This window comes from Paenibacillus sp. FSL P2-0173 (assembly GCF_038008045.1).
GTDB lineage: Bacteria > Bacillota > Bacilli > Paenibacillales > Paenibacillaceae > Paenibacillus > Paenibacillus polymyxa_B.
Genome location: NZ_JBBOYK010000001.1, coordinates 1,553,555 through 1,668,897, shown reverse-complemented (window position 1 = coordinate 1,668,897; position 115,343 = coordinate 1,553,555). Strand labels below are relative to the sequence as shown.

Below are 115,343 nucleotides of genomic sequence, written 5' to 3'. Positions count from 1 at the left end.
ACCAAGGACGAAATCCGGGTGCTGACAGATATGGCTATACAACTGGGGAAAGAGCTCATTGGAGAACTCAAGCAAGCACGCTAGTAGCATACCTTTTTAAGTGAACTCCCGAAAGAGCAGATTGCGATATGGGTACTTACTAAAGGGATACTTAAATAGCAATGCAAAGCCATCATCCTCAATTTGTACGGATTTCAGCGCAGAGGATGGAATCAAACTACGGATCATGACATGAACTGCACGCTGGTCTTGTCTGTTGATCGCTTTGGCAAAGGCAGAAGCAAAACATGGATTGCGTGCCAATTCGCGATACAGCGGAAAAACGGCTTTTGCAATGGCGCGATGAACTCTCGGCTCAAACGTAAACTGCACAGTCCCCGGTGGAATCGTCGTTCCATTCGTATAATAGAGCATCGGTGGATGAGCTAAAAAGGAAATAAAGTAGCCGATGCCATTCGTGCCTAAGCCTTGTTTGGCGGCAAATGGCGCTACTGAGCAGAGAAGGGATTTCATCCGATCCAAGTTGCCCTGAACGACAGCTCGTGACCATTGAACTGCAAACGCACGGCGAGTTGCAATAGCTTTGTAAAATGGCAGCATGGCAGTGGAAATTATCCTAAGTGTGTTTGCATTTAAACGTTTGTGAGGCGAGCCCTTTCTGCGGGATGTTGCACGATATAGCATAGCTCCGACCTCCTTGGTAGGATGCTCTCATGGAGCGCAATTGATCTGTAACAGGTACAATACTGTATGCCCGGTTACCTCAAAAAGTGCTAATATCGCTAGGTTTCTTCTTTTTAACGTTCTAATTTAAAAATTCGAAATAAGTACTGTCCTGATTTGTAAGATTGTGGTACCCTAGAACTTATATAATTGCTATTTTTCGTATTGGAGTTGAATTTAACAGATGAGTGATTTGTACAAGGAGCCTCGATCTTCCGATCCTTTTCAGGAGGAGACGAACGATTATAACGCCCCATTTAACCCGCCCCCAGTAGTTCCACCTACGAATAGTAAAGCTGTTGCCTCGATGGTGCTCGGGATTTTATCTGTTGTCATTCCCTATATCGGGTTGATTATCGGAATTGTGGGTATTATTTTGTCCAGTCTTTCCTTGAAGGAAATTAACCGTCATGGCGAGCAAGGCAGAGGTATGGCCATTGCTGGATTGGTATGTAGTATTATCGGTACACTGATTTATACACTGATCATCATTTTTATAGTTATTGTTTTTATTGTAGCGGCCTCCAGTGGCGATCCGGATATTTTTTCAGACATTTAATCAATTGAAGAATGCTTGAGTCAGACAAACCATTCACGACTTGACGATTGGATGCTATGATAAAAGGAGTCCAATGAAGGAGAGTGAAGCCATATGGCACGTACTCAAACACAAAAAGCGTTGAGCAAGGCAAAACGCGCTGGAATCTATTGCGCGGCACAAAGCCGCAAAACGAATGACCATTATGGCGAGATTTCACAGCACATACGAATGAAGCCGACCAAGCAAGAACAATTACAGAAGATCAAGCACAAGAAGCGAATCGTTCAGAGCGACGCTTCTTTTTTTTGTCTTTATCGAGAACAGCAGTGTCCTTTTAGGCTTGGATTTATAAAGTAGCAGAGAAATGATTGTATACAAGCGAATAGCGTTTTTCTGTACTGAAAAAGGACTTGATAATAATTATCATTCTTGTTAGAATATCATAAGAAAGAAGGAACCCGGGCATGGGCTCCTTCATTATAAAACTAGGCTTGAAATCAAAGATTTACTTGGCTTCGAAGGTTTTGCAGTCTGTTTCTTCGGATTTGTGAGTGTCTTCAGGTCTGTTGCTTACGATGTAAATGGAGCTAGCACTACATTTATTCTCTTGGGCCCAGTGCGTACATGAATTGACTTCACACAGAACGTCTTTTGCCATGTTGTACACCTCCTTATATGGATGTGGTGGGCTGAGCAAATAGTATCACGGTCAGTCAAGGTAGGACTTGTCCAACTGTGTTTACCCTCTTGTTAGGAAGAGGGACTTTGCTATGCCTACTTGTACAATATCAAATGAATTTTAAAATTGCAATGTTTGCTTCTTTTTGCAGTTCGAAGCGGACACAAGTGTCCCTTTTAATTAAAAAACAAAAGCTGTCCTCCATGCAGAACGAAATGTTTCTCTGCTGGAGAACAGCTTTTTTTGTTTTTCTGACATAATGACGATATGAAAAGACTTAGCGCACGTTAGGAATATTTACGATGGGATCGATGTCAGCATCATAGTCTACGCCCTCAAACTCAAAGCCGAACAGTTGGAAAAATTCGTGACGATATCCTTCAAGATCTGACAATTCGTAGATATTGTTGGTCGTCAGCGCCTCCCATATCTTCTCAACCTCTGCCTGTACGTCTTCGCGCAGTTCCCAATCATCAATACGAATACGTCCTTCTTCATCTACAGGAGTTTCTGGTGCGTACAGACGCTCAGCAAACAGGCGGTAGCTCTGTTCTACGCACCCTTCATGCAGCCCTTTTTCCTTCATTATCTTATATAAAACAGAAATATACAGAGGAACGACAGGGATAGCGGAGCTAGATTGGGTAACGAGTCCTTTGGTGACTGCGACGAAGGCGCGTCCGCCTGTAACTTTCAGCTGATCGTTCAGCTGACGTGCTGTCTCCTCCAGATGATCTTTTGCACTTCCGATACTGCCCTCTCTGTAGATGGCTTGTGTAATATCTGAACCGATGTACGAAAAAGAGAAGGTCGTTGCAGTATCAGCCAATACACCGCCTTCACGCAAGGCGTTAATCCACAATTTCCAGTCCTCACCACCCATAACCTCTACAGTTGCTTGTACTTCTTCTTCTGTTGCGGGTTCAAGCGTCACGCTGCTGACTTCCCCGGTGTGGAAGTTAACGGTCTTGTTTGTGTAAGGCTTACCAATAGGTTTGAGCACGGAATTAAACGTTTCGCCTGTGCGGGGATTTGTACGACGACCTGAAGCGACACTGTAAATCACCAGATCGACTTGTCCCAGTTCTTCGCGAATGGCTTCCACCGTTTTGGATTTGACCTCATCCGAGAAGGCATCGCCTGTTACGCTTAAGGATTTAAGCCCAGCTTCCTGAGCAGCTTTTTCAAATGCAGCAGAATTGTACCAGCCTGCCGATGCTGTACGTGTGGCGGTAGCATTACTAGGGCGATATACACCAATTGTATTGGCACGCGCACCGAAGGCGGCAGTAATGCGAGAGGCCAACCCATATCCGGCAGATGCCCCGATCACAAGTACATTACGGGGTCCTTGGATAGCAGGACGGGCCTGTACATAGTCAATTTGCTCCTGAACATGTTGGGCACAGCCCACCGGATGAGCAGTGGTGCAGATAAAGCCACGTGTTCTTGGTTTGATAATCATGTTATTGTAATTCCTCTCTTCTTGTAGCGATCTTCACCCTTACTATTTTAACTTTTAACTATTTTTTTTCAAACGTGGATTTTAGTAAGTATCCTTTTTACCCAAAAGTGTATCCTTGCACGGGGTGGCAAGTGCCTAAGTGCCTGCATATGATGCTGTAACGATAAATATGAGAAGGGAGAGAGTTGCTTGAAGAATAAGAGCCGCAAAACCATAAGAAACAAAAAGCCGCTCTATAGTGTAATTGACCCGGATATGAATGAATTAAGTATGATACATCGCGTGAAGCCACAGCCTGCGGAGAGGGAGACAGAAGCAAGACTTCATCAAGTTGCTTCTCCGCCTCCCCCAACCAAAGAGGAGCCGGAGTTACAGACTGTTGTCGAACCTGAAGTCGAGGCTTCGCATGAGACGGAGGTTGAATTTGCGGATGCAGAGGAGACTCAAGTGTCGATGGAGGAACCCCCAGAGCTAGAAGCAGAGCCGGAGCCAGAGCCAGAGCCAGAGCCAGAACCTGATCCAATTGATGTGGAGGAAATTCTGAGCAATAAGAAGGCTCCGCATATAAACAACGCTTTCATTTATACAGACGATTTGAGCGATCTCGCTGTAACGGGTGAGAAGATCGCTCCCGCTTCCATAGATTCCAGCAAGCTGAAGCAAGAGAGTATCCACACGGAATCTCTGGCGGATTATGCCGTTCAAACGATTAAGATAGCCGACGGTGCTGTGACTTCTTCGAAGATTGCCCCGGACTCCATTACGGTGGAACATCTGTCGGACGCATCGGTGGCAGGCAGTAAATTGCAGGATCGCTCCATCGGTGGTGAAAAACTGCGAGATGGCAGCATCACTCCAGAAAAGCTGGCTGATAAGATTATCAGCGGCGATCATATTGCGAATGGCTCCATTGAGAGCCGTCACTTCAAGCAATGGATCGTGTCTTCAGATATGCTTCAAGATCAGGCGGTTACATCTGATAAAATTCGCAGTGGTACGATTCAATCGAACAATTTGGCTAATGAAGCTGTCGATAGCTCCAAGCTGGGCGATCAATCTGTGACCACTTCCAAACTGCGGGATGGGGCTGTGGATGCGGCTAAAATCCAAGCTGGCAGCATTGAGAGTGCACACCTGACCGAGCATGCCGTTCATGCAAGGCATCTGGCCCCCGGTTCGATTAATCGCAAGCAGCTATCCAATGGAATTGTGGGCAAGGAACAATTGGAGGAAGGTGTTGTCAGCGGGCGTCATCTGGAGTCGGAGGCAGTTACCAGTTCGCATATTCAGGCTGGAGCGATTGAAAGAAAGCATCTGAGTCCTGGCTCCATTGGGGAAGAGCAGCTTGGAACGGGCCAAGTAACAGCCCGTCACCTGGCGGATCGGAGTATTCAGTCCAATAAACTGGCAGATCAGTCTGTAGGCTCATTGCAAATTGTCGATCAATCCGTCACTTCATCCAAGATATCGGATCAGAGCATATTACCACACAAAATTGCCGACGAGGCGGTACTTACCAGACATATTGCTACAGCAGCCATACAAGGTCCCCAAATTTCTCCGGAGGCAGTCTCTTCCGTACACCTCCAGTCCGAAATCATTCGAAAGAATCATATTGCATCGGAGGCGGTTACGGAGCAACATTTGCATTCCGGGGCTGTGACGAGCGAGAAATTAGGGAAGGGAGCAGTTCTGGAACACCATGTGGCGAATCAGGCTGTCAAGGAAAATCACATTGCTTCGAGCGCGATTAAGTCTGACAAAATCGCTGACGAAGCAGTGACAGAACCTAAAATTGGCAAAGGGGCGGTAACCGGAAATAAGATTGCCTCTCAAGCCATTACACACGTACACATTGCAACGGGGGGAATTCGTGAAAACCACCTTGCCGACAACAGTGTGGGTGGAAAGGCATTGCAGGCTCAATCCGTCGATTCGGCCCATCTGGCCCAGAGTTCTGTTTTGAGCAAACATCTTGGGGAAGACAGTGTTGGAACCTCGGCTTTGCAAGAACAGTCCGTTACCGCGGACATACTAGGTGAAGGCGCTGTTCAAACCGCGCATTTGGCCAGCGGAGCGGTGTACTCCCATCATTTGCAGGATCATGCTGTTACTTCGCTGAAACTATCGCCGGAAAGTGTGGCCACGGATAAAATCAATGATTTGGCGATTACGGCTCCTAAGTTAGCTGAGGGTAGTGTCACTTCCTCTAAGTTGTCTGCTCGCTCCGTGCAGCCGTGGCATATTACGGATAAAGCAGTGCAGAGTAACCATCTGGCTGTTGAAGCGGTGGAGGCGAATCATCTCGCTCCGGAATCCGTCACCTCTAATCATTTGCAATCTGCATCGGTCCAAACCAAACACCTCGCCCCCGATAGTGTATCCGGTCATGCGCTTCAGTCGGAAAGTGTCACCTCTGAGAAGCTAGCAGCCCGTGCTGTGCAGGCTCCCAATCTGGCGGAAAATAGCGTGGGTCCCGGACATTTGGCTGCGCAAGCCGTACACACTCGGCATTTGGCAGCAGGAGCAGTACAGGAGACGGAATTAGCCCAGAATGCTGTGAAGTCTGCACATCTTGCGCCCGAATCCATCCAATCGGAGCACTTGCAAAGCGGGGTCATTCAGGGAGAGCATATCGCATTGCAGGCTATAGCGACTCCGGCCTTACAGGATGAATCGGTCACCTCTGCCAAACTGTCGGAGGGAAGCGTAACTCCCACGAAACTGTCTGCCCATGCCGTGCAGTCCGGACATATTATGGACGAAGCTGTACAAAGCAACCATTTGGCTGTGGCGGCCGTGGATTCGGCACATCTGGCTGCAGGAGCGGTCACCTCGGTGCATCTACAGGCTTCCTCGGTGCTCACGAGACATTTGGCCCCGGATAGTGTGTCAGGTCGTGCGCTTCAAGCGGAAAGCGTCACCTCGGAAAAGCTGGCAGCGCGCTCGGTACAAGGAATGAACCTCGCGGAAGGCAGCATCGGCCCTTCACATCTTTCTGCGCAAACGGTGCACACTCGGCATCTGGCAGCTGGAGCAGTACAGGATAGAGCACTGGCAGAGGGTGCAGTGAAGTCCGTGCACATCGCACCGGAATCCATCCAGCCACATCATCTGCAAATTGGAACCATTCAGGGAGAGCACATCGCATCACAGTCCATATCGACCGATGCTTTGCAGGATGAGTCCGTTACGTCCGACAAACTGGCGGATAAGGGCGTGACTGCCGCCAAGCTGTCTGCCCACTCGGTCCAGCCGTGGCACATTACAGACGAAGCGGTGCAAGCCAAACATTTGGCAGAAGAAGCCGTTCAGTCCAATCATCTGGCCCAGGAATCGGTCACCTCTGCCCATTTGCAGGCTTCAGCGGTGCTTGCGAGCCATCTGGCCCCGGATAGCGTATCCAGTAGTGCGCTTCAAGCAGAAAGCATCACCTCAGAAAAGCTGGCGGCACACTCGGTGCAAGCGACGCATCTCGCGGAAGGCAGCGTTGGCCCTCCACATCTGTCCACGCAAGCGATACACACCCGGCACTTGGCAACGGGTGCAGTACAGGACAGAGCGCTGGCAGAAGGGGCAGTGAAATCCGTGCATATCGCACCGGAGTCCATCCAGTCGCATCATCTGCAAACGGGAACCATTCAGGATGTGCATATCTCCTCACAGGCGATATCGACTGATGCTTTGCAGAATGAGTCCGTTACGTCCGACAAATTGGCGGATGAAGGCGTGACTGCCGCCAAACTGTCTGCCCACTCAGTCCAGTCGTGGCACATCACAGACGAAGCGGTGCAAGCCAATCATTTGGCAGAAGAGGCTGTCCAGTCCAACCATTTGGCCCTGGAATCCGTCAGCTCTGCCCATTTGCAGGCTTCGGCGGTGCTTGCGAGCCATCTGGCCTCGGATAGCGTATCCAGTAGTGCGCTTCAAACAGAAAGCGTCACCTCGGAAAAGCTGGCGGCACACTCGGTGCGAGCGTTAAATCTCGCGGAAGGAAGCGTCGGCCCTTCACATCTGTCCACGCAGGCGATACACCCCCGGCATTTGGCACCCGGCGCAGTACAGGACAGAGCGCTGGCAGAAGGGGCAGTAAAGTCTGTGCATATCGCACCGGAGTCCATCCAGTCGCATCATCTGCAAACGGGGACCATTCAGGGTGTGCATATCGCCTCACAGGCGATATCGACCGATGCTTTGCAGGATGAGTCCGTTACGTCCGACAAATTGGCGGATGAGGGCGTGACTGCCGCCAAGCTGTCTGCCCACTCAGTCCAGCCGTGGCACATTACAGACGAAGCGGTGCAAGCCAATCATTTGGCAGAAGAGGCCGTCCAGTCGAACCATTTGGCCTCGGAATCCGTCACCTCTGATCATTTACAGGCTTCCTCGGTGTTTGCGAGACATCTGGCCGTTGACAGTGTGTCAGGTCGTGCGCTTCAAGCAGAAAGCATCACCTCGGAAAAGCTGGCGGCACGCTCGGTGCAAGCGACGAATCTCGCGGAAGGAAGCGTCGGTCCTTCACAGTTGTCTGAGCATGCCGTACACCCCCGGCATTTGGCACCTGGCGCAGTACAGGACAGAGCGCTAGCAGAAGGGGTAGTAAAGTCCGTGCATATCGCACCGGAGTCCATCCAGTCGCATCATCTGCAAATGGGAACCATTCAGGGTGTGCATATCGCCTCACAGGCGATATCGACCGATGCTTTGCAGAATGAATCTGTTACGTCCGACAAATTGGCGGATGAGAGCGTGACTGCCGCCAAGCTGTCTGCCCACTCGGTCCAGCCGTGGCACATTACAGACGAAGCGGTGCAAGCCAATCATTTGGCAGAAGAGGCCATCCAGTCGAACCATTTGGCTCCGGAATCCGTCACCTCTGATCATTTACAGGCTTCCTCGGTGTTTGCGAGACATCTGGCCGTTGACAGTGTGTCAGGTCGTGCGCTTCAAGCAGAAAGCATCACCTCGGAAAAGCTGGCGGCACGCTCGGTGCAAGCGACGAATCTCGCGGAAGGAAGCGTCGGTCCTTCACAGTTGTCTGAGCATGCCGTATACCCCCGACATTTGGCACCTGGCGCAGTACAGGACAGAGCGCTGGCAGAGGGGGCAGTGAAGTCCGTGCATATCGCACCGGAGTCCATTCAGCCGCACCATCTACACCTTGGAACCATTCAGGGTGTGCATATCGCATCCCAAGCAATATCAACTGATGCTTTGCAGGATGAGTCGGTTACGTCCGGCAAACTGGCGGATGATGGCGTGACTGCTGCCAAAATATCTCCTCATTCGGTCCAGCCGTGGCATATTACGGACGAAGCGGTGCAAGCCAATCATTTGGCAGAAGAGGCCGTCCAGTCGAGCCATCTGGCTCCTGAATCCGTCACCTCTGCCCATTTGCAGGCTTCGGCAGTGATGACTCGGCATATTGCGCCAGGGAGTATATCGGTTCACGCGCTCCAGGCAGGCAGCGTGAACGCTGAGAAGCTTGCGCTTCGGGCAGTGCGTGCTTCGAATCTGGCAGAAGCCAGCATAAACTCCGTGCATTTAACGGAGCATGCCGTACACGCTCAGCATTTGGCCGAGGGGGCGATCCAAGGGTCCGCACTGGCAGAAGGCGTGGTGCAGTCCAGGCATATCGCGCTGGATTCAGTCCAGTCGGAGCATCTGCAGGCAGGGGCTATTCAGCCACAGCATGTAGGCTGGCAGGCAGTGGCTGAGGATGCTATACAGGAAGGAGCGGTGACGTCCAGCAAGCTGGCAGATGGAACGGTACAGTCCCGCCATGTGGCTGAGGAGGCTATTGCAAGCCACCACATTGGAGAGGAAGTTATTGATTCGCATCACCTAAAGCCGGGCTCGGTGACACTGGCTCAGCTGTCCACAGATATACATCTCTCGGGACTTTTGCCAGAGGAAGGCGTCAGTGGTGACAGACTTCAGGCAAACAGTGTATCTCGCAGCCATCTGAAAGCTCAGGCCGTCGACAGCGAGGTGCTGAGCCCAGAAGCCGTGGGACCAGAGCATCTGCAAGCGGCTGCGGTACAAAGCCATCATGTGGCAGAGCAGAGCATTGAAGGTCATCATCTGGTGGAAGGCTCGGTAGGCTCACGTGAGCTGGAGCTGAACGCAGTGAAGCCGGAGCATTTGAGCATCACTCCGGTCCGTACTTGTGCGAATCAGCCAGCATTGCAGCAGTTTGGCAGAGCGCCGTTTCTTTTGAAAGGCAGTGAAGGAGAGACGGAAGTGACCATTGTATTCGGGGAGCCTTTTGTAAACCCGGACTACACGTTGGTAGCGATGACGAACCACCCTCTCTTTCATGCGACGCTGAAATCTCAGACGCCGAATGGAGCAGTGATCGTCGTAACCAAGTGGAACGAAACCGCGCATAACTACGGTATTATTTCCTGGATCGCCATTGGTTAGTGAAGATGGTTATTGTAAAACTCATAGCGTGCAGACTCATGTATTTTCTAAATACAGGGCTGCACGCTTTTTCATATACTTTTCACACATTTGCTCCACAATTATCCCGAATTCTCCTGATAAGCTAAAGATACTTTAAAGGAGAGGTGATTCAATCATGAAAAAATGGACTAAAAATGCAGCAGCCGTATTAACCGTAGTAAGTGTATTGGGAGGAGCAAGCAGCGCATTCGCCGCTACAGCAACAACGACTCCAGCGAGCACTGCACCAGCAATCAAAGCTCCTGCGGTTACGACTCCGGCTACCAAAACACCGGCAAAATCACCTGTGACGAAAACACCTGTGGTGAAAGCACCCGTTAAAAAAGCTACAACAGCTCATAAAACAACAACCAAAGCGAAGAAAGCCCCTGCCAAAAAATCCGTTGCGAAAAAAGTGGCAAGCCACAAAACAAAAGCAGTGAAAGTGCAGCATCGTACAGTTAAACATCATGCAAAAAAACATAATGTTGTTAAACACAAAGCAACAACTCATAAAACTCGTGCACATCATGTCGTAGCTAAAAAAGTGACCCACAAAGCTCCAGTTAAAAAAGCAGTTCCAGCCAAAGCAGCTCCAAAAACAGTCAAAACAGCTCCAAAAACAGTAACAACCAAGAAATAAGACTGATATGTAGTTAGCATTCAGCTCGCCTGGCATATACAGCAGCGATTCATGATAAGAAAGACGGGACCGGGAACGGTATACCCGTCTTTTGTCTATTCTGCTGGGCTTCTGTTAAGCTTAAAGAGAGGATGGAAGCATCCAGAACAACGGCAAGGGGTTAAGGTCATGACAAAAATAGTAGTAGTGGATGACGATGTGTTCATTCTGCAATTAATATCTGAATATTTGAAAAAAGAATCCTACGAGGTCACTTCCTTTTCCAGTGGTAAAACACTGGTAGAGCATATCCGTACGAACCGTCCGGATTGTCTCGTTCTTGATATTATGATGCCTGGCATTGATGGGCTTTCTCTACTGACTCAGCTTCGCGAGTTTACGGAAATGCCGATCATTATGATCTCTGCCCGTGGAGAAGAAAACGACCGTATTCACGGGCTGGAGCTGGGATGCAGCGATTTTTTGACCAAACCCTTTAATCCAAGGGAGTTGGTAGGAAGGGTCAAAGCGATGCTGAGACTGAGCAAGGCCGGAATGTCTGCATCAGACGATAGGCAAGCGGCAGAAAGCGCAGATATATGCCATGCGGGCAATCTGTGTATTTTTGCTGACTTTCGTAAAGTCACAGTGGACGGACAAGAGCTAAATTTGACCTCACGTGAATTCGACCTGCTGTTGTTTCTTGCGAATCATCTGGAAAGACCTTTCGGCAGGGAACATCTGATTCAGCAGGTGTGGAGCTATGATTTTATAGGTGATGTGAGAGTCGTGGATGATTTGGTCAAGCGGATTCGTAAAAAGTTAGCTGAATATCACTCTACGCTCGTCATTAACACCGTATGGGGTTTCGGATATAAAGCAACGGTTCAGGAGTTGTAACCATGCGTACGATGAGAGCTAAAATACTGCTTTCCCTGACCATCGCCATGCTTATTACCGTCTGTATTACGGTGGTCTTATTCATCAGGCTTATCGACGACATTCTGGTGAATCAGGCCAAATCCAAGCTTCATGAGCAGGCGCGCAAAGCCGTCCATATTATGAGCGACGGAGGCTTTGATCGACTGGATAATGCTGAATTTAACTATGTTATCAAGGGCGTGCTTTTATCTGCTGATTACTTTATTTTAAGCACGGATAACCGCATCATCGACTCAAGCGTCTCTGGAATGGAAGGCAAAAAGATAGAGCATTTGCTTTTGATCCGCCAAGGATTTTTTGCATCGGTTCATCCGTCTGCCCAGGATCTGACCGCTACACATGAAGGGGTGGCTGTGCTTCAAGGTAAAAAGGTACTGTTTACGAATGAAGAATTGCCCGGACAACCTTTTCGTATTTTTGTATACTCACCCTTATCTTCTTTACGAGCACTGTATGTACCGTTAATGAGAACCACATTACTGTCTATCATCGCGGGTTTTTTGGTGATTCTCGTCATTGGTCTGATGGTTGTCTCACGTCTGGTGCGTCCGCTCAAACGATTGAAGGAGGCGGTAGGCAACTACGAACCGAATCAGCCGCAGGATAGTGATTTTCCGCAGGCGGATAAAAGTGAGATTGGCGAGCTGATCGGTACCTTTCATTCCATGTCCGCCCGTATTCAGCACCATCACCACGGTCAAATTGAATTCCTGCAAAATGTATCTCACGAGCTAAGGACACCGTTAATGTCGATTCAAGGCTATGTATATGCCATTCAGGATCAAGTGGTATCCCAGGACGAGGGGCTAAGTATCATCAAAGTGCAGTCCCAGCGGTTAATTGATATGGTGGAAAAGCTGCTGCAGCTATCGAGGTTGGAGGCGCTGAATGAAGAATGGCCTGTCTCTCTGGTTGATCTTAGAAGCATGGCGGAGGATGCTGTTCATCTATTGATGCCGGTGGCTGCTGAACGTTCTATCTCGCTTCGAGTGGAGGGAGAGGGCCTGCATGTGGCCGTTCCGGCCGAGCAATTGTTCCGTATGATATTGAATTTGTTGCAAAATGCAGTTCGGCACACCTCTACGGAGGTTGTCATTCATTTGGAGACAGGGACAACACCGGAGGTTGTATGGGTTATGCATGTGGATGATGATGGGGAAGGGCTGACTGAACAAGAGGCAGCCGAGGTATTTGGAAGATTCTATGCGGGCTCGAATGGTGCCACAGGTCTTGGATTGGCTATTTGTCGTCAAATTGCTACCCGATTGAACGGAGAACTACTCTGCACACGTTCGCCATGGGGTGGAGCACGCTTCAGCTATATCCAGCGCATGTTATAAATGAGTACAGAAATGGTTAAAAATGATCGTTTTTTCGGACAAACATTCCATTTATATAACATGGTGTGAAAGGTTTTTGATGATATTTTAGATATTGCTTGACTGGTAGGTACTAAACTGAGTAAAATTAATCGTATATACCTTGACTCATGGACGTCGTTTTTTTAGATAGTGGTCAATAATAGTGATGAATAATAAATGAAAGAGTGATGAGATGAACCGCCTTTTGGAAGTGAAGGACTTAACGATATCTTTCAAGACCCGTCAGGGACTAGTGCAGGCCATTCGTGGCGTAAACTTTCATGTCAATAAAGGAGAGACGCTGGCGATTGTGGGCGAATCCGGCTCAGGCAAAAGCGTAACCTCACAAGCTGTTATGAAGTTGATTCCGACCCCTCCGGGCATTTATCAAAAGGGTCAAATTATGTTTGACGGACAAGAGCTGATTAATAAAACAGAGAAGCAGATGCAAAAAATTCGTGGTAAGGAAATTGGCCTGATTTCTCAGGACCCAATGACTTCGCTTAACCCGACGATGAAAGTGGGTAAGCAGATCACGGAAGTGCTTTTCAAGCATGAAAAAATATCCAAGGATGCTGCTCGCAAGCGGGGTATTGAGTTGCTGAATCTGGTAGGTATTCCACATCCTGAACAGCGTTTTAACCAATATCCGCATGAATTTAGTGGCGGTATGCGTCAACGTGTCGTCATTGCGATGGCATTGGCTGCTAATCCGAAACTTCTGATTGCCGATGAGCCGACGACTGCGTTGGACGTAACGATTCAAGCTCAAATTTTGGAGTTAATGAAGGATCTTCAGAAAAAGATCGATACTTCCATCATCTTTATTACTCATGACCTCGGTGTTGTGGCGAAGATGGCTGATCGCGTTGCCGTTATGTACGCAGGACAAATCGTGGAAACAGGTACGGTTAATGAAATTTTCTATAACCCGAAACATCCATATACATGGGGCCTTCTCGCTTCTATGCCAAGTTTGGACAGCCATGGTCAGAAGCTGGCAGCTATTCCGGGAACACCTCCGGATCTGCTTCACCCACCTGTAGGGGATGCTTTTGCAGCCCGCAGTTCTTATGCTATGAAAATTGACTTTGAGAAAGAGCCTCCACTCTTTCAATTATCCGATACGCACTTTGTGAAATCATGGTTGCTGCATCCAGATGCGCCTGCGGTTGAGCCACCAGAAGCTGTAAAGGCTAAACTTCGCAAGCTGGATAACGCATTTGAAAAGCCGGTTTTGGTAGAACAATACGGCAGTTAAGGCGTGTTATAATTTGTAATTAAACAAATGAAAAATAAAAAAAGGGCTGTTCTCTCCGTGTGGAATCATTCTACGGAGGAAACAGCCTTTTTGGTGTAAAATCGCAGGTTGTAGGCGCCTGTGGTTATTTGTGTTAGCAGGCAGTGCTTACAGCTTACCGGAACCGGCTTGGGAAGTGACTTCTGCCTTCACACTGGCGGATGGGGAGATTTTATCGTTCAGCGATGGTTTCCAGCCTACAGAGGAGCTAAGACCCGCGCTGGAGCCTGCGTTAACAGCTTGTCCATTCAGGATTGTGCCCGTATCTGACAGGGCAGTTCCTCCAAAGACAGTCACGATTTTAGCTGCAGTTAAACCGGCAACGTCAATGACATTGTTTTCGGCGAAGATTTTGGAGGATTTACCTGCGCCCCATATATACAGTGAAGGATATTCGGAGCGTTTTACATCACCAGTATAGTAATTGTTGTACAGATGGACTTGTCCATACCGCACGCGTGGTGTGCGTTGTACCGTGTTTTCATAATAGTTGTGATGCAGAGTTACACGTAAAGCCCCTTCATCTGCTGTTTTACTGTCGCTGTTGCCAATAATCGATGATTTATCATGATCGTAAAAATGATTGTAAGAAACAGTAACCAGATCGCCTTGGTTAATCACATCGAGAAGTCCATCATGATGCTGGTATTCTTGGCCGTAAAAGGTGCCATTTTGGCTATCGGGGTGAGACCCATCATTGAAGGTATTGTGGTCTACCCATACATGTGTGGCGCCGTTAACTGTAATGCTGTCATATTCCGAATTCCAATTGCCTGTACTGCCGTCCGTTGGGTCCCATTGAGGAAAATAATCGTAGGCATCCTGGAATTCGATATTACGGATAATAACGTTGTCTGTCCCTTTTTTTAGTTGGAAGTTTGCGCCATTAATGACCGCATCGCTTCCCAGACCGACAATCGTAGTATTGGACGGAATTTCAATGACGACACGACTGGCCTGATTTTTTTGTGAAGCCTCACGTGCCTTTTCCAATGTGCCAGACGGGGCCTTTTTACCCCATGTGGACGGGTCATACGCTTTGAGGTAGGCGTCAAACTCATATTTAGAGTCCTTGTAGTCGTTCAATCCTAACGGTTTATTATTGTCATCGACGTTGGCGTTGATCGTGCCTTTGACATAAATGATTTTAGGCGTACTATTGCTGTTTTTGCCCAAAGCATCGACAAGTTGCTTGCGATTCGTTACGGTGAAAATATTGGAGGTAGTCGCCGTAGCTCCACCTGTTGTGCCTGTAGAAAAGGATGCCCATCCGTTTTTGCTGCCGAGCGTCTCCTTGCCAATATCGCTGGCTGCATGAGCAGGTGCACCTATAGGAGCCAGAGTAGTGAACAGTAGAGCCGCTGCGATTCCGAGTGAAAATCTCTTTTTCATAAAATACCTCCGTATATTGGATTAATGGAGTAGATGAACGAAGGGAGTCCCGGGTGCTCCTGTGGTTTCTACATTTTCTATCATACTTTCTGTTCCAGTATTTGTTAATATAATAAAAGTTACATACTAAAATTTTTGTCGAATTTTTTATATAATTCAATAGACCCCTTCTTTTTCCAATCAAGACGTATATGCAATAATGAAAACGTTAACAATCACACGGAATAGGAAATGTATATATGAATATATGGAATTGTTTTTGTATTTTTCTCAGAATGTTAACGATTTCAATTCTTGATCGTATCTTGATGGCACGACCAGCTTCTGTATAATAACTGGGAGATCAAACACTGCGTGATGTGTTTGAACAGGTGATTATTTCGGAAGAAGTAGGTTACCAAAAGCCACAAGCTGCTATTTTTGATTATGTATTTACAAAGCGGGTCATTTCGGATAAAAGGAAGGCTCTCATGATCGGTGATTCACTGACTTAGGATATTCAGGGAGGGAACAATAACGGAATTGATAGCTGTTGGTTCAACCCTACCGGGAAAATAAACACATCTGCAATTCAACCAACCTTTGAAATAAAAACCCTGATGGAGCTAGCGAATATTGTACTTTCAGAAAGTATGTGTTGAATCTTACAACGCCCGAAGCGGAATGTTAAAAACATTGGATAACACATAACCGTACAATCGTACACTGAAAAAGTTAGAAGCAGGATTTTTTTTCATAATATTCACAGATGAAGGCAAATGCAATGATAAATTTGCCCATTTTGACAATACTAGTATTGTTGGACACTGGCATAAATGATAAGCCTGGATTAACTGAAAATTGCAAAATAATAGCCTACAGTGAAGCTTGTCCGAGGCAGATTATAGAGAATACGGGAAGCTTGTCTACGGTTTTCAATGCCATATGGAGTTTAAACATGAATTGGTAGAGCTTCTAATCGAGAATTCGGAAGCCGGACTATCTGAACGTAGTAGCCACAGATTCATTCAGCAGCCAGAACTACTGAGAAATAGTGACTACAAAGTGATGAATGAAAATCTGTTTTTATTTTTAGACAAATTCGTAATCGAGTATTTAAAAAACAGCAATTACACTCCAAGCAGGTTTTAGTCATATAGGAAGTCGCCATATTGGCGGCTTTTTTTTGTTTTAACGTATCAGTTTCTCAAAAAAAGATTTGACCTGTAATGCGTTACACTAATTACGGTGTAAATGTAGTACATAACAACAATCATGTCATTTGTGTTTATCGACATTGACGGTACACTTGTCGGTGATGATAGCATGGTGCCAAAATTTAAGACCTCATCTGGAGAGACGGATCTATGGAGATGTTGAGAACGACCCTGTGGCCAGAGAAAAAATGGAGTGTTCCCCTCACCCATTTATCGCGGGGTTTGCCATATGGAGAGGCTGATTTGTTCGTGAGAAACTAGATATAGCCTTGCATAAAAGATTCATCTTAAAGAGATACTAATCAGCACATTAAAAATAGTTTAAATAAAGGATAGCTAAGAGGTGGGAACGGTGATGATATCGAAATGCTTGGCCGAAAATTTAAAACAAATTCAGGACAGCTTTTCCGATTGTACCGATCTTGTTCTCATACCTTGGAGTTATGGTTCGAGTTTTGAACATAATGCTCTTTCTGTTTACTTTGAGACAATGATTCAAAATGAACATTTAAAATACATGAAATCTGCTATGGAGGATCTAATCACTTATGAAGCTGGCTCGGCGGAGGCGGTCACTCCCAAAGCTGTGATGCGTTTCTTCAAAAAACATGGAATAACTGGCCATTCTCCCAAGCTGTTGAAAGACATTGATCAAGTTAATGAACAGATATTAAGTGGAGCCATAGTTATATTCTTTGATCATTGGGAGGAAGCAATTAGCTATGCTGCTAGTGGGCTTCCCTTTAGACAAGTTAGTGAGCCGATCACAGAACCGGTCGTTCAAGGGCCTCATATAAGTACAATTGAAGAACTGAATGTGAATATAGGCATCATTCGTGGCTTGCTCAAATCAGCCAAACTTAAATTTGAGTATTTCACGGTAGGAGAAATAAGTCAGAGAAAAATTGCTTACGGATATTTGGATGGGGCCGTCAATCCTGAATCGCTATTAGAGTTTAAACAAAAAATTGCAGACATCGACACGGAAGAGATTCTTGAAACATCTTATTTGGAAGAATGGATCAGCGACTCTGTCTATTCTCCTTTTCCTCAGGTGCGCTACACGGAACGGCCAGATACCGTTGTGTCTGCCCTGTTGGATGGAAAGATTATCGTAATGGTGAATGGAACTCCAACAATATTGATATGTCCGGGAATTTTTTTTGAGTTCCTCGCCTCCAGTGAGGATTACTATCAGCAAACCATCTTCGCTTCGCTGATACGTATACTAAGATTTGGTGCATTCGTGATGGCACTCCTGCTTCCAAGCATATATATTGCCTTATCAACCTTCCATTCTGAGATGATTCCGACCGTTCTGCTTCTAGCCATTCTGGATACGAGAGAAGGGATTCCGTTTCCCGCTTTCGTGGAAGCACTGATTATGGAGGTTTTTTTCGAGCTTCTTAGGGAAGCTGGAATCAGGTTGCCCCGTCCGATAGGCTCTGCTGTAAGCATTGTCGGAGCGCTTGTCATCGGTCAAGCTGCGATTCAAGCCAAGATTGCTTCGCCGGTAATGGTCATAGTCGTCGCTCTGACCGGTATCGCATCGTTTACACTGCCTCAATACAGTATGGCTATATCGATCCGCATGCTGCGATTCCCTTTAATGATCCTTGCTAGCACTTTGGGAGGACTTGGAATTATGTTCGGACTTCTCCTCATATTTTTGCATTTAGTTTGCTTGCGCTCTTTGGGTCAACCCTATTTTGCACCACTGGGGCCGCTTAGAATCAATCAATTGCGCGATGTATTCATTGTTGCCCCGCGAAAAATACTGCTTCACCAACCGCGAAACCGCCATTTGCATAAAAGAAAAGGGGGGAAAACATGAGAACGCGAATATCCATTGGTTTCTGTATATTGGCTGTCATCCTGCTCGCGGGCTGCTGGGACAAGGCGGAGCTGGTGGAATTCGGGTATGCACAAGCGATAGCGGTTGACCTGGACCAAAGTGAAGAAATATATCTCACTACCCATTTTTACAATCCCTCGGGTTCGCAGGAGATGGGAGGAGCCCCCAAGCAGTCCTCAAAAGCATTTAATATCCTAACAAAAGGAGATAACATGAATGAAGCGATAAAAGACATTCCCATCCACCTTGGTAGAAGGGCAAAATTGGATCACATGCGCATTCTTATCATCGGGGAAGAAATGTCCCGACAACGAGGTTTAGAAGACGTTCTTGATTTTTTCATGAGAGATCCTGAAACTAGAAAAACCATACTTGTCCTGATTGCTCGGGGGAAAGCAAGCGACTATTTAGAAACCAAGCCGTATATTGAGAACACCATAGGTCAGCAATTACGGAAAATTGAAGAAACGACAGCACGGTTTTCTGCCAAAACTTCCAGAGTTCCGTTACTTGATCTGGCGATTCAACTAAAAAACGAAACCGGAGTCACAACGCTTCCTAATGTGTTCAAAGACAAGCCCCTCGATGAGATTTCCATTGCCGGAGTTGCGCTGCTTAAAGAAGGAAAGCTGGTAAAAAGTGTTATCAGCCCGACAAATACCCAACCATTATTGATGCTGCTTGGAAAATTAAAAAGCGGAGTTATCGATATTGCGGATAAGGATGCAGAGTCTGAAAAAAAGAAAACCAAAGAAAGCCTCCAGGTTATCTCCTTAAAAACGAAGATAGTACCTTTTATCGAAGGAGAGGATGTCGTTGCTCGTGTACATATCAAAATCATAGGGGCAATCGGCGAGCTGCATAGTTCTTCCGTGATGACCAGAGAGGAGCAAAATAAATTTAAAGGCAGACTCGAAGCCGAGATTAAGGAGAAATTGAGGGAAACGATTTCCCTTCTTCAGAAGGAACGATTAGATGCAATAGGAATCGGCAATCAGATTTTTCAAAAAAATTCGGCATTATGGAAACGCTGGAAGCCAACCTGGAACGAGCGGTTTGCCAAGGCTGAGTTTAATGTAGCCGTTGAAGTTAATATTGTGAGTACGGGAATGGGGATAGGAGTACCATTTTAGAAAAGGAGATAGCCATGTTTGCTAAATTTTTGTTTTTTATGATTTGTAATGCTGCAATGCTGATCACTGATATTCCAAAGTGGAAACGGACAAATCGCAGAGCACGTATCCTGTATCTATCGCTTATGCTGCCTATAGCCTATCTTGGCTTACTCTATATTACGAATCTCCCGTGGCCAAATCTTGACGAGCTTATTGATTTCTTTCTTCTCGCTCCGGCCAAACGCATCGTCGCATGGTTCAGGCTCCCGACCTGAACTCACTTCATATCAGCGGAGGAATCTCATGAAAAATCAAGAGAGTATCAGTGCGCTCCAGACAGCGGTGTTGTTTCTTGCCGGAATGACGGGATCGGCCATCGTTCTGATCCCTGCTTCAGTAATCAGCGCTGCTAAAAACGGAGCATGGATTTCCTTATTAATAGCTTGGGTAATGGGGATGTGTCTATTGGCCTGCGTCCTTTATTTGCACAGCCAATATCCCGGATTGCTCTTCGTCGAATACAGCCGTAAAGCGCTGGGAAAATGGTTGACCCTCTTAATGATCATTCCTTTTACTTGTGCCCTGTTCTGGCAGAACGCCGCCATAATTATTGAAGTTGGCGGTTTTTTCAATAGTACTATAATGACAAAAACGCCTGTAACTGTTGTCCATACCTTGTTTTTTGTGACGGCTGCACTGACAGCCCGGGCTGGAATTGAAGTTATGGCCCGAATGTTTTTCATTTTATTGATTATGATGTATGGGTTTATTTTATTGGTTTTGGTCTTGGCTTCTGCCAACTACCATCCAGAATTTTTACTGCCGATCATGCCGGACGGAATGAAACCGATTCTTCATGGAGCCTATATCACCTATGGGTTTCCATTCGCAGAAGTCGTATTGTACTCTTCACTTCTTCCGTTTGCACGTAAAGGCGAAGAGCGAATGCTCGGAAAATATATGTACTTTGCTATTATAATGAACGGAGTCACATTAATTGCATCTATTATTTGCACCATTCTGGCTCTAGGACCTTTAGCAGGCGAGATGAATTATTCCATGTATCAGCTGGCCAGATTAATCTATATACAGGAGATTATCGAAAGAATTGAGCCTGTAATCGGATTTTCATTAATTGCCGGTTCGTACATGAAAACCTCGATCATGGTATTTATATTGACGAATTTATTTTCGCGATTTTTTAGAGTAAAAAATTACCGTATTTTAACGTTTCCGATAGCATATATCTGCTTGCTTCTTTCAGTTACCATGTACCATGATCAGGCGTCCTTCAACGAGGACGGATACATGGCTTGGACCTTATTCGATAATCTGGCATATGTTCTTCCCTTACTCTTGATCGTAGTCGTTACACGAATGAGAAACCGAAGCAAAAGAGCTTGATTTAAGTAGAGGTTCCCCTTTTGGGATAGTTTCAAATTAATGAACGGTAAAGGTGCAGACAGCCCGCAAAAAGCACAGGAGTTGAATAAAATAGCACATTGAAAATTAACAGTATTCGTTCGTTTTTGCGAAAATATACGTGCTAGGAATGGAAAGTATGAGGCTGTCAGTATTAGAGAGAGGTACAATTTTGTTGATGCTCAGATCGGCACGAGAGGACGTTTCCAGTATAAACTGGAAACGTCTTTTTTTTGCTGTTGTACAAGATAGAGCTGATCAGCATTTGAATAGACGGGAAGCTGGCTCGCGCTTAACCGATCTCTAGGGAGGCTTAAAAAGTCGCTGGAGGAGTTCTTGCCTGATACAGGCCATTCATGAATATCAAATATTAATAAATTGCTCATTTCATCGTAGACTGGGATGGCAGCTTCTTCGTCCATACCGTCGCACAAAATAGATTTCTTTCTATATATTAGAAGAGCAGATCGATTTATAGATTTTTGCAGAATCCTCAGGTAAAATGGCTTGTAATAAAGCTGAGGAGGAATGGGCATCATGGCAGAGCATTTAGCAGATATCTTGAAGTTGTTGAAGCAAAAAGAGTGGGTGGATTTGTCCCACGCTTTTTATCCTGAAATCCCTCATTTTCCAGTATTCGATAATGTTCAGGTGGATACCCTGTTTACCCACGATGATGGCTTTTTTGTAAAACAATACTGCTTTCCCGGTCAGTATGGGACTCATATTGATGCACCCGTTCATTTTGTGAAGGGCAAACGTTACTTGCATGAGCTTTCGTTGAAGGAGCTGGTTTTGCCGCTAGTTGTCATTGACCGTTCAGCAGCCGTTGCAGCCAATTCTGACTATGAACTTACGGTTGCGGATATTTTGGACTTTGAGAAAGAGCATGGACGCATTGCTGATCAGTCCTTTGTCGCTTTTCGCAGTGATTGGAGCAAACGTTGGCCTGATTCAGATGCCTTCTCGAACAAGGACGACGCCGGAGATGCACACTGCCCGGGCTGGTCGCTGGAGGCGCTGCGCTTTTTGGTAGAAGAACGGAATGTGGCTGCCATTGGGCATGAAACGCTAGATACCGATTCCTCTGTAGCTTATCGCAAAGCTGGCAAGCTGGTAGGGGAATATTACATATTGGAGCAGGATCGGTATCAAGTTGAGGTGCTGACGAATTTGGACAAGCTGCCCCCGACGGGCGCGGTCATATATAATATCGTTCCGAGCATTCAAGATTCCCCTGGATTTCCGGTGCGCTCCTTTGCTATTTTGCCTTAATCATACAGTATCCAGTCATTTGAAAACGATTATATAATCTAAAAGACCGATTCAGATATCGACATCTGAATCGGTCTTTTCTAGCTTATACGGGGTAATGTACAGCGTGAATGACCGTTCAGTCCAACTTGAATCAAAAATATGAAAAGTGTTAAGTGATAATAGTGACGGTAGGCGCAGAGATGGTAGGCTGAGTCGCGATAATGGAAGTTGTGCCGCTAAAATCTGTTATTTCTATAACAACTGGGACACCTGGTGTAATATCTACGGAGGCAATGACCAGACTTGCTGTGGTGAGGGTGAATAAGGAGCTCTGCTGAATAACTCCGTTAATATAAAAATTAGAAGAATCAGTAGCTGCTAATGTCGGCAAAGCAACAACTGGAGCATCGGCGTCATCTACAAAGCTTGCAGCAGGAACGGTTGTTTCTGTTGTTCCGATCATTCCAGCTGTAATCGTTGCAAAAAAGCGAGTCGTGGCTGGGGCTACGGTCGTGGCTATGGCGCCACCCGTTGATACGGGAGCAGTAGCTACTGCTGTAAACACAGGTTTTATGATTGGCATAGTTCTCATCTCCTTTCTTTACTGGTAATGAGCCATTTGCATTCGCTGGCTCTTAATCAATAAATGATTGTTCAACCTATTCGGAAACGGCATATTAACCTTTCTATTAATAATAGGGTAAATGGAGAAGGCCCTATTTTGCTACAAATATAGATGGAAGCGAATACTTGGAATCTGAAGGTTACAAATGCCTAAAACCCTAAAGGGGGATGTGCATACACTACATAAATAAGCATGTGAGAAGGAGGTGTATACGGCTGGTATGAGGAGACGCGATTCATCACTAAGGAGGCTAGGAAAGAGGACCGTACATTACAAGATCAACAAACGTAAAAAGTGTAAAACAAGTTATTCATTCAAAGGTAGAACAAAAACGGGGTTCCATGCCAAAAAGCATCCAAAGCTAATCATGCAACGGAGGTGCAGAAATACTCCTAGCAAGCGGAGGAGGAGCATGAGCCAGACGGGAAAGCGAGCTGCACCGGGTTCGGTAGGAGCACAAGGCATTCCCGGTTTGACAGGGGTACAAGGTATTCCAGGTTTAGCAGGAGCCCAAGGTATATCGGGAACTGCGGGAACACCGGGAGTCCAAGGAATACCAGGAATACAGGGTCCAGCAGGAACGCGGGGAGCGCCAGGAGTGCCAGGAGTGCCAGGTCCGGCTGGAGTCCAAGGAAGTCCAGGTGCAACAGGAGTACCCGGCCCTACTGGAGCGCAGGGCATAGCTGGTCCTACTGGAGCCCGAGGTATAACAGGGCCAACCGGCCCGGCAGCTGACATTTCAAATATTGAAATTGTTCCTACGGCTGAGCGGTATTTTTATCTTGCACCTGCTACAATTGAATCTTCAATCACGATTATGGCGGATCAATTTTCTGTAGATGGTGTACATGAGGCCTTTCAGCGTTTTAATGTCGGAAGCAACAGCTATGCCAATCTATACATTAATGGAATGATACAAGAAAGCACATTGTACAGCCTGACACCTTTATCGCTGACGATTCGCCTTAACGAAGGAGAGGCAATTCTCTCCGGCACACCTATTATTGTGGAAATTGTCCAATTTAGTGTGCGATCCAGTGGATGATACTGTTTGCGGTGAGGCAACCCAGAGGCAGATACAGCTGTTTCTTGGGGCAACGAGCCTTTGCGCCCGACACGCCAAAGCTGAAGATCGGCTTTGGGGCCTTGGTCATGGATGGCTTGTACGACTTTTTGCAGCGGGGAAATGTACTCGTCGCTCCATATCCAAGACTGCCTGAGTCTTTTCCCTGCTGGGTGACTGCATGCACCTCAAGCATAATTAGTCCCACCTATCCTAGCGCCCGTTTTATTCGGTTACATATCTTTTTTATATGAATAAAATGGGATGATGCACGTATTATTTAGGGTATTTATGATTAATCGCTTATAAAACATGGTTTTTAGGTTTAATTCAATATATTTCAAATGAAAGTATGAAGACAGAATGAGCCTGCATAAATATAATTTGCATTTTAGTTAGTTATCACTTACTATAAGCTTATGAATAAGAAAACACATGTAGACAGCAAAAAGAAAGATATTCTGCAGGCAGCAATGTGCTTATTTGCAACCAAAGGAATTGACGGGATTTCAGTCAAAGAAATTGGAGAGGCTGCTGGTGTGACGGATGCCGCGATTTATAAGCATTTTAAGAGTAAAGATGCGATGGCCTTGGAAGTATTCGGGCAGTATTGTAATAGCTACACCACATTAATTGACTTCTATCGCAAGCAGAGTGGGAACTTCGTTAGTCGTTTCCATCAACTGGTGGATGAAGTGCTGGATATGCATGATGAGGACCAGTATGGTTTGCTTCTACTATCACAACATCATGAGCTGTATGTTGAAGCAAGCCAGAGCCAGAATGTGCGTCAGCCGCTGGAGGCGTTGACTGAATTCATCGAACAGGGGATTCAACAAGGTGAACTGCCGAAGCAGGATGCTCTGCTATCCGGTGTGCTCATCATTGGAGCCATTACACGCTTGTCCGTGTCCAGCCTGGAAGGTGAACTTCCACAGCAGTTGGTTCCATTTGCAGCAGAGGTCAAACAACGTTTAACTGCTTTATTAAGTAAAGGTCAGTAGTGACCTTTTCTTTTTAAATATAAAGTTAGTGTATTCTAACTAAAATCATAATATGAAGGTAGGAAGTGGTTTATATGTCTAAAAAAATATTGGTGATTCAAGGGAATCCGGTCGCTGGCAGTTATGGGGAAGCGCTGGCTCAATCCTATGTAAAAGGAGCGAAGGCTGCAGGGGCGGAGGTTCGTTTGTTGCAGCTGTCCGCGTTGGATTTTAATCCAAATCTATTAGGTGGATATCGTAATAAATTACCGCTGGAACCTGATTTGATCCAAGCACAGGAGTCGATTAAATGGGCAGAACACCTCGTTTTTGTCTTTCCGATCTGGTGGGGCAGCTTGCCTGCATTAATGAAAGGATTCATTGACCGTATCTTTATGCCGGGATTTGCGTTTAAGTATCAAAAAGGAAAACCCCTGCCTGACAAGCTTCTAAAAGGAAGAACGGCCCGCCTCATTACAACGATGGACGGTCCGCATTGGTACTACCGATTTTTCCAGGGACAGCCTGGACATCGGATGATGAAGGATTCCACGCTGTATCTATGTGGTGTCAAACCGGTGCATTCTACTGCGATTGATCTCATGAATAAATTATCGGATCAGCAGCGCAACGATTGGCTGAGCAAGGTGGAGCAGCTGGGGCGAAATATGAGCTAGGTTTTCACCTGCCTGCCCCAAATTCATTGGCCTACAGGTAAATCATGGTGGTATCTGATCATAATTGACCTGCGAAAAGGAAAAAGACCACAATGGGAGCAACTGACTCGCATTGTGGTGTTCGGGATAGCCCATGTTTGCAATCAACGTTATATAAATATCGATGCAACGATTAAAATAAATCCGATCGCTAGACCGGCAGGGCCCCAATAATGCATGGGGATAAAAAACAGACTGTGCTGGGTTCCCATTCGATAGCGTTGCCCCGTTTCCATATCAACTAGCACTTTGTCCGAGTCGGCGTTAAGCGCTTTTCCCAAGTACCAGATAATAACCCCCGACACAATGAACACAAAAGCCATCGGTAGCCGGGAATCTATGGAGTCAAGCCCTAGAGCGGATACTAAACTCCCGACTATAACAAATAAAATCCCTGGAACAACGATGTTTAAAATACCAAAACCCTTCCAAACAATCACATGAAATCTTCCTTCCTGAGTTCAAATCCAACATATGTATTTATCGGTTAAAAGAGAGATTTAGTTTACAAAATGCCCCATTCGATGGGAAATTTACAATGTATAAAACTGGATAGAAGGCGTCAAGAAGGGGAGGAAAACATGTACACACGTGGAGTGTAATCCTGGAGGTTTGCAGGTATCACAAAAAAAAGCCGTTTCTCCACATCTTCATAGCCCAGCATAATCTGGCCTGAAGGAGGAAAATCGGCTTTTTCAATAAGTGAAGTGAAGCCCTGTGCCTATTCGGCGGTTGCTTTCGCTTGTTCTGCTACGAAAACAACAGGCTTCATAATCCGGCTCAGCATATCCTGCTTCGGACGATTCCAGGTAACCCAGTCGTCCAGCAGCAGACCGCCTGTGTCGCCGCTATTCGGATTCAGGGACCAGTACGTAAAGTACAGGTTGTTGGCACCAATATAGTCTACGAGTGCATTTTGCCATTTCCCCTCAGTAGTAGACAAATCAACATTACGACCGCCGAATTCACCGACCAGCACCGGAGCTATGTTTTGCTTGCTGATGTAGCCCCAGGTTTGATCCCAGATCGCTGGCAGGTTGGACGGGAAGGCCGGGTCGTTGAACCATGGCTGCGAAGACACACCAGGGCCGTAATCATGAGGAGAATATACGACACGGTTCGGTACGTCCAGAACGACAGGATAGTTGGCTACACCTGTCAGGTTGCCACCCCACCAGTATTGGCTATTGTTGCCTTGTACATTGTGATCTACACCTTCTACGAGAATCAGCCAATTCGGATTCACGGACAGAATCGCATTCCCTGCACGTTGTGCCGCCAGACGCCAGTCTGTGGAGGCATTGCCTGTACCCCAGCTTGCTTGACCGTGTGGCTCGTTGTGCAAATCCGCACCAATGACGGTTGGGTTGTTTTTATAACGGTCAGCTAACATTTTCCAGTCACTAATCCAGCGAGACTCAGGGTACTGGGATGTGTACCACAGCTCGGATTGCCCACCTGAGCTTGGACGGTGACGGTCAAGGATAATCTGAATACCGCGTTGTCCAGCTTTTTCGATCAGCTTGTCCATAATTTGAATCGGAGTTAATCCGACCAGATCAGGGTTTTTGTGATAATCAATACTGTCTGGACGGGAACTGGAATCGAATAACTGATTGCTGTAAGGCAGACGAATCAGATTGTAGCCTTCTTTCTTCACCTGATCTAGCATGTCGTCCATTGAACGGCTCCACAGTCCATGCAAGGTGTAATTAGGAGTTTCCAGACCGAACCAATTCAGGCCGTTAAATGCCGCTTCTTTCCCGGATTCGTCTACAATCTTGTTTCCTTGGGTGTGATAATATCCTTTCACACTGGCTGCATCTACTGAAGCGGGAGTATAGCCATACAGTGTGAAGCCCATTACGAGGGAGGTAATGATGAAAAATGTTTTTTTTAGTCCTTTTTTCTTCATAATTCTGCTTCCTCCTTTATTTAAAAGAAATTGTAACCGATTACATTCTCATTTTATGTTCAAATCTTCCATCAAACAAGTTCATAAAATTCGTATATTTCTAAGATTTCGTTCGAATTCAATAGATTCGTAACAACGGATGGTTAAGCTAAGTGTCCAGCTTTTGTGGGAGCGGTTGTTTAGGGGCTGGAGGGCACGCTCTAACTCCTCATTTATTATATTTTCCTGCTGTAAAAGAAGGTATATAATAAAGTGAAATTCACTTTACATACAGGTTGCAGAATTATATTTGAAAATTAATACGCCTGACATGCAGAAAAAGAAAGGAGGGTAATTATGGTAACAACGATGAAGGAAGTTGCAGAACGTGCCGGGGTGTCGAAGAGTACAGTTTCGCAGTTTCTGCAAAAGAGATACAACTATATGAGTGAAAACACTAAGAAGAAGATCGAGCAAGCGATTGAGGATCTCAGTTATATACCTAATGAGGTGGCACGTAGTCTCAAGCAGAAGAAGACCTTCATTGTGGGGGTTATTTCTTCAACCATTTTATCGAGATTTACAACAGAAGTCGTGCGTGCAATTGAAGATGAATGCCAACTGGAAAATGTCCAGGTCATTGTCTGCAATACCGATGATGATTCGCTCAAAGAGAAAAAGTATGTCCAGTCGATGATTGCTCGGCAAGTGGATGGACTTATCATTTTCCCGACGGAAGAGAACAAGAAATTATATGTTTCCCTTGCCAAGAATGGCTATCCTTTCGTGTTTGTGGACCGAAAAATCGATGAAATCAGCGTAGACACAGTGCTGTTGAATAATGAAAAGGCCAGCGAGCTTGCGGTTGAAGCACTTATTGAGCATGGTCATAACAACATTGGGATTATCACGTTCCCCTTAGGCAAAAAAGCGATCACCACACGAAGTGAGCGGCTGTCAGGTTATCGAAATACGTTGGGCAAACATGACATACCAGTGAATGAAAACTATATCAAAAGCGGCAGGTTGGATGAAATGCCTAATCTGATTGGACAACTATTCCATATGGAGCATCCGCCCACCGCAATCATTGCTACGAATGACATGATTTTGGAGCAAGTGCTGATTTATGCAAAAAATAATCATCTGACCATACCTAATGACTTTTCCTTGATTGGCATAGATGATGTATCCTTTGCATCTTTTTATAATCCGCCGATCACAACCGTTTCCCAGCCGAGTTTTGAAATGGGGAGAAGAAGTGCCAGGCTACTGCTGGAGAAAATTGATCAAAAAGAACAGGATCATGAGGAGCTGTCAGAAATCATCCGAATGAATCCGGTCATTAACCACAGAGAATCTGTCCAAAAACTGAACTGAATGATTGAATAAGTCCTTTTCATCTTTTTGAAAACGTTTTTATAAATTCTATTGTAAAAAGAAAATAAAGAGCTATAATGATCTTATGATTCGAGTCATGAATACCCTTTCATTTATGTATGTCCTGATTTTAGTGATGATTGCGATTGAAGAGAGGGGAGGAATGGAAACTTAAACGAATAATGTATGGAATAAGTTGTGATTTAATTCACAAAAAATGATTCTGCTTCTTTTTACATTCCCGAGAGGGAAATTTTTTTCGAGTATTACTAAATCGATTTAGTAAGAATGGAAAATAAATAAAAGAAAGTCGGAGATCACTATGGAAATGTTTATGAGCATTATCAGGGAGCCATCCATCATTATCGCGATTGTGACATTACTCGGCCTCATATTCCAGAGGAAGAAAGTATCAGAGATCATTACGGGAACTACCCTTTCTTTTATGGGTTTCACCATGATCAAGGTCGGCGGCGGAATTTTAGGTGGCGTTCTCACCAACTTCAGTCAAATTTTTTCTTATGCGTTCAACCTTAAAGGTGTCGTACCAAGCAATGAAGCCATCATGGCACTGACCATTGATCAGATCGGGGCGGATGCTGCGCTCATTCTGCTCTTTTCCATGATCCTTAACATCGTGCTTGCACGCCTGACCAAGTTCAAGTACATTTATTTGTCTCTTCACTTGATTTTGTTCATGAGCTTTGCCGCTACAGCCGTTATGAAAGGTCTGGGTCTCAGTTCGCTAACTACGATTATCGTCGGTTCTTTGGTAATTGGGAGCTATATGGCGGTGTTTCCTTACCTACTCCGGAATGCCAGCAAAAACATTATTAAATCGGATGAATATACGATTGCTCATGCTTCCATGACCTCTTACATTCTAGGTACCTATTTAGGGAAAGTTTTTGGCAACCGTGAAAATGACACCGAAAATGTGAAAATTAATGACCGCATCAGTTTTTTGCGCGACCCCAATGTTGCAACGACCTTGACGATGCTTGTGCTTTTACTGGTATCTGGACTGGTTGCTGGTTCTGATTATGTCAGCAAATTATCGGATGGCAAAGAATATATCGTCTTTATCCTCGAACAGTCAGCTATTTTTGCTGCCGGCTTGTATATCGCAAAAGCAGGTGTTAAGCTGTTCACAACTGAAATTGTACCCGCTTTCAAAGGTTTCTCCCAAGTGTTCGCACCTGGAGCAATCCCTGGTGTGGATGTTCTGGTACTGTTCGACAAATCACCCAATTCCGCGTTGGTAGGCTTCTTGGTCAGCTTCTTCACAGGCGTTGCCTGCGTCTTTCTTTTCCCGCTTATCGGATTGCCTGTCATTGTGCCAGGGATCATGGCCTGCTTCCTCGCTGGTGGTGCAGCCGCGATATTTGGCAATTCCAGCGGTGGTTTCAGAGGAGCTGTTATTTCCAGTTGTCTTAATGGATTCTTGCTCTGTCTGCTGCCAGCTCTCACCTTGCCGCTCTTTTCTTTTTTGGGTGCCGAAGGGGTAACGTTCGCCGATCCCGACTTTACTACCCTTTCCGGAGTACTTTGGCTTATTTTCCGTTGGTTTTAAACTAAATCGATTTATGAATTTTTTCAAAATAACTTATCTAAATCATTTGCGTCTAAATCATTTGCGTCTAAATCATTTGTGCTTAAAAAGAGGAGGAATTATCCATGTTTTTTAACGATCAAGATATTCAAATTGATATCGTTGACAGTAATACCACACGGAAAGTGCTAGCCCACAGTGACCAGCTTATGTATGTCAAAGTGATGTTTGCTAAAGCCCAAACAGGGGAGATCCTGTTGCATAAGCATGTCCATGAACAAGTCACTTATGTAATAAAGGGAAGCTTTAAGTTCATGATCGATAATGGCGAAACAAAGGAAGTGCAGACTGTCAAAGAAGGAGACAGCATCCATTTTCCATCCGATACTCTTCATGGCTGTATCCCACTGGAGGATGGCGGTATTCTGCTAGATGCATTTACACCAGCACGTGCAGATTTTCTGTAAATTCCCCTTTCAAAATACGGTTTATCTACCCCGATATCTGGAGGAATTTACGATGCCTTTCAGCGGCAGACAACAGAGGCGAATGAACGCCTTCTGACCATGTCATGTCCGATACATTTCTTTTTATCTTTTTTTAGAAGAAGGCCTGCAAGTATGTTATATTTAACAAACGGCAATCGTGATGAACAGTAATATAGTGATTTTTAGAAAAGGATGAGATGATTTTGGAAAACAACGAAACTCAGCAAGAATTTGCAGATGTATATGAGCAGCTTAAAGTAGCTGCAAACCGAACCTCCGATTGGAAAACACGCCTAGCCGCGGTAAATGATCTGGGTACATGGAAGAACCAGCAGACGATTGACTTGCTGACACACCGTTTGAATAATGATACGGTATATGCCGTTCAGGAAGCCGCTTACCGCAGACTTCAGGAATGGGGCGAGAATGTACAGCCGCCTGTGCGCAAAGAGGGTGAGCTTGTTAAGGGCCTGACGAAGATTCTGGTGCGGATTAAAAAAAGCTTGCCAGCCGACCATACCTATAACGATTTTCGCGAGAAGCTGCACAAGATGAGAGTCGATATTTATGACATCTATGAAGGTGACAAGGGTGCTGAATTTGATCAGTGGCTGGAGCAAAAATGGGCTTCGTTATCCACAAGATAATGTCTGAACCCTGTAATTGAATGTATTTTTAAGGATTGTTGCTGGTGATACAGACAGAGCCTTAACAAGGATAAGGGATTATCTTTGTTAAGGTTTTTTTATCTTGTTCTCCTTAAGAATCATGTCCTTTATCTTTATGCCACTGTATATATACTTCGGCAATATGGTACGATGGGATCGGATTATTTTAGTGTGTACATGGGAGGGACTAACATGAGCAAGGCGAGGCTGTGTTTTATCGGGGCGGGCTTTCACGCTTCAACGAATATATATCCTGCTGTCATTGGGGCAGGTGCTGAAATTCAGGCGATTGCGACTAGAGATCTAAGCAGATCGAAGACAGCACTTCAGCAGTTTGGAAGCAGCGGCACACCTTATGACAATTACAAGGCTATGCTGGAGCAGGAAGACTGTGATGGAGTTGTCGTGATTGCACAAGCGGCAGATCATCCTTCGCTCGTACTGGACTGCATTAAGGCTGGAAAACATGTTTTTGTAGACAAGCCACTGGGCTGGAATGCCGAGGAAGCGGCCCAAATTGCAGATGCGGCAGAAGCAGCGGGTGTCGTGCTGATGGTCGGTTTCATGAAGCGCTACGCGCCTGTATACATAAAATTAAAAGAATTGATTGAGGGTGGCTCACTTGGAGCCGCACGCTCATTTCAGGCAAAATTTCTCGTGGACAGTACCCTGTTTTGTAAAACCGGCGAAGATTTCATGAAGCTGGCGGCGGTTCATATGGTCGATCTGGTACGTTATTTGTTCGGAGAAGTGGCGCAGGTTACCGGATTTGCGAACGATAACGGCGAGTGTATTTCCCATACGATTGCCCTGAAATTTGAAAATGGTGTAGTGGGTAGCCTATACTTCGCAGGTATGACAGCATGGACACGCGAGAGTGAAGGTATTACGGTAACCTTTGATCATGGTTTTGCGAACGCGGATGAGGTGAATACACTGATCATTCACAAGTCGGAGAGTCATACAGAGCTTCCTTGGAAATCCCTTGCGGAAAACGATACGGTTCTGACACCGTCAGCCTCCGCGATGTCGGGCGGATACCGTGATTTGTACTTGCGCGGTTTTGTTGGTGAAATCGCACATTTCATGAACTGCTGCCAAGAAGGACGGACGCCTGATTCAAGTGGACGGGATAACGTGAAAACGATGGAGCTGTGCGACCGCATTTTGGCTGTGCTCCAATAGGATACCCATTTCATATACAAGTTTCGGAGCCTGGACGGTACCTTAGTTTGGGTGATTTGAAAGAAGCTTCGGTGTAACTGGTCAGTAGATGGCTCCTGCATTTGTCGGGAGTCATTTTTTTCGTTTACCCTACGACCTTTCTATTTCATAGCATTCCTGCCCATTTTGATTAATCTCTGCTGAAAATATGCCAACAAAGACGAACGATGCGATAGAATAGGAAAAGGAAAGCGTTATCATCACCCATTTTTCTGCGATGGTTCAGGGGGAGAAGGCTTATGCGTTCAAGGTCAAGGTTTCAGCCATTAAACACATTACGTAATCAGATTTTTATCGGATTTATACTGGTGATGCTCATTATGATGAGTGTGGCGGGGGCGTTCATTTATCTCAATGTGTCTCACCTGTTAAAAGACAGTGCCGAGCGGCATATTGGTCAGACTGCGGTACAAGCAAGCGGTAGGCTGGATGCATTAATCGGCCAGATGGATAGCTTGACGGAGCAGGTCGCGAATCACCCGTCTGTTCAGCATATTCTGCTGGAGGAGCGCAACGGGGTCAAGGTGAATTTCGGACAGCGTCAATCACTACTGCAAGTGATGCATAGCTATCAGGCATATATGCCGAGTGTCGGCTCACTGGAGCTGTATACCGCCGAAGGAAAGATGTTGTTTCCGATTAGAGAGGGCAGTCTGGAGGAACGTATCGGACAGGCAGACATCCGGGAAGCGAATCAGATGAAAGGAAGACTGGTCTGGATCGGCATTGATCCCGAAGACTCCCGGTCTCTGCTGGCAATTCGGCAGGTGAGCCTGGTGGATCGCTGGTTCTCACGTGGAGGGTATCTGATTACCCGTATGGAGCGAAGTTATTTTGGACTGAATGGTGCGACAGCGGTCAATGAAGAAGCAGATGAAACTATGCTGCTTGTAGATCGACAAGGTCAGCTGCTGTCGGGTGAACCTATGAACCAGACGGATTTGTCAGGTGTACTGCACAGCAAGACACAGACGGTTCATATTGGGGAGCGGGAATATGTGAAGGCGGTTCAGCAGTCGGAGCGGACGGGCTGGTCGCTGCTGATCCTGATTCCGGTTAGCGTCGTCACAGACGGAATTACGGTTTTACGGACTACACTTATCATTTCCGCGTCTCTTGGTGCCGTGCTATTCCTGTTCATGTCCTTTATGTTGTCTACGTTGATTACAAGACCGATAGGTCACTTGATTCAGGCGATGCGTCGTTCACGGGAAGGGGCATTGGCACTGAATCCAGAACCGGCAGCAGCGGTCGAGCTGCGAGAATTAAATGCAGAGTACAACACAATGATTGTCGATATTAATGAATTGATCCGTGTTATTTGCGAGAAGGAGGTTTTACAAAGCCAAACCGAGCTTAAAGCTCTGCAGGCGCAGATCAATCCGCATTTTCTTTTTAATACGCTGGATGCTTTCAACTGGTCGCTACAGGAGAAGGGAGAAGAGGAGCTTGCCGGGCTGATGGTGTCCATGTCGCGGCTGTTTCGTTATGTTATCGAACCGGCTCACCATGACTCTTGGGTGACACTCGGGGAAGAAATGGCGCAAATCCGTCGTTATCTGGAACTGATGGAGATGCGTCTGGGTGAACGTCTGAGCTGGCAAATTCATATGCCTTCGGAGGCAGCCAGAATTCCGCTTCCTAAACTGCTGATCCAGCCTATTCTAGAGAATGCCATTTTGCATGGTGTCGAAAATCGCATCGGCAACGGCCGTGTTGAAATTAGTGTCACTCCTTCGACCAGAACGGGTTGGACCAAGATCGCGGTCATAGATAACGGACCTGGAATGACACTGGAAGAACTTGCAGCTGTGCGTACAGCGTTGATGGGGGGGGCAGCCTGCGAGAGCAAGGGAACCGGTATGGGACTAGTGAATGTGCAGCGCAGGCTTGCTCTTTATTATGACAGCGCATCTTATTCAACGGATGGTGTGCTGATACATAGTGCTGAGCAGGAAGGAACAGTGGTCGCTTTTGAAATTCCTGATGAATATGGAGGGCGGTAGGAATGAGTGTTTCATCCAAAACCATTGTCATTGTAGACGATGAACAGCGAACACGTCAGGGGATACACCAGACACTGGAGCAATGGGCCGCCGGGAAATACCGGATTGTGACATTCGATAATGGTTTGGAAGCATTAAATATACTGCGAGCGGAGACAGTTCATCTGTTGATTACGGATGTCCGGTTGCCGGAATTCAGTGGGCTGGATTTAATCCGCTCTCTGGAACGGGATTCACGACGACCAGCGATCATTGTCATATCGGGTTATGCGGAGTTTGATTATGTCCAGCAGGCTCTTCGTCTGGGAGCCGTCAATTATTTGCTCAAACCGATTGATAAGCAGGAGCTGTTGAATGCGGTCAATGAAGCGCTTCGGCTGGAAGAGGAGCGGCAGCGGTACGAGAAGCTGGACAAGCTGGCTGACCCTGTTCTGCTAGAGCTTGATCTCCAGGCAACTACTCTTAGTGATCCGGTACGACGTGCCTTCACCTATATGGCGGAGCATCTTCACGAATCCATTACGATGGCGCAGACTGCCGCGCATTCACACCTGAATGCCAGCTATTTTAGTGTTTTATTCAAGGAGCAAAGTGGTTTGTCCTTCAGCGAATATCTGCATCGGCTACGGATCCAACGGGCTAAGGAGTTGCTGTTGCATACCCAGTTAACGATTGCCCAAATCGGCGAGCGATCAGGCTACCGAACAGATAAATATTTTATTAAAGTATTCAAAGCGACCGAGGGGGTAAGTCCCAGTCGCTACAGGCAGCAGATGCGTACAGGGCCGGAGAATATCGACTGACGTATAGGCAGATCAAACCCAATAAAAGTGGAATTATACCCAATGAGCGTACCCTGTTGGAAGCAGGAATGGAGTGCTAAACTTACAAATGATAACGGTTACAAAAAATATAAATACAACAAACGGAGGTCTAACGATGTCCAACAAGTATGGTTTACGTAAGCGCTCACATCAAAAATGGTTTGCTGGGTTGACCCTGCTGCTGTCATTCATGCTGGTGCTATCCGGTTGCGGTGCTGGTAAGGATGGTCAAGGCGGTTCCAGTGGAGAAGGGGGAAAGGTTACACTCAAAATGATGCACCTGTGGCCAGAGGGAAGCTCGGCACAGCAGAGCAAGCTTGTGACTCAGATTATAGATCAATACCAAAAGGATCATCCGAATGTCGTCATTCAGCAGGAAGTGCTGGAAAATGAACAATACAAAAACAAACTCAAAGTGCTGTCAGCTTCCAATGAATTGCCGGATATCGGAATCACCTGGGCAGCGGGCTTTATGGAGCCTTACGTTAAAGGTGGATTATTTACACCGATGGATGACCTGTTGAATGGTTCCAAGCTGAAGGACAAATTTGTACCGGGAACGACCGAAGCTTATGCGCTGAATGGCAAAACGTATGCGCTTCCGATTGAATTGAATATTACACCTATTTATTACAACAAAGCCATATTCCAAAAATACAACTTGAAGGTACCTGCGACATTTGACGAGTTTAAGCAGGTTGTGAAAACACTTACGGATCATGGAGTTGCACCGATTGCATTGGGCAATAAAGACCGCTGGACCGGCTCACTCTGGTACATGTATCTGGCAGAGCGTATAGCGGGTAACGAAACGCTGAAAAAAGCGATTGACGGCTCAGGATCGTTCGATGACCCTGGTTTAATTCAGGCGGCCTCCGAAGTCCAGACGCTTGTGGATATGAATGCCTTTAACAAAGGATTTAACGGCTTGTCCAATGATGAGGGAAAATCCGAGTTTATGAACGACAAGGCAGCTATGTATTTGATGGCTACTTGGGAATTGCCGAATTTTACGACCAATCCCGCAATCCCACAAGCATTTAAAGATCAAATTGGCTTCTTTAAATTCCCGATGGTTGCAGGCGGCAAGGGCAACGAGAACAGTTGGGTAGGAGGTCCGGGAGTAGGCTTGTTCGTTTCGGAAAATTCCAAGGTGAAAGAAGAGGCCAAAGCGTTCGTTGAATACTTCGTAGTCAAATGGGGAGAGCAATCAGTCACACAGGCAGGCGTTATTCCCGCGACGAAAGTGGACACCTCCAAAGAAAAATTGCCCAAGCTATATGTCGATTTGCTGAACGGACTGAATCAAGCCAGCAGTATTACATTGTTCGCCGATGTACAGATGAAGCCGAATGCAGCGCAGGTACATTTGAATATGATTCAGGCGTTGTTTGGTAAAGCGGTGACACCGCAACAATTTGCCGACCAGCATAAGGCTGCCATCGAGAAAGGAAATTGAAATTGACCACCTAAGGAGGTCCGACCGTGGAAAAGGTCATGTCGAATAAGCTTGTTATTGCTCTATATGTATTGCCTTCTCTGCTGCTGTTATTCGCCGTAATATATGTACCCATCGTACTGACCGGCTATTACGGCCTGAATCAGTGGAATGGAATCGGCTCTATGACTTTTGTGGGGCTGGACAATTATCAACATCTGTTCACAGACAAAGCGTTCTGGCAAAGTGCATGGCATTCGCTGCTGCTGGCCTTGTTTTCAGGCATCAGTCTGATCGGTTACCTGGTCATTGCGATGATTTTGTCAGGAAAAATCAAGGGAGCGAATCTGCTGCGGAAAATTTATCTGATTCCCATGCTGCTGTCTTCTGTAGCGATCGCACAGCTATGGCTTAAAATATATCATCCAACGAACGGAGTGCTCAATTCCTTACTGGTGTCGGTCGGCGTTCACAACCCACCTGAATGGTTAGCTAATCCGTCTCTGGTGTTGATTGCCTTGTTTATCCCGATTATTTGGCAATATGCAGGCTTTTATATCCTGATCTACTATGCCGGGCTGAAAAACATTCCCGAAACGCTGATGGAGGCTGCCCGGATCGACGGGGCCAGTGCCTGGCAGATTGCGACTCGTATCAAATTGCCCCTGCTGCGCGAGGTGATTAACGTTACGATCATATTGTCCATTGTCGGTTCGCTCAAATATTTTGACCTCATCTACGTCATGACGGATGGTGGACCGAATGGAGCCAGTGAAGTGATGGCCTCTTACATGTACCATCAGGCATTCCGCAGCTTTGATTTTGGATACGGCAGTGCTACAGCCTTTGCCCTGCTGCTCATCTGTCTAATCGCTACGTGGCTGATCCGCAAGGTTACGGCTACTAGTGACACCATCCAGTATTCATAATGCAGTCTTGCTAATAGATGAGGGTAACAAAGGACAGGAAGAGGGAGGAACGGATATGAAAACCCAGGCAGCCGCCAACTATCCGCTTGGAGTCGCTACCCGCGGCAAAATGTTAACTCGGGTCGGTTATGCCGCTTTGTATATCATTTTAATCATCTTGGCGGTGACGCAGCTTTTACCGCTGGTGTGGCTGATGCTGTTCTCGCTTAAAAATAATCAGGAAGTGTTTAACCTTCCGCCGTTTGCACTACCGTCCCAGCCGCATTGGGAGAACTATATGAATGTGTGGACCAGCGGCAATATCGGGCGGTATTTCTTCAATAGTGTGTGGATTACGGTCATATCCGTGGCGCTGACGGTGCTGCTAGCCAGCTTTGTAACGTTTGCCATTACGCGTATGCGGTGGAAAGGAAGTCAGTTGGTTCTCGGACTCTTTATGGTCGGACTGATGATTCCAGTCCATTCCACCTTGATCCCGCTGTTCAGTATGTTTCTCAAACTGCATTTAACAGACACTTCACTCTCCATCATCCTGTCGTATGTTGCTTTTAATCTACCGACAACGATGATGATCTTGCTGGGCTTCTATTACGCTTTGCCCCGTGAAGTGGAAGAAGCGGCCGTTATGGACGGCTGCTCCGTCAACCGGATGTTCTTCCGAATCGTGCTGCCCATGACAACCCCCGTCATGGCAACGACATCTATTATTAACATGATCTATAACTGGAATGAGTTTATTTTCGTCAATACGTTCATCAGCTCGGACGAAAACAAAACACTGACTGTAGGCGTCCAAAACTTTATTGGACAATATACGACCGACTGGGGAGCTATCGGAGCTACGTTGATGATCAGCATTTTGCCCATTTTGCTCGTGTTTCTCATCATGAGTGACCGGATTGTGGAAGGGATTGCGGCCGGGTCGGTTAAGGGATAAAACAAATTCCCCAGATTAGAAGAGTGCCCCCTAGTGTAGACATTGGAACAAACCTCTTGGTTTGTCCGATGAATGCTAGGAGGTGCTTTTTTATGCGAGTCTAGTTTGAGTTGAAGATGATTGCGAGCCATTGTTCTTTTGTGTGAAATTAAATTTTGGACTATTTGCTTGGGAGAACAAGAACTTCACTAAAATAATTTTTTTAGGGTGGCTAGCTTTTACTATATCCATTCTAATGGGGGTTATCTATTTTAAATGTAACGGTGTTGTGGAGAAAAAGGTCAATTATGGATGGTTCTCACCATAACTGACCTATTCTATGTAACTACTTTCCACTATTTAAGTGATATATTTTGCTGTCGTACGCGTAAAAAGCGAAGGGATAGTTGGAATAGGTATTATACAGTAAAATTTGTAAATTATTAAATATTGATATAATCGATACTGTGAGCTTCAAATCGATAATCCATGTAGCTCTCAGCGGTGTGAATATGTCTTATTAAATCTAAGTCTGGATATCTCTTATCTAAAGAATATAATATGTCGATATACTTTTTGCTCTGTAAATTGTACGCCACTTCTTCGAAAACCCACCTAAAAATGAAATCTCTGTTTTATTGCATATCTGCAAGAAATTCAAAGTTGAGTTTTCATCTTCACTGAGTAAATTAATTAATTCATCCCATTTTTATTCTATTCTTGGATCGTTATCATCAAGTAATGCCCGTGCACCCAAGATTGCTCTTACTTTTTCTTCAAACATTAAATATCCTCCTTAAAATTATGGTTGTAGCATATTATCAGGGAAAGTTGCTATCTCTCTATACGTTTAGATAACTCCAACCCTAACTCTATTGGAATAAGTTTTATATATTATACTCAAGCAAATATGCACTTAGCAGTAAAGTCTAATACGGATGCTGTTCTGATTGTTGCGGAACTATTCTAATCCTTGCACTATAGTTTTTGGCCTATATTGCTTGGATGTTGCAGTATTATCCTTTCACTCTCCCTATCGGGGAGGTATACTCTACAGTTTGAAGGATTTTGAAAAACTGTGAAAAAAACGAATATAACATAAAACAGGTCAATCATGGTGGTATCTGACCATAGTCGACCTGTTCAATGTAATGCTATTGCGTTATTTGGGGTATAAATTGTACGTACTATCAAAATGGAGAAATCTTTATACATATGGTGTTATACAATATACATACTGATAGTTAATTCTTATAAAATTTATAAATCAATTTTCCTGCTCTACATTTAGGTTACTTCTCATTTCTTTAAGATACTTTTCGATTTCTTGCTCATCTTGCGGATTTTTTTCAATGTATCTCTTTGCTGCTAATTTAAAATAATAATATAGATTTTCATAAGCAATAATTATCGAATCATCTCCGTACTCGATTTCAATACCTTTGAACTCTTCATGATATAAACTTTTATCACTTTCATCAAGATCACTCCAAAAGGTAAAACCGCCGAAATCTGTCCCAAAACCTACTTCCCTACTTAAATACTTCATTGCATCTTTAAATGAATTTGATAAGTAGCAAAAATTCACCAGCCCTTCCAATGGCAAGTGTTCAATACTAATCAAATCTTCAGAATTTAAAATATTTTTCATTTTTCATTCCTCCTAAGGTGTGGTTGGGAATAACGATGTTATTCTTCCATCTTCATAATATCCGACCCATGATACTCCTTTTGAATCTACTCCCATCCAAACACGAGGTAAAGTTCCTGACGTCTCCTTTGTTAAAGCATTGTTCGCAGCTTCGATACCTCTCTCAATATATTTTTTATCAGATATAACATTAGGATCATAAATAGTTTTCTTTAGCACCTTCTTGTTATAAGTACCAGTCGGTTGTCTTGTTTTAGGATCTAATTCAGGCATGCTATACTCTACTTGTTTAACTCCCCTTACTTCATTACCATTCACGTCATAAACTTTATACTCGTTTACTACTTTTACATCATTTTCATAAAACTCCTCACTATTGTGTGCACCAACGATTCCTTTTTTGTTTGGGTGCTCTTTTCCGTTCTTATCCACAAACTCTCTATGTTTTATATGAGTCTCCAACTCGGGAGTTGCTGTTATTGATGATTTAACAATTTCTTTTTCCTTTTTTAAATATTCTTTTATATTTGAGGATTTTCTTGTATTTGTACTCTTAGCTACATTATATATGACCTTCTTTTGAATTTTACTATTTTCTTCTCTAGTTGCCTTGGAGGCAGTCTCTCGTAGCGTTTTCCTTGCCTGTTGATCCTGCTGTTTATATTGGTTTTTCGTTGTTAACCTTTCATTTGGTTGTGGTTTGTAGCCTTTGGTTTCAAGAGTTTGGTTATTTTTTGGGTTAGCTATGTTTTCTCTAGCTTCTATTTGTTGTCTCGCTAATAATTCCTGGACTCTTACTTTTGCACTTACTCCAGAAGAAATATTAAAGAACCCTTTTCCTCTACCCAGTTTTGAAAGTATCCCTTTTAATTCTTTAGTATGGTCAATCCCCCCTCGACCACCAAACATAAGAGGGTTTTCTGTGATAATAGCATAGAACATCCATTTCTTCTCTTCTTCAGATACTCCTTGCTTCCTAGTTAGCATGAAGAAATCGCCGGGATAATTATGTTTCCATTCACTATAGTATTGGCGATCCAGTTTACCGTCACGAGTACGAAAAAAGCATATAATAGATGGTAAGAGGGAGTATCAAAAGATATTTATAAAAGATTGAGCTTAAATGAAAGATGAGGGTTTATGTTATGCCAAAAAACGATAATATGCTGGCCATTCTATGGATGCTGAATTCGGGCGTAAAAATGACTGCAAAACAAATATCCGAAAAGTTAGAAATAAATATAAGGACAGTTTATCGTTATATTGATGCACTAAGTGCCAGTGGAGTGCCTATAATATCTGACGCGGGGCATAATGGCGGGTATAGCCTGCTGAATAATTTTATCAGAGCACCTTTACTATTTGATATTGAAGAAAAAAAAGCACTACTTCATGCTGCTATTTTTGCAAAAGAAGCTGGATACCCTTTGAGTGAGGCATTAGACAATGCGACATCAAAATTGAAAATGTATTCGAATCAAGAGCAGGAAAGTATACTTAGCCGTCATTTAGCCGGATTTGAAGTTATTAACCGCATGGGAGATCCTTCTCTTCAGCCGATATTGGCAGAATTGGAGCAGGCTGTAGCCAACCAATTCTCTGTAGAAATGGATTATCGCACAAGCCATGAAGAACAACCTAAGAATAGGGTGATAGACCCCTATGGAATGGTCTACTGGAACAATAAATGGTATACTGTTGCATTTTGTCACCTAAGAAATGAGATCCGTAGCTTTCGGGCAGATCGGATTCTACAAATCAAGCGTACTCCAATCATATTTAAGCTTTCCGAAGCTTTTTCAGCCCGTGAATTTTTTATGGAAAATCTATTACCTGATTTAGTGGGTAAGGACGGGTTAATTTCTTTAACTATCGGAGGCAGGTCAGAGGCATTGGATGACTTATGTCTGCATTGGTTTTTGGGGCATCATCTGAAAGAGCGGACATCCAATCAAGCCATCTTTTTGCTTGAGGAAAAATCTCTTCATACATATGTCCCTTATTTACTCCTACCCTACGGGAAATCCATTCAAGTCATCGAACCACAGAGTTTGAAGGAAAAACTTGTTGCTGTTGCGTCGGAGTTAATGGAATATTATCAACGTTAATAGCTTCACTGACAGCAGATGTCAGTGAAGCTTCTTTATAATGATGATAATCATTGATTACCGGAGGATGATTGGTATCACTCGATGAATTATAAAATAAGGAGAATTTGCAAATGAATAATACAGTATATCTTTATGTGTTTGACACCATGGCAGATTGGGAGATAGGTTATTTAACTGCCGAACTGAACTCGGGGAGATATTATAAAAAGGGGCTGGTCCCATCAAAAATAGTTACCGTGGGAATGGAAAAGACCCCTGTAACTACAATGGGCGGATTGAAAATCCTGCCTGACATCACACTGGATGAGTGCAGCATTGAAAGCACAGATACATTGATTTTACCCGGTGGAGATACATGGACAGAAACCATTCACCAACCCATCTTAAAAATCGCTGAGAGGTGTTTAGAGGAAGGGATATGGGTTGCAGCGATTTGTGGTGCTACCATGGGACTTGCCCAGGCAGGATTGCTGAATTCACGTTGGCATACAAGCAATGATCTGGAATACCTTAAAATGATCTGTCCCAACTACACGGGCGAAAATTATTACAAAGTGGAGTCTGCTGTAACGGATGGAAAACTGATCACTGCATCTGGAACAGCTCCGTTGGAGTTTTCTGTACATGTCTTAAAAGCTCTGGGTGTGTTTTCTTCAAAAACATTAGAAGCCTGGTATAGTCTTAACAAAACTCGTGAATCCAAATATTACTATGAGTTGATGAATTCAATCCAATAAAGATATGAGCATTAAATTGAACTGTTACGATCATTTAAAGGAGGAGTCAAAATGACTGAAAGCAGAGAATATATGGGAGTGTCAGGTAAATATACAAAGAAGGGGATGCCCAACGGCTTTACATCTATTACCCCTTTTATTACCGTGAAGAATCCTTCGGAAGCAATAGAGTTCTATAAAACGGTTTTCAATGCAAGGGTTAAGGATATTACTGAATATCCTGATGAGAATGGCAATAAAATAATTGTTCATGCTGAATTAGATTTTGGAAATGGTTTTTTGCAGCTGGGAGCAGCGAATCCGGCATATCAATTGGTCTTGCCGCCAGATGAAGAGAATGCGTGTTATTCTTTCGGAATTTACGTCATGAATGCTGATCAGGTCATTGAAAATGCGGTAGCAAGAGGAGCGAAAGTAAGGGAACCAGTTACAAACTTTGTTTCAGGTGATCGATTCGGAAGTATATTGGATCCTTGCGGAGTAAGATGGTCTATTATGACCAGAATCGAGGATTTGTCAGAAGAAGAAAGTAGTCGTAGGGTTGCTGAATGGGCCAAAAGCTTTAGTGGAGAATAAATGCAATCACTTTTTTGGTAAAGTGTATTAAAGTGACTATCTGCTAAAATGATGTTAAGGAAAGATTGAATATAGGAAGTATTGGTATTTTGCCTTCAATGAGGGTCTAGTTGATAAATGGAGAGAGGTCCTATAAGGTTTGAAGAGCAATAATAATAACAATTAATGCATAGCTGAAAAAGTTTGGAATAGGGGTTCGACTCCCCCCCCGCCTCTATACAAAAACCCGCTCATTGAGCGGGTTTTTGTTTTTAATCAATTGAAAAATGTAGACATGAAATATTTAAGGCATAGAGTTTGATGGAGCTTGTAGACATTCTGCTATGTTTAAATCATGTTGTTTACAAAATTGCTGGCGTAATTCTTCTTGAAACCATCTAGCCAATTTGGCAGGAAACATTATAATTTGAATTCATCAGCTTTATTTTTTGACTTTATCTATCATTTAGGAATTGTGGTTACTATTTTTTATTTAATTGGATACAAAGGCCGCCTTTTTTCAATTCTGACCTATCTATTTTTTTATTCACTGTATGTTCGTTCTTTTCATATAAGTGACGGAGGAGACAATTTACTGATAGTAAATATGTTTTTTCTCCTATTCGCCAATAATACTGCATATTTCTCTTTTGATTCTAAATTGAATAGCTTACATGGAAAAGGCTCGAAGCAGTCTTTGATTTATAAGTTATCCATAATAATTCACAATTTTGCAGTACTTTTTTGTATTATACAACTGTGTATTGTTTATTTCTTCTCAGGAATGTATCAGCTTATGGGAGAAATGTGGCAAAACGGAACGGCACTTTATTATATCTCTCAGGTGAGAGAGTTTAGCAGACCTATTTTGGATTATATGGTTAACCATTATGTTGGACTCACCATTTTATTCACTTATTTATCTATAATTGTTAAAATAGCTTTTCCTTTTGCTGTAATTAATAAAAGCCTTAAACCGTTTGTAGTTATTGCTATGATATTGTTTCATGCAGGAATCGGTATAGGCATGGGCTTACTGACGTTTTCACTAATTATGATTGTTATGGAATTATTGTTGTTTACGGATCGAGAATATAAAAAGTTATACCATTTTATAAAGATCAGCTTCCGGAAAATATCAATTACAATTCGAAGAAAAACAAGAAAATTAGGATATGTAAGTTTTCAACACAAACAAATTCTGGTTTTCTATGATGGTTGGTGTCCTGTCTGTACAAATATAAAAGACAATTTGTACAAGCTAGATTATTTTAGAATGCTACGGCTTGTTAGTTTTCGGAATTCTTCATTGGTTCAAGCATACAAATTAGATGTTAATGAATTAGAAAGGCGAATGCATAGTTTCTCAATGAATGATTCCAGTAAAATACAACGTGGAATTGACTCTATTGCACAAATTTGTACAAGAATACCGTATCTTTGGTGGGCGGTTCCCTTTATAATTATTTTCAAAAAAATGGGTATTGGTGGTTATTTGTATGATTATATAGCTTCTAAAAGAAAAGTGATTCCCGTGGGGAACTGTGACGACTTATGTGAACTTCAGCCTAAGCGTGTCCATTAAGGAGCAAAGTATGAAAATAATTTTATCGTTAGTAGCTATAATTTTAATATTTGTGTTCATATGTATCCTGTTTTTGTTCATTGCGAAGCGCCAAAATAATAAGAAAACAGAAATGGATGTTCTAAGTTTTTTGAAGGAAAATCCGAGTAAAGCATCTTTGTTTATGATCAAAAATGGTATGGAGAAAATCAGCTATAACTCAGAAGTTAAAATGCCGCTTGCCAGCACGGCCAAAGTGATCATTGCTATCGAATTTGCTCGCCAAGTTGCAGCGAAAATATTAGACGAGCAGGAACTTGTTCCTTTAGAGGAATTAAATAAATTTTATATCCCTGGTTCCGATGGTAACGCTCATCATAACTGGATCAAATCCATTCGCGCAAACCATAAAGAGGTTCAAGGGAAAATTACGTTATTGGATATTACTCACGGCATGTTAGCATATAGTTCCAATGCCAATACAGAATTTCTGATGGCGAAAATGGGTTTGGATAAGATAAATGAGAATATTATGAAGCTCTCACTTTCTTCCCATGATAAAATCTTTCCTTTTTCATCTGCGGGATTCATGTCTCCTTATATCCAAGAGACCGAAAACATAGGTTTTAAAGAGTCGATACAAAAGATAAGTGAGATGAGTTACGAGGAATATATGAAAAAAGCTATTGAAATTCATCAGATTTTAAATCGTGATCAGGGGATAGAATGTATTCAGAAATGGAACACCAGGCAGAATTATGTACGAAAGCTTCAAGTGCTGGAATCGCGCAAGCTTCCTCGTTCAACGACTAAAGAGTATGCTTACCTCATGAAGCTTATACACAAGGGGGAGTTGGTTCCTTCTACTATAAATCCATATCTAAAGATGCTAATTCAGCGACAAGTGGATAACTCCAAGTTAATAGAGTTTGGAAACAAAGGTGGATCTACCATTTCTGTTCTAACAGAGGCTTTATATTGTACGGATCGGGAAGGAAATGACATTCAACTAGCCATGTTTATTCAAGATGATTCTGGGGTGGATCATATTTGGCTCAAGCAGAAGCTGGATTTGTTTTTTTACAAATTATTAACGGATACTGCATTTCAAGAAGAGGTAAGAAGCAAATTATCATATGACAAGGGAAGAAATTGAATGTTTTTTTATTTTGTAAAAAAGCTGCTGATTCCGCTTATACTTTACTGGATCATGGCTTACTTTCCATTTAAAAATCGTATTTCGTGGTATATACACACTTTGTTTACAAGTGCATATACGTTCATGATTTTATTCATAAATGATTGGACAGAAATTAGCTATTATTTACGACCGGTTTGCATCGTATTGTTTGGATGTTCCTTATTCCGTCAAATGATTACTTTACGCTCTTTTAAATTTAATGGCTTAAATAGAAGAACACGAATATTCCTTTCTCTTTATGGTTTATTAGCAATATATCAAGTTTTTATATGTATTTTATTTAGTATTTCATACATTACATCCACTCCTAAACACGAAGATGCAGTCGATTTAGCGTTCCCTTTGAAAGGAGGGGCTTACGAGGTAGTGAATGGTGGAATGAGTTCATCTATGAACTATCACTTTTCGCATCGTACTCTGAAATATGCGGTGGATATAACTAAGCTCACCCCGTTAGGTTCAAGAAAAGGGATATTTGATAATCCTGAATCTTTAAAATCCTATCCCATTTATAATGATTCAGTATATAGTCCGGTTGAGGGTAGAATTATCGAAGTTGTGGATGGAGTAGAAGATAATGTCCCAAACTCCCTGGGCCGTAGTACTACAAATATGATTATCATCAAACACCAAGGATATAATATTCTGTTGTTACACTTGAAGAAAAATAGTCTATTAGTTAAGAAAAATGATTTTGTCAAGGTTGGACAAGAAATTGCGAAAGTAGGGAACTCAGGTTACAGTAGTGAGCCGCATCTTCATGTTCATGCTATAAAACATGATAATAAGAGAGATTACTTCAATGGAACCTCGGTTCCTATTACTTTTAATGGTAATTACTTAAAGAGAAATGATTTGCTATTTAATCAAACACTTATTTTTCGTTAAAAATGTATACCTACCTAGAAAGTCGGTTTGAGAATTTGTTTACCAGATTTTTAGTATGGTGTATTGTTCTTCAAAGCAAGTATTTTCAACTTAAGCGAGAAGGTATATCCTTACCATCGTCTCGACACATGTGGAATGCGGGGTAGTAATATAGCGATATGAAAAGCATTGATGTACGAGAGTTTAAGAGCAACTTGAATATATTTCTGCATCCAAAAAACGTTTCAGGATTGAGTGCTGTTCATTGTTACTGCATTGCACAATGGCAAATAATTTGGAAGATGTTTAGGAAACAGTAAAGAGGGGCCGCGAGCCCCTCTTATTTGTGTGATGTTGAGCATTTTTATTCATTTACAGAAAGCATAGCATTTCATTTCACAATTTTTCATCACAAAAAGGCTTTTGTCTCATTCAATGAGCGTGCTATATTCGATAAAAGCTGAATTGTATTCCTTATCTCATGTTCCGTAGTGTCTGGGTGAATTGCACAGATTCGGAGAACAGTTTTTCCATTAAGTTGTGTCGTAAGCACAGAGGCGTATCCGTTTGTCATCATTTCTTGGGAGATCTTTTTATTGAGTGAATCTAATTCTTGCTCAGATAATCCAGTTGGCGCATATCGAAAATTAACAATCGCTAACTGTGCGGGGGATACAATTTGCCAATCATTATGTTTTTTGATTTCATCGTCAGCCCATTCTGCGAGTTGAACTCCATGCTCTATGGCTTCACCGACAGCATTAGTTCCTAAAGCCTGTAGTGTCACCCATAGTTTCAAACTTCGAGCAGGCCGCGTTAATTCAGGGCCCAGATCCCAATAATTAATATATTCTTCATTAGTCTCGGCATCTTTCAAATATTCTGGATGTGTGCTGAAGCAGTTTCTGAGCTGTTGATTTTCTTTGGCTAAAACTACGCTACAGGAATATGTCTGCATTAACCATTTATGTGCATCCCAGGTAATGCTATCTGAACGCGATATACCGCTCAAAAGGGGCTTATATTTCGAAGAAGCCAAAATCGATGCACCGTAAGCTCCATCCACGTGTAACCAAATGTTATGTTTTTCACATAGGTCAGCAATTTCGTTTAACGGGTCGATGCTTCCCGTATTGGTTGTGCCTGCCGTGGCAATGATCGCAAAAGGCTTCATGCCAGCCGCCTGATCATCCATTACTTTTTTTTCTAAGGCTGAAACATCCATACGAAAATTTTTATCACTTGGAATCTTTCTGATTTGATCACCACGGAATCCGAGGATGCGTAACCCTTTGGCGACCGATGAATGAGTTTGATCTGAAACATAAGCAGTTCCAATGGCATATTCCTGCTCGGATAACCTTGCATTGCGTGCAGCCGCTAAAGCGGTCAAATTCGACAGCGATCCGCCCGACAGAAATAAGCCTCCAGCAGTATTGGGATATCCTGCTTGGTCACACATCCACCGGATCACTTCCCCCTCTAAAAGGCTTGCGCTCGAACTCAGCATCCAGCTTCCGGCATGGGTATTATAAGCGCTGGTCATGATATCTCCTAACCACGAGTAAAGAGACATTGGACCAGGAACCAATGCGAAAAAGCGAGGGTGTTGCATGAAGGTTTGGTGAGGATAGACGTTTTTCCTCATTTCATCGACGACCTCTTGTATCGGTCTTCCTTTTTTCGGAAAACCAATTCCCCTTAAATGAGCTATTGTATCCCCATCTGCAGTGTTGACTACTTTTCGGGATCGAATATTGTTATTTTCTGCAATATATGAATGTATGAACTGTTCAATAATCTCACCTAATTGCTGATTTGGTTCTTGATTCATCATAAGCATCTCCTTTGCTTAACTTCAATCAAGTATAATATAACATCTGTTGTCATATTGTGATATTCACCAATTTCATCATTACGTTTATTTTTAGGCTCTTCGCTATTACGCAAAGTAATTCTCAAAGGCAAAGAGAGCTATAAAATCGCCGTTCAGTGCAAATGCTGGAAATGTGATGTTGAGAATGGTATACTACTCCAACTCAAGGCTAGTAAGCAGGTACATAGTTGCTGTGTTGCTTGGATGGTAACGACGAGTAATTTTACAAGGCAGCAAGGAGCGGGGGAGCTTGTAATATAGGAGGGGGAACCTCAGTTATCTGAAAATAATTAAAAAAAGAGAATAAATGTATAGTACTTGTAAGAAAAGTGTTCGAAAACGCTTTGCCAGATGTTGCAAATGAGCTACTTAAAAATTTAAAAAATGACTCTGCATTAAACTGGGAGTAAAAAAATACTGGTGCCCCTTAAAGATGCGATAGGAGCCACCAGTAAAAACTAATTTACTTATATTGTTAATAAGAGCCAACTATACTTTTACTGTATATTGTACCAACACCTCAAAGGAATAAAAAAATGGGTGAGCCATCTTTCGATACACACCTTAATTTTGACTAAGAATTATTGTCCAATTTGTTCTAAGATTTGTGTGTAAGCATTCCTATAATGATCGGGGTTAGGATCTTCTCCTATTATCTTGGGTACGTCAAAGTCAGACAGCAGGAAATGGTGTTTGGGTTGAACATCATGCCTTGCTAAGCAACTCTTGCAACAGGACAAGGGACAGCCGTCAATTGCAATGATGTCACGTCCCGATTTTGCTGTTCTGACAAGTGGTTTGACATCACCACCAACACCAGCTATGCAGGACATTTCAGCGACTTTTTCTCGATCCATTTGTATAGCGATCATGTTAGCGGTTTGTGCTGCGGAGGAACATCCAGAACATGAATAAACAAGAGGTAAATCAGTTCTTTTCATCTTTGTACACTTCCTTGTTTTTTCTTTGTGATCGGTCACGGTATCTTTGGTTTCAGCTGAAATAAATTTAAAATTGTTTGTATTTTAACTTAAATTTACAGTCTAAACCGTGATCGTGATCACGACATTATTTTTGTGGAATCTGATATAGGGCTAACTGTGTGTATACAATTCAGCTAGATCTTTAGAAAAAAAAGCTTATCCCTACTCATAGATTTAAGTTGGAATAAGCTTCTGGAATTTTACTGTTTAGGTACACTTAAACTAATCAATTTCTATGTTAAAGAATTTTAGATAATTTTGTGCCATCAAACTTGTCACCCCATCCTTTATTTTCTTCTATAGAAAATTTTAGAAATGGTTCGATACTTGGCAATGGAAAATTGTAATCTATCATGAGCTTTACAATTTTCTCCAAAGATTTCAAACTGCTTTCGCCGTATCCTTCGATTACAGTGTACGCATGACTGATACCAAGGTCATAAATACCTCGCAGTAAGGCGTCGACTGATCCATCAATATTTTGATATAAGCTATACAAATATATGAATTCATCTTTACTCAACTTCTCAAACTCTTCCTCTTCGTATGTTTTGAATTCTGTTAAATTCTCAGGAATTAATTCAACGACTATATCATTCCAATCATCCAAGTATTGTATATTAGTGAATTCCCATAAATAATTCAAAACGATCTTCCAATCATTAACATCATATTTCAAGGCTATAATAGCGTTCTCAAAACAGCTAACACCATATGCAACTCTACCCCTCATTGAAGTATGTTTAAATTTTTCCATGTTCATAATCGTTAGTCTCCTTTATACCATCCGGTGAGTGCGTCAGCAACATTTCCTTTAAAAGTAAATGTGCAGTTTTCGCAAGCTATTTTTGCTGCTCCAAATTCGTGTGGAGTTGTTTTAATAGTATATATATATAAATCATTCACATTAGCCTTTTGATTTAGCGCTTGATTCACTGCATCTACTTCTGCGCAATTTCCCACTGCATATTCATTAAGAGAATCTTTTGGCAATAATCCTGCTTTGTCTTTGCTTCCAAATAACACTGTATTCTTTTTATCTCCACTAAGTTGTATACCTTTATTCATTCCATAATAATACTTCCCTGTTTTTGCGTCATAAGCTACAGCAGCTGTATTGAAATTATCCATTTTCCTTTTTGAAGGAGCAAGCTTTTTTTGCATGCTTGACCAATCAGTAACAGCATCAAGTAATTTTTTATCAGAAGGTAACTTAGGTTTACCATTAATCGTTCCTTCAGTTTTGGGTGGTTCAATAGGTTTAGAAGGCGGAGGCTTTACGATTCCTGGTTCTTCAACGATAGATACTGGAGCTTTAATTGATTTAGAAGGTATCTTTATATTCCTACCAAATTTAGCACCGTATAAACTTCCTACCATCTGAAATTCAGAAAATACGCTACTGATTATAATTGCATTTGCCTGCCATTTTGGTATTTCTTCGCCTGTCCAATAGTTCTTTCCTTCTTTAGCTGCTTTAATCTGTTCTACGAAAATATCCACATTTTCTGGTTCGCGATGTAATTTGATTTCTCCATTTTTGATAGCTTCGTTATAGGCCAGAGTGGCTTGGGCTGCTTTCTGATCGGTAACTCCATTTTTACTGAGGACCCACATAGTACCCATAAATTCTTTATCATACTCATCAAAATTATAGGATACTTTGGCTTTTTCAGCTGCCATGTAGCTGTCATAATTGGCTCTCCAGCGTTGTCTCAGATCTACAGGAATCTGCTGATACGCATGAACCATGGCATTAGACTCTTTCAGCAGGTTTTGAACCAGTTCCAGTGGGCCACCGGAATGCGCTATATGACGTGCACTCGTAAACACTTTCCCAAGAATCCACTTGCTATAGTAGGCTTGTCTCGCTTGATCATGTTCATACTGGTTAATCAATCCTTGGAGTGCTAGACCAGCCAAGTGTTTCAACGGATGAATACCGTTCCCCTTTCCGCCTCCAATCGTAGGAGTCCCTTTGCTCCGAACGGGGATCATTGCGGTTGCTTTCAGAATGACACCCGCCGCAGGCCCACCTAAAGCTCCTGCAACAACGCCAGCCACTTTTCCCATCACTGGAATGGAGCCTAATAGCTTGGATACTGTACCCAACAAAGAGTTTGCCTGTTGAAGTGCAGCCGGACTTGTCACTTTGGCGGTAGGAGTGCTGCTTGATGTCTTAGTAGCTGATGGAGCTTGCGCCGCCTCGTATGCTTTGATGCTCATCAATGGTGGCTCAGGCACAGGAGGGAGGTCGGCTACGAAAACAGGTGCTTTCACCGTACCTTCCTGATAAATCACCGGAGCTTTGGTATCCGTCTCACCATCCAGTACCATGCTGCTGGACCCGCCTTTTAGATACAGCGCCGTTCCAGCTTCGAGCGAAAGTTCCTGCCCAGCATCGAGCTTCACGTGACCACCCTGAATCTGCACATTCCCCGGACTGTCGATGGTAATGCCGCTACTTTCATGCAGTGTAATGGAAAATTCACCGGAGGTGGATAGAGTCAGCTCATGCTCAGACATTTCTACGCCGCTACCTTGCACATGTTGCCATACCTTCACATTCGGCTGACCATTTGTGTGGCGTTGTTGTCGCAGTGAATCCGTGACATAGGCATCCTGTTCGCGATGTGTAGGCAGATACAATTCCACCTTTTCCCCGATCTCAGGCATATCGTACCAGCCACTATGTTCTTCAGCGACATAACGGGTGGCTACGGGAAACCAGTACGCTTTGGCAGGATCTTGCTTCGGGTCAATGTCCAGTTGAAGCTGTACAAAATCCTGTTGTACCTTCAGCACCGTCCCTGTCAGCGAAATCCCGGTGGCCTGATCGTTTTCATACCGGGCATAGTGGATATCCTGCTCGGCTTGAAGGTCATAGCGGGTACGCAGTAAGCCATCCGTTAATGTGGTCACTGCCCGAACCACGACCAGTTCTTTGCCTTGTCCAATGGGTAACGTGATGAGGTCGCCCAGCGCATAGTATTGCAGACTTTCGATCATATAGGTGACATACGAGCTAGCACGTTTTCCGGGCTTTTCCGCATCCAACTCATGAAACGTTTTCCGAACTCGATAAAATACATCTCGCTCCACCTTATGCTGCTTGCCTTCGGGCATCCCGAAGAAAACCTTGGGCGAGGCTGCGGTTACCTCTGGCACAAGTACGGAACCAAAGCGAGAAGCGAGGCGTTTTAAAAACGCCCAATCCGTCTCCTCATATTGTAAAACAAATGTCTCCAGTTTGGCATGGTTGCTTACCGTATCAATGGCATCTCCGTATTGATATTTTCGAACCAGCGCAGTGACCAGATCATCATAGGTACGGTGAATATCTTGATAGGAGCGTCTTTTACGTTTAATATCCATCTGATATGAATGAGAAGCGGCCTCCAATTCAAACGTATACACGCCTCGTACGCAGTGTACGGACATACGTGTAACAATCCCATGGAACAGCCTTCTCAGCGATTGTCCCTGATCATTCAACTGACGAATCACAATCGGCTCTTGCTCCATATTTTGACCAATACAAGCCGCTCCCTGTTCTTCGGAGAGCATGCCACTGATGTGTAAATAGGCATGATCGTTGATGGCACGTGTTATTTGAAGTAGTTCAATGTGTAGTGGCTGAAAGGGACCATAAAAGCGTAGGCTTTCATATCCGATCCCATCTGATAATACGCTCAAGTGAGTTCAAGACTCCTTTCTAGATGCGATGGGTATTTCCAAGTAAAGCACGTCATCTTGAAATTGCTTCTGATTAAAGAATACGCAGATGAGTACAACTGTCAGTCAAGATAGATATGTATTACAAGGTTTGTGCGCTATAAAGGTTTAGAGGTGATATTTAATAAACAACCCAGCATATGTATTTATCGGTTAAAAGAGAGATTTAGTTTACAGAATGACCCATTCATTGGGGGATTTTCAATGTGTATTATTGGAAGGGAGAGACATGGGAAGAGAGAAAGCTGACAGTAATTTTGAGCAATTGCCTTCCAAAGTTAGGAACGGGGCTAATTTAATTGTGATTAAGGATTCGGGTAAATTAAATACAGGCTCATATGGAACTAGTGGGATCGATAGAAGTGAAGGGAAAACAGGTATCATCTGGAAAATGAGGGTGTTGTGAGAAGGAGTGGCTTTTGATATGATAGGTAATATATATAATAAAAAGGAATATATCCCTTCCGCTGTCTCGACACACGTGGAGTGCGTGGTAGTAATATATCGAGATAAGAAGGCAGTAATGCACGAGGGATTGAGGGTAATTTGAATATGTTCCTACATTCTAAAAATAGCATTAGGATTGAATGCGGGATTAAATACATAAGACATATAAGAAGTTGGAGGAATTGAACTATAGGGAGAATGCTTCTTCCGATTAATAATGAAGATAAATTTTCGAACCTCCTTTGATAGGAGGTTTTTTGTATGATTTTAATTACAATTTGTTTTATTAACTGTTCTAAATGTTATGTACACTTTACAATTTGTTATTCATATAATACTATAAATATTGAAAGGGGGAGAATTCATGTTTGCATTTGGCGATATCAGCAACCAAGTTTATTTACTTCGTGCTGAACGGAGATGGACCCAAACAGACCTAGCCAAAGAACTAGGTGTAACTAGACAAACGATTGCCGCAATTGAGAACAATAAGTTTGTTCCTTCGCTTGAGCTTGCATTTGCTATAGCATATGTATTTAAAAAAGAAATTACTGAAGTATTTCATTTTGCAGCCTATGAAGAAAACGAGGAGGAATAATACAATGAGTATTTTAATAAGTGTTATTATTTTGGTAGGGGTACTAATAAATTTTATTTTTTTGCTTAGAGAAGGAAAAGATGAACGGTGGAAGCACATTATTAGTAGACCCTTAAATTATGCATTTTCTTTATTATTTATGGGCTATACTACGGGGAGCCTTATCTCTGGATACTATAAATTTGACTTAAATACATACAAAATGTACTATGATTATCTTTTCGCTGGCGTATTAGTCGTGTATATTGCTCTTTTGCTTATTGAGAGAAGGAAATTATCTTGACTCAAAGAATTACAGCTCTTCACTATACTGCGTGGTTAAAGATGTTTTTATTTAGGTTGTAAGAGCGATTGATATGGAGCCTCTTCGGGCATGAATACTCGTGTGAGCTGCGAAGTATAGAGACTTCGCGATGCTAACCAGCTTACCTGGATCGTCCACACTCTTCTAGACAGAAAGCTGGAGGAACATCCCTCACGACCCGTCCATTTACGAATGGCGTCTACTGTGGTGGTATAGAACTTTTTAAGTAAGCCTCATTAGTCGGGATTAAATTAAAATTTCAAAAGAATTCCATATGCTTCAAATTAGGTCCTTGGTATTATTCAAGGGCTTTTTTTTGGTTCCATATATCCCCATGAATATGCTATAGTGTAAGAAATAAAGAAGATTTATACAGGATTTAGTAGAATAATGGGCTGAGGCATTTCCTTGGGCTTGGGTATATAGTCCTTTTATATAAGCTGAAGCATTCCATTGAGGTAAAAACAGTTGGCAAGAAAATATTATGCAGAAAAGCAGACAAGTTGCTTATGTATTGAGAGGCTATTTATTATAGGTGACCTTGCTATTTGCTTTAATATATAGGTTTGCACTGGAAATATTTTTTCGGTATCTTACTTGTCTCTGTGACTATAGGAGAAGTTTTCAGACTATTAAAAATTTCAGTCCTATTGGGAACACAATGTATTACTGGTCGAATTTATAACAAAAACTAGAGGTGATTTGATGAACCTAAATTGGGCTGAGTGTACCAGAATCTCTGATAATTGGATTAAATCATATCTTAACAGTCATGAGCTACACACAGATGCAAAAATTAATGTGAGAAGTTATAGCTTGAAATTTAGCGGAACTCAATACCAAATTATGGGCTTTATTGATGGTATTATTGATCATATTAAACAATTTGTATTTCCGCCTGAAGAGATCAGACGCTTTGAGACTGATGGAATAGATGTCTATAGACGTGCAATGAGTTATTTTGGTGATACGAATCCTGAAAATGACGGAAAGTATGGAGAGTTATTGCTATATATGTTGACTGAATCGGTTTTACAAGCTCCCATGGTTGCGCATAAAATGACTCTATTAACAAACACACGTGATCAAGTAAAAGGTGGTGATGGGATATTTTTTGGGGAATACAACGGTATTAATTCTCTTTTTATTGGTGAATCAAAGATTGAAATTGAAGCTACAACTGCAATAACACACGCACTTGGTTCAATTGAAAGATTTCATTCCAATTTAGAAACCACTTCTCAATTCCAACACGAATTGATTATTGCAAGCCAGATACTTAGACAGGACTTAACACCAGAACAACTGGATTATTTATACGATAGCTTTACTCCAAAAACAGAAACGTATAAAAACAATAACTTAGTCCATCCCATACTTATTATTTATGAAGATAGCTATATCGGTGATATTGAAGTTGCTTGCTCTGGTAATTTAGATGGGGAGTCTCGCTTAAGTGACAGAATGAGAAAAAGAATTCCAGAATTAATGCGGAATATCCAATCGAAAATTCTGAATCATTCAAAAGTAAAGACAGTATTTCTTGAATTTTTCTTCTTACCTACAACAAGTGTCAAGCAACTTAGACATACTATGTACCAGGCTATTCACGGAGTTGCCTATATCCCTCAAAACCCAACTGCAAAGACTAAAGAAAAAAGTGGGAGGGATTAAGGATGAACAGTAATACCTTTAATTCTGCTTTTAATCATCTTACTTTGGACGAAACTCTTGATATTCTTATTCAAAATCAATTTTTTTTGGATAATAATATTCCGGAGTCACTAATTGAGATTCCCCAAGAAAAGCTTAGAAAAGCCAATTGGTTGTGTTCAATACTTTCTTTAAGTTCTGAAGAATCACATCAACAAAAAGCTCTTAATTTCTCAACACTTTGTTATCTGCAAAATAATGATGATCTCTTTCTACGAAATTGCTATTTGACACAATCAAGAACAGGTAATATACCTTTAGGCAAGCATTTGGCAGGATTATTTGATGAAGATAACTTCTCGAATTCATTTAGTACACTTTTAGATTTTGAGGTGGGATTGCAAAGATACAATTCAATAATAAACATCGCTGACCATGGATTTGTTACTACGAGATTCCAAAAAAGATTGTGGGAGGCCCTGCATAATGAAAAAAATAACATTTCAATATCTGCACCAACTTCTTCAGGAAAATCTTATATTATTCAAAATTATATAATTAATAAAAGCCACATATCAAAATCATTTAGAGCAGTATATATAGTACCTTCTAGAGCTCTAATATATCAAGTTAGCGCAAGTTTCAAAAGAAATCTTAAGGATGAAGGAATAGTTGTTAGAACTGGATTTGGGAATGATGATAACGAGATTTCAAAAAAAGAAATAATAGTAGTTACACCAGAGAGATGTTTAAAACTACTTGAGCTAAGTTCAAATTCTGCATCAAGTACAGAAATTGATGTGATTTTTATTGATGAAATCCAAAATGTTGAAAAAGGCTCAAGAGGGATTTTACTTGAATATATCCTAAAAGAATTATACACTCGATGGCCAAATGCAAAGCTAGTAACCGCAGGCCCTTATTTGGAACGATCTGAAAACTTATTATTAGAACTAAAAGTAGAAAGTGTTACTCCACAGATGACCACTTTGTCACCTGTATTCCAGCTTAAGACAGTTATCAGTGCATCTAAACAAAATAAAAAGGCATTGAAAGCAAGTATAGTAAGTCCTTCTGGACGAATAATTGACTTGAATGTTAAAACTATGTCTAGTTTATTCTCTAAGATTAAAAATAACCCAGGTGAAGCACTAGCACACATAGTTAACATATTCGGAAATGACAGCAAGAATATAATTTACTCACATCGTACAGATACTGCCGAAAATTGGGCGATAAAAATTTCGGAAAACGGAAAAAATGTCGTTAAGGAAATATTAGATGAACGTATTAATGAATTAATAGCTTATCTTTCAGAGGAAGTGCATGAAAAATATTCGTTGATTAGGTGTCTTAAGAAAGGTGTCGCTTTCCATCACTCTGGTCTTCCTGACATAGCTAGGACTGAGATAGAGGATATTTATTCAAATAGTAGTGATATACTAAATTTGGTATGTACATCTACTTTACTAGAAGGAGTTAATTTACCTGCAAAAAAGATATTCCTTATTAAACCAAAGACAGCGAATAGTGACCTAAGTGATTTTGATTTTGGTAATCTAATAGGTAGAGCAGGAAGAATGTCCGAGCATTTATATGGTTCAATTTATTGTATTGAATTAGATGAAGAACCATGGGCCAAAGAAAAACTTACTAATGATTTTTCTAAAGAAATAATTTCAGCAACTGGTAAAGCTTTGACTGAAAATTTAGATGACTTAAAAATTGCATTAATGATGGATCCCAAATATATAAAAGCTAATGAAGGAATCGCATACACCATTAGCATACTTCGACACAAACTTATTCAAGATAAAAATGAACTACAAGAATACTTAACTACCAGGAAAGTAGATGAAGCTGATTCAAAGGTTATCATTTCACAACTGAAACAAAATGAAGCATCAATAATTATACCTAAAGAATTACTTACTCTAAATCCCTTAGTTGACCCTCTTTTACAAGATAAGTTTTTTAGAGATATTGCACAAAATGGATTAAATAAATGGTTAATTACTGCCTTACCTTTTAATACAAAGGATATCACAAGTGCACAAGAACAAAGAGAAGTGGCTTTTGAAGAAAGAAACTTTTATGGACAATTTGAACATGTCGCTGAAGCATTGAATAATATTTTTGATATAGTTTCTGAAGCTAATAATAATAGCAATTACTCGACTTATACTATTAGGCAAATAGTTAGAGATACAGTTCCTTGGATAAGGGGTTCATCGTATAAAGTATTGATTGAAAGAGAACTTGAAGGAGTTCCTGAAGAAGATGTGGTAAATAGAGTGGATTCAGCTGTAAGGAGAGTAACTAAGAGTATTAACAAAAATGTTAGATTCCTGATGGTAAAGTACTTTAAGCTGTGGTCAGATATTCTAAAACATTTTATGAGTGAAGAGGATATAGAAACACATAAATATATCCTCAATCTATGTAATATGATAGAAATGGGGACGGATAACCCTAGAGGATTAGAGCTCATTTCAAAAGGAATTACTAGGACAGTGGCTCTTGCGTTAGTTAAAAGAATACCTCAAAGTTATACAGGTAGTTTAGATAATTGGATACAAGTCAATGCCAAGTTTGTATTACCTCATTTATATCTTAAGCATCTTATAAATCTAGGATATAAAATCTCTAATTAGAGCTTAAGACGTTTTATGAGTAATGTACAATCCTGAATGAAAACTCTAAAAATTCTTGTGATACAAGGCTTCTGCCTAGTTTTTTCTTGAAGTAGGATCGCCTTCCGCTGATTTCTTCACTGACATTAGTGATTGTGAAGTCTGGGGCAGGAATTTTAACGTGAAATTGGGGGACTAAACCAGCTGAAAACCCAGAAGAAATAAGTCAAAGATACTGACCCAAGTATGATCATTTCAGTGCTACGTATCCACGTACCACATCCGTTATCATCCTTTGCTACACTTTGAGTAAAAAGGAGATGATCACTTTGGATACTCAACCGAAACAACAAAAGGGAGAGGAGCTTACAAACCCGTCTAAAAATACAGCTGAAGAATACGAAAGTTTGGTACAGCAAGAAGATGAACACATAGAGAGACTTAAAACATGCACAAAGCTCATTTGGGATGCGCTAGCTATTATTTCTCAAAAGGCAAGCGTACTGCACATGGAGACGGTCAAAGAAGCAGCAGACCATCTTCATATCATGGAACTAGATTTACGAAGAGAACTGTTTAAGGTCCGTTTGAAAAAAAGTATTTTGGCAAACAAAATGAAGCAAACCCAAGCATAGCAGCGGAGGGGACGGAATCGTTCTGAAGAAGCGGAGCGTTCGCCTTTGAACCCGGATTTTTACTGTTAAAATATAATCAAAAAAATATGGGGGCAACAGCGATAGGAAGAATGATCCGTCCACGTAGCGTCCTTAGTTGCACGTAAAACCTCTTTAAAAAGCCAAACCGACATGACCCTTCACGGTCTAATCGGGTTTTCTCATTTCAATCCCTCTATCCCCACCCATAAATCTTCACTCCTCCTCCCAACACTGCCACCCAGATAGTTACACCCACTCCCAACATCATGTATAGTAAAGTTATGGGAAATAAACATGAACCCGCATATTATCTTGAACGAATAACCGTACAATATGAAACATGGCAAAAACGAGGAGGAACGTGATGATACATCCAACACAGATTCAGGATATGCTGCAAGCCGCGCTGGAGACGGGCGGAGATTTTGCAGAGGTGTTCGTCGAGGACCGAACCAATGGACAACTGGGCATGACCGGGGGAGTCGTGGATACGGCGCTGTCAGGCCGGGATTTTGGGATTGGCATTCGGATCATGAAGGAGCATTTCTCGGTGTATGCCTATACCAGTGATATGAGCGAACAGAGCCTCATCAGGCTGGCCAAATCGGCTGCCAAGGCTATTCGCGGAGGTGGAGCACCAGGTACACACACCATTACACTCCATCCCCACGCGATTCCTAACCAACATCCGATTGCGATCATTCCTGACGGTTCACAGAAACGCGCCAAGATCGACATGATGAGACGGGCGCATGAGGCGGCAAGCCAATACGATCCTTCCATCACGCAAACCTCTGTTGGGATTAGCAATTCGATCCAGAACGTATTAATCGCCAATAGCAACGGACTGCTGGTGGAGGATACCCGTACGTATACACGAATGAGAATAAGCGCGATCGCGACTGATGGGGAGCATAGACAATCTGGGTTCCGTGGGCCGGGAGCGTATGCAGGGACTGAATTCCTTGAGAATCTGAATATCGAAGAAAATGCCAGACACGCCGCTCGTATTGCGACCACGATGGTCAAAGCGGGATATGCGCCTAGCGGCAGACTGCCCGTCGTGATTGAGAACGGCTTCGGCGGCGTTCTTTTTCACGAGGCATGTGGACACGGGCTGGAATCTACGGCGGTGGCCCATGGAACCTCCGTGTTTGCGAATAAGATCGGGCAGCAGGTAGCTTCACCGCTCGTCACGGCTATAGATGATGGAACGATTCCGAACGCGTGGGGCTCGCTCAATATCGATGATGAAGGAGCGCCGACACAGCGTAACGTACTGATCGAGAACGGTATTCTAAAAGGATATCTGATCGACCGCATGGGCTCGCGCCAGATGGGTGTACCTGCGACAGGGTCAGGACGAAGACAGTCCTATAAATTCGCGCCTGCGTCCCGTATGAACAATACGTTTATTGCGAACGGGGATTCGACCCGTGAAGAAATCATTGCAAATACGGAGTACGGAATCTATGCCAAATCGCTGGGCGGGGGTTCGGTGAATACTTCGACGAGCGAGTTTAATTTTGCAGTCGAAGAGGCATACATGATTCGCAACGGCAAAATTGCCGAGCCGGTCAAAGGCGCAACGCTAATCGGCAAAGGGATTGAAACCCTACAAAATATTGATATGGTCGGCAACAATCTGGATCATGGTCAGGGGATGTGCGGCTCGGTCAGCGGAAGTCTTCCGGTCAACTGCGGACAGCCGACAATTCGCGTGTCCGAGATGACCGTCGGCGGACGGAAGGGGGAATAGGCGATGAATATTCAGCAATTTCAGGAAGCGTTGTTCGCCAAAGGCCGAGAAATGGGCTACGCGGATATGGAAATCTACTATGTAAATGGACGTTCTACCTCGGTAAAGGTGCTGAAGGGAGAAATTGACCAATATACCATCGTCGAAACCGGTGGGCTTTCCTTCCGGGGTGTCATTAACGGGAAAATGGGCTATGCCTCTACGGAGAAGCTGGAACCCGACGTGATCGACTTTTTATTGGATGAAGCACGCAGCAATGCGGACATATTGGAGAGCGAGGAACAGGATGAGCTGTTCGCAGGCTCTAAGAGTTATCCTGAGCAGCCTGCCTTTGCCTCAGCGTTGGCCGACACCGCTCCTGAGATTCTGATTGAAGCGGCGCTAGAAATGGAGCGCACAGCGCTTGCCGCAGATCCGCGGATTGTGATGGCTCGGCATTGCTCGGTCAGCATTCGTGAAAATGAGGTTCTGATAGTAAATACAAAAGGACTGCACTGCCATCGTCGCAAAAGTCTGGCGAGCGCTTATGTGTATGTGATTGCAGCAGATCATGACGAGACCGTTACCGGGGGTTGGCATGATTATTCCCTGCGGAGCGTGGAGGAAATCGATATTGTGGATGTGGCGCGTAAAGCCGTAAAAGAGGCTGTTTCCAAGCTGGGTGCGCACACGATCCAATCGGATAACTATCCGGTCATTTTCCGTCATGATGCAGCAGCGCAATTGCTGGCTGCGTATACGTCGGTATTTTCAGCGGAGTCGGTGGATAAAGGCTTTTCGCGATTAGCTGGGAAACTGGGGCAAAAGGTGGCAAGCGAGCGCATTACGCTGATTGATGATCCGCTGATGGAGAACGTTCCCGCAGGCAGTACGTTTGATGCCGAAGGCAGCGCAACGCATCGTAATGAGATCATCAAGGACGGAGAACTACGGACGTATTTCCATAACCGCAAGACAGCCCGCAAGGCTGGGGTGGAAAGTACCTCTAATGCTTCCAAGGGAAGCTATAACGGTAAAATCGGTGTATCGTATCATAATCTGTATGTGGAACCAGGCACGTCTACGTTGGAGGACATGATTCGCGAGACGGATCGCGGGCTGATGATCGTAGAGCTGCAGGGGCTGCATGCGGGTACGAATACGGCGTCCGGTAATTTTTCGCTGGCTTGTCTGGGATACTGGATTGAGCAGGGGCAAGTGGTCAGAGCAGTCAATCAGATCACCGTATCGGGCAACTTCTTTGATGTGCTGCAGCAGGTAGAGGAAGTTGGCAACGATTTACGTTTTACGGGAAGCTGCACATCCCCTTCGCTCAAGCTGGCTGCACTCTCGATTTCAGGTTCCTGATGACTGGAGCAGCCTTCTTTTTTCAGACTCACGGCCTGTTTCTGACGTTCCGATTGCCTAGTGATTACAGATGCTTGATGCATCAGGGTATGGTAAAGTAGGAGAAAGTCTTTGAAATATGAAAAAAAGGCTTGGTTACAGCACCGCGACAGGGTATTATAGACAATAATATATTCGAAAAAAGGTTCGAATTGAATTTTTATTGGGGGATGTATATGAGATATATAAGCACTAGAGGTCGAGTAGAAGCCAAGGGATTTATTGATACCGTGCTCATGGGGTTAGCTGACGATGGAGGTCTGATGGTACCGGAGCAGATTCCGACCGTGTCGGCAGCTACGCTGGAGCAGTGGGCTACATTGAGCTACAGAGAGCTGCTGCTGGAAGTTTTTGCGCTGTATATCAATGATGAGATTCCTCGTGAAGATTTGGAGCAGCTGGTCGAGCGCAGTTATGCGAGCTTCCGTCACCCGGAAGTCACGCCAGTGAAGAAGATCAACGATTCCCTGTCTATTTTGGAGCTGTTCCACGGGCCTACGTTTGCGTTCAAGGATGTGGCGCTGCAATTTATGGGTGAGTTTTATTCCTATGTGTCCAAAAAGCAGAATGAGATCATTCACATTTTGGGTGCAACCTCGGGCGATACTGGGGCGGCAGCGATTCAGGGCGTGCGTGGCAAGGAAGGCATTAAAATCTGTATTTTGCACCCACACCAAAAGGTGAGCAAGGTACAAGAGCTGCAAATGACGACGGTAGACGATGAAAATGTATTGAATCTGTCCGTAAAAGGGAACTTTGACGATTGTCAGAAGGTCATTAAGGACCTGTTTGCCGATCTGGATTTCAAAGCTAAACATCATTTGCGGGCGATTAACTCGATTAACTTTGTGCGCATTTTGGCGCAAACCGTATATTACTTCTATGCTTATTTCCGGGCGCAGGAGTCAGCGGGTACGAAAAAAATCAATATCAGTGTGCCATCTGGCAACTTCGGCAATATTTTTTCCGGTTTTCTTGCCAAGAAAATGGGCCTGCCGATCCATAAGCTGATCATTGCAACCAATGAAAATAATATTTTGGAGCGCTTCGTGAAGACAGGTGAATACAAGCCAGGTGACTTCAAAAGCACATACAGTCCTTCGATGGACATTCAGGTGGCGAGCAATTTCGAAAGATACCTGTATTACTTCCTTGGAGAAGATGCAGCCAAGGTATCTGAATACATGAATAACCTCAAAACCGAGGGACGGATTGTGATCAGTGCAGAGGATTTGAAACGGGTACAGAAGGATTTTGAAGCGCTCGGCGCTTCGAATGAGCAGTGTTTGGAGCTGATCAAGAAATACAAGGCCGAATACGATTATTTGCTGGACCCCCATACGGCATGCGGTATTGCTGCGTATGAGGCGTATAATGGCGCGGACGAAGTATGTGTGACCTTTGCGACAGCGCATCCGGCCAAATTTGATGAAGCCATCCGTCTGGTGGACATCAAGCAGGAGTTCCCAACGCAAATTGAACAATTGTTCTCCAAATCGCAGCATCAGCAGGTGGTAGAGCATGACGAGGCAGAAATTGTGCGTCAGTTTGAAGCCTTTTATGTGTAAAAGAATGGGAAAAGAGGCTACGCCTTGCGCGCAGCCTCTTTTTGTTATTTCCATATTCCAGACATAATGTATGTTTTAGTTTCAATTTGTTCACATTATAATGCCATGTAGGGTAAGGTGTTAGGGCCTTAGAAATCGTGAAAAAAGCCCGTGAATCAAGGGATTTAGCTTTAGGAAACTAACAGACAATGAGAGGTTCATAGAGTTATTTAATGAAGGATACAAAAATTTTTTATAGGCGAATTAGATGTATTATTATAAAAAATCATGTATAGTTAACTAAATTTTATGAATACATAAAGTTCCACTCTCGAAGGTGCAGAATAACGTCGTTCCGTCATTTAACAGAGGGGCTAATTATAAAAGGGGTGTATTAAATAATGACCATGATCCGTCCAGAGCAGAGTCAACAAGCAGCAGCCGAATATGTGCAGTCCGTTTTTGAGAAGGTTATCGCGCGCAATCCTCATGAGAATGAATTCCATCAGGCCGTCAAGGAAATATTGGATTCGCTAATTCCGGTATTGGCTAAGCACCCTAAGTATATGCAGCAGGGGCTTCTGGAACGGCTAGTGGAGCCGGAGCGAGTCATTACCTTCCGTGTACCTTGGGTGGATGATGCGGGGGTTGTACAGGTCAACCGTGGCTTCCGTGTGCAGTTTAACAGTGCGATAGGGCCTTATAAAGGTGGACTTCGCTTCCATCCGTCTGTATATCTGGGAATCGTCAAATTTTTGGGTTTTGAGCAGATTTTCAAAAATGCATTGACGGGTCTTCCCATCGGTGGTGGTAAAGGCGGCTCGGATTTTGATCCCAAAGGGAAATCAGATAACGAAGTGATGCGTTTTACACAAAGCTTCATGACTGAGTTGTATAAATATATTGGTCCAGATGCCGACGTTCCGGCTGGGGATATTGGAGTAGGTGGCCGCGAGATCGGTTACATGTTCGGACAATACAAGCGGATTCGCGGAGGACATGAAGGTGGCGTCCTGACGGGTAAAGGGATTCATTACGGAGGCAGTCTCACACGTACGGAAGCGACTGGCTATGGCTGTGTTTATTTTGTAAACGAGATGCTGCAGGCGCAGGGATCGTCCTTTGAAGGAAAACGCGTCGTCGTGTCGGGCTCGGGGAACGTATCCATTTATGCGATTGAAAAAGCACAGCAGCTCGGTGCTACAGTCGTGGCATGTAGTGACTCGAATGGCTACATCTATGATCCAGACGGTATCGATCTGAAGCTGGTGAAGCAGCTGAAAGAAGTGAACCGTCTGCGGATTAGCGAGTATACTCAAGAGCGTCCAGGCGCAATCTATACAGAAGGCTGTTCGGGGATCTGGTCGATCCCATGCGACATCGCACTGCCATGCGCCACACAGAATGAAATTGACGAGCAAGCAGCTCAGCTGCTGGTAAGCAATGGCGTAAAAGCTATAGGCGAAGGTGCCAATATGCCATCCTCGCTACAGGCCATTGAAGTGTTCTTGGGCAATGGAGTTCTGTTTGGACCAGCCAAGGCAGCCAATGCAGGCGGAGTAGCCGTTTCGGCGCTCGAAATGTCACAAAACAGTATGCGCCTGTCATGGACCTTTGAGGAAGTGGATGCCAAGCTGCATGATATTATGAAAAATATCTATGCTAACAGCGTGAAGGCGGCTAAGGAATACGGCGTGCCGGGCAATCTGGTTGTCGGAGCCAATATCGCAGGATTTGTGCGTGTAGCCGACGCAATGTTGTCACACGGGATTATTTAGCAACGGAACATAATAAAGTTAAATTGAAGCTGAGCGGCTCTTGTGCGAGTCGCTCAGCTTTTATTTGCAAAGAGCACTTTATTTTTCTCAGGGACTTGATTTAATTTTAAAGAGGATGTATATTACTTGATAGATCAATAATTGATGGATCAAAGGTCGGATCACGAAGCCCAGCGATATGCTTAAGGGAGGAGAGATTGATATCACCCAGACACCATCCGAGCCTGAGTATATTTTTGACATGCTGTTGTTGCTGAACAAGCAGATTAGCTCCAAGTTTGAGCGTTGCGCAGGAGTCAGCGCATCCAGATTGCAGCTATTGTGCAAGTTGTATCAAGTGGAGGAGATTAGTCAAACTCTGCTGCAAAAAGAGGTTGGCATTGACGCTGCAGCCGTAACGCGCCATTTGAAGCAGCTTGAAGCGATAGCGATGGTCACACGACGCACGAAGCCAGAGGACAACAGGGTTACCTTGGTAAGCCTGACCGATTATGGGCGTGCACGCATTGTCATCTTTAAGCAGGAGCGCTCGCAGTTTGTAGCTCAGCTGCTACAGAGCTTCGACGAGACCCAGCGGCACCAGCTAGCCGATATGCTGCAAGTTATGAATGGTCATATGTCCGATATGGACTGACCCCAATTACATTATACCCATAGGGGAAACAAGGAGGAATTTACATGCCAGTAATTACTATTGAAGCAGGCAAATTAAATAAAGAACAAAAAAGATCGTTGGTCACTGAACTTACCACATCAGCTTCAACCATAATGAATGTACCCGAGTCGGCTTTTATTGTTTTGATTAAGGAAAGCGAAAAAGAAAACATTGGTTTGGGAGGAAAATTATTATCTGATCGCTAATGTCAGAAGATGAAGTGGGTTCATTCATTTTAAGGTAAGGAGCCATTTCTGTAATGAATTAATTTGAGATTTGAACAAAAAAAGCGCCTCCTGTATGCACGGGTACAGAACTGGCAGGATCGCTTTTTTCCAGAGTACACGCAGGTATTTAAAGACTGGGAAGGGAAAGCTTCGCGCATACCTTGCAGGAGTTTCCAACGCCAGGTGAGATCGTAGAATTAGGTGCAGAAGCCATCGTCCAGCGCTGGAAGAAAGACGTGAAACGAGCCCGGCAACTGGTGGAAACGGCGAGAAGTTCCATCGGTCTGACCGAAGGACTTCCAGCAGCAAAAATAGAGATTAAAACACTTCTGGAACAGTACGACATGTTCGCCAGACAGCTCGAAGAGATTCTAGCCGAGGTGGAACGTCTACTCTCTTAAATCCCAGGAACGAAAGAGATGCTCACTGTGCCAGGCGTGGCTGTGGTCACCTTGGCGGGGTTCCTGGCGGAAGTGGGGGATCTAAGGGGTTACGAGCATGGACAGCAGATTATACGGCTGGCCGGACTGAATCTCAAAGAGAACAGCTCGGGGAAGAAAAAAGGAAAATCCAGTATAACCAAACGAGGACGCGCAAGGCTAAGAGCGCTACTGTTTCGGGCCGTGATGCTCATGGTGGCGAAGAATGCGGAGTTTAAGGTACTGCACCAATACTTTACCAAACGAAGCCAGAATCCACTGAAGAAAAAGCAATCGATTGTAGCGTTGTGCGGGAAGCTGATTCGCGTTCTTCACACGCTCGGCACCAAGCAAGTTCGGTATTGATGCAAACGACGTTTTAGGGCCAGTACGTGAGGCCCAGTTACAGAAGACAGCTTAAGAAAAACCGGATTCATGTTTCTCATCGGACAGGAATAAGCAGAGACAAAGGAAGCACGGAGCAGCCGCAGGAATCATTTCCATAAGGGCAAAGACCCCGCGTGATATGGGAGGGTAAGCCATCAAGAGTCAGGAGTGGATATCCAAGGTGCGATTATAGAAGTCGATCCATAGATTGGGAAAAATGTCTCAACCTCTATCCTGCCACCGGCTCTTCCGGAAAATAATGACATCCTTACATGACTTCTCCAGTGCTCGATATGTCAATGGCTGAAAACCGAAGAACGAGTGAGAAAACATGAGAAAATATTAATTTATAGTGGGAGAGATTGGAATGAATAATACGAACACATCCAGTACTGTAAAAACGAATGATTTTAAAGAAATCGCCCTGGGACGCCGTTCTGTAAAAGTATACGATCCGTCCGTGAAGATCAGCCGTGAGGAAATGACTGAGATTTTGACAGAAGCTACACGCGCACCATCTTCCATTAACCTGCAACCTTGGCGTTTCCTCGTCATTGACAGCCCTGAAGGTAAAGCTACACTGGCACCATTGGCCCGTTTCAACCAACGTCAAGTAGAAACATCTTCGGCAGTGATCGCTGTATTTGGGGATTTGAATAACTTTGATAATTTCGAACAAATTTTCGGAGAAGCTGTAGAACTGGGCTATATGCCAAAAGACATTAAAGAAATGCAACAGGAAAAAGTGGCAGCTCATTTTGCAGCGCTTGATCCAGTTGTGAACAAAGAAACAGTCCTGATTGACGGTGGTTTGGTATCCATGCAGCTTATGCTGGTAGCGCGCGCTCATGGTTATGATACTAACGCTATTGGCGGTTTTGAAAAGGATCAAATTGCTGAAGCCTTTGGTCTGGAAAAAGATCGTTATGTCCCTGTTATGCTCATTTCCATGGGTAAAGGTATCAACGATGGTCATCCGTCCACACGATTGCCTATTGATCAAATTGCACAGTGGAAATAAGGGAAACGAACTAATATCTATGCGCAAAATAAAAAACAGGCGGACAAAGGAAATCCTTTGCTTCACCTGTTTTTTTATTTGCTTAGATGCAACGTAGATCGCGGGTGCTTATCACGTTGTCAGTCTTTCAGTTATCATTTCACGGTATTCGCTCCCGACGTTTCTGCCGAGTCAGCGGTGTCATTTTGAGGATGATGATAGTGCTTGGGCCATATAATTTGGTGTGAAGTATGGCTAAGCTCCTCATAAAATAACGGGGCTTTCTTAAATAGGCGTATGACCAGATGGAAAAAGAACCATCCGTTGATCACTAACAGCAAAAGGCTAATCAGAACACTTAGCCAAGGGGACACTTGAGACCATAGGACAGGCCCACCCAGTACGTAATTAAGTCCAAAATACAACCAATACAAGAGACTGTAACGCTTGATGAGCCCCCACAGGGAAATCCGTTGTCCTGTCCCTGTAAGATGAATACGCACCAGCCATTTTCCTGGAGTTCGTCCATTCGTCAGGTAAGGAACCACTATAAAGTATACCCCACTGGAAACCCAGAAGGCAGCAGGCACATGTAGGGACTCCATGATGCCGAGTAGCCCGGTCCAAATGATAGAATCCACGAAAATGGCTACGCCCCGTCGGGTATAGGACACTCGCTTCGTTGCCATGTCCACATGCTTGTCCAGATGTTCCAAGCGGGGCAGGAAGCGTGAAAACCATTCGCCTAATAGAAAGCCTAGCATACCGCCTAATGTATTAGCCATCAAATCGTCTACATCGAACACACGATACGCATGGTCAAAAAATCCATACAGTCCTGTCAGCTGCGTCACCTCAAAGAAGAGGGAGAGGATAAAGGACAGAATCAGACACCATCCCCATCGTGCACGGAAATAATAACGTAAGAACATACCGAAAGGCACGGTCATCACAACGTTAAAAACGACTTGCAGAAAAGCTCGCTCCTTCAGCAAATGAACATAGCTGGAGGGATGGGCGGGTGAGACGGATGTTTCTCTTATAATGTCGTGAACGAACTGCAAGGGCATCAACTGCAACGCTCCCCCGGCTAATGCAGCATTATGACGCGATGCTGGAAGCGGGAGTATGACCAGAAAGAAGGCGTTCATTAAGTATAACAGCATCAAGTAAAGCAGCCATGCTCTAGCCTTGTGAATATAGCCATGCCTGCGATATTGCACGATTAGGAAAGGCAGTGTGAACAATAAGGCAGCAAAAGGAAACGCAAGAAAGGCATACGAAACAGGAAACAGGTAAGATTGAATCATGTGCTACTTACGCCTGCTTTCTCCGGAACTTCACCAAAGACCAGATGACCAGAAATGCCATGAAAGCCACGCACACGCTAATGCTAATGCGATTTTGCGGGTCAAGCAAGAATAGAAACGCAATGACCCATAGGCATCCCACTGTAACCGCCGTTACATAAGGGAATCCCCATATCTTGAAAGTAGGCTCCACTGGATAAGATTTGCGCAATTTCAATTGGGACAGACAAATGCAGCTCCAGACGAGCAGCACGACGAAGCCAGGTACAGCCATCAAAATACGGAACAGCCCGTCCTGAGCGACATAAGCAACCATGGAACCGACAATCAGGACTACAGCGCACAATTTGAGACTATTTACCGGAACCCCGTTTGAAGATAAGCGGGCGAGTGATTTGGGACCTTCTCCATTGATAGCCAGCGAATGCAGCATACGTGTAGCCCCGTAAATTCCCGAATTGGCGGCAGACAGTACAGCAGTGATCAGAATAAAGTTCATAACATGAGCCGAGCCTTGAAGCCCTACAGAAGACAGTACCTGTACAAACGGGCTGGTATTCGCATCCAGTTGGTTCCAGGGAATCAAGCCACAAATGATGAGAATGGGCAACGTATAGAACAAAACAACGCGAAGAATAAAGCTTTTAACCACTCTAGGCAGTACCTTTTCTGGATTTTCTGTCTCCGTCAACGTCAGTCCAATCAGCTCGGACCCTCCGTATGAAAAGGTAACGACCAGCAGCGCTGAAAAGATAGCTAACCAGCCATTAGGTAGAAATCCGCCGTGCTGCGCGTAGTTGCTTAGATAAGGTGGAGTTTCAGTGGGAATAATCCCGAACAGTATACAGCCACCCAAGGCGATGAAGATAATAATCATGGCAATCTTAATACCCGCAAGCCAAAATTCCAGCTCCCCAAAACCGCCGACACTCAGCATGTTGACGACAATAATGAAAGCCGCACTCACTAAACTGAGTACCCATAGAGGAACATCTGGCAACCAATATTGCAGGAAGCTCCCCGCAGCAATGACCTCAATGATACAGACGGCCAGCCACATAAAGCAATACAACCAGCCGATAATAAAGGACAGACGTTCTCCAAAAGCTTTGCGAATAAAATCCTTCATATTCATGTTGGGATAGACGGTAGCCATCTCGGCAATTGCGCCCATAACGACTAAGAGCAAGAGTCCTGCGAAGACATAGGATAAAATAACTCCAGGTCCCGCCAAGCTAATCGTTTCGGTACTTCCTTTAAAAATTCCCGTTCCGATAACTCCACCCATAGCCATAAAGGTAATGTGCCGTGGGAGCAGCTTTTTGTGCAAAGTTGCTTCATTTGATTTCAATATGAAATCCTCCTTCATATAGTGTATAGCTTCAGCATGGCCCAAACAGGGTTACTTCAATTAGACTTATACTACATGAAAATATCCAATTAGGAAATGAAATAAATAGGATCTGGTAGGGAGATTGAAATCGCTAGAGGACAAACTGAAGAAAACCGAGGAAAACAGAGGCAGCATGCTGGCGCTGATGATTGCTCTATCTGCGGTCATTCTGCCTTTATTGTTCTGCTCGGCGGATATTTAAGTGATCATGTAGGAGTATCGCATTGCGGTGAAGGATTAGCTCCGCAATATTCCTTTAGCCCGCACTTGCTTGAGCCAACCAGGAAACTCATTCAGCAGACGGTCGTACAATTCTGCGTCTGTCACGGACTCAATGTCATCCAAGGCAAAGAAATCTGCATTATCCACTACGCGACCACGCAGATTATCCAACTTTTGAAGGACTCCAAAATCAGCATTACCAAGACCAACAAATTGCCAGAAAATAGGAGTTTCTGAGCACTTGATCAGCAATTTTGATATTTTTTTCGTTTCATATACGCCACCGTCACTGAAAAAGATAATGTAGGTCGGGATTGTTTCATTGGGTGCCTCTTTTGTATATTTTAAAATAATATCCTGCATTACTTCAGGCTCATTGTTACCAAATCCAATATTTCCGTATCCGATTTCTGGGAAATTTCGTTTTACGTAATTCTCGAAATTCCTCTCTGTGACGCTTGGAGCACGTTTGGCTTTGTCCGCAAAAAACCATACATCCATTTCACCATCGTCATCCATGCAGGCCGATACAGCCAGAACACGTTCGAAGGCTTTTTGCACGGTTCCCTTAGAGTACAGTTTCGCCATGGAAGCAGAAGCGTCTAATACAACCGCTACTCGTGCTTTTTCACGGTCTATCTGCTTCTTTTGGAGTGAAATTTGTACCTTCTGTTTAAGCAGATTAATTCTTCCATTCACAGGAGAAGGCTCCTTCACGCCGGCTTTATCCGCTGACGGTGCTGCTGGCGATTCCGTTTCTTCTACGGTGACACCATGAGCTTCGGCGAGCGGCTTTAGTCCTCCATTGAAACCACGCCCAACTGCGCGAAGCTTGAAGCCAGACGTATGGCGGTATATTTCAGCGAATACGAGTGACGTTTCTTTGGTGGCTTCGGTGATACTGTAGGTGATATGGGATTGCTTGCCTTGAGCAGTAAGTGAGCAGCCGACCACATCGGCAAAAGTACCCGGGCCGTCCAGTGTGGCCGCAAACACACATTTTTCCACTCCGGTTCGTTCCAGTTCCTGGAGCGCTACAGTAAACTCAGTGGTTCTGTCATTTGGACGCTGTAACCGTACATGGCCGTGCGGGTCAGCGGGTTGATTGTAAAAAATGAAGTAGTCATCTGAGGAAACCTTTCCGTCTGCTCCTACCATAAAACAGCTAACATCCAGTTCGGCAGGTGCATGCTTCCATGTAATGGTGACCCGCACCGTATCTTCCTTACCGAATGGTGCATTAGCTCCTGTACTCAATGCAATGTTGGGACCGCTCATGCTGTCAAACCCCCTATGTATTTTAAATCTTGTATTTATACAAATTGTACCATGGAAATGGTATATTCACCTTGTTTCGTGCAGGAATATTTGTCTCATAGTAGACGCAGTAAAAGATGATATATAATAAGGTTGGTGTGGAAAAAAAGTATGATATTTATGAAGCGGAGGCTTTGATACGTGAAGCAGGATCGACAAAAGCAGGCAGGTTCCCATACCGGGATGAGCAAGGGACATGAAGCTGATGAGTTAAACAAACTGCTGTCCCTATGGCTTCATTCGTCGATCCGTGTCATGGATGTCCGGCATATTCGACTGGAGCCGGAAGCGTTGCTTCAACCGTATCGTCTTCCAGCGCAGGCTTTTGTATTTGTATTGCAGGGTAGCGTGCGTTTGGATGGTGATTGGAAGGATACGCCACATTCAGGGTACGTACTGCATGGCAGCAAAGGCTTTGAACTGAATATGAAACCCTCGCAATACGGGATAGAATATATCCTTGTACTATATAAAGCGACTTCTCTATCGGGACACACGATGTATAATCATCCTTCGATAGCTCATGGTTTTGTACCGCCTTATCCGGTTATACTGTACCAAAAGCTGCAACTACTGGAGTACGCATGGCAGGATCATGAGGCGCTATCCAAGATTCAGGCTCAGGGTCGGTTCTATGATTTTGCATATGAATGTATGCGGCAATTGCAAGAACCGAAGGCTCGAACTTCTGGGCGGGATATCGTGACACAGGCGATTCGATTTATGCAGGATCATTACGCGGAGTCCATAACGCTCGAACGTTTGGCCGGATTGTTGGAATGCAGTCCGAGACATCTGACTCGGTTATTTAAAAAACAAACGGATTGTAGCCCGATTATGTACTTAATTCAACTGCGAATGGACAAGGCTAAGGAGCTTTTGCGGAAGACGGATGCGACTTTACAGGATATCGCTGTCAGTGTGGGGTACCCGGATGTTTATTTCTTTAGCCGGGCATTCAAAAAATATACGGGTGTATCTCCGGTTCATTACCGGGACAGCCTATATTCATCTGCTTTTGTGAGAGATACCAGTCTGGATAATCCATTAAGCATGTCCGAATGTTCCATTGATTCGACAAGTGGCGCCCTGCATACTGTTATTGAGGATAATAATCATTATCAAAATCATGATGAAGGGATTTTACGAATGAATAGAAACGCAAAGCATTCCATGGCATTTATTTTATTGCTTAGTTTTACCCTGCTGCTCAGCGCGTGCTCAGGTACATCCAGTCCTGCGGCAACCGATGGCGCTTCCCAAGGGAACAATAATACATCAGCGGAACCAACATCACAGGAAAGGGTGTTGAAGGATGCACTTGGACATGAGGTAAAGGTTCCGGCTCAGCCTCAGCGTGTGATCGCTTCTTATCTGGAGGATCATCTAGTGGCCCTAGGCGTTAAACCCGTAGCCCAATGGTCGGTAGGCAAAAATTCAGTTCAAGGTTACCTGCAAAAAGAACTGAAGGACGTTCCTACCATTGCTTCAGATCTTCCGTTTGAGGCGGTTCTGAACTTCAAGCCTGATTTGATCATTATGGACAGTGCGAGCATGGTGGAAGGCGACAAATATAATCAATACTCTAAAATTGCTCCAACCTACGTGGTAGGCACTAATATGAACAATGATTGGCGTGAAGAGCTGCTGACCGTGGGTGAGGTGCTGAATAAGAGCAATGAAGCGAAGCAGGCATTGAGCAACTACGACAAAAAAGCAGCAGAGGCTAAGGCCAAGCTGAGCCAGACGGTGGGACAAAAAACTGCGGCGGCATTATGGGTAACGGATAAAAATGTGTATGTCGTAAACCAGAATCTATCCAGCGGTGATGTATTGTATAAGGATTTGGGATTCAAGATTCCACAAGTCGTACAGGAGATTTCCAAAACGGCTAAGGCGAACTGGAGTAATTTATCGCTGGAGAAGCTGGCCGAGCTGGATGCGGATTATATCTTTATCGTGAACAGCAAAAACGTGAGTAAAGAAGATATTGTAAAAGATCCTGTATGGGCGGGAATTCCAGCCGTTAAAGAAGGCCACGTATACGATTTTGGTAAGGATTCCAGCTGGTTGTATACAGGTACAATTGCAAACAGTCAAATGATTGACGATGTTCTGAAAAATGTAACTAAGTAATCCAAATGGTAAACAAAAAACGCTACTCATCTTGACGACAGCATGTCGCAGGAAGGAGAGCGTTTTTTTATAAAAAGATGTCTGCACAGAGCAGACATCTGGTTTATTTTCTAAATTAGGCTTGCGGAGATACCAGGATTTTAACCTGATTTTTCTCTTTCAGGAGACCTTCAAAACCTTGCTCAATCACTTCTTCGAGCTTAATACGTTTGGTAACCAGCTTGTCGGCAGGGAAATAACCTTTTTCCATCAGGCTGATAACAGCTGGGAATACATCACGGTAGCCGATAATACCAGTCAGATTGCGTTCCTTCATAACGATATTGTTAGGCTTGATCGGAGCTTCTTTTTCAAAAATGCTGACGATCATAATTTGTCCGCTAATTTTAGTGGATTCAATAGCTTGAGTCAGTACAGGAGGTACTCCAGTGACTTCATAGGCTACATCTACACCGCCGTTAGTCCGTTTGTGCAGTTCTTCCACCACATCATAAGTCTTAGGATCAAGCACAATAGCACCCAGCTCTTCAGCTTTAGCTTTGCGTTCCTCGGAAAGCTCTACTGCATAAATCTCAGATGCACCCGAAGCTTTCAATGCTTCAATAACCAGCAATCCGATAGGACCAGCGCCAAATACTACGGCTTTGTCGCCGACTTTCAGTTGGCTTTGACGAACAGCATACAAAGCAACGGCCGAAGGCTCTACCAATGCGCCTTGCTCGAAAGATACGCTTTCTGGAATTTTGTGAACCATGTGCTCGTCAGCTGCGACATATTCAGAAAATCCACCACCGCCGCCTGCCAGACCGAGGAAGCCCATTTTATCGCAAAGATTATATTTGCCTTGTTTACATGCATCACATTCTCCACATGCAAACACCGGTTCTACAACTACACGGTCGCCAACTTGAATCTTGGTTACACCTTCGCCGATTTCGACAACTTGTCCAGAGAATTCATGTCCCATTACGATCGGCGCTTTTTCGCCAGTCAATGGATGCTGAGCATCTTGGGGAATGAAGATCGGTCCTGCTACATATTCGTGAAGATCACTTCCGCAAATGCCACACCATTCTACTTTGATTTTTACTTTTCCTGCCAGAGCAGCGGGCTGCTCAATGTTTTCCAATCGTAAGTCTTTTACTCCATGCCATCTCAATGCTTGCATGTCTGTCATCTCCTTGACGAATATATGATCATTGCCTCTATAAAAGTGAATGAATTAGGAAACGTTTCCGAAAAATAATATGTCACAATTTTTACACATTGTCAAACCAATTTAATGCAAAAAGCACTTGATTTTTTTTGTGAATATAATCACTTGTGACTACAGTGCTATATTTGGCTCATTACTTTTATACAAAGAGATTTTGCGAATTTTTTAGGTGAAGCAAAGACAAGAAGAAAACGACTTCAATTTTTAGACACTCATTCTGTGGTATAATATCAACATTAAGACTTTATTTTAGAAAGTCAGAAAACGATTCCGTTCTTGAAAGGATTTTGGGCGTGACAGATCAAAAGAAAGTAACCATAGAGGATGTAGCCAAGCGGGCAGGAGTCGGTATAGCGACTGTCTCCAGAGCTATTAATGATAGTGAGGGCATCAGCCCGAGAACGAAAGCCTTAATTTTGCAAGTGATTGAAGAGATGGGGTTTACGCCCAACACCTCGGCTCAGAGCTTGAAAGTTCGTCAGACACGACAAATCGCACTGGCCGTGCCAGATATTCGTAACGCGATTATTCCAGAGATCGCTTGGTCCGTAGAGCAGGCTGCCAAGCAGCATGGTTACCGGGTCGTGCAAATCAATACCGCCGGGAATGCCAGAATGGAGCTTGAAACTGTTCGTGAGGTCAAGAAGCTGCATGTCGACGGGCTCATCATTATGCCGCTGGCGTATCCCAAAATGTTGGTAGATCTGATTAACAAAGCCAGCGTTCCCGTGTCCATTATTAACTATGGCAAGAAGCTGGGCGAAGATGTCAAAGCGGATATCGTCAGTCTGGCCCGGCAAGAGGGAAGACTCGTGATGGAGCATTTGCTTAAAATCGGCAGAACAAGAATTGCCTATGCAGGTGCTGCGAAGGACAAAATCGAGGAAAGATACTTCGCTTATGAGCAGTCTCTCCAGCATGTGGACCCTTCACTCGTTTATTTTGGCGATGATTTCTCCTTTGAGACAGGGCTGCGCGCAGCCGATTATTTTTACAGCTTGAAACATATGCCGGATGCTATTTATGCGGTTAACGATATGGTGGCGATAGGGATCGTCAATCGATTTAAGGATTTGGGTGTAAAAGTGCCAGATGAGGTTGCTGTAGTCGGTATTGATAACAATCTGTGGGCTATGGTAACGACCCCTCAGATCAGCTCAGTTTCCATCATGGGAGAAGAGGTGGCACGGTTGGCTGCGGAGCTGCTGCTCAAGCGGATTCAGGAACAGACACCTGGGGATTATGAGCGTGTGCAATTCGAGCCTCGCCTGATCGTGAGGGAATCGAGCGTCTCTGTGATCCGTAAGCCTACGGTAGGGCGTGATGAGTAGTAGGGTATGAGTGGATTTTGGGCAATTATAACGACCATTGTTTGTTCAGACAGGAGAGTGGATTCATGTTAAAAGGTAATGGGTTCGTTTCTGTAGCTTGTACTGCACTATTGCTGGCTGTAACCATAGGGTGCACTCCCCATCCAGTGGGACAGGATGCTGAAACTGCGGCGCCGTCCGGGGCAAACAATGGGGAGTCCAAGCAAACTGTAGCCAATACGCAGCACACCCAGCAAAGTAAAGAGGAGCTAGTGCTGTCCTTTTATAAAGATTCATCCCTCAGTGATGAAGCAAAAGTCCGTCATATGACGGACCATTTAGCAGGAATCCAATGGGGAAAGATAAACGAAATCAAAGAACATCAAAGCTTGGAAATTATCGAATATCTGTATAGGCAGCGCGCTTTTATTCCATCGGAAAGCTTTGCAAATCTGATTCAGGCTTCTGACGGATTGGATGGAGCTTTAAGCGAAAGCTATGCTGGTCTTATGGGAGATTTGTTTACAAGAGATAGAACTGCGATGACTCGAGCATTGGCAAATATGGACAAAACCAACCGCACACAAGGTATAGGAAGCATCGGGTATGCTCTCAGCTATAGAGAACCCAAGGAAGTCAAGAAAGAGATTCAACAATGGCAGGCAGGACAAAAGCTTACTACGGCAGAGAAGGATGTCATCCGAGCCTTGTTCGTCAAGCTGGATAATCCGTATTGATGCTCAAATAGTGATGACCACATGCATAGAGGAATATATTGAACAGCCGCGTCTCTACCGGAGGAGCGGCTGTTTTGTGCTGTTTTTTACATCCTGGCATTTATGATTGGCATAAACGTTAGTAGAACCATTGGTTTCAGATGTTCATCTAACAATGGGTTCAAGTGGTCTGGTGATCCTGATCTGAGCGCAAGCGTTTAATATCACTAATTGGAGGCAGGCCGAACAAGCGGGCGTATTCGCGGCTGAATTGTGAGGGACTCTCGTAGCCTACCTGAAAACCGACATCTGCCGCATCCGCTGATTCAGATAACAACAGGCGGCGGGACTCTTGTAGACGTAATTGTTTTTGATATTGCATTGGGCTCATAGCCGTAACCTCTTTAAAATGACGATGTAGTGACGAAGGACTCATATTCGCTAGTTTGGACAATTCCTCAATACGTAACGGCTTATCATAATCCTGCTTAATCCGCTTTATGACTTCTGCGATTCGGTTGGAATGGCTGCCGGTCATGACCAGTTGTTTTAAGGATTCCCCCTGATTCCCCTGTAAAATCCTATACAGTATCTCACGAATGACTAATGGAGCCAGCACCGGAACATCCTGTGGGTTTTCCAAAAGATGCACTAGCCTTACCACGGCATCCAGCAGTAGAGAGTTAGTTTGGCTTACATACAAGCCTCGTCTGGAATCAGGCATGGGGCTTGTGGGAAAAGCAGATTCCTTGATCAGATCCAAAACCTGATGCGGATCAAAATTGAGCCGGAGGCACAAATAAGGAGCTTCTGCTGACGCTTGAATGACCTGCCCGGAAATCGGCAAATGCACCGACACAACAAGGTAATCGGATGTGCCGTAATGGTAACTTTCCTCTGCGAGCATCACGACTTTTCTGCCTTGTGTCACAATACATAAGGCAGGTTCATGGACTTGATGTATCGGAACGGTTGTATTTGAACTTCGGACGAAATGAAGCGAAGGTATGGCTGTAGTGAGAACTCCGTCCTGATGTGAAAATCGTTCTATAAGCCTTGCCAACTCGGCTTGTTTTTCCATGGTAGAACCCTCTATTTTGGTTGCCCCCATCATGACACATCCCTTCTTTGCAATGTAGCCCGTTTTCATTTTCAGTAGTTTATTACATATTAAGGGTCTTTGGAGGATTAGGCAATAATTTGCTCTGATTCTTCTACCGGGCTGGTGGACATTCCTCTCATAATAAGATGCAGATACAACACCTAATGAGCAATTGAGAAAAAAATAGAAGTGCAAAGGAGTGGGAGTCATGGAGAGTAACAAAGCGGAAAAAAGTGTACACGCTTCGCAGCATCCCTATATAGGGATGTGGGTAACTGAAGACGGAAATATCCGTCACGAACTCTTGCCTAATGGTCGTTATGATGAAGCACGGGGTCAGAGACAAAGTGCCTATACAGGCAGCTATATCTTAGAAGATGACTATATCGAATATGTGGACGACACCGGATTTACGGCAGAGGGTGTATTCAAAAATGGTGTTTTGTATCATGCAGGGATGGTTTTTTACAGGGAAGTAAAAAAGTAATCTGTTTCAGTGATATTTTTAACTAGAGGAGGAATAAGAATGTTGGATATTAAAGGGAAAGTCGTAGCTATTACGGGGGCAAGCAGTGGGATCGGTGAAGCTACTGCCCGTTTACTTGCTCACCATGGGGCTCATGTAATATTAGGGGCCAGACGCACAGAGCGACTGGAGGCTCTGACATCCGAGATTCGTTCTAAAGGTGGATCGGCTGATTATCAGCAACTGGATGTGACAAAGAGGGACCAGATGGAAGCGTTCATTAAGTACGCGGAAAAAGCATTTGGACGCGTGGATGTCATTTTGAACAATGCAGGAGTGATGCCTCTGTCAAAATTAGAGGCCCTGAAGGTAGAGGAATGGGATCGCATGATTGATGTAAATATACGAGGCGTTCTGCATGGGATTGCGGCAGGGCTTCCGATTATGAAAAAGCAAGGATTTGGTCAGTTTATCAATATCGCCTCTATTGGTGCGTATAGTGTAACCCCGACTGCAGCGGTGTATTGCGCAACGAAGTATGCGGTTCGGGCAATTTCTGAAGGGTTGCGTATGGAGGTGGGGGGAGATATTCGTGTGACGCTGGTATCGCCAGGAGTAACCGAATCTGAGCTTGCTGACAGTATTTCAGATGAAGAGGCCCGGCAAGGAATGAAAGAGTACCGTCGTATTTCGATTTCGCCTGATGCCATTGCCCGTTCCATTCTGTATGCCATGGAGCAGCCAGCGGATGTAGATGTTAATGAAATTATTGTCAGACCCACGGCAAGCCCGAATTAACGCCATGGCGTCCAAGATTCCCCCTCTCTACTCAGTCATTTTTCCCTCCATCCTTTATGGATGGGGGGGATTTATCGGATGAGAAAGAACATTATTCACACCACAGAGTGTAAAATAGCTGTACCTTTATAATAAACGGGTTTACTTTTACAAATGTTTGTGATAATTTTATTTCGACAAACATCGAAATTAAGACTGAACAGAAGGGAGCCGAACAAGGTGAAAGATACAACAGAGATGCAGCAGGCTGTAAAAATATATAAAGCACTTGGAGAACCGACTCGTCTCAAAATAGCACTTCTGCTAAAAGAGGAAAGTGACCAATGCTGCTCTGTGCTGGGCGAGAAGCTGAACAGTGTAGCTATTTCAACACTATCGCACCATCTGAAGCAAATGGCAGAGTCGGGGCTGCTCACATACCGTAAAGAGGGGACGTTTATTTATTACAGCTTGGATGTGGAAGCAGCGCAGAAATATGCCCCGTTCCTAATAACATAAATTTTTTTAGTCTTAATTTCGATATTTGTAAAAATATAAAAATATAAAAATATCAAAAGAAAAGAGGCGTTATTTAAAAATGCAGAGCACGTGGAAAGTGTATATTTTGGCAATTGTTAGTTTTTTGGTAGGCACATCCGAGTACATTATCTCAGGCATTTTGGATCAAATTGCGACAACTATGGGGATTACGGTGTCCGCAGCGGGCCAGCTGATTACAGTCTTTTCTCTTGCTTACGCGATTGGCACGCCGATTCTGATGGCAGTAACCGCTAAATGGGACAGACGCAAGCTGCTCTTGAGTTCGCTCGGATTATTTGCAGTAGCTAATGTCCTCTCCTTTATTCTGCCGGGTTTTGGAATGTTTATCGCCGCGCGTATTCTTATGGCCCTCGGGGCGGGGATGGTCGTGGTTACAGCACTGAGCATTGCAGCAAAAATTGCCCCAGCCGGCAAGCAGGCCAGTTCTATTGCTACAGTCACTATGGGTTTTACAGCTTCGCTGATTATCGGGGTGCCGCTTGGGAGAATGATATCTTCTGCATATGGCTGGAAAACCGTATTTCTCGGCATCGCGTTGACAGGGATTATTGCCCTAATTGTTATATCTATGACAATTCCCCGCTTAAAAGGAGATCGACCAGTCCCCTTACTACAACAGTTTGCTCTTCTGAAAAAGCCTGAAGTTGCTTTGGGATTAGGTATTACCTTCTTTTGGCTAGGAGGTTATTCACTCGCGTATACTTACATCTCACCGTATTTGCTGAATGTATCAGGTGTAGGAGAGGATATGCTAAGCTCAGTATTGCTCGCCTTCGGAATTGCCAGTCTAATCGGGTCAAAAATTGGTGGGTACAGTGCGGATAAAAAGGGTATACCCTTTACATTATTAGGGGGTATGGTGTTGCACGGTATTTCCTTACTCTTGCTTCCTTTTGCCGCTCATTCCCTGATCGCAGTATTTGCTTTATTGATCCTTTGGTCGTTCGCAGCCTGGACAACTGGACCTACTCAACAATATAATCTGGTCACACTTGTGCCTGAATCTTCCGGTGTGATGCTGAGTCTCAATCAATCTACAATGCAGTTTGCTATGGCAGCCGGAGCCGGAATTGGCGGTGTAGTTGTTGGTCAGGTTTCGCTGTCTTCCATCACCTGGTTTGGAGCAGCAGGGGTTGGTATAGCTATTGTGGCTACGTATTTACTTACACGAAGATCCTCAGTTCAAACACAAGTGGGTGTTACGGAGTAAAGTGTATAGATAAGTGAAGAGGAGGCCCAGTGATGAAGGTGACATTGCGGCCTTCTTTGATTTGAATGAGCAATAACATGCTCTCTTGCAGTAGGAAGGCTTATTCAAACGCAATATCAGTGATTTTGCCGCCTTCCTCAAAGGCGATATTTTTATAAACTTGATTGGAAACCGAATTTTTTAAATCTGCATATAGCATGGGTACTAAATGCTCATTTTCCAAAATGCAACATAGCTCGGATACCATTGCGCTGGCAAAACCTTTCTTTCGCAAATTAGGCGGGGTATAGGGTGGTTCCTTTTAAATAACGTAAGAGTTCTTCTATATAGGTCAATTTATAATCATCTGTGATTTGTTGTGAGATCCATAGCCAAGCCTTATGTCCGGGTGATTGAGCAAAGATCATATTTTTATCGGACGTTTTGAGGCATGTTGACTCTTCTGACTCACAAATTCGATGGATCAAATTGTATCGAACTTCATCAGCCAAAAATTGATTTTGATTTAATATATCGTCGTTTGAGACTAGTAGCTCAATCATGACTCTGCCTCCTAAAAATGAGCTATGACCTAAACAAAAAGTAGAAATCTATGAAGATTCAGTTGTTATATCTACTAGGATTTAAACTTCCGCGCTATAAGCTTCTTATTTTTTTGTCGCCAAATCCATCTTTCGATAAAGTTTTTTTCTTTTCTTTCCTGAAGTGTTTCCTTCATACCCTTAATAAGAAATTCGGATCTTCGCTTGTCGTTTCTGCTAATTTCACGTAGTTCCTCAATAAATTTATCGTCCATGTCCGCATCTCCGTTAGTTCAGGATTTTCCAAATTGCTAAGCTAGATTATACAGAACATATGTTCCTTTTTCAAGTCTGCATCTGCTCTATTCAATCACATAACTATTTTTAGATGGATGCTGCGAGGCCCGCGCCAATCGGATGGTGAAGCATAAGATAAAGTTGAAAGGAGGAATTACAACATGGACAACAAAGCATATGTATCTCAAACGTATCCACGTCTTACAGTCTACAACGAAGAAAATTTTCGGGGTTCCAGGAGAGTATTCAGAGGAAACCTAGGCATTCGTAATACCGATAACATTCTCAACGGCATCGAAAGTTTGCGTTTCTTTTCTACTAGCAGCAATGCTACACTTGTACTCTTTACTGGCACTCGGTTTAGAGGTAACTTCCGTGTGTTTAGAGGCAATCGCAACATCGCCGACCTGGATGATCTGATTCGCGGGAATGATGTGGAATCTATTATCTCTACCAATCAACGTTTGACGTTGCAGCAAATCCGTAATATCCGCAGTAGCGGTAGACTGCCATCTGGCTATCGAATCATCTAACGGCCTTATTTCGACTTCATAAACCATTTTACAAGACTGTTTCAGGAGCTTGCAACTTTCGGGCTTTTGGGACAGTCTCTCTATTTGTACACGCGACCTACATACTCGAATGATGAGAGGAACTGTATGGGAGAATGGGATGTTGTTAGCAGTCAACACCAACTCAATGTTCATAAAAAATAGATAAAGGAGGACATACGATATGCCCTCCTCATGACGTATATTATATTTACTTCAGTTCCCAATTCGTTGCTTTGATCACAGCTGCATCTGCGTTCTTAAGATCTGTTTCGCCAGAAGCTAAGAGAGAGCTCCATTGTTTCACACGATTCTTACCATTGGGAGGTTGGTTATAATCGTTGGTATCGACAACCAATGTACGCTTAGCATAGAAGCTAGTCATGAACTTCTTCTCATTCGTACTACTGCCTGAACGTGAGAGGATTCCTTCAAGACTACCTGAATCACCAGTAGCGCCTTGATTGAGTGCTGTGTCGACAAATGAACCAATCGTCAGAGCAGTATTAAATCCGCGTTTCTGTGCTTGCTGTACACTATATTCGATATAGGTGTCATAGAACGTACGCCACATGGCTTCTCTCCAAGCTTCATTGTTTTGGAGAGCGTTGATCTTCTTCTTGATAACACTATCGCTATCGCTGAGCTTTAGAATCGAACCACTCATTTTCCCCTTCAGGCCAGCACGTGTTAATCCACCTGCAATGGAAGGGTTACTAGCTCCACTAGCAGCATCAAAAGCTTTGAATAAGTCCGGACCATCGGGTCCCGTATCATTTGAACCGCCTGTTGTTGCTCCAAAGATACCAATGGTGTATCCGCGATTATCGCCGATATCTTCAGCATATCCATAGAATTCAGTCCATTTCAAAGAATCTTGCTCTGGTTTGTTCACTAGCTTCATAATATTATCCCATTGCTCACCGTCGAGTCCTGTATTAGCCTTCAGAAACTGAAGTGTTGAAGGTGAGAAATTAGCATCATGATCAATAGCTGTAACCGCTTCTTGGCTAGTAGCTGCTTCGCTGGTAAGGGATAATGGCTCTATACTAGCTTCATTTGAGTTGTCGAAGCCCTCATTTAAATCGATCGTTTTCTGTACTGGAGTTCCATTCTCTTCAGCAAAAGCCTTGGCAGGTGGACCCGACAAGCTAGAGAAAGAAGCAATTACAGTAAAGCTTAGCAAGATCATAAGGAACTTTGTTTTATACATATAACTCCTCCTATAATAATGTAATTGTGAAAGGCTAAAAGCTAAAAGCGTAGATTTGCATCTAACTCGAATTGATTTAGCAAGAGTATAGATAAGAAGAATATGATTGAATAGAGCTTAAATAACCGTTTTTTTCAAAAATTATGATTTATATGTGAATAAATGGACCTAGTTGTTCCTAGATTCCTACAGACCATAAGTGCAAGAATGAGGACGAAACAAAGATAGCCTCTTGATAAAATGAGTTACATCACATATCAGGAGGCTATATTTATGAACAAAATTCATCAGTTTCATGCACTTCACACATCAGAGGAACTTTTATTTTTAGGGAACGCCTGGGATATGCTATCTGCGGTGGCTCTGGAGAAGGCAGGCTTTAAGGCGATAGGTACGACGAGCTGGGGAATTGCCAATACGCTTGGATTCTCAGATGGAGAGCTTATTGATTTTGACCAGCATGTAAGCATTATTCGGACGATTGCTGAGCATGTTCAGATTCCAGTGTCGGCAGATATTGAAGCAGGATATGGGGAGGATACGGCAACGATTGTTGAGCATGTTTTAAGGATAGCCGATGTGGGAGTTGCAGGGATTAATATTGAGGATTCTTTGAAAACGAAAAAGGGACTTCGAGAAGTGGGCCTGCACAGTAACCTGTTGTCCAAAATAAGAACAGCATTGGATACGCGTGGGTTTAAAAATTTTTTTATAAACGCAAGAACGGATACATATTTGCAGATGGATGCCCCACTTTCAGAGACCATAGAGCGGGCCAAAGCGTATGTGGATAATGGTGCGAGCGGAATTTTTGTTCCAGGATTAAAGCGTGATGAAGAGATCAGGGAAGTTGTGTTTCATATACATGCTCCGCTTAATGTTTTATCCCTGCCGGGTCTGACGAATGTCCACCAGCTTCAGCAGTTAGAAGTTAAACGGTTTAGCTTTGGAAATGCATTTTCTGATAAGATAATAGTTGCTTTGCAAAAGAATGCAGAACAGTTGATAGAGCTTCAAGATACATCACATTTATATGAGGATTTTGCAAAATCCTTGAGCTAGATGAATATGAACTATAGAAAGGACAGAGCATTCGATCATGGCTAACCTTAGTCTTTCTTTTGAAGAAATGTGGGAGAAAATTATAGCGTGTGATCGTAAGTATGACGGGTTGTTTTTTACCGCTGTGAAAACAACCCGCATATACTGCCGACCTTCCTGTCGATCCAAAAAGCCGAAGAAAATAAATGTGGAGTTTTACTTTGATTTGGACAAAGTGGAAAAGGCGGGTTTTCGTGCTTGCAAAAGATGCCAGCCCCATACAGACCATTCGCCGTATATCAGACTTGTGCAGAATGTAGTAACCTTCTTGGTCAATCATTACAAGGAAAAACTTGTATTGCAGGATATTGCGGACCATATCGGAATAAGCTCCTTTTACTTGGATCGGATCTTTAAACAGGAAACCGCCGAAACCCCGCGTACGTATTTGGAAAAAATAAGAGTAGATAAGGCAGCCTATCTTCTTAAAAGTACAAATCTTACGAATCTTGAGATTTGCTATGAGACGGGCTTCCAAAGTCCCTCCCATTTCTATAAGGCGTTTCGCAGCTTGAACCATTGTTCTCCTAGTGAGTATAGAAAGTTGAGTAAGGAATAGAAAAGGAAGGAGGGCGTATCCTTTTATGAGTGAACTTTACGTATTGAAGTATGTATCGCCGATTGGAGAGATAGAGATACAGGGCACAAATGAGGCTGTCTATTCTATTATGTTCTCTAATCGGAATGAGCTCTTAACGAGGGCTATAGAAGAGGTTCCAATCCAAGTATTAGCGGAATGCGCTATCCAGCTTGACGAGTATTTTAAAGGTGAGCGCTTTGAGTTTACGTTTCCTTATGCCTTTGAAGGTACGGATTTTCAGCAAAAAGTATGGAATGCTCTGGTGTCCGTGGGGTACGGTAAAACGACAGCTTATAAAGATATTGCTCTTGCTATTGGAAATGAAAAAGCGATCCGAGCCGTAGGCAGTGCTAATGGAAAAAATAAGCTGAGCATTGTGATTCCATGTCACCGAATTATCGGTTCCAATCAGAAACTAACGGGCTATGCAGGAGGGCTATGGAGAAAAGAATGGTTGCTCCAGCATGAAAAGCGTTGTCTGAGGCCCTAAGGAGGGTTCGTAGATGAGAGACATATATTTGAAAGAGTTTAAGCCGGAGAACTGGGCCAACATGGTTCAGATCTATCAGGAGCGGTATGCACAGGTAGATCCGGCTATAAGAGCAAAAGTGGTCGAAAGTAAAATTCCCAAGGAGATTCAGATTGTGCTACTGCCCGATATGGGGGAATATTTGCTGACTTGGATGGATCGAAAAGTCCCCGCACTCGGCAACGAAACACCGTCGGATTATTTGAAAAGCGAAGAAGGCACTAAAGCACTGAAGGCGGCCATATTACGTATGCCACGTTGAAGAAGCGGGCCAAGGAGATACATATGAACATTGAACAGATGAACAGAGCGCGAATGATGGAAAAAGTGAGTTCGCATATCCATAACTGTAATCAGATGGCATGAACTTCATCTAACCCTATGCTATGATTTACCGACAAGACTATAGATTCAAAAGGGGAAATAAGAATGAAGCTCAAAAGAATGATGTTCCTACTTTCGTTTTTAACGATACTCGTAGGGTTGTTCACTTTGTGTACAGAAAGTGTTCATGCTGCCAATTCGACAGTATTCAGAGATGGAGATAAGCTTAAGCTTACCCTTGATGATGGTAATGGAGTAAACAGAGTGTTTAAATTCGATCTCCCGTTTACGATTAAGCCTGATACGCCAATTCGTCTGTATAGCAACTATATTGAAATTCCTTCTGGTGACTTTACGATTGATTATGCCAACTCTACAATTACGATTGCGGATTCACGACCAGCACCTTATCCAGGATCAGAAAATCATATAGAACTTCCTATAACTGTGAAAGGGGCTGTGCAGTCAGTCGATGAATCTAAAGTAACTCCACTTGCGGAGGAGCCGAAAGTAACGCAGCCTGAGGTGGAGACCAATATAAAAGAGATTCCCACTCCCAGTGAACCCGAGGTTGCTCAACCTGTGGACGAACCGAAAGTAATTGAATCTCAAGTAACCCAGCCTGTCGTGGAGCCTAAAGTGGACCAAGAGGTGGATGAGTCACCGGAAATCCCTTTGACTATCCCGTCTGGAGAAAATTTTCCGGGTACATTTACGATCAACTCTTCAGGTACGTCATTTTCGGTTCGTTTGAAAATAAAAAATATTCAACCCACGTACACTTCATACGTTATGGTCAAAAATGCAGATGCTCAATTAATTAAACGGATTCAGTTCGATCCGGAAACAACGTTTACCTACCCTTTGAGTAACCTGAATTTATCTACGGGTGGATACTACTTTTATATCAAAATGATCGACCAGTCGGGAAATTCGGCAGCGTCTGTACCCCAATTTGTTCCCATAAATAATAACAAGGCTCAGCAGGTTGAGGTGTTTATAGACGGGAAACTGCAACAATATGAGCAGCCTGCGACCTCTATTAGCGGAAGTATGCTGGTGCCATTTCGTGCCGTTTTTGAGGCGCTTGGGGCGAAAGTGAAATGGGATGGAGCTACCAAGACTGTTACTGCAACCAAAGGAAATACAACGATCAAGTTAACTGTAGGCTCCAGAGATGCCTATATCAACGGTAAATTAGTGCGTCTCAATGCAGCGCCGAGACTCATTAACGGCAAAGTAATGGTTCCTATTCGCTTTGTAAGTGAGGCGCTGGGTGCGAAGGTAAAATGGAATATTGCAGCTCAGAGCGTTGTGATTTTTCATGCTCCACCGCAGGTTTTGACAACCAGTGAAAGTGAACAATTAATGGAGGAAAATGAAGATGCTTCTGAATCACATTCCAATCCAACGATTCTAAAAAAGATATCCACCACCTTCTCCAAATCTACGGATATTGTGTTCGTCATAGATGTTACGAGTAGTATGACAGGGACGCTGGATTATGTGAGACAGAAGGTGAAAGGCTTTGTTGATTCCGTTCCAGCAGGTTCCCAATTTGCTGTCGTTGCATTTCGGGATATCAATCTGAAGGCAGATAAAGATTTAGAATTTTTGGAGTTTACGACCGATAAAAACAAGTTAAAAGGTAATTTGAATATGCTGCGCCCTTCCGCTGGCGGGGATTTGAAGGAATCGGGATTAGAGGCTATTCAGTTAGCTATAAGTAAATTTCCCAAGAATTCTAATTCCAAAACAATTATATTCATTACAGATGCACCAGTTCATGATAAAAATACAGCTCTGGGTAAAGCCCGTTTTTCAGTAGATGAAATCAACGAGCAATTACAGAAAAATGGTGTTATTTTTAATGCAATCGTGCCTGCGAATGGACTAGCCAACAAACAAATGAAAAAGCTTGTAGAAACCAACAAAGGGACTTTGTATGACATCAAGGATGCCAAGCTGAATTTAGCAAAGTAGGTTTGTCCAAACTCAAATAAAGCCGTATAAAGGGAGCCGATGTAAGGCTCCCTTTTGCTATCATAAGCGCCTGTGTTGTAAGAGTTCTAATGGGCTGAAAGCTCACTCTCCGTCACCCATTTATGATTTTTGACAGGCTCTCCTCCTGTAGTCGGCGTATAATCTACCATATATACGGTCGTTGGCTCGACGGAATCAATGGTAGCCTTAGCCCCATCCATCCCCTTCATATGATCTGCTGTAAGAATAACCTCCGTTCCCGGTGAATAGGGCTCGCTGCCTGTATCCTTAATCTCTTCATGAATAACCCACTTATGATTATTCACTTTTTCTTCTCCAGTGGTTGGAGTATATGAGACCGTATAAGCAGTAGTCGTATAAGCACCAACAATCGTGGCAGTAGCCCCATTCATGCCTGCCATATGGTCGGCTCGGATAGTCGCTTGGCTACCAACTTTGAAGGCTGGATTTTCCGCTTCTTTTAGTCCGGTAGGAAGCTTACTGGAAGTGGAATGGTTCATATCCGATGTGTCGTGCTGTTGACTGCTGTTTGTCGTGTGCTCCTGGTTCGGCGTGTTACTGTTCCCGCACCCACTCAAAATAATCATGATTGTACCAGCGAGCAAAGCCCATTGCATTCTCATATTTACAGCTCCTTTACGGTTTTAATTACATATTTTAAATGTACCCCTATGGGGTATATTTAAAACGGAAGTATATGACAAACTTGTGAAGTGTTTTGCTTTCAAGGGGATCTCCTGTTGTGACCCCTTTTTTGTTATGCAGAAGATGCGTAATTAAATGTTGTTGACAGTGAATAAAAAATCATTGTAATATCTATAAAACGCATCAAGTTACTTGGTATTTTGGGCGACTGTAAACATTCTAACTCACCAAAAGTAGATGATATCAAGGAGCAGGGGGAGACATCAAAATGAAGAAACCATGGATTTCATTTATATTGCTGCTGGGAGCAGTCGTGCTTTTTATTTCAGGCTGCGGCAGCAAGAATACGTCGGGCAACGCTGCGGGTGAAGAAAAGAAAACACTGCATATCAGCTTTAATCCCGGTCCATATAGCGATCAGTTTAAGAATGGTGTGGCTCCATATTTGGAGAAGAAAGGCTATACGATTACATATAAAGAGTTTACAGACGGTGTTCAGCCCAATGTAGCCGTGGCTAAGGGGGATATTGATGCTAATGTGTTCCAGCACTCGCTCTACCTGGATTCTATGAATAAGCGGGAGAATATTGATCTGATTGGTGCTGTGCAGGTCCCGACTCCTCCAATGGGATTGTACTCCAGCAAGCATACCAGCCTTGACGAAATCAGTGAGGGAGCCCAAATCAACCTGCCTAACGAGCCAGTCAATATGTTGCGTGCGCTGAATATTTTGAAGGAAGTAGGCTGGATTACGTTAAAGGACAATATCGATCCATTGCAAACCTCGGTGAACGACATCACCTCTAATCCGCATCATCTGCAATTTGTTGCTACCGACCCGGCACAGGGGCCACGTGCACTAGAGGATGTTGATTTTGCGGCTATACAAGGGAACTTTGCTGTATCGAATGGAATAAAGCTGACCTCGGCATTAAAGCTTGAAAATATGACAGATCCGTTCACGAACGTGGTTGCTGTGGACAGCAAGAACAAGGATAAGCCCTTCGTCAAAGACATTATTGAAGGATATCATTCAGATGAATTCCAAAAGTACATCCAATCGAATCCTGATTATGAAGGCTACAAGCTGCCAAGCTATTTCAAATAATATGGGGTATTATCTTCTGCGGGCTGACGTTGTCAGCCTGTATCTTATGGATAGAAGGTGGAGATGAACGTGATTTTTTCATCCTCTGATCTCGTCAAGGCTCTGCCTGACAACTATTTTAGCGCAATGGATGACAAAGTGAATCTGTATAAAAGTAAGGGAATAGATGTAATCAATTTGGCAGCCGGCAACCCGGATCAGCCGACACCGGCGCATATCATCAGCACTTTGAATGAAGCGGTCGATCAACCGATCAATCAGGGCTATCCACCTTTTCATGGGAAAAAAAGCACGCTGGAGGCTGTCGCTGCGTTCTATAAACGGGAGTATCAGGTGGAGCTGGATCCTGACCGGGAGATTGCCATATTCAACGGCTCAGCCATAGGTGTAATGGGGATTCCACAGGCGCTGCTGAATCCCGGTGATTGGTTATTGACCACCGATCCGGCATATCCCCAATATTATTCCGCTGCTGCGCTGGCAAGAGCCCATATTCATACGATTCCGCTTGATGAGAAGTATGGCTTCTTGCCCGATTATACAACCGTGCCGGAAGAAATTGCAGAGCAGGTCAAATTGCTCATGATTAATTATCCGAACAATCCGACTGGAGCAGTAGCTACAGCAGATTTCCTGATAAAGACGCTGAATTATGCCGCTCGGTACCAGTTTCCGGTTATGAATGATTTTGCTTATGGTGCTCTTGGATTTGACGGGCATAAGCCGATTAGTTTATTGCAAATCCCCGGCGGCAAGGAATATGGCGTCGAGACGTATACGGCTTCCAAAACGTATAACATGGCTGGATGGCGCTTCGGCTTTGCAGTGGGAAATTCGTCCATCATTGGTGCGCTCAAGCATTATCATACGCATGCCTACAGCACTGTTTTTGGAGCGGTACAGGATGCGGGGGCTGTGGCATTGCTGGGCACGCAGGAACCGGTACGGGAGCTCGCGGCGTTATATGAGCGGCGCCGTGATATTCTCATTGCAGCGTTACGAGGTATTGGCTGGGATGTAGCTGCTCCCCAAGGGTCTTTTTTTGCCTGGTTCAAGGTGCCAGAGGGTTATACATCCGCTTCATTTGCAGACTTTTTATTGGACGAGGCGCATGTTGCGGTCGCCCCTGGAGAAGGCTTTGGTCGTGCGGGAGCTTCTCATGTGCGGTTCAGTCTGGTGAACAGTGAAGAAAGGCTGCTGGAGGCGGTGCAGCGTATCGCAGCAACGGGTATTTTTCAAGTATAAGCTGGAATACAAGGAATTCATGGAGGGAGCGGGAAAAGAACTTTGAGTATAGCGATTATCGGAGCCATGGAGGAAGAAATAGCAGATTTGAAAGCGCAGATCGAAGGGATAAAGATGACCCAGATTGCGAACGGGATTTTTTATACAGGCCAGCTTGAGGGCAAGGAGGTTATTCTGCTGCAATCAGGAATTGGCAAAGCGAACGCAGCCTCGACTACGGCGCTGCTGATTGAGCGATTTAGCCCGGAGCTTGTCATTAATACCGGGTCTGCGGGTGGGCTCGATCCAGCGCTGCATGTTGGCGATGTTGTAGTGGCGACCGAGCTGACTTACAGCGATGTGGACGGAACGGCGTTCGGCTATACCTACGGACAGGTGCCACAGATGCCGGCAAGTTATCCTGTCGATCCAGCGCTGCTTGCTTTTGCGACAGAAGCGCTGGCGGAGACCAGGATTGAGGGGCAGATCGTCAACGGATTGATTACGACGGCAGACTCTTTCATCTCCCAGGCTGAGCGCGCCCATTTTATCCGTAGCCAGTTTCCTGAAGCGAAAGTGACGGATATGGAAGGGGCCGCGGTCGTTCAGACTGCGTACCAGTTTGGTGTTCCGTTTTTGGCTGTCCGTTCTTTGTCTGATCTTGCCGGTGTAGAAGCGGCGGATTCTTTTGACTCCAATCTTGATTTGGCTGCGGCCAACTCGGCAGCAGTGGTTGTGGCTCTTGTAGCTGCATATGATAGAGACAAGCTTTGACATATTCAATGGCACTATTCAGGAACGTTTTTTCTTTGGCTTGCCATGCTGGTTAATGAGAGTTCGAAGTTGTTTCCCGGCTTGGTTTAGCTCAACATCGTTCAACACATAATCGGTGCTGACTTCCCAGGTGCTGTGGTCATTCAGATGAAAAATAAAGGCGGGAAAGCGAGGGCGCAGCCATTTGCGGATGGAGGCTCCTTCGAATTCGACTTTAGTGATTGCAGACCATGGGACAGTTCGAATACCATCGGAAATGCTATGCTCGTCAAAGATGAACAGGTAGGTATCCTTACGAAGCGTTCTGCTCAAACAAACCACAAGATAGCTACCGAAAAAAGGAAATCCGATAATGGCGGAGGTAATAAAGAAAAAGATTTGTAGAGCTGAGATATCTTCGTCGATAAAAATGAGCAGCAGCAAAAGCAGACAAATCAGCACAAACATCAAGCTGCCCATGGCTTTCCAAAATGCCAAAGATCTTCGATATACAATTTTATCCACGGAATACCGCCTCGTCGCGTACAAACTCCTGAATGAAATAAGTTATTCGTTCTCTCCAGTCAGCTTCGGTTACACTTTCAATACGCAGACATGGGGTGGCCTGCATATCCAGTTCTGTATTTCTTACGATCCACACATCATTCGTTCCTTTAAGAACAAATAGTAGATTTGTAACGGAAGGTCCATCTTCATCCGTATCCGCGTATATCATCTGGCTCAAATTATCTAGGCTACACTGATTACGATCAAAATCCTCTCGCCAGTCTTGTATTATTTGCTGAGCGGACTCATGAAGCTTCCACGTTGTCATTTGCTGCATGCTGAAGCTGGAAGAGGTTAACTCATTCCACTGTTCTTCTGTCAGATCGACGTATCGGCTGTGCTCATTGAAGTTCGAAGCAAGCAGGCCGAACAATTGATCAATGTCGTGATGCCAGTCTTCTGGGGAAGACCAGCGAAAGAAATGGAGTTCATTGTGGCTGGAAAAATGATACAGAAAACGTTCATTTCCATGGTGTATCGTTAATGTATTTTGCTTATCCTGTTGCTCCTTGTAGCCACGTAGCATCTGACGACTTTGTACCAGATGAGCTAGCATTTCAACAATGAACGCATCAAATTCAAGCTGTTGTTGCTCGTCATCTCGTTGTTCCATCAAACCCTTGGATATCAGGCTATGCGTTGCGGCATGAAAAAGCAGTTCCCAGCGATCTTCGGTTAGTTCCCCGTAATAAGATTGGAGCAGACCAGAAGCCATATCTTCTGCGCCCAGTGCGGTCAAGGCAAAGCCTAGTTCCTCAAGCGTTAAAATTACCGTTTGTTTGTCCATAGTCAGGCTCCTTCTCCATCTGTTAGGTGTATGTCATTTAAATAGTTTGCTGGCCCAACGTATCCCCTTTTCGGCGAATTTGGCGACTTTTCCACCTGCCCAGCTTCCCACCGTACCGCCGACGTAAGCACCGACGGCTGCACCGACCGGACCACCGATAGCGCCGCCTACGGCTCCCAAAGCAACAGCACCGCCATAAGTTGCAGCGGTTTTAATCGCTACGTTAGAAGCAGATACAGCCACATCCGTTCCGGTAAGCTTCCCGCTTTTCCATTTTCCAGCCAGACTGATACCCTCGCCCACAATATTCATGGTGGCATTAATAGGGTATAGCTTTTTGGCAATCATGCCGGGAATTTGGCGGGTGGCTATGCCGTAACGGCCTTTTTCCACCCCGGCGATGACGTTCCGCGTCCACTGAGGAAAGCTATTGGCTTTGTTGAATCCGAGGCCGAGCTTACCCATTTGAAGCTTTCCAGCTAAACGATCAAAGCCCTTTAAACCCTTCATCACAATACCGGGTTTAGCGAATTGGCGGTTTAGGCTTTTGCCCAAATTACGCATAAACGCATTGTTACCCTTGCCATTCACCCATGCCGCATTATGTATAACCGCTCGAGTGGGATTCTTCAGACTTTTCTTGAATTCTACTGTTTTGGTGAGCACAAGTGTGGAAGCTAGACCGCTATAGATAGCTGTTCCGGCAAATCCCAGTTGCCCGCGCCATTTATTGGCTTCTGAAATGCTGTTAATAGCTATATCTGCTGGATCGGGTCCTTTTTTCCCGGAAGTTGCCCCTTCACTGCTGCCGATCTGTCCTCTGTGATCTCCTTTATTAATACCCGTGTCTGCTTGTGTATCTGTTTCCTTGAATTTTACTGCAATGGAACGCAGCTCTGTGCTGACAGAACCGACAGTTTGAGTGAAAGCATCCATTTGTCCACGCGCTTTATGAAAATCCTGATAAAAGCGCTGCTGTGTTGTCCCTGCCCAGCTATTTTCCAACATCTGAATATGCTGTGACAGTTGTCCGCAAATTTGTGCCCCCAGCTCACGTGCCTGTGCGAACTGCCTGGAAACCGCCTCTAGTTTCTCAGGAGGAACCATAATTTTAGCCATGATGTCCACCTCGGATGATTAAAATAATTACTTATATTTTAGTGAATCTAGTGGGGGTTAGCAAAAAAAGGAGGGGATTTAAGTGAAAAATAAGTCATTTGTATGAGTTCATGAGGGGGCATAAGGGAGAATAGTAGGAGGTGTTATGATCCGAAGTTCTTATATGTCATTCATAACGAAACGAAAAAAGCCCCTCTTTTCAAATGGAGCTTTCCATTAGAAAGAGAGGCCTTCTTGCGTAGAGGCTAATGCATGTTTCGCGTCGTATTAATTATTTTAGCGGAATCTGCTTGGACAGCTTTTCAAACTGCTGCAAGTGAGGAGTGACCTTGGCGGTAATTCCTTTGAAATACTTGATAGACGCTTGTCTTTGACGTTCCTTGGTAGCAGTCTCTTCAGGGAACATAGAGTATTCCTTTTGGACAGAGCCATTTTTATAATTTACGGAGAAGAGATCTCCTTTTTGCCATCTTTGGACCAGATCTTGATTACTGTGCAAGATATTTAGTATTTCTTTGCTATTTTTATAAGTGAAGCTGTAGTCTGGATCTGCCACAGCGTGGATCACTTGGTAGCCACTCTGTAATCCATTGTTCTGAAAGGTACCTACTTGGATCTCGTTCGAACGTACGGTTCCGTCCATTTGGGTCACTTTTTCAGTCTGCGTACCCTGGCCACTCATCGTGTCATTGCTCCATGTGCCGTTGTATACGACTTTATGATTTTGTCCATCTGCATCGGTGTATTGATTTATATATTTTCCGGTACCTGAGCGCTTGCCATTCACAAAATCACCCGAATACTGCTTATATTCGCTCCATTTGATCGTACCACGTCCGTTCGTCTGCCCATTCTCGACCTCTCCATAGTAAGTAGTCTGACCGGATAGCTGAAGCAATTCCTTGGTTGCAGCCGCATTCGCCGCAGGTGTACTTACAGACAGCGCTCCAGATATTAGCGATGCGGACACCATAATAGGCAGAGACAGAGCCTTCCCTTTTTGCCAAAGTTTTTGCATCACGAGTTCTCCCCTTTCGAAGCTTTGAATTTCTAAAAGTTAAGTTCAACGACCCAGCACCGTTTTATACTTGTGCTTGGTGAGTTATAGTTTAATATAGATTGAGAATTATAGGAAACTGTAAAGTGAAAACAGCTAGCTAGGAGGGAGATTCATGAATTTACCCGAACATGGGAGTGAGGATGTATCTAGCATCCTTAGCGTGGAGTTGGAACATGAGCCTGTGAAGACCATAAAAGGAATCCATCAAGTGGAGCCTGATTCTAATATCTATTGGCTGATTGACGTGGAATTCAGCGGTTTTACGTTATCAGATGAGGATATTTTGCAATTGCTTAAGGGGTATATCGTGTATGGACATGTGCATGATTTGCAGATATGGACTAGTGTGGGACGCAGATCGGCAGGCGAATGCCATTTTGATAAAATCTGTATTTGTATGGATATATTCGATAATGTAGAGATGCAGGTTCGTTTAGATGAAGCCAAGGTTGCAGACTTTATGAACACACTGCCAGCGCGTTTTCAGGAGAAGGGCACCGTTCATGTGCTTCCTCGGGAGGATGCTGCCCATGCACGTGCAAAAGCGGAAAAACTTAAAGCATTTACAGATCAGGAAGGTGAAAGGGAACACGCTGTCATGCTTAGGCTGGTGGCGGATCAAGGCCAATCTTACCGTGGAGCGGATATCTGGGATGTCATGCTGAGCCTCGGAATGGAGTGGGGAGATATGGATATTTTCCATGCACACCATCACGGGCTGGGAGGCTATGATGAACTATTTAGCGTACATACGGGAACCGAGCCTGGATTTTTTTGGTTGAGTACACTCGCAGAGGATCGCTTTGCAGATTTGATTTTCAGTATGGATGGGGTACGGACCGTGCAGCCGCAAACTGTGTTTGAGACGATGTGGAAAAGTGCCGAATATGCATGCGCCAGACTCGGCGGGACATTAGTGAATGAACAGGGTCTGCCAGCTGTGCAGGAAGATTATCTACATCAGATTCAAGAGATGGAAGACCGCTTAAGTGAGTTTGGTTTTAAAGCAGGAGAGGATGTTGTTGCGTTTCTATTCTAGATTAGAAAGGAGTGGTTTCGTTGTCCAGCAACGCTATTGAGAAGCTAAGAACGATTCTAAAACGTAAAGCTACTATTTTCCATACAGGGGGCCGTAGACCGTCCGGTTCCCTTGAACAGAGCTGGATTGGTAGAGTTACAGTGGCTTTGCCAACGGAGGAGCAACCCATTGATGTACAGGGGAATGTTATGGCTCCGATCATGCAATTGTATTTGCCTGCCTTGCCCTTTGTTCCTCCGGTTATACACAGTGTCAAGCTGTTGACGGTCTTTCTGTCTCCTGATGTACTGGATCATGAGGACATGGAAGGATATATGTGTATTCGTGAGTATACGTCGTTAGAGGATTTGGTTGAAAAAGATTTTGGTCCGGCATTTATGCAAATCAAAGCATTCCCGCTGTTCCCCGAACTCAAAGAGAATGATTATCCGGTCTGGGACGGTGAAGACATTCCTGAGGAATATGGCGATGCCCTCAACCATTTGGACGAGGAGGAACCCGACTATTTTGAGGACATCGTAGAGGAAATATATGCGGTTCACAAAATCGGTGGCTATCCCAGCTTTGTTCAATCGGGCATCGACTTTGGCGAGGGCTATGAATTTGTGTTTCAGATTGCTTCAGATGCCAAAGCCGAATTGAATATTGTCGATGGAGGCAGCTTTTATTTTGCCAAGCATCAGAATGAAGGAGCCTGGCGGGGTTACTTTGATTTTTACTGATTAGCTCACTTAGAGAGCAGTCTGGAACCGATCGTGTTGTAGAGCATGGCAACCCTATATACTCGTAAGTTAGACACTATTGAAGTGGGGGAAAAAGATATGAATGTTTTAGGTCAGCTGGGATCTGCTATCCAGAGTAGTTTATTTATTCAATCCGAATTGAAGAAAGCCCATGCATTTATTCAGAAGCACGATCTGCCTGTAGAACAGGTAGAAAATGATTTTCACAAACAGATCATCGTGCTGGAGCAATATGCTGGAACTCGCGTTTTTCAGCGAGGGCTTGCTAAATACAAAGTAATCAATGTAATGCTTATGACCATATCTGTGATTATATTGCTGGCAGCAGGCATCGTTGCGGCGGTGGAATATTTACAACCCGAACGACATTTGCTGCAAGTGCTGGCGAATGCCATGTTTGACCATTGGGTTCCCTCTATCACTTTGCTCAGTGTTGTATTCGTGGGTGTGATCGTTCTTGCCATCGTTAGAAATGTTTATGCCAAACAATTACATACGCGCGTGCTAGAGCGGGCTTGGCAGGCCATTTTCAATCATGTGTACATATGAGGACAGAGTAACTGTAGGAGATTGGCATAATAGCTGAAGGAGTGGCAGCAATGAATGACTGGGAATCAGGAATCATTCAGGTCGATGGTGAGCGTGCGATCTACTCATCTTTAACAGAAGATCAGTTGTTAGAGACCACTTGGTATTCGAAATATTTTCATTCTGTAAGAAGGCTAGGGAATGACTACATCTGGTATCATTTCGATCAGGTTTCTTTGCTGCGTCGGCATTTTTTTGTGTCTGTATGCTTTAAGGATACAAGCCTAATTGTCGTGGAGATTTCGCTTCAGGGCAATGAATTTCCAACTTCTTGGGATAATTGGTCTGAGGAAGGGGAGAGAAAGCGGCAAGGGGAGCATGACCGTTTGTTACAGCAACATTTGTCCGTGAAGCCAAGCTATCGTCAAACCAAGCCTTACCCCTATATGGAATATGAACTGAGCTGGGGGAAAATCTCTTCTTATTTTGACCCCCGGTCAGGAAATACGGCCATTGCTTTTAAATATAAAGATGAATAGCAATCTTACATAAAATACACGACAACCCTGAGCTTTGTATTGGAGGTGAAGGGGTTGAGATGAGTAAGGGAGATGTGTTGTGGATAAAAAGGCAAAAAAAATACTGATGAACACATTCTGGTCCTCCAGCGGCTGGAAGCAGGAGCGGGGATCTTTTTCGGGTGAGGATTTTGAATATGCCAAAAGTAAGGGCTTGATGTTCGATCCGATCACCATTACACATAACGAGATTATAAACAGATTACATGAGCTGCATCAGCAAAAGGCTACAAAAGAGCGAGTGGCAGCAGCATTTTTGCACAGCCTTTCCACGAAAAAGGTTCATTTACGAAGCGCCTTATCGAGCTGGGCATTAACCGCTGGGCTTCCTTTGCACACCTATGGTGAGCGGCCTGTCGTCCTGCCCAATTACAGTAGCTGTGGGGATTGTAATTTTAATAAAATGATGTCTGATAATGAATACGTCAATGAAGATTTGAATGTACTGAATTTTGAACGAATCAAATGGGGCGGTATTCGTCTGAACCACCTTCTATATTGCTGGATGGACCTTGAATTGTTCAGTCAAGAAGAGGATGTTCAGGTTTCCGATGAGGATCTAGCTATACTTCATAACATGCTCGAAGCTGTTCAGAACTGTGATGCCCAAAGCAGTGCACGTCAATTGGAAAAGCGCTGGAAGGATGTGTTTCCATCCAGCAAAAACGAGCGTGATGTAGTCATGGAGGTGTGGGGATATGCCGGACTGCTGGTCCCACAGGACACGCCTCGTAAACGACAGCACGGCAATCATGATTTTTATTCCGTAGCAGCTTGGCAAGGAGATGACAGATACTCGCAGGAGGCGTTGGACTATTTCTTCGGTACGTTTTTATAGAGAAAGTGAATCGTTATGCCACATCTTGATCATGACGGTTCCTCAAACAACAAACGTTCTTCTTCCCGACTATGAATAGCATTGACAACCAGAAGCGCGTGGAACTGCTGAAGAACTTCAGGCGTAAGCCCTTCTTCACGGATCCCGGCTTTGAGCTCTTTTACAATGATTCGGAGCAGGTCATGATCCCGTGTAAGTTTGACGACAGCCTCCTGCAGTTCCGGTTTTTTCTCGACCTTTTCCTGATAGAATCCTTCCTCTTCTGCATCAGCATGGCTGAGAATGCGGGTTTCCCAATATTCGATCAAGTGGTCGGCAGCCTGACGCGCCACCTTGAATTCTTTTGCTTCGAGTAATTCTTCTACTTCTCTCGTCTTATCTAGAGCGCCAGTTAGCCCGCCTTGATGAATGGCATGATGAGCATGCAGTTGACGTAAAGAAGGTCCTCCCATAACAGTTCATCCTTTCTTTGTTCCCTTTTTTAGTACAGTATAGCATAAGAAAATAGCGTTATTTTTCCGGTTAGGATATTCCCCGCTAAGGAAAAGGGAACTCCCTAATTGGTTCAATTTCATATAATACTTAGAATGAAGTTAGAAGATAAAACTCAATTTTGGGGGAATGGATGATGAATCGATTAACCGAAATAACAGACATAAAAAAGATTGTGAAAAAAGGATCAAGGGTTTGAAGGGAATGAGCAGATACATACCTAATCAACATGGAGCCTGGGCCATGCTCATTCTTCCATTTTTATTCGGTTTAGCTGCTTCTCGAGGGGAACTTATTCATATTCCCCTATTTGTGTGCTGGTTTTTTATCTACTTATTCAGTTTTCCTGTCCTCCAATGGATCAAAACAGGCAGCAGTGCAAGATACCGCAAACCCGCCGTTGTATACGGAGTGATATTACTTCCTTTGTTAATTTCACTGATATGGTTTGAGCCTGCCTTGATCTGGTATGGAGTTCTTCTATTGCTCTTTTTTATGGCTAATATTTATTTTGCAAAAACGAAAAATGAACGTGCTTTACTCAATGACATTGTTGCAATTCTACTCTTTTGTTCTTTTATATACCCTGTTATTTATATGGGGGGAGGAGAGAATTGGAGAGTAGCAACAGAGCTATTCTTGCTTTTGGTGCTTTACTTTATCGGAACTGCTTTGTATGTCAAAACGATCATTCGTGAAAGAAAAAATATACGTTACCATTATGCTTCCGTCATCTATCATTTGGTGATTTTGTTGTTTGCTACCTGGTTAAAGTTACCTCTGTTTGTTCCTTTTTTGATTTTTTTGATACGAGCCATATGGCTTCCTAAACTCGGATTAAAGGCAAAACAAGTTGGCATGGCGGAAATTGGATTTTCAATGATGCTCTATGTTTTTGTGTTGTTTTTATACTTCTAAAAGGAGAGACATCAATGATATCTTTGAAAACGCCGCGTGATTATCATACAGATCCGTTTATAGTCATCTGGGAGGTTACACGAGCTTGTGCTTTAAAGTGCCTTCACTGTAGAGCGGAAGCTCAGTACAAACCTGATCCTTGCCAGCTGACATTAGAAGAGGGTAAGAAGCTGATAGATCAAATTGCTGAAATGAATCATCCGTTGGTTGTATTCACAGGCGGAGATCCTTTAATGCGTCCTGATCTGTTTGAACTGGCTCGATATGCAATTGAAGAGAAAAATCTGTCGGTTTCAATGACCCCCAGTGCCACCCCTAAAGTGACACGAGCAGCGGTAGAAAAAGCAAAGCAAGTTGGGTTATCGCGATGGGCGTTTAGTCTGGACGGTTCATGTGCAGACATTCACGATCATTTTAGGGGTACAGCAGGTTCTTACGATACGACCATGCGAGGAATTGGTTATTTGAAGGAACTGAATATCCCTATTCAAGTGAACACGACGGTGTCCCGGTACAACCTTCATGATCTGGAGCAAATTGCAGAAAGGGTAAAGGAAATGCAGGCCGTGTTATGGAGTTTATTTTTCCTTGTTCCAACCGGACGTGGCATGGAGAAAGATATGATTACTCCTGATGAGCATGAAGCCGTAATGAAATGGCTGTATCAAATACAGCAACAGATGCCGTACGGTGTGAAGGCTACAGAAGCTCCTCACTACCGGAGGGTCGTACTGCAGGAAAAGCACAGAGCAGGTGAGAGCAGTGGAGCAGACGGACAAAAAAGGGCAGATGTTTTAGGACGTGCTCCTAAAGGCGTAAATGATGGAGATGGATTTGTTTTTATTAGTCATATCGGCGAAGTATACCCGAGCGGTTTCCTGCCTCTTATATGCGGGAATGTACGAAAGGATAGCCTGGCAGATATTTATCGCAACTCTCCGATCATGATGAATCTTAGAGATAAGTCCCTACTTAAAGGTAAATGTGGAGTCTGTGAATTCAAGGCTGTCTGTGGGGGCTCTAGAGCAAGGGCTTTTGCAATAACAGGAGACTATTTGGAGAGTGACCCTTATTGTGCTTATATACCCGGAGTTGGAGAGGAAAAGTGTTTTCATGAAAAAAAGTTCTAAAAAAGTCGTTATTCTCGGTGGAGGAATAAGCGGTTTAAGTGCTGCCTTTTATGTGAAAAAGCTGGCTGAGGATAGGCAGCTTGAAGTAGAGATTACACTGGTGGAGAAAAGTGAACGTCTGGGAGGAAAGCTACAAACCGTTCGCCAAAACGATTTTATGATCGAAAAAGGACCAGATGCTTTCTTGGCCAGAAAGACAGCAATATTGGATCTGACCATGGAGTTGGGGCTGGAAGCAGAGCTGGTATCGACAAACCCGAAAGCCAAATCTGCTTGCATTTTGCATAAGGGCAAACTTCATACGATGCCGATGGGCTTCATTCTGGGCATTCCAACAAAGCTCACCCCCTTCATTCGGACAGGGCTTATTTCTCCGTTGGGAAAAGCACGGGCAGCTCTGGATTTAATCATTCCGGCGAAGAAAGGTGATGCGGACGAATCTCTAGGGGATTTTATCAAACGGCGTCTCGGCAAAGAAGTTCTGGATCAGATTACAGAACCTCTGTTGTCTGGAATTTATGCTGGGGATACTCATTCTCTGAGCCTTATGTCAACTTTCCCTCAATTTAAACTAATGGAACAAAAGCATGGAAGTCTGATTAAGGGTATGTCTAAAGGGGCGGGAAGAAAGCCAGCAGTACAAGACAAACTGCCTGATATCGCTAAGAAAAGTATGTTTCTTTCTTATCGGCTAGGATTATCTACGATCGTGGAGCGGCTAAAGGAAAGGCTGGATACCGTACGTTTTGTTATGGGGCAAGGTGTAGTTGAAGTAAGGAGAGAAAACGGTTATCAGGTCATTTTAGAACATGGACAAAAAATAGATGCGGATGCGGTGATTTGTGCTGTTCCAGCTTTTGAAGCGGCTGCATTATTTTCCGGCGTTGCAAGCGCTAGCTGGTTACACAAGATTCACTATGTTTCCGTAGCCAATATTGCCCTTGCTTATAAAAACACAGATCTTAATTTTGCTTTTGAGGGAACGGGATTTCTAGTCCCCCGCAAAGAAGGCAAAAAGATTACCGCATGCACTTGGTCTTCGACGAAGTGGAGCCATACTGCTCCTGAAGGATATACGCTTTTACGGACCTATATCGGACATGCAGGTGCACAGGAGTGGGTTCAAATGACAGACAATCAACTTGTGGATGCCGCGCGCAAGGATTTGAAAGATTTAATGGGCCTGGAAGCGGAACCAGAATTCACAGAAGTCAGTAGGTGTGATCGATCGATGCCGCAATATCCGATTGGACACAAAGAGCATATGGCGAAGATGAGACAGGACTTTGCACAGTATTTACCGGGTGTTTTTCTATGCGGTGCCGGCTATGGGGGCGTTGGAATTCCAGATTGCATCGCTCAAGGGAAAGAAGCGGCTGAACAGTTGCTTTCTGATTTGTTATAATCAGGCTCTTTCCACTAGTGAAAGAGGGAACCCCCTGATTGGTTCAGCTTTAAGGGAGACGTAGAATGAAAGTTAAGCACAAAATCGAAGTATGATGGAGGAATGGAAGATGAGCCAGTTAACGGAAGAAACATGGGTGGCGGACATTGTGAAAGCAGTACCCAAAACAGGAGATCTGTTCCGCAAACTTAGGATTGATTTCTGCTGCGGAGGGAAAATATCGCTCCGTGAAGCAGCAGCCAATCGAGGCCTCCACGCTGGTGAACTGCTAACGCAGATACATGAAGTGGAAGAAAAGCAGGCACAGCATAAGCAAATGCAACCTCCTTCACTCGAACCAAAAGAGCTAATCGCCTATATTCAAAATGAGTATCATACGAAGCTTCGGGAAGAACTATCGGCGTTAACGCCGTATGTAACCAAACTAACGCGGGTTCACGGCGAACGTTATCCGCATCTAAAGCGAGTTAATGAACTGTTCACCTTGCTTAAACAGGAATTATCGGAACATATTCAAAATGAGGAGGACCTTGTGTTTCCGATGATTGAAGCATTTTTACAAGAATCAACAGTGGAACGAGCAGATGAGTTGAATCCAATTTTGTCCAAGTTGCAAGACGAGCATCAAACGGTGGTGGAATTCCTGAAGGAAATGCGCTTGATCACAAACGGCTTTGAGCCGATGCAGGAAGCTTGTGGTACGCACCGACTCGTATTGAAGCGGTTAGAAGACCTGGAAGCAGATATTTTTAATCATATTCTTCTTGAAAATTGTACACTGATCGAACGTACGAGACAGGCACAGCTAATCGCGAAACCCATTAATTGATGATGAACGAACATGAGGAGCCGAACCAAATGCATAAATTCATTAAAAGTAGCACTGTTTTCGTTTTGGTTATTTCCATCATTTTATTATTATCAGGATGCGTTGGCAGCGCCGGTAAGAATGGATCTTCCAGCCAGACATCTTCGAAAACGGCTGAAACTATTGAGCTTACCATATCCGCAGCAGCAAGTTTAACGGATGCGCTCAAAGAAATTCAGCATTCATACGAATCAACCCATACAGGCATCAAATTGAATTTTAACTTCGGCGGCTCTGGTGCGTTGGAAAAACAAATTGAGCAAGGAGCGCCGTCGGATTTGTTTCTGTCCGCTTCGACCAAAAACATGAAGTCCCTTGTTGATCAGCAGTTAATAGATACGAAAAAACAAAAAACGTGGCTGACGAACGAATTGGTCGCGGTTATCCCTGCAGACGGGACGATGAACATCGCGAGTGTAACCGATTTAACAAAAAAAGAAGTGAAGAAAGTTGCGATCGGAATTCCTGAAAGTGTCCCTGCGGGCAACTACGCACAGGAAGCGCTGATGAAAGCGAAGCTTTGGGACACGTTACAGAGCAAGCTGGTTCAGGCAAAAGACGTTAGACAAGTGTTGCAATATGTGGAAACGGGGAATGCTGATGTCGGATTTGTATATAAAACAGATGCGTTGACTTCACAGAAGGCAAAAATCGCCTTTGAGGTGGATCCCAAAACCTATTCACCTGTTGAGTATCCAATCGGGATTGTCAAAGCTTCAAAGCACATTCAAGAAGCCGAAGACTTTTATGCATACTTACAATCGCAAGAATCTCTGAATATTATGGCTAAGTATGGATTTACCATACCGAAGTGAGCATGCAAGATATAGATTGGAATGAATATTGGCCTCCTATCCGATTATCGTTGCAGGTTGCACTGTTATCCAGCGTTCTGGTAATCATATTAGGCTTGCTTGTGGCATGGTCAATGTCGCGGTTAGGATTATTTAAAGGGAAAACGGTCGTTGAAACCGTGCTTATGCTGCCTTTGGTACTCCCACCAACTGTTGTTGGATTTTTACTACTAATATTACTTGGACGAAAAAGCGGGTTCGGACGTTTTGTGGAGCAATGGTTTGGAGAGCCTATTATATTCTCGTGGTGGGCAGGGGTTATAGCAGCGGTGGTGGTGGCTTTTCCTCTTGTCTATCGGACGCTGAGAATGGGATTGTCTTCTGTTGACCGGGACTTGGAAAACGCGGGACGTTCGATGGGTGCAAGTGAATGGCAGGTTTTTCGATATATCACCTTCCCTTTAATTTTCCCTTCTTTTAAGGCTGCCTTTATACTCGGTTTTGCCCGCGGCCTGGGCGAATTTGGTGCTACGCTGATGATTGCCGGAAATATTCCGGGTAAAACACAAACGATTCCGACGGCCATTTATATTGCGGTGGATGCTGGTCATCTTCCTATGGCCTGGGCGTGGACATGCTCTATCATACTCATTTCTTTTATCATGCTCCTGTTAACGGGTCAAAAGAACAATTAATTACTTCATACAAGCTTCCCTTTAGCAGGGGGAGGCTTTTTTGTATCTTTCCATAGAACGAGGGATTTCCTGTAGCGCTATAGGACATTCCCTAATGGGAACAGAGATGAATGAATTACATAATGAGAGTAAGCGAATGAGTCTTCCCTTGGAACTTGCGTTGGGATGATTCTTTCTAAAAAGGAGTGTTGGTCATCGATGAAAAAAAAATACAACCTCAACTTTTTTAAACCGATCGAAAGCTATTCGGGAAATTGGTCAATCCTTGAGGAAAAAAATAGAGAATGGGAAAACGTGTACCGTCAGCGTTGGTCTCACGACAAAGTGGTTCGGACGACTCACGGAGTGAACTGCACCGGTTCCTGTAGTTGGAAGGTTTTTGTGAAAAACGGCATCATTACCTGGGAAAATCAACAGATCGATTATCCCTCCTGCGGTGTAGATATGCCAGAATTTGAACCGCGCGGATGCCCGCGTGGGGCTACATTTTCCTGGTATGAATACAGTCCATTACGGGTGAAATACCCTTATATGCGCGGCAAGCTGTTGCGGCTTTGGCAGGCAGCCATCCAGGAACATGCCAATCCGGTGGAAGCATGGGCAAGCATTGTGGAAGATCCGGAGAAAGCCAAGCTCTACAAAGCAGCTCGCGGAAAAGGTGGTCATGTCCGTGTCGCTTGGGACGATGTCCTACGCCTGATCTCGGCGCAACTCATCTATACCATTCGTAAGTATGGTCCCGACCGGATCGCGGGCTTTACGCCAATTCCGGCGATGTCAATGATAAGCTACGCTTCAGGAGCCCGATTCATTTCGCTTCTCGGTGGACAGATGTTGAGTTTTTATGACTGGTATGCCGACCTTCCGCCTTCATCTCCTCAAATTTGGGGTGAACAGACGGATGTACCGGAATCTTCTGATTGGTACAATGCGGGTTACCTGATTATGTGGGGATCGAACGTACCGCTTACCCGGACGCCAGACGCTCATTTTATGACGGAAGTACGATATAAGGGAACAAAAGTCGTATCCGTGGCTCCCGACTTGGCGGAGAATGTGAAGTTCGCTGACAACTGGCTTGCACCACATCCGGGTACAGATGCTGCCATAGCCCAGGCTATGACGCATGTTATTTTGGATGAGTTTTACAGAGAGCGCCAAGAACCGATGTTCATTAACTATGCCAAACAATATACAGATATGCCGTTTATGATTCTGCTTGATCCGCACGAGGGAGCTTGGAAAGGTGGACGTTTTCTACGGGCGAGTGACCTGGGGGATGTTTCGCCGCATGCGGACTGGAAGCCGGTCATATATGACGAAGCGGCGGGGGAAATGCTGGTCCCGAACGGTACGATGGGACAGCGCTGGGAGCAGGATAAGAAATGGAACCTGATTCTGGAACGGGAAGACGGAACAAAGGTTGAGCCCGCGCTCACTGTGGAAGGTCATGGCGAGCAATGGGAAGAAGTCGTATTCCCTTACTTTGATAACGCCGGTAATGGAACGTTCAAACGTGTAATTCCAGCCAAAAAAGTACGCTTGGCAGATGGCTCGGAACGTTACGTAGCAACCGTGTACGATTTGATGATGAGCCAGTACGGTGTCGCACGCAATGACAGCCCTCATAACGCCAAGAATTATTACGACGAAGCTTCGCATTATACCCCTGCCTGGCAGGAGAAGATCACAGGTGTGAAGGCGTCTGTTGTGGTACAGATTGCTCGGGAATTTGCCCAAAATGCTATCGATACTAAAGGTCGCTCCATGATTATTATGGGTGCGGGTATCAACCACTGGTTCAATAGTGACACGATCTATCGGTCCATCTTGAATCTTGTCGTGTTGACTGCTTCCCAAGGTGTAAACGGTGGAGGCTGGGCGCATTATGTGGGTCAAGAAAAGCTTCGCCCAATCGAAGGCTGGTCAACGATTGCCTTTGCAAAAGACTGGCAAGGGGCGGCTCGACAGCAAAATGCTACATCGTTTTTCTACTTTGCAACAGAGCAGTGGCGTTACGAAGAAAGTGGAACAGACTCCTTGAAGTCACCGATTGGCGGAGATGTCAGTTACAGACATCCAGCAGACTACAACGTGCTCGCAGCGCGTCTGGGATGGCTACCTTCTTATCCACAGTTTAATAAAAACAGTCTACTGTTCGCCGAAGAGGCTGCGCAATTAGGCAAGAAGTCCAACGAGGACATCATTAATCATTCTGTGGAAGAGATTAAATCACGTAAGACACGCTTCGCTGTAGAAGATCCTGGGGCAGCCGAGAACTTCCCGCGCTCACTCTTTGTTTGGCGGTCAAATCTGATTTCCAGTTCGGCGAAGGGACAAGAGTATTTTATGAAACATTTACTCGGAGCATCTGATGCCCTGCTTGCCCGGCCGAACGAAGAACAGAAACCTGAGGAAATCGTCTGGAGAGAAGATGTAGAAGGAAAGCTTGATTTGATGGTTGCACTTGATTTCCGGATGACAACAACTCCATTGTACGCGGACATCGTGCTTCCGGCGGCAACCTGGTACGAAAAAACAGACTTGTCGTCAACAGACATGCATCCTTTCGTGCATCCATTTAATCCGGCTGTTAACCCTCTGTGGGAATCCCGCGCGGACTGGGATATTTACCGCCAGCTTTCCGAAGTCTTTTCGGATATGGCAAAAGAGTATCTACCAGGAATATATAAAGACCTTGTGACCGCGCCGCTCGCACACGATAGTATAGGCGAAATTTCACAGCCGATGGGTCTTGTAAAGGATTGGACGAAGGGCGAGATTGAAGCGACTCCGGGTAAAACCATGCCGAATTTCAGCATCATCGAACGCGATTATACTAAAATTCACGATAAATTTATCTCACTCGGTCCTAATTTGACTACTGGGAAAGCAGGTGCGCATGGCGTCAGCTTCTCCGTAGCGGACGAATATGAGGAAATGAAAAAGTTGAACGGAGTTTATTACGATGAGTCCATTAAAGATGGGCTGCCCAAAATCCAGACAGCTCGCCAAGTGGCCAATGCAATTCTTCACCTTTCATCCGCGACTAATGGACGGGTGTCGCAAAAGGCTTATGAGCAGGCAGAAGAGCTTCACGGTGTGGAACTCAAAGACATCTCGGCCGATCGGGCAGCGGAAAGGATTACTTTCCAAAGTATCACGGCACAGCCGCGTGAAGTTATACCGACACCGGTATTCACTGGATCGAACAAGAAGGGACGCCGCTATTCACCATTTACAACGAATATTGAACGTCTCGTTCCGTTTCGTACTTTGACGGGAAGACAGCATTTCTATATTGATCATGAGATTTTCCAACAATTTGGGGAATCATTGCCGATCTACAAACCGACTTTGCCGCCGATGGTGTTCGGCCCTCGCGACCGGGAAATAAAAGGCGGGCAAGATTCACTTGTGCTTCGTTATCTGACACCGCACGGTAAATGGAATATTCACTCCACCTATCAGGATAACCAGCACATGCTTACACTGTTTCGCGGAGGTCCTACGGTGTGGATCAACAATGAAGACGCAGAGGCACATGATCTGGCCGACAATGATTGGGTAGAGGTATACAACCGTAACGGCGTCGTAACCGCCCGGACCGTTGTCAGCCACCGGATGCCAAGAGGAACGATGTTCATGTACCATGCTCAGGATAAGCACATTCAAGTGCCAGGCTCCGAAATCACGGATACACGCGGCGGTAGTCATAACGCACCGACAAGAATTCATCTCAAACCAACCCAGATGGTCGGTGGATATGCTCAGCTTAGTTATGGATTCAACTATTATGGTCCGATCGGCAACCAGCGTGATGTGTACGTTGCGGTACGTAAAATGAAGGAGGTTAACTGGCTTGAAGATTAAAGCTCAAATTGCCATGGTCATGAACCTGGATAAATGTATTGGCTGTCATACGTGCAGCGTGACATGTAAAACAACCTGGACGAACCGCAAAGGTGCGGAATATATGTGGTTTAACAATGTGGAAACCAAACCCGGTATCGGTTATCCGAAGCGCTGGGAAGACCAGGAATTATATAAAGGGGGCTGGCAGCTCCGCAAAGGGAAACTGGAACTGAAGTCAGGCAACAAGCTGTCCAAGATAGCACTGGGTAAGATTTTTTACAATCCAGACATGCCGGAAATGAAAGATTATTATGAGCCCTGGACTTACAATTACGAGCAACTGACCAACGCCGGCGAACAGAAGCATTCACCTGTGGCACGCGCGCATTCTGCGGTAACAGGTGAAAAAATGGATTTGGAGTGGGGCCCAAACTGGGAAGATGACCTGGCGGGTGCGCATGTAACCGGTCCGCTTGATCCAAATATTCAGAAAATCGAAGAAGAGATTAAATTTAACTTTGAGAAGTCGTTCATGGTGTATCTCCCACGGCTTTGCGAACATTGCCTAAATCCAAGCTGTGTCGCGTCCTGTCCTTCGGGCGCCATGTACAAACGAGACGAGGACGGAATCGTGCTCGTGGATCAGGAAGCCTGCCGCGGATGGCGGTATTGCATGACGGGCTGTCCATACAAAAAAGTGTACTTTAACTGGCAGACGAACAAAGCGGAAAAATGTACCTTCTGTTTCCCACGTGTGGAAGCGGGCCTGCCGACAGTCTGCTCCGAGACATGTACAGGACGAATTCGCTACCTCGGCGTTATGCTGTATGACGCGGATCGAGTGCTTGAGGCCGCTTCTACGCAGGATGAGAAAGAACTTTATAAAGCGCAGTGCGACCTGTTCATGGATCCAAGTGATCCGGCAGTGATTGCTCAAGCGAGAAAAGACGGTATCTCGGAGGACTGGATTGAAGCAGCGCAGAACTCGCCAGTCTACAAGCTTGCCATTGAGCACAAGCTGGCATTCCCGCTTCATCCGGAATACCGCACATTACCAATGGTCTGGTATGTGCCACCACTTAGTCCGATCATGAATTACTTTGAAGGGAAAGACTCGATTGAGAATCCCGATATGATCTTTCCGGCTATCGAAGAGATGCGCACCCCCATTCAGTATCTTGCCAATATGCTGACGGCGGGCGACACGCAAACCGTGAAGGAATCCTTGCAGCGAATGGCTATGATGCGCTCCTATATGCGTGCCCAATCCACAGGACAATCTTTCGATGAAAGCCGTCTTGAGCGCATCGGCATGACACCGCGGCAGACTGAGCAGATGTATCGACTTCTGGCGATTGCCAAGTATGAGGATCGTTTCGTCATTCCGACATCGCATAAAGAAGGATACTCGAATCCGTATCGGGCTCAAGGATCTGCTGGTTACGGCGATACCATGGGAAACATGGGTTCTGGCTCTGGATGTGACGGCTGTAGTATGGCAAGTTCGATGGGGATGGAAGAGCCTTTGAAAACGGGCAAAGAAATGTATGAAGAAAACTTCTACGGGGGGATTTGGCGTGATTAATGTAGCGAAGCTGTATGAATGCAAGCCATCATTCGGGTTTTTCGCCCAGCAACTCATGTACCCAGAAAAGCTGGATTTTCATCCGGCTTTTCTGGAAACATCGTTTGATCCAAACCATCCGGCATATACGTATGCGAACACCTACTGGTCCCTTATGCAAGAGTTCAGTATGGAAGAGATTCAGGAAATGTATACGGAAACCTTTGATTTTCAAAAGAATTGTGCACTATATATGACTTACTTTAAATTCGAAGATGCAAAAGAACGGGGACAAATGTTGGTCAAGTTAAAGGTGCTATACGAGATGTATGGTCTTGAAATGCCAGATGGAGAGCTGCCAGATTACCTGCCGCTCATGTGTGAATTTCTGTATGCCGCCGAATGGTCGCAAGATCCGAAGACGACAGAAAACTTCCGCATGCCAATCGCGATCTTGGAAGACGGCACATATCATTTGCTTAAAGCGTTGGAAAAAATGAAAAGCCCGTATTTTCATTTGGTGAAGGGACTGCGTGAAACGCTTAAAGTTTGCGTAGAACAGGAGGCAGCCGCGCAATGATGATGCTAGAGCAGTTTTTATGGGTTATTTTCCCTTATATGTGCGTGGTGGTCTTTATTGTAGGGCATATTTTCCGCTATAGAAACGACCAGTTCAATTGGACAGCAAAATCAAGTGAGTTTATTGAAAAAAAACAATTGATGATCGGAAGTCTCTTATTCCACCTGGGTATTATCCCAGTTATTATGGGTCATGTATCCGGTTTGGGCATACCAAAAACCTGGATGCATGCACTGGGTGTAAACGATCATCTGTATCATATTGGAGCAGTTTATGTTGGTGGAATATTTGGAGCGATGACATTCCTCGGTATGTTGATTCTTACCTCTCGTCGTTTTACAATGCGCAATGTGCGCCGTTTAAGTACAGCGTCTGATTTGATTGTAAACGTATTGCTTTTGGCCATTGTATGCATGGGGATGTTCGCGACTCTCGTAACGAATGCGGTACAGCCGGAATTCGATTATCGGGAGACGATCTCGATCTGGTTCCGCGGTTTATTCATATTCCGTGTTGACCCGACTCTGATGAGAGACGTACCGATGTCTTTCAGGCTTCATATACTTATGGGCTTTGCGATTTTTGCATTCTGGCCGTTTACCCGGCTTGTACATGTGTGGAGTGTTCCGTTGAATTATGTGCGCAGAAGTTATATCCTTTACAGAAGACATAAATCGAATTAGGAAAGCGGGCTCTGCCTTCTTTCCTAATTCTATTAGGAGAGAGCGATGAATAATAGGATGGATTATCAAAGGGAGCTTGAGCGAATACGCGAACATTTCGGTTATGATTTCATGGCGCTAGCTCTGGTTGAACCGGCCGAATATCAATACGTAATTAAATGGAAAAATGCAGCCGGTAATTTAAATGATCGCTTTAAGCGGATTGTGCTGCAATCCGGTAAGGGCATAGCAGGAATCGTGTTTAAAACCGGGAAATCCGTTTTCATTCCATCTATTTATCAATATGTGGGGGCAGACAACCTGTTTAACTATCCGATCGTTCAATCCGAGAAGCTCAAGAGTCTCGGGGCTGTTCCCCTATGGAATGATGCTCGCGTCGCGGGCGTACTGCTTGGTGGATTTCGGGAAGAACAGCTCATGACCGAAGCCATGATGCGTGATTTGGAAGCCTTGGCACATAGAGGAATTGGAGAGTTGAACGGGAAGGAAGTGATGTGAATTGACATTGTCTTTAGGGACTGGCTCTTTGAGTGCGCTAATGGTGAAGTTGTTTGAGAACAGTACGGAAGCCATTTTCTTTTTTGATAGGCAAGGGAATACCCTAGCCATGAATCCGGCAGCTGAGGAGATTGTGGGCGATGACGTCCTCATCCAACTCTATGAAGGGAAGGAAAGAGCTTTATGTGGAACATGCAGGGGTTATACAAGCGAAACGGAGCCCCGTACCTGCCTTGACTGTTATTTCAATATGCCAGAATCCAA

Annotated in this window: 106 protein-coding genes and 3 pseudogenes (2 of these 109 running past the window's edge); 82 read left to right on the top strand and 27 right to left on the bottom strand. The window is 44.1% G+C overall.

Going from position 1 to position 115,343, the window contains the following annotated elements; genetic code table 11:
• Positions 1 to 84, top strand: partial view of a prenylated flavin chaperone LpdD gene (gene lpdD / locus MKX30_RS07355; protein WP_068942071.1) — the 3' portion only. It extends 264 nt beyond the left edge of the window; 84 of the gene's 348 nt are visible here — the last part of the coding sequence; the start codon falls outside the window, past its left edge; it ends in the stop codon at positions 82 to 84.
• Positions 85 to 96: 12 nt separating this feature from the next.
• On the opposite strand, the gene MKX30_RS07350 is transcribed toward lpdD, so the two are convergent.
• A complete protein-coding gene (locus tag MKX30_RS07350; RefSeq protein WP_341062679.1) occupies positions 97 to 684 on the bottom strand; it encodes a hypothetical protein in 588 nt (195 codons plus the stop codon).
• Positions 685 to 907: 223 nt separating this feature from the next.
• Here MKX30_RS07350 and MKX30_RS07345 point away from each other — a divergent pair, with 223 nt between their 5' ends.
• Positions 908 to 1,282 (top strand): DUF4190 domain-containing protein, encoded by a 375-nt coding sequence (locus MKX30_RS07345; RefSeq protein WP_341062677.1) that lies wholly within the window; start codon positions 908 to 910, stop codon positions 1,280 to 1,282.
• A gap of 93 nt (positions 1,283 to 1,375) precedes the next feature.
• Positions 1,376 to 1,621: a hypothetical protein gene (locus MKX30_RS07340; protein WP_023989814.1), complete on the top strand. Its 246-nt coding sequence runs from the start codon at positions 1,376 to 1,378 to the stop codon at positions 1,619 to 1,621.
• A 148-nt stretch (positions 1,622 to 1,769) separates the two neighbouring features.
• Here the strand turns inward: MKX30_RS07340 and MKX30_RS07335 are convergent, their stop codons facing one another.
• Together MKX30_RS07335 and fabV are read right to left on the bottom strand one after the other, a co-directional pair.
• Positions 1,770 to 1,922 (bottom strand): DUF1540 domain-containing protein, encoded by a 153-nt coding sequence (locus MKX30_RS07335; RefSeq protein WP_023989813.1) that lies wholly within the window; start codon positions 1,920 to 1,922, stop codon positions 1,770 to 1,772.
• 298 nt (positions 1,923 to 2,220) lie between these two features.
• A complete protein-coding gene (gene fabV, locus MKX30_RS07330; RefSeq protein WP_076157558.1) occupies positions 2,221 to 3,408 on the bottom strand; it encodes an enoyl-ACP reductase FabV in 1,188 nt (395 codons plus the stop codon).
• A gap of 189 nt (positions 3,409 to 3,597) precedes the next feature.
• Between fabV and MKX30_RS07325 the strand changes: the two genes are divergently transcribed.
• The 5 genes from MKX30_RS07325 (at position 3,598) to MKX30_RS07305 (ending at position 14,041) form a co-directional block, all read left to right on the top strand.
• Positions 3,598 to 9,834: a WIAG-tail domain gene (locus MKX30_RS07325; RefSeq protein WP_341062676.1), complete on the top strand. Its 6,237-nt coding sequence runs from the start codon at positions 3,598 to 3,600 to the stop codon at positions 9,832 to 9,834.
• A gap of 157 nt (positions 9,835 to 9,991) precedes the next feature.
• Complete coding sequence (locus MKX30_RS07320; protein WP_023989809.1) at positions 9,992 to 10,498, top strand: hypothetical protein; 507 nt, start codon at positions 9,992 to 9,994, stop codon at positions 10,496 to 10,498.
• A gap of 168 nt (positions 10,499 to 10,666) precedes the next feature.
• Positions 10,667 to 11,377: a response regulator transcription factor gene (locus MKX30_RS07315; protein ID WP_023989808.1), complete on the top strand. Its 711-nt coding sequence runs from the start codon at positions 10,667 to 10,669 to the stop codon at positions 11,375 to 11,377.
• A 2-nt stretch (positions 11,378 to 11,379) separates the two neighbouring features.
• Entirely contained in the window at positions 11,380 to 12,759 is a 1,380-nt protein-coding gene (locus MKX30_RS07310; RefSeq protein WP_076264786.1) for a HAMP domain-containing sensor histidine kinase, read from the top strand.
• Between the two features lie 214 nt (positions 12,760 to 12,973).
• Positions 12,974 to 14,041 carry an ABC transporter ATP-binding protein gene (locus MKX30_RS07305; RefSeq protein WP_013311421.1) on the top strand — a complete coding sequence of 356 codons (1,068 nt, stop codon included), beginning with the start codon at positions 12,974 to 12,976 and terminating at the stop codon, positions 14,039 to 14,041.
• A 147-nt stretch (positions 14,042 to 14,188) separates the two neighbouring features.
• Here the strand turns inward: MKX30_RS07305 and MKX30_RS07300 are convergent, their stop codons facing one another.
• On the bottom strand, positions 14,189 to 15,472 hold the full coding sequence (locus MKX30_RS07300; RefSeq protein WP_023989806.1) for a pectate lyase family protein: 1,284 nt from the start codon (positions 15,470 to 15,472) through the stop codon (positions 14,189 to 14,191).
• A 350-nt stretch (positions 15,473 to 15,822) separates the two neighbouring features.
• Here MKX30_RS07300 and MKX30_RS07295 point away from each other — a divergent pair.
• From MKX30_RS07295 to MKX30_RS07265, 7 genes and pseudogenes are all read left to right on the top strand, one after another.
• Positions 15,823 to 16,142 (top strand): annotated as a pseudogene (locus MKX30_RS07295) (HAD-IA family hydrolase); the annotation flags it as partial.
• 645 nt (positions 16,143 to 16,787) lie between these two features.
• Positions 16,788 to 16,917, top strand: a pseudogene (locus MKX30_RS07290) (Cof-type HAD-IIB family hydrolase); the annotation flags it as partial.
• A 106-nt stretch (positions 16,918 to 17,023) separates the two neighbouring features.
• On the top strand, positions 17,024 to 18,502 hold the full coding sequence (locus tag MKX30_RS07285) for a spore germination protein (RefSeq protein ID WP_028542197.1): 1,479 nt from the start codon (positions 17,024 to 17,026) through the stop codon (positions 18,500 to 18,502).
• Positions 18,499 to 19,656, top strand: a complete 1,158-nt coding sequence (locus MKX30_RS07280) for a Ger(x)C family spore germination protein (RefSeq protein WP_069080751.1) — start codon at positions 18,499 to 18,501, stop codon at positions 19,654 to 19,656. Before MKX30_RS07285 ends, MKX30_RS07280 begins: the two co-directional genes overlap by 4 nt.
• A 14-nt stretch (positions 19,657 to 19,670) precedes the next feature.
• On the top strand, positions 19,671 to 19,913 hold the full coding sequence (locus tag MKX30_RS07275) for a hypothetical protein (RefSeq protein WP_023989800.1): 243 nt from the start codon (positions 19,671 to 19,673) through the stop codon (positions 19,911 to 19,913).
• Between the two features lie 28 nt (positions 19,914 to 19,941).
• Positions 19,942 to 21,042 (top strand): GerAB/ArcD/ProY family transporter, encoded by a 1,101-nt coding sequence (locus MKX30_RS07270; RefSeq protein ID WP_023989799.1) that lies wholly within the window; start codon positions 19,942 to 19,944, stop codon positions 21,040 to 21,042.
• 555 nt (positions 21,043 to 21,597) lie between these two features.
• A complete protein-coding gene (locus MKX30_RS07265; protein ID WP_023989797.1) occupies positions 21,598 to 22,335 on the top strand; it encodes a cyclase family protein in 738 nt (245 codons plus the stop codon).
• 151 nt (positions 22,336 to 22,486) lie between these two features.
• Here the strand turns inward: MKX30_RS07265 and MKX30_RS07260 are convergent, their stop codons facing one another.
• The gene (locus tag MKX30_RS07260) at positions 22,487 to 22,900 is read right to left on the bottom strand and encodes a DUF4183 domain-containing protein (protein WP_023989796.1); all 414 of its coding nucleotides are present in this window, start codon (positions 22,898 to 22,900) and stop codon (positions 22,487 to 22,489) included.
• 454 nt (positions 22,901 to 23,354) lie between these two features.
• Between MKX30_RS07260 and MKX30_RS07255 the strand changes: the two genes are divergently transcribed.
• The 3 genes from MKX30_RS07255 (at position 23,355) to MKX30_RS07245 (ending at position 25,665) form a co-directional block, all read left to right on the top strand.
• Positions 23,355 to 23,987 carry a DUF4183 domain-containing protein gene (locus MKX30_RS07255; protein WP_341062673.1) on the top strand — a complete coding sequence of 211 codons (633 nt, stop codon included), beginning with the start codon at positions 23,355 to 23,357 and terminating at the stop codon, positions 23,985 to 23,987.
• 437 nt (positions 23,988 to 24,424) lie between these two features.
• The gene (locus MKX30_RS07250) at positions 24,425 to 25,009 is read left to right on the top strand and encodes a TetR/AcrR family transcriptional regulator (protein ID WP_023989793.1); all 585 of its coding nucleotides are present in this window, start codon (positions 24,425 to 24,427) and stop codon (positions 25,007 to 25,009) included.
• A 74-nt stretch (positions 25,010 to 25,083) separates the two neighbouring features.
• Entirely contained in the window at positions 25,084 to 25,665 is a 582-nt protein-coding gene (locus MKX30_RS07245) for an NAD(P)H-dependent oxidoreductase (RefSeq protein ID WP_341062672.1), read from the top strand.
• A gap of 149 nt (positions 25,666 to 25,814) precedes the next feature.
• Here the strand turns inward: MKX30_RS07245 and MKX30_RS07240 are convergent, their stop codons facing one another.
• Together MKX30_RS07240 and MKX30_RS07235 are read right to left on the bottom strand one after the other, a co-directional pair.
• Entirely contained in the window at positions 25,815 to 26,144 is a 330-nt protein-coding gene (locus tag MKX30_RS07240) for a hypothetical protein (RefSeq protein ID WP_023989791.1), read from the bottom strand.
• Between the two features lie 281 nt (positions 26,145 to 26,425).
• Positions 26,426 to 27,619 (bottom strand): glycoside hydrolase family 5 protein, encoded by a 1,194-nt coding sequence (locus MKX30_RS07235; protein ID WP_068942084.1) that lies wholly within the window; start codon positions 27,617 to 27,619, stop codon positions 26,426 to 26,428.
• Between the two features lie 336 nt (positions 27,620 to 27,955).
• Here MKX30_RS07235 and MKX30_RS07230 point away from each other — a divergent pair, with 336 nt between their 5' ends.
• From MKX30_RS07230 to MKX30_RS07185, 10 genes are all read left to right on the top strand, one after another.
• Positions 27,956 to 28,978, top strand: coding sequence for a substrate-binding domain-containing protein (locus MKX30_RS07230; protein ID WP_341062671.1), 1,023 nt, complete (start codon positions 27,956 to 27,958; stop codon positions 28,976 to 28,978).
• Positions 28,979 to 29,306: 328 nt separating this feature from the next.
• Positions 29,307 to 30,551 (top strand): PTS ascorbate transporter subunit IIC, encoded by a 1,245-nt coding sequence (locus MKX30_RS07225; protein WP_341062669.1) that lies wholly within the window; start codon positions 29,307 to 29,309, stop codon positions 30,549 to 30,551.
• 104 nt (positions 30,552 to 30,655) lie between these two features.
• Positions 30,656 to 30,997 carry a cupin domain-containing protein gene (locus MKX30_RS07220; protein ID WP_023989787.1) on the top strand — a complete coding sequence of 114 codons (342 nt, stop codon included), beginning with the start codon at positions 30,656 to 30,658 and terminating at the stop codon, positions 30,995 to 30,997.
• A 224-nt stretch (positions 30,998 to 31,221) separates the two neighbouring features.
• Positions 31,222 to 31,665 (top strand): HEAT repeat domain-containing protein, encoded by a 444-nt coding sequence (locus tag MKX30_RS07215; RefSeq protein WP_023989786.1) that lies wholly within the window; start codon positions 31,222 to 31,224, stop codon positions 31,663 to 31,665.
• A 213-nt stretch (positions 31,666 to 31,878) separates the two neighbouring features.
• Positions 31,879 to 32,871 carry a Gfo/Idh/MocA family protein gene (locus tag MKX30_RS07210; RefSeq protein ID WP_341062668.1) on the top strand — a complete coding sequence of 331 codons (993 nt, stop codon included), beginning with the start codon at positions 31,879 to 31,881 and terminating at the stop codon, positions 32,869 to 32,871.
• Positions 32,872 to 33,149: 278 nt separating this feature from the next.
• Positions 33,150 to 34,916, top strand: a complete 1,767-nt coding sequence (locus tag MKX30_RS07205; RefSeq protein ID WP_341062667.1) for a cache domain-containing sensor histidine kinase — start codon at positions 33,150 to 33,152, stop codon at positions 34,914 to 34,916.
• 2 nt (positions 34,917 to 34,918) lie between these two features.
• Entirely contained in the window at positions 34,919 to 35,719 is an 801-nt protein-coding gene (locus tag MKX30_RS07200; RefSeq protein ID WP_023989783.1) for a response regulator, read from the top strand.
• A gap of 136 nt (positions 35,720 to 35,855) precedes the next feature.
• Entirely contained in the window at positions 35,856 to 37,199 is a 1,344-nt protein-coding gene (locus tag MKX30_RS07195; RefSeq protein WP_279835744.1) for an extracellular solute-binding protein, read from the top strand.
• A gap of 26 nt (positions 37,200 to 37,225) precedes the next feature.
• Complete coding sequence (locus MKX30_RS07190; RefSeq protein ID WP_341062665.1) at positions 37,226 to 38,107, top strand: carbohydrate ABC transporter permease; 882 nt, start codon at positions 37,226 to 37,228, stop codon at positions 38,105 to 38,107.
• A gap of 55 nt (positions 38,108 to 38,162) precedes the next feature.
• On the top strand, positions 38,163 to 39,044 hold the full coding sequence (locus tag MKX30_RS07185; RefSeq protein ID WP_013311404.1) for a carbohydrate ABC transporter permease: 882 nt from the start codon (positions 38,163 to 38,165) through the stop codon (positions 39,042 to 39,044).
• A 1,246-nt stretch (positions 39,045 to 40,290) separates the two neighbouring features.
• On the opposite strand, the gene cdiI is transcribed toward MKX30_RS07185, so the two are convergent.
• On the bottom strand, positions 40,291 to 40,674 hold the full coding sequence (cdiI, locus tag MKX30_RS07180) for a ribonuclease toxin immunity protein CdiI (RefSeq protein WP_049828469.1): 384 nt from the start codon (positions 40,672 to 40,674) through the stop codon (positions 40,291 to 40,293).
• A gap of 12 nt (positions 40,675 to 40,686) precedes the next feature.
• Positions 40,687 to 41,661, bottom strand: coding sequence for a CdiA family toxin C-terminal domain-containing protein (locus MKX30_RS07175; RefSeq protein WP_193217066.1), 975 nt, complete (start codon positions 41,659 to 41,661; stop codon positions 40,687 to 40,689).
• Positions 41,662 to 41,819: 158 nt separating this feature from the next.
• On the opposite strand from MKX30_RS07175, the gene MKX30_RS07170 reads away from it, so the two are divergent.
• The 6 genes from MKX30_RS07170 (at position 41,820) to MKX30_RS07145 (ending at position 47,730) form a co-directional block, all read left to right on the top strand.
• On the top strand, positions 41,820 to 42,782 hold the full coding sequence (locus MKX30_RS07170; RefSeq protein ID WP_069080743.1) for a helix-turn-helix transcriptional regulator: 963 nt from the start codon (positions 41,820 to 41,822) through the stop codon (positions 42,780 to 42,782).
• Positions 42,783 to 42,895: 113 nt separating this feature from the next.
• Positions 42,896 to 43,522 (top strand): type 1 glutamine amidotransferase family protein, encoded by a 627-nt coding sequence (locus tag MKX30_RS07165; RefSeq protein WP_053325912.1) that lies wholly within the window; start codon positions 42,896 to 42,898, stop codon positions 43,520 to 43,522.
• Between the two features lie 51 nt (positions 43,523 to 43,573).
• Positions 43,574 to 44,098 carry a VOC family protein gene (locus tag MKX30_RS07160; RefSeq protein WP_069080742.1) on the top strand — a complete coding sequence of 175 codons (525 nt, stop codon included), beginning with the start codon at positions 43,574 to 43,576 and terminating at the stop codon, positions 44,096 to 44,098.
• A 406-nt stretch (positions 44,099 to 44,504) separates the two neighbouring features.
• Positions 44,505 to 45,662: a DCC1-like thiol-disulfide oxidoreductase family protein gene (locus MKX30_RS07155; RefSeq protein WP_341062664.1), complete on the top strand. Its 1,158-nt coding sequence runs from the start codon at positions 44,505 to 44,507 to the stop codon at positions 45,660 to 45,662.
• A 10-nt stretch (positions 45,663 to 45,672) separates the two neighbouring features.
• Positions 45,673 to 46,797 carry a serine hydrolase gene (locus MKX30_RS07150; RefSeq protein ID WP_069080740.1) on the top strand — a complete coding sequence of 375 codons (1,125 nt, stop codon included), beginning with the start codon at positions 45,673 to 45,675 and terminating at the stop codon, positions 46,795 to 46,797.
• A gap of 411 nt (positions 46,798 to 47,208) precedes the next feature.
• Complete coding sequence (locus MKX30_RS07145; protein ID WP_254664485.1) at positions 47,209 to 47,730, top strand: M23 family metallopeptidase; 522 nt, start codon at positions 47,209 to 47,211, stop codon at positions 47,728 to 47,730.
• 388 nt (positions 47,731 to 48,118) lie between these two features.
• Here the strand turns inward: MKX30_RS07145 and MKX30_RS07140 are convergent, their stop codons facing one another.
• Positions 48,119 to 49,546 carry a pyridoxal phosphate-dependent decarboxylase family protein gene (locus MKX30_RS07140; protein WP_341062663.1) on the bottom strand — a complete coding sequence of 476 codons (1,428 nt, stop codon included), beginning with the start codon at positions 49,544 to 49,546 and terminating at the stop codon, positions 48,119 to 48,121.
• 69 nt (positions 49,547 to 49,615) lie between these two features.
• Between MKX30_RS07140 and MKX30_RS07135 the strand changes: the two genes are divergently transcribed.
• The gene (locus MKX30_RS07135) at positions 49,616 to 49,846 is read left to right on the top strand and encodes a restriction endonuclease (RefSeq protein WP_081327490.1); all 231 of its coding nucleotides are present in this window, start codon (positions 49,616 to 49,618) and stop codon (positions 49,844 to 49,846) included.
• 320 nt (positions 49,847 to 50,166) lie between these two features.
• Here MKX30_RS07135 and MKX30_RS07130 read toward each other — a convergent pair whose 3' ends face one another.
• From MKX30_RS07130 to MKX30_RS07120, 3 genes are all read right to left on the bottom strand, one after another.
• Positions 50,167 to 50,526: a putative zinc-binding protein gene (locus MKX30_RS07130; protein WP_053325909.1), complete on the bottom strand. Its 360-nt coding sequence runs from the start codon at positions 50,524 to 50,526 to the stop codon at positions 50,167 to 50,169.
• Between the two features lie 280 nt (positions 50,527 to 50,806).
• Positions 50,807 to 51,331: a hypothetical protein gene (locus tag MKX30_RS07125; protein ID WP_028542224.1), complete on the bottom strand. Its 525-nt coding sequence runs from the start codon at positions 51,329 to 51,331 to the stop codon at positions 50,807 to 50,809.
• 5 nt (positions 51,332 to 51,336) lie between these two features.
• The gene (locus MKX30_RS07120; protein ID WP_341062662.1) at positions 51,337 to 54,264 is read right to left on the bottom strand and encodes a contractile injection system protein, VgrG/Pvc8 family; all 2,928 of its coding nucleotides are present in this window, start codon (positions 54,262 to 54,264) and stop codon (positions 51,337 to 51,339) included.
• A gap of 268 nt (positions 54,265 to 54,532) precedes the next feature.
• Between MKX30_RS07120 and MKX30_RS07115 the strand changes: the two genes are divergently transcribed.
• The 14 genes and pseudogenes from MKX30_RS07115 (at position 54,533) to MKX30_RS07050 (ending at position 69,773) form a co-directional block, all read left to right on the top strand.
• Positions 54,533 to 54,709, top strand: coding sequence for a hypothetical protein (locus MKX30_RS07115; protein WP_341062660.1), 177 nt, complete (start codon positions 54,533 to 54,535; stop codon positions 54,707 to 54,709).
• A gap of 405 nt (positions 54,710 to 55,114) precedes the next feature.
• Positions 55,115 to 55,348 (top strand): helix-turn-helix transcriptional regulator, encoded by a 234-nt coding sequence (locus MKX30_RS07110; RefSeq protein ID WP_152380531.1) that lies wholly within the window; start codon positions 55,115 to 55,117, stop codon positions 55,346 to 55,348.
• Between the two features lie 4 nt (positions 55,349 to 55,352).
• On the top strand, positions 55,353 to 55,631 hold the full coding sequence (locus MKX30_RS07105; protein ID WP_220030008.1) for a hypothetical protein: 279 nt from the start codon (positions 55,353 to 55,355) through the stop codon (positions 55,629 to 55,631).
• A gap of 726 nt (positions 55,632 to 56,357) precedes the next feature.
• Positions 56,358 to 57,326 (top strand): HamA C-terminal domain-containing protein, encoded by a 969-nt coding sequence (locus MKX30_RS07100; RefSeq protein WP_226002024.1) that lies wholly within the window; start codon positions 56,358 to 56,360, stop codon positions 57,324 to 57,326.
• Between the two features lie 2 nt (positions 57,327 to 57,328).
• Positions 57,329 to 59,959, top strand: a complete 2,631-nt coding sequence (locus MKX30_RS07095; protein ID WP_340959184.1) for a DEAD/DEAH box helicase — start codon at positions 57,329 to 57,331, stop codon at positions 59,957 to 59,959.
• A gap of 308 nt (positions 59,960 to 60,267) precedes the next feature.
• Complete coding sequence (locus MKX30_RS07090; protein ID WP_226002022.1) at positions 60,268 to 60,573, top strand: hypothetical protein; 306 nt, start codon at positions 60,268 to 60,270, stop codon at positions 60,571 to 60,573.
• A 385-nt stretch (positions 60,574 to 60,958) separates the two neighbouring features.
• Entirely contained in the window at positions 60,959 to 62,353 is a 1,395-nt protein-coding gene (locus MKX30_RS07085; RefSeq protein ID WP_341062658.1) for a TldD/PmbA family protein, read from the top strand.
• Between the two features lie 3 nt (positions 62,354 to 62,356).
• Complete coding sequence (locus MKX30_RS07080; RefSeq protein ID WP_341062657.1) at positions 62,357 to 63,700, top strand: TldD/PmbA family protein; 1,344 nt, start codon at positions 62,357 to 62,359, stop codon at positions 63,698 to 63,700.
• Between the two features lie 215 nt (positions 63,701 to 63,915).
• Positions 63,916 to 65,307 (top strand): threonine synthase, encoded by a 1,392-nt coding sequence (thrC, locus tag MKX30_RS07075; protein WP_341062655.1) that lies wholly within the window; start codon positions 63,916 to 63,918, stop codon positions 65,305 to 65,307.
• A gap of 380 nt (positions 65,308 to 65,687) precedes the next feature.
• Positions 65,688 to 67,064 carry an NADP-specific glutamate dehydrogenase gene (gdhA, locus tag MKX30_RS07070; protein WP_023989748.1) on the top strand — a complete coding sequence of 459 codons (1,377 nt, stop codon included), beginning with the start codon at positions 65,688 to 65,690 and terminating at the stop codon, positions 67,062 to 67,064.
• A gap of 241 nt (positions 67,065 to 67,305) precedes the next feature.
• On the top strand, positions 67,306 to 67,698 hold the full coding sequence (locus MKX30_RS07065) for a MarR family winged helix-turn-helix transcriptional regulator (protein ID WP_023989747.1): 393 nt from the start codon (positions 67,306 to 67,308) through the stop codon (positions 67,696 to 67,698).
• Positions 67,699 to 67,742: 44 nt separating this feature from the next.
• A complete protein-coding gene (gene dmpI, locus MKX30_RS07060) occupies positions 67,743 to 67,925 on the top strand; it encodes a 4-oxalocrotonate tautomerase DmpI (protein WP_023989746.1) in 183 nt (60 codons plus the stop codon).
• Between the two features lie 99 nt (positions 67,926 to 68,024).
• Positions 68,025 to 68,786, top strand: a pseudogene (locus MKX30_RS07055) (transposase); the annotation flags it as partial.
• 333 nt (positions 68,787 to 69,119) lie between these two features.
• Positions 69,120 to 69,773, top strand: coding sequence for a nitroreductase family protein (locus MKX30_RS07050; RefSeq protein WP_023989745.1), 654 nt, complete (start codon positions 69,120 to 69,122; stop codon positions 69,771 to 69,773).
• A 134-nt stretch (positions 69,774 to 69,907) separates the two neighbouring features.
• Here MKX30_RS07050 and MKX30_RS07045 read toward each other — a convergent pair whose 3' ends face one another.
• From MKX30_RS07045 to MKX30_RS07035, 3 genes are all read right to left on the bottom strand, one after another.
• Positions 69,908 to 71,062: a VanZ family protein gene (locus MKX30_RS07045; RefSeq protein WP_023989744.1), complete on the bottom strand. Its 1,155-nt coding sequence runs from the start codon at positions 71,060 to 71,062 to the stop codon at positions 69,908 to 69,910.
• 7 nt (positions 71,063 to 71,069) lie between these two features.
• A complete protein-coding gene (locus MKX30_RS07040) occupies positions 71,070 to 72,413 on the bottom strand; it encodes an amino acid permease (RefSeq protein ID WP_028542243.1) in 1,344 nt (447 codons plus the stop codon).
• A 279-nt stretch (positions 72,414 to 72,692) separates the two neighbouring features.
• Entirely contained in the window at positions 72,693 to 73,955 is a 1,263-nt protein-coding gene (locus tag MKX30_RS07035) for a VWA domain-containing protein (RefSeq protein WP_341062653.1), read from the bottom strand.
• Positions 73,956 to 74,135: 180 nt separating this feature from the next.
• Between MKX30_RS07035 and MKX30_RS07030 the strand changes: the two genes are divergently transcribed.
• Positions 74,136 to 76,130, top strand: a complete 1,995-nt coding sequence (locus MKX30_RS07030) for an AraC family transcriptional regulator (RefSeq protein WP_081326428.1) — start codon at positions 74,136 to 74,138, stop codon at positions 76,128 to 76,130.
• A 115-nt stretch (positions 76,131 to 76,245) separates the two neighbouring features.
• On the opposite strand, the gene MKX30_RS07025 is transcribed toward MKX30_RS07030, so the two are convergent.
• Positions 76,246 to 77,298, bottom strand: coding sequence for a 2,3-butanediol dehydrogenase (locus MKX30_RS07025; RefSeq protein WP_023989740.1), 1,053 nt, complete (start codon positions 77,296 to 77,298; stop codon positions 76,246 to 76,248).
• Positions 77,299 to 77,639: 341 nt separating this feature from the next.
• On the opposite strand from MKX30_RS07025, the gene MKX30_RS07020 reads away from it, so the two are divergent.
• Positions 77,640 to 78,677: a LacI family DNA-binding transcriptional regulator gene (locus tag MKX30_RS07020; protein WP_023989739.1), complete on the top strand. Its 1,038-nt coding sequence runs from the start codon at positions 77,640 to 77,642 to the stop codon at positions 78,675 to 78,677.
• Between the two features lie 65 nt (positions 78,678 to 78,742).
• Positions 78,743 to 79,393, top strand: coding sequence for a hypothetical protein (locus MKX30_RS07015; RefSeq protein WP_023989738.1), 651 nt, complete (start codon positions 78,743 to 78,745; stop codon positions 79,391 to 79,393).
• A gap of 160 nt (positions 79,394 to 79,553) precedes the next feature.
• Here the strand turns inward: MKX30_RS07015 and MKX30_RS07010 are convergent, their stop codons facing one another.
• A complete protein-coding gene (locus tag MKX30_RS07010) occupies positions 79,554 to 80,483 on the bottom strand; it encodes an AraC family transcriptional regulator (RefSeq protein ID WP_023989737.1) in 930 nt (309 codons plus the stop codon).
• A gap of 199 nt (positions 80,484 to 80,682) precedes the next feature.
• Here MKX30_RS07010 and MKX30_RS07005 point away from each other — a divergent pair, with 199 nt between their 5' ends.
• The 4 genes from MKX30_RS07005 (at position 80,683) to MKX30_RS06990 (ending at position 83,488) form a co-directional block, all read left to right on the top strand.
• On the top strand, positions 80,683 to 80,961 hold the full coding sequence (locus MKX30_RS07005; RefSeq protein ID WP_023989736.1) for an Atu4866 domain-containing protein: 279 nt from the start codon (positions 80,683 to 80,685) through the stop codon (positions 80,959 to 80,961).
• Positions 80,962 to 81,000: 39 nt separating this feature from the next.
• On the top strand, positions 81,001 to 81,738 hold the full coding sequence (locus tag MKX30_RS07000) for an SDR family oxidoreductase (protein WP_341062652.1): 738 nt from the start codon (positions 81,001 to 81,003) through the stop codon (positions 81,736 to 81,738).
• A gap of 219 nt (positions 81,739 to 81,957) precedes the next feature.
• Positions 81,958 to 82,236, top strand: coding sequence for an ArsR/SmtB family transcription factor (locus MKX30_RS06995; RefSeq protein WP_013311367.1), 279 nt, complete (start codon positions 81,958 to 81,960; stop codon positions 82,234 to 82,236).
• A 79-nt stretch (positions 82,237 to 82,315) separates the two neighbouring features.
• Entirely contained in the window at positions 82,316 to 83,488 is a 1,173-nt protein-coding gene (locus MKX30_RS06990) for an MFS transporter (RefSeq protein ID WP_341062651.1), read from the top strand.
• 100 nt (positions 83,489 to 83,588) lie between these two features.
• On the opposite strand, the gene MKX30_RS06985 is transcribed toward MKX30_RS06990, so the two are convergent.
• Both MKX30_RS06985 and MKX30_RS06980 read right to left on the bottom strand, forming a co-directional pair.
• Entirely contained in the window at positions 83,589 to 83,735 is a 147-nt protein-coding gene (locus MKX30_RS06985) for a hypothetical protein (RefSeq protein WP_023989733.1), read from the bottom strand.
• Positions 83,736 to 83,763: 28 nt separating this feature from the next.
• A complete protein-coding gene (locus MKX30_RS06980) occupies positions 83,764 to 84,030 on the bottom strand; it encodes a hypothetical protein (protein WP_023989732.1) in 267 nt (88 codons plus the stop codon).
• A gap of 437 nt (positions 84,031 to 84,467) precedes the next feature.
• Between MKX30_RS06980 and MKX30_RS06975 the strand changes: the two genes are divergently transcribed.
• On the top strand, positions 84,468 to 84,839 hold the full coding sequence (locus MKX30_RS06975) for a hypothetical protein (protein WP_023989731.1): 372 nt from the start codon (positions 84,468 to 84,470) through the stop codon (positions 84,837 to 84,839).
• Between the two features lie 229 nt (positions 84,840 to 85,068).
• Here the strand turns inward: MKX30_RS06975 and MKX30_RS06970 are convergent, their stop codons facing one another.
• On the bottom strand, positions 85,069 to 86,070 hold the full coding sequence (locus tag MKX30_RS06970; protein WP_076264757.1) for a chitosanase: 1,002 nt from the start codon (positions 86,068 to 86,070) through the stop codon (positions 85,069 to 85,071).
• A gap of 273 nt (positions 86,071 to 86,343) precedes the next feature.
• Here MKX30_RS06970 and MKX30_RS06965 point away from each other — a divergent pair, with 273 nt between their 5' ends.
• From MKX30_RS06965 to MKX30_RS06945, 5 genes are all read left to right on the top strand, one after another.
• Positions 86,344 to 87,132 (top strand): isocitrate lyase/PEP mutase family protein, encoded by a 789-nt coding sequence (locus tag MKX30_RS06965; protein ID WP_341062649.1) that lies wholly within the window; start codon positions 86,344 to 86,346, stop codon positions 87,130 to 87,132.
• Positions 87,133 to 87,169: 37 nt separating this feature from the next.
• Positions 87,170 to 87,730 carry a bifunctional transcriptional activator/DNA repair enzyme AdaA gene (locus tag MKX30_RS06960; protein ID WP_023989728.1) on the top strand — a complete coding sequence of 187 codons (561 nt, stop codon included), beginning with the start codon at positions 87,170 to 87,172 and terminating at the stop codon, positions 87,728 to 87,730.
• A gap of 25 nt (positions 87,731 to 87,755) precedes the next feature.
• Positions 87,756 to 88,241 carry a methylated-DNA--[protein]-cysteine S-methyltransferase gene (locus tag MKX30_RS06955; protein WP_023989727.1) on the top strand — a complete coding sequence of 162 codons (486 nt, stop codon included), beginning with the start codon at positions 87,756 to 87,758 and terminating at the stop codon, positions 88,239 to 88,241.
• 13 nt (positions 88,242 to 88,254) lie between these two features.
• Positions 88,255 to 88,542, top strand: a complete 288-nt coding sequence (locus tag MKX30_RS06950; protein WP_023989726.1) for an antitoxin Xre/MbcA/ParS toxin-binding domain-containing protein — start codon at positions 88,255 to 88,257, stop codon at positions 88,540 to 88,542.
• Positions 88,543 to 88,709: 167 nt separating this feature from the next.
• Positions 88,710 to 90,587: a stalk domain-containing protein gene (locus MKX30_RS06945; RefSeq protein WP_341062647.1), complete on the top strand. Its 1,878-nt coding sequence runs from the start codon at positions 88,710 to 88,712 to the stop codon at positions 90,585 to 90,587.
• 86 nt (positions 90,588 to 90,673) lie between these two features.
• Here the strand turns inward: MKX30_RS06945 and MKX30_RS06940 are convergent, their stop codons facing one another.
• Complete coding sequence (locus MKX30_RS06940) at positions 90,674 to 91,231, bottom strand: YdhK family protein (RefSeq protein ID WP_068942131.1); 558 nt, start codon at positions 91,229 to 91,231, stop codon at positions 90,674 to 90,676.
• Positions 91,232 to 91,521: 290 nt separating this feature from the next.
• Here MKX30_RS06940 and MKX30_RS06935 point away from each other — a divergent pair, with 290 nt between their 5' ends.
• From MKX30_RS06935 to MKX30_RS06925, 3 genes are all read left to right on the top strand, one after another.
• Positions 91,522 to 92,361: a MetQ/NlpA family ABC transporter substrate-binding protein gene (locus MKX30_RS06935; RefSeq protein WP_053325891.1), complete on the top strand. Its 840-nt coding sequence runs from the start codon at positions 91,522 to 91,524 to the stop codon at positions 92,359 to 92,361.
• A 69-nt stretch (positions 92,362 to 92,430) separates the two neighbouring features.
• A complete protein-coding gene (locus tag MKX30_RS06930) occupies positions 92,431 to 93,606 on the top strand; it encodes an aminotransferase class I/II-fold pyridoxal phosphate-dependent enzyme (RefSeq protein ID WP_081047524.1) in 1,176 nt (391 codons plus the stop codon).
• A 42-nt stretch (positions 93,607 to 93,648) separates the two neighbouring features.
• A complete protein-coding gene (locus MKX30_RS06925; RefSeq protein ID WP_013311357.1) occupies positions 93,649 to 94,359 on the top strand; it encodes a 5'-methylthioadenosine/adenosylhomocysteine nucleosidase in 711 nt (236 codons plus the stop codon).
• 18 nt (positions 94,360 to 94,377) lie between these two features.
• Here the strand turns inward: MKX30_RS06925 and MKX30_RS06920 are convergent, their stop codons facing one another.
• From MKX30_RS06920 to MKX30_RS06905, 4 genes are all read right to left on the bottom strand, one after another.
• On the bottom strand, positions 94,378 to 94,863 hold the full coding sequence (locus MKX30_RS06920) for a DUF5381 family protein (protein WP_053325889.1): 486 nt from the start codon (positions 94,861 to 94,863) through the stop codon (positions 94,378 to 94,380).
• Positions 94,856 to 95,692 carry a hypothetical protein gene (locus MKX30_RS06915; RefSeq protein ID WP_053325888.1) on the bottom strand — a complete coding sequence of 279 codons (837 nt, stop codon included), beginning with the start codon at positions 95,690 to 95,692 and terminating at the stop codon, positions 94,856 to 94,858. The genes MKX30_RS06920 and MKX30_RS06915 overlap by 8 nt, the downstream gene beginning before the upstream one ends.
• 33 nt (positions 95,693 to 95,725) lie before the next feature.
• Positions 95,726 to 96,811, bottom strand: a complete 1,086-nt coding sequence (locus MKX30_RS06910; RefSeq protein WP_053325887.1) for a WXG100 family type VII secretion target — start codon at positions 96,809 to 96,811, stop codon at positions 95,726 to 95,728.
• A gap of 271 nt (positions 96,812 to 97,082) precedes the next feature.
• Positions 97,083 to 97,829 (bottom strand): hypothetical protein, encoded by a 747-nt coding sequence (locus MKX30_RS06905; protein WP_076264752.1) that lies wholly within the window; start codon positions 97,827 to 97,829, stop codon positions 97,083 to 97,085.
• A 154-nt stretch (positions 97,830 to 97,983) separates the two neighbouring features.
• Here MKX30_RS06905 and MKX30_RS06900 point away from each other — a divergent pair, with 154 nt between their 5' ends.
• From MKX30_RS06900 to MKX30_RS06880, 5 genes are all read left to right on the top strand, one after another.
• Complete coding sequence (locus tag MKX30_RS06900; RefSeq protein WP_341062644.1) at positions 97,984 to 98,910, top strand: cell division protein ZipA C-terminal FtsZ-binding domain-containing protein; 927 nt, start codon at positions 97,984 to 97,986, stop codon at positions 98,908 to 98,910.
• A 20-nt stretch (positions 98,911 to 98,930) separates the two neighbouring features.
• Complete coding sequence (locus tag MKX30_RS06895; protein WP_076295520.1) at positions 98,931 to 99,632, top strand: DUF1963 domain-containing protein; 702 nt, start codon at positions 98,931 to 98,933, stop codon at positions 99,630 to 99,632.
• 99 nt (positions 99,633 to 99,731) lie between these two features.
• The gene (locus tag MKX30_RS06890; protein WP_053325884.1) at positions 99,732 to 100,202 is read left to right on the top strand and encodes a DUF6097 family protein; all 471 of its coding nucleotides are present in this window, start codon (positions 99,732 to 99,734) and stop codon (positions 100,200 to 100,202) included.
• 50 nt (positions 100,203 to 100,252) lie between these two features.
• Positions 100,253 to 100,720: a hypothetical protein gene (locus MKX30_RS06885; RefSeq protein ID WP_023989714.1), complete on the top strand. Its 468-nt coding sequence runs from the start codon at positions 100,253 to 100,255 to the stop codon at positions 100,718 to 100,720.
• Between the two features lie 79 nt (positions 100,721 to 100,799).
• Positions 100,800 to 101,597, top strand: coding sequence for a hypothetical protein (locus tag MKX30_RS06880; RefSeq protein ID WP_023989713.1), 798 nt, complete (start codon positions 100,800 to 100,802; stop codon positions 101,595 to 101,597).
• Positions 101,598 to 101,626: 29 nt separating this feature from the next.
• On the opposite strand, the gene MKX30_RS06875 is transcribed toward MKX30_RS06880, so the two are convergent.
• Complete coding sequence (locus tag MKX30_RS06875) at positions 101,627 to 102,049, bottom strand: hypothetical protein (RefSeq protein ID WP_023989712.1); 423 nt, start codon at positions 102,047 to 102,049, stop codon at positions 101,627 to 101,629.
• Positions 102,050 to 102,218: 169 nt separating this feature from the next.
• Here MKX30_RS06875 and MKX30_RS06870 point away from each other — a divergent pair, with 169 nt between their 5' ends.
• The 12 genes from MKX30_RS06870 to MKX30_RS06815 form a co-directional block, all read left to right on the top strand.
• Positions 102,219 to 103,007 (top strand): YwiC-like family protein, encoded by a 789-nt coding sequence (locus tag MKX30_RS06870; RefSeq protein ID WP_076264749.1) that lies wholly within the window; start codon positions 102,219 to 102,221, stop codon positions 103,005 to 103,007.
• Positions 103,008 to 103,021: 14 nt separating this feature from the next.
• The gene (locus MKX30_RS06865) at positions 103,022 to 104,137 is read left to right on the top strand and encodes a TIGR04053 family radical SAM/SPASM domain-containing protein (protein ID WP_341062643.1); all 1,116 of its coding nucleotides are present in this window, start codon (positions 103,022 to 103,024) and stop codon (positions 104,135 to 104,137) included.
• Positions 104,121 to 105,542 (top strand): protoporphyrinogen oxidase, encoded by a 1,422-nt coding sequence (gene hemG / locus MKX30_RS06860; RefSeq protein WP_341062642.1) that lies wholly within the window; start codon positions 104,121 to 104,123, stop codon positions 105,540 to 105,542. The genes MKX30_RS06865 and hemG overlap by 17 nt, the downstream gene beginning before the upstream one ends.
• A 109-nt stretch (positions 105,543 to 105,651) precedes the next feature.
• Positions 105,652 to 106,371 carry an iron-sulfur cluster repair di-iron protein gene (ric, locus tag MKX30_RS06855; RefSeq protein WP_025718083.1) on the top strand — a complete coding sequence of 240 codons (720 nt, stop codon included), beginning with the start codon at positions 105,652 to 105,654 and terminating at the stop codon, positions 106,369 to 106,371.
• A gap of 29 nt (positions 106,372 to 106,400) precedes the next feature.
• Positions 106,401 to 107,225 carry a molybdate ABC transporter substrate-binding protein gene (modA, locus tag MKX30_RS06850; protein ID WP_209943195.1) on the top strand — a complete coding sequence of 275 codons (825 nt, stop codon included), beginning with the start codon at positions 106,401 to 106,403 and terminating at the stop codon, positions 107,223 to 107,225.
• Entirely contained in the window at positions 107,222 to 107,899 is a 678-nt protein-coding gene (gene modB / locus MKX30_RS06845) for a molybdate ABC transporter permease subunit (protein WP_028542273.1), read from the top strand. The genes modA and modB overlap by 4 nt, the downstream gene beginning before the upstream one ends.
• A gap of 198 nt (positions 107,900 to 108,097) precedes the next feature.
• The gene (locus MKX30_RS06840) at positions 108,098 to 111,772 is read left to right on the top strand and encodes a nitrate reductase subunit alpha (RefSeq protein WP_339200630.1); all 3,675 of its coding nucleotides are present in this window, start codon (positions 108,098 to 108,100) and stop codon (positions 111,770 to 111,772) included.
• Positions 111,762 to 113,339 (top strand): nitrate reductase subunit beta, encoded by a 1,578-nt coding sequence (narH, locus tag MKX30_RS06835; RefSeq protein WP_028542275.1) that lies wholly within the window; start codon positions 111,762 to 111,764, stop codon positions 113,337 to 113,339. Before MKX30_RS06840 ends, narH begins: the two co-directional genes overlap by 11 nt.
• On the top strand, positions 113,332 to 113,898 hold the full coding sequence (narJ, locus tag MKX30_RS06830) for a nitrate reductase molybdenum cofactor assembly chaperone (RefSeq protein WP_023989703.1): 567 nt from the start codon (positions 113,332 to 113,334) through the stop codon (positions 113,896 to 113,898). Before narH ends, narJ begins: the two co-directional genes overlap by 8 nt.
• Positions 113,898 to 114,581, top strand: coding sequence for a respiratory nitrate reductase subunit gamma (gene narI / locus MKX30_RS06825; RefSeq protein ID WP_028542277.1), 684 nt, complete (start codon positions 113,898 to 113,900; stop codon positions 114,579 to 114,581). The genes narJ and narI overlap by 1 nt, the downstream gene beginning before the upstream one ends.
• Before the next feature lie 45 nt (positions 114,582 to 114,626).
• Positions 114,627 to 115,079 (top strand): GAF domain-containing protein, encoded by a 453-nt coding sequence (locus tag MKX30_RS06820; RefSeq protein ID WP_023989701.1) that lies wholly within the window; start codon positions 114,627 to 114,629, stop codon positions 115,077 to 115,079.
• Between the two features lies 1 nt (position 115,080).
• On the top strand, positions 115,081 to 115,343 hold the 5' end (the start) of the coding sequence (locus MKX30_RS06815) for a PAS domain-containing sensor histidine kinase (RefSeq protein WP_023989700.1). Its footprint extends 802 nt past the window's final position; 263 of the gene's 1,065 nt are visible here — the first part of the coding sequence; its start codon is at positions 115,081 to 115,083; its stop codon lies beyond the right edge, outside the window.

Coding starts and splice junctions, on each gene's coding strand:
- MKX30_RS07350 (WP_341062679.1), bottom strand. CDS start 684: ATGCTATATCGTGCAACATCCCGCAGAAAGGGCTCGCCTCACAAACGT.
- MKX30_RS07345 (WP_341062677.1), top strand. CDS start 908: ATGAGTGATTTGTACAAGGAGCCTCGATCTTCCGATCCTTTTCAGGAG.
- MKX30_RS07340 (WP_023989814.1), top strand. CDS start 1,376: ATGGCACGTACTCAAACACAAAAAGCGTTGAGCAAGGCAAAACGCGCT.
- MKX30_RS07335 (WP_023989813.1), bottom strand. CDS start 1,922: ATGGCAAAAGACGTTCTGTGTGAAGTCAATTCATGTACGCACTGGGCC.
- fabV (WP_076157558.1), bottom strand. CDS start 3,408: ATGATTATCAAACCAAGAACACGTGGCTTTATCTGCACCACTGCTCAT.
- MKX30_RS07320 (WP_023989809.1), top strand. CDS start 9,992: ATGAAAAAATGGACTAAAAATGCAGCAGCCGTATTAACCGTAGTAAGT.
- MKX30_RS07315 (WP_023989808.1), top strand. CDS start 10,667: ATGACAAAAATAGTAGTAGTGGATGACGATGTGTTCATTCTGCAATTA.
- MKX30_RS07310 (WP_076264786.1), top strand. CDS start 11,380: ATGCGTACGATGAGAGCTAAAATACTGCTTTCCCTGACCATCGCCATG.
- MKX30_RS07305 (WP_013311421.1), top strand. CDS start 12,974: ATGAACCGCCTTTTGGAAGTGAAGGACTTAACGATATCTTTCAAGACC.
- MKX30_RS07300 (WP_023989806.1), bottom strand. CDS start 15,472: ATGAAAAAGAGATTTTCACTCGGAATCGCAGCGGCTCTACTGTTCACT.
- MKX30_RS07285 (WP_028542197.1), top strand. CDS start 17,024: ATGATATCGAAATGCTTGGCCGAAAATTTAAAACAAATTCAGGACAGC.
- MKX30_RS07280 (WP_069080751.1), top strand. CDS start 18,499: ATGAGAACGCGAATATCCATTGGTTTCTGTATATTGGCTGTCATCCTG.
- MKX30_RS07275 (WP_023989800.1), top strand. CDS start 19,671: ATGTTTGCTAAATTTTTGTTTTTTATGATTTGTAATGCTGCAATGCTG.
- MKX30_RS07270 (WP_023989799.1), top strand. CDS start 19,942: ATGAAAAATCAAGAGAGTATCAGTGCGCTCCAGACAGCGGTGTTGTTT.
- MKX30_RS07265 (WP_023989797.1), top strand. CDS start 21,598: ATGGCAGAGCATTTAGCAGATATCTTGAAGTTGTTGAAGCAAAAAGAG.
- MKX30_RS07260 (WP_023989796.1), bottom strand. CDS start 22,900: ATGCCAATCATAAAACCTGTGTTTACAGCAGTAGCTACTGCTCCCGTA.
- MKX30_RS07255 (WP_341062673.1), top strand. CDS start 23,355: ATGAGCCAGACGGGAAAGCGAGCTGCACCGGGTTCGGTAGGAGCACAA.
- MKX30_RS07250 (WP_023989793.1), top strand. CDS start 24,425: ATGAATAAGAAAACACATGTAGACAGCAAAAAGAAAGATATTCTGCAG.
- MKX30_RS07245 (WP_341062672.1), top strand. CDS start 25,084: ATGTCTAAAAAAATATTGGTGATTCAAGGGAATCCGGTCGCTGGCAGT.
- MKX30_RS07235 (WP_068942084.1), bottom strand. CDS start 27,619: ATGAAGAAAAAAGGACTAAAAAAAACATTTTTCATCATTACCTCCCTC.
- MKX30_RS07230 (WP_341062671.1), top strand. CDS start 27,956: ATGGTAACAACGATGAAGGAAGTTGCAGAACGTGCCGGGGTGTCGAAG.
- MKX30_RS07225 (WP_341062669.1), top strand. CDS start 29,307: ATGTTTATGAGCATTATCAGGGAGCCATCCATCATTATCGCGATTGTG.
- MKX30_RS07220 (WP_023989787.1), top strand. CDS start 30,656: ATGTTTTTTAACGATCAAGATATTCAAATTGATATCGTTGACAGTAAT.
- MKX30_RS07210 (WP_341062668.1), top strand. CDS start 31,879: ATGAGCAAGGCGAGGCTGTGTTTTATCGGGGCGGGCTTTCACGCTTCA.
- MKX30_RS07205 (WP_341062667.1), top strand. CDS start 33,150: ATGCGTTCAAGGTCAAGGTTTCAGCCATTAAACACATTACGTAATCAG.
- MKX30_RS07200 (WP_023989783.1), top strand. CDS start 34,919: ATGAGTGTTTCATCCAAAACCATTGTCATTGTAGACGATGAACAGCGA.
- MKX30_RS07195 (WP_279835744.1), top strand. CDS start 35,856: ATGTCCAACAAGTATGGTTTACGTAAGCGCTCACATCAAAAATGGTTT.
- MKX30_RS07185 (WP_013311404.1), top strand. CDS start 38,163: ATGAAAACCCAGGCAGCCGCCAACTATCCGCTTGGAGTCGCTACCCGC.
- cdiI (WP_049828469.1), bottom strand. CDS start 40,674: ATGAAAAATATTTTAAATTCTGAAGATTTGATTAGTATTGAACACTTG.
- MKX30_RS07175 (WP_193217066.1), bottom strand. CDS start 41,661: ATGCTAACTAGGAAGCAAGGAGTATCTGAAGAAGAGAAGAAATGGATG.
- MKX30_RS07170 (WP_069080743.1), top strand. CDS start 41,820: ATGCCAAAAAACGATAATATGCTGGCCATTCTATGGATGCTGAATTCG.
- MKX30_RS07165 (WP_053325912.1), top strand. CDS start 42,896: ATGAATAATACAGTATATCTTTATGTGTTTGACACCATGGCAGATTGG.
- MKX30_RS07160 (WP_069080742.1), top strand. CDS start 43,574: ATGACTGAAAGCAGAGAATATATGGGAGTGTCAGGTAAATATACAAAG.
- MKX30_RS07150 (WP_069080740.1), top strand. CDS start 45,673: ATGAAAATAATTTTATCGTTAGTAGCTATAATTTTAATATTTGTGTTC.
- MKX30_RS07140 (WP_341062663.1), bottom strand. CDS start 49,546: ATGATGAATCAAGAACCAAATCAGCAATTAGGTGAGATTATTGAACAG.
- MKX30_RS07130 (WP_053325909.1), bottom strand. CDS start 50,526: ATGAAAAGAACTGATTTACCTCTTGTTTATTCATGTTCTGGATGTTCC.
- MKX30_RS07125 (WP_028542224.1), bottom strand. CDS start 51,331: ATGAACATGGAAAAATTTAAACATACTTCAATGAGGGGTAGAGTTGCA.
- MKX30_RS07115 (WP_341062660.1), top strand. CDS start 54,533: ATGGGAAGAGAGAAAGCTGACAGTAATTTTGAGCAATTGCCTTCCAAA.
- MKX30_RS07110 (WP_152380531.1), top strand. CDS start 55,115: ATGTTTGCATTTGGCGATATCAGCAACCAAGTTTATTTACTTCGTGCT.
- MKX30_RS07105 (WP_220030008.1), top strand. CDS start 55,353: ATGAGTATTTTAATAAGTGTTATTATTTTGGTAGGGGTACTAATAAAT.
- MKX30_RS07100 (WP_226002024.1), top strand. CDS start 56,358: ATGAACCTAAATTGGGCTGAGTGTACCAGAATCTCTGATAATTGGATT.
- MKX30_RS07095 (WP_340959184.1), top strand. CDS start 57,329: ATGAACAGTAATACCTTTAATTCTGCTTTTAATCATCTTACTTTGGAC.
- MKX30_RS07085 (WP_341062658.1), top strand. CDS start 60,959: ATGATACATCCAACACAGATTCAGGATATGCTGCAAGCCGCGCTGGAG.
- MKX30_RS07080 (WP_341062657.1), top strand. CDS start 62,357: ATGAATATTCAGCAATTTCAGGAAGCGTTGTTCGCCAAAGGCCGAGAA.
- thrC (WP_341062655.1), top strand. CDS start 63,916: ATGAGATATATAAGCACTAGAGGTCGAGTAGAAGCCAAGGGATTTATT.
- gdhA (WP_023989748.1), top strand. CDS start 65,688: ATGACCATGATCCGTCCAGAGCAGAGTCAACAAGCAGCAGCCGAATAT.
- MKX30_RS07065 (WP_023989747.1), top strand. CDS start 67,306: ATGCTGTTGTTGCTGAACAAGCAGATTAGCTCCAAGTTTGAGCGTTGC.
- dmpI (WP_023989746.1), top strand. CDS start 67,743: ATGCCAGTAATTACTATTGAAGCAGGCAAATTAAATAAAGAACAAAAA.
- MKX30_RS07050 (WP_023989745.1), top strand. CDS start 69,120: ATGAATAATACGAACACATCCAGTACTGTAAAAACGAATGATTTTAAA.
- MKX30_RS07045 (WP_023989744.1), bottom strand. CDS start 71,062: ATGATTCAATCTTACCTGTTTCCTGTTTCGTATGCCTTTCTTGCGTTT.
- MKX30_RS07035 (WP_341062653.1), bottom strand. CDS start 73,955: ATGAGCGGTCCCAACATTGCATTGAGTACAGGAGCTAATGCACCATTC.
- MKX30_RS07025 (WP_023989740.1), bottom strand. CDS start 77,298: ATGCAAGCATTGAGATGGCATGGAGTAAAAGACTTACGATTGGAAAAC.
- MKX30_RS07015 (WP_023989738.1), top strand. CDS start 78,743: ATGTTAAAAGGTAATGGGTTCGTTTCTGTAGCTTGTACTGCACTATTG.
- MKX30_RS07010 (WP_023989737.1), bottom strand. CDS start 80,483: ATGGGGGCAACCAAAATAGAGGGTTCTACCATGGAAAAACAAGCCGAG.
- MKX30_RS07005 (WP_023989736.1), top strand. CDS start 80,683: ATGGAGAGTAACAAAGCGGAAAAAAGTGTACACGCTTCGCAGCATCCC.
- MKX30_RS07000 (WP_341062652.1), top strand. CDS start 81,001: ATGTTGGATATTAAAGGGAAAGTCGTAGCTATTACGGGGGCAAGCAGT.
- MKX30_RS06990 (WP_341062651.1), top strand. CDS start 82,316: ATGCAGAGCACGTGGAAAGTGTATATTTTGGCAATTGTTAGTTTTTTG.
- MKX30_RS06985 (WP_023989733.1), bottom strand. CDS start 83,735: ATGGTATCCGAGCTATGTTGCATTTTGGAAAATGAGCATTTAGTACCC.
- MKX30_RS06980 (WP_023989732.1), bottom strand. CDS start 84,030: ATGATTGAGCTACTAGTCTCAAACGACGATATATTAAATCAAAATCAA.
- MKX30_RS06975 (WP_023989731.1), top strand. CDS start 84,468: ATGGACAACAAAGCATATGTATCTCAAACGTATCCACGTCTTACAGTC.
- MKX30_RS06970 (WP_076264757.1), bottom strand. CDS start 86,070: ATGTATAAAACAAAGTTCCTTATGATCTTGCTAAGCTTTACTGTAATT.
- MKX30_RS06965 (WP_341062649.1), top strand. CDS start 86,344: ATGAACAAAATTCATCAGTTTCATGCACTTCACACATCAGAGGAACTT.
- MKX30_RS06960 (WP_023989728.1), top strand. CDS start 87,170: ATGGCTAACCTTAGTCTTTCTTTTGAAGAAATGTGGGAGAAAATTATA.
- MKX30_RS06955 (WP_023989727.1), top strand. CDS start 87,756: ATGAGTGAACTTTACGTATTGAAGTATGTATCGCCGATTGGAGAGATA.
- MKX30_RS06950 (WP_023989726.1), top strand. CDS start 88,255: ATGAGAGACATATATTTGAAAGAGTTTAAGCCGGAGAACTGGGCCAAC.
- MKX30_RS06945 (WP_341062647.1), top strand. CDS start 88,710: ATGAAGCTCAAAAGAATGATGTTCCTACTTTCGTTTTTAACGATACTC.
- MKX30_RS06940 (WP_068942131.1), bottom strand. CDS start 91,231: ATGAGAATGCAATGGGCTTTGCTCGCTGGTACAATCATGATTATTTTG.
- MKX30_RS06935 (WP_053325891.1), top strand. CDS start 91,522: ATGAAGAAACCATGGATTTCATTTATATTGCTGCTGGGAGCAGTCGTG.
- MKX30_RS06915 (WP_053325888.1), bottom strand. CDS start 95,692: ATGGACAAACAAACGGTAATTTTAACGCTTGAGGAACTAGGCTTTGCC.
- MKX30_RS06910 (WP_053325887.1), bottom strand. CDS start 96,811: ATGGCTAAAATTATGGTTCCTCCTGAGAAACTAGAGGCGGTTTCCAGG.
- MKX30_RS06905 (WP_076264752.1), bottom strand. CDS start 97,829: ATGCAAAAACTTTGGCAAAAAGGGAAGGCTCTGTCTCTGCCTATTATG.
- MKX30_RS06900 (WP_341062644.1), top strand. CDS start 97,984: ATGAATTTACCCGAACATGGGAGTGAGGATGTATCTAGCATCCTTAGC.
- MKX30_RS06890 (WP_053325884.1), top strand. CDS start 99,732: ATGAATGTTTTAGGTCAGCTGGGATCTGCTATCCAGAGTAGTTTATTT.
- MKX30_RS06885 (WP_023989714.1), top strand. CDS start 100,253: ATGAATGACTGGGAATCAGGAATCATTCAGGTCGATGGTGAGCGTGCG.
- MKX30_RS06875 (WP_023989712.1), bottom strand. CDS start 102,049: ATGGGAGGACCTTCTTTACGTCAACTGCATGCTCATCATGCCATTCAT.
- MKX30_RS06870 (WP_076264749.1), top strand. CDS start 102,219: ATGGATGATGAATCGATTAACCGAAATAACAGACATAAAAAAGATTGT.
- MKX30_RS06865 (WP_341062643.1), top strand. CDS start 103,022: ATGATATCTTTGAAAACGCCGCGTGATTATCATACAGATCCGTTTATA.
- hemG (WP_341062642.1), top strand. CDS start 104,121: ATGAAAAAAAGTTCTAAAAAAGTCGTTATTCTCGGTGGAGGAATAAGC.
- ric (WP_025718083.1), top strand. CDS start 105,652: ATGAGCCAGTTAACGGAAGAAACATGGGTGGCGGACATTGTGAAAGCA.
- modA (WP_209943195.1), top strand. CDS start 106,401: ATGCATAAATTCATTAAAAGTAGCACTGTTTTCGTTTTGGTTATTTCC.
- MKX30_RS06840 (WP_339200630.1), top strand. CDS start 108,098: ATGAAAAAAAAATACAACCTCAACTTTTTTAAACCGATCGAAAGCTAT.
- narI (WP_028542277.1), top strand. CDS start 113,898: ATGATGCTAGAGCAGTTTTTATGGGTTATTTTCCCTTATATGTGCGTG.
- MKX30_RS06820 (WP_023989701.1), top strand. CDS start 114,627: ATGAATAATAGGATGGATTATCAAAGGGAGCTTGAGCGAATACGCGAA.